Annotated in this window: 123 protein-coding genes (2 of these 123 running past the window's edge); 12 read left to right on the forward strand and 111 right to left on the reverse strand. The window is 31.6% G+C overall.

The annotated features are described in order from the left end of the window. Both BD847_RS18645 and BD847_RS18650 read left to right on the forward strand, forming a co-directional pair. On the forward strand, window positions 1–742 hold the 3' portion of the coding sequence (locus tag BD847_RS18645; protein ID WP_115889777.1) for an aminopeptidase P N-terminal domain-containing protein. It extends 662 nt beyond the left edge of the window; 742 of the gene's 1,404 nt are visible here — the last part of the coding sequence; the start codon falls outside the window, past its left edge; the stop codon is at window positions 740–742. 177 nt (window positions 743–919) lie between these two features. Further along, window positions 920–1,879 (forward strand): quinone oxidoreductase family protein, encoded by a 960-nt coding sequence (locus BD847_RS18650; RefSeq protein ID WP_115889778.1) that lies wholly within the window; start codon window positions 920–922, stop codon window positions 1,877–1,879. A 374-nt stretch (window positions 1,880–2,253) separates the two neighbouring features. On the opposite strand, the gene BD847_RS18655 is transcribed toward BD847_RS18650, so the two are convergent. Further along, complete coding sequence (locus BD847_RS18655; protein WP_115889779.1) at window positions 2,254–3,813, reverse strand: NAD(P)/FAD-dependent oxidoreductase; 1,560 nt, start codon at window positions 3,811–3,813, stop codon at window positions 2,254–2,256. 296 nt (window positions 3,814–4,109) lie between these two features. Here BD847_RS18655 and BD847_RS18660 point away from each other — a divergent pair, with 296 nt between their 5' ends. After that, complete coding sequence (locus BD847_RS18660; RefSeq protein WP_026727780.1) at window positions 4,110–4,352, forward strand: hypothetical protein; 243 nt, start codon at window positions 4,110–4,112, stop codon at window positions 4,350–4,352. An 80-nt stretch (window positions 4,353–4,432) separates the two neighbouring features. Here the strand turns inward: BD847_RS18660 and recQ are convergent, their stop codons facing one another. Then, the gene (gene recQ / locus BD847_RS18665; RefSeq protein WP_115889780.1) at window positions 4,433–6,628 is read right to left on the reverse strand and encodes a DNA helicase RecQ; all 2,196 of its coding nucleotides are present in this window, start codon (window positions 6,626–6,628) and stop codon (window positions 4,433–4,435) included. A gap of 88 nt (window positions 6,629–6,716) precedes the next feature. On the opposite strand from recQ, the gene BD847_RS18670 reads away from it, so the two are divergent. From BD847_RS18670 to lptB, 4 genes are all read left to right on the forward strand, one after another. After that, window positions 6,717–7,682: a KpsF/GutQ family sugar-phosphate isomerase gene (locus BD847_RS18670; protein ID WP_167443890.1), complete on the forward strand. Its 966-nt coding sequence runs from the start codon at window positions 6,717–6,719 to the stop codon at window positions 7,680–7,682. Beyond that, complete coding sequence (tatC, locus tag BD847_RS18675) at window positions 7,682–8,497, forward strand: twin-arginine translocase subunit TatC (protein WP_115889781.1); 816 nt, start codon at window positions 7,682–7,684, stop codon at window positions 8,495–8,497. The genes BD847_RS18670 and tatC overlap by 1 nt, the downstream gene beginning before the upstream one ends. Then, complete coding sequence (locus tag BD847_RS18680; RefSeq protein WP_115889782.1) at window positions 8,490–8,843, forward strand: carboxymuconolactone decarboxylase family protein; 354 nt, start codon at window positions 8,490–8,492, stop codon at window positions 8,841–8,843. The genes tatC and BD847_RS18680 overlap by 8 nt, the downstream gene beginning before the upstream one ends. 86 nt (window positions 8,844–8,929) lie before the next feature. Next, a complete protein-coding gene (gene lptB / locus BD847_RS18685; RefSeq protein WP_012022391.1) occupies window positions 8,930–9,670 on the forward strand; it encodes an LPS export ABC transporter ATP-binding protein in 741 nt (246 codons plus the stop codon). A 71-nt stretch (window positions 9,671–9,741) separates the two neighbouring features. On the opposite strand, the gene BD847_RS18690 is transcribed toward lptB, so the two are convergent. Next, complete coding sequence (locus tag BD847_RS18690; RefSeq protein ID WP_115889783.1) at window positions 9,742–10,596, reverse strand: glycoside hydrolase family 25 protein; 855 nt, start codon at window positions 10,594–10,596, stop codon at window positions 9,742–9,744. A 10-nt stretch (window positions 10,597–10,606) separates the two neighbouring features. Continuing rightward, window positions 10,607–11,323, reverse strand: a complete 717-nt coding sequence (locus BD847_RS18695) for a CDP-alcohol phosphatidyltransferase family protein (protein WP_115889784.1) — start codon at window positions 11,321–11,323, stop codon at window positions 10,607–10,609. Window positions 11,324–11,514: 191 nt separating this feature from the next. Between BD847_RS18695 and BD847_RS18700 the strand changes: the two genes are divergently transcribed. After that, entirely contained in the window at window positions 11,515–12,582 is a 1,068-nt protein-coding gene (locus BD847_RS18700; RefSeq protein ID WP_449404009.1) for a putative type IX sorting system protein PorV2, read from the forward strand. A gap of 39 nt (window positions 12,583–12,621) precedes the next feature. Then, the gene (locus BD847_RS18705; RefSeq protein WP_115889785.1) at window positions 12,622–13,758 is read left to right on the forward strand and encodes a lipoprotein N-acyltransferase Lnb domain-containing protein; all 1,137 of its coding nucleotides are present in this window, start codon (window positions 12,622–12,624) and stop codon (window positions 13,756–13,758) included. 4 nt (window positions 13,759–13,762) lie between these two features. Here the strand turns inward: BD847_RS18705 and BD847_RS18710 are convergent, their stop codons facing one another. From BD847_RS18710 to BD847_RS19055, 70 genes are all read right to left on the reverse strand, one after another. Further along, the gene (locus BD847_RS18710; RefSeq protein ID WP_115889786.1) at window positions 13,763–15,157 is read right to left on the reverse strand and encodes a sugar transferase; all 1,395 of its coding nucleotides are present in this window, start codon (window positions 15,155–15,157) and stop codon (window positions 13,763–13,765) included. A 59-nt stretch (window positions 15,158–15,216) separates the two neighbouring features. Further along, the gene (locus BD847_RS18715; RefSeq protein ID WP_317125314.1) at window positions 15,217–16,587 is read right to left on the reverse strand and encodes an O-antigen ligase family protein; all 1,371 of its coding nucleotides are present in this window, start codon (window positions 16,585–16,587) and stop codon (window positions 15,217–15,219) included. Beyond that, complete coding sequence (locus BD847_RS18720; RefSeq protein WP_244201637.1) at window positions 16,556–17,614, reverse strand: glycosyltransferase; 1,059 nt, start codon at window positions 17,612–17,614, stop codon at window positions 16,556–16,558. The genes BD847_RS18715 and BD847_RS18720 overlap by 32 nt, the downstream gene beginning before the upstream one ends. 23 nt (window positions 17,615–17,637) lie before the next feature. Further along, window positions 17,638–18,756: a glycosyltransferase gene (locus tag BD847_RS18725; protein WP_115889789.1), complete on the reverse strand. Its 1,119-nt coding sequence runs from the start codon at window positions 18,754–18,756 to the stop codon at window positions 17,638–17,640. An 11-nt stretch (window positions 18,757–18,767) separates the two neighbouring features. Next, on the reverse strand, window positions 18,768–19,772 hold the full coding sequence (locus tag BD847_RS18730; RefSeq protein ID WP_115889790.1) for a hypothetical protein: 1,005 nt from the start codon (window positions 19,770–19,772) through the stop codon (window positions 18,768–18,770). Window positions 19,773–19,780: 8 nt separating this feature from the next. Next, the gene (locus BD847_RS18735; protein ID WP_115889791.1) at window positions 19,781–20,869 is read right to left on the reverse strand and encodes a glycosyltransferase family 4 protein; all 1,089 of its coding nucleotides are present in this window, start codon (window positions 20,867–20,869) and stop codon (window positions 19,781–19,783) included. A gap of 34 nt (window positions 20,870–20,903) precedes the next feature. Next, window positions 20,904–21,995 (reverse strand): glycosyltransferase family 4 protein, encoded by a 1,092-nt coding sequence (locus tag BD847_RS18740; protein WP_167443891.1) that lies wholly within the window; start codon window positions 21,993–21,995, stop codon window positions 20,904–20,906. 60 nt (window positions 21,996–22,055) lie between these two features. Continuing rightward, window positions 22,056–23,207, reverse strand: a complete 1,152-nt coding sequence (locus BD847_RS18745) for a glycosyltransferase family 4 protein (protein ID WP_115889793.1) — start codon at window positions 23,205–23,207, stop codon at window positions 22,056–22,058. Continuing rightward, entirely contained in the window at window positions 23,207–24,589 is a 1,383-nt protein-coding gene (locus BD847_RS18750) for a hypothetical protein (RefSeq protein WP_115889794.1), read from the reverse strand. The genes BD847_RS18745 and BD847_RS18750 overlap by 1 nt, the downstream gene beginning before the upstream one ends. Then, entirely contained in the window at window positions 24,589–25,476 is an 888-nt protein-coding gene (locus BD847_RS18755; protein WP_115889795.1) for a hypothetical protein, read from the reverse strand. The genes BD847_RS18750 and BD847_RS18755 overlap by 1 nt, the downstream gene beginning before the upstream one ends. Further along, window positions 25,476–26,909 carry an MBOAT family O-acyltransferase gene (locus tag BD847_RS18760; protein WP_115889796.1) on the reverse strand — a complete coding sequence of 478 codons (1,434 nt, stop codon included), beginning with the start codon at window positions 26,907–26,909 and terminating at the stop codon, window positions 25,476–25,478. The genes BD847_RS18755 and BD847_RS18760 overlap by 1 nt, the downstream gene beginning before the upstream one ends. A gap of 190 nt (window positions 26,910–27,099) precedes the next feature. Next, on the reverse strand, window positions 27,100–28,059 hold the full coding sequence (locus tag BD847_RS18765) for an NAD(P)-dependent oxidoreductase (protein ID WP_115889797.1): 960 nt from the start codon (window positions 28,057–28,059) through the stop codon (window positions 27,100–27,102). Further along, on the reverse strand, window positions 28,025–28,723 hold the full coding sequence (locus tag BD847_RS18770) for an acylneuraminate cytidylyltransferase family protein (protein WP_115889798.1): 699 nt from the start codon (window positions 28,721–28,723) through the stop codon (window positions 28,025–28,027). The genes BD847_RS18765 and BD847_RS18770 overlap by 35 nt, the downstream gene beginning before the upstream one ends. Further along, window positions 28,724–29,881: a UDP-N-acetylglucosamine 2-epimerase gene (neuC, locus tag BD847_RS18775; protein ID WP_115889799.1), complete on the reverse strand. Its 1,158-nt coding sequence runs from the start codon at window positions 29,879–29,881 to the stop codon at window positions 28,724–28,726. It lies immediately after the preceding gene. A gap of 61 nt (window positions 29,882–29,942) precedes the next feature. Further along, window positions 29,943–30,992, reverse strand: coding sequence for an N-acetylneuraminate synthase family protein (locus BD847_RS18780; RefSeq protein WP_115889800.1), 1,050 nt, complete (start codon window positions 30,990–30,992; stop codon window positions 29,943–29,945). A 5-nt stretch (window positions 30,993–30,997) separates the two neighbouring features. Continuing rightward, window positions 30,998–32,092 (reverse strand): acyltransferase family protein, encoded by a 1,095-nt coding sequence (locus BD847_RS18785; protein WP_115889801.1) that lies wholly within the window; start codon window positions 32,090–32,092, stop codon window positions 30,998–31,000. 195 nt (window positions 32,093–32,287) lie between these two features. Then, on the reverse strand, window positions 32,288–33,406 hold the full coding sequence (locus tag BD847_RS18790; protein WP_115889802.1) for a glycosyltransferase family 4 protein: 1,119 nt from the start codon (window positions 33,404–33,406) through the stop codon (window positions 32,288–32,290). A 12-nt stretch (window positions 33,407–33,418) separates the two neighbouring features. Next, window positions 33,419–34,138: an O-methyltransferase gene (locus tag BD847_RS18795; RefSeq protein ID WP_115889803.1), complete on the reverse strand. Its 720-nt coding sequence runs from the start codon at window positions 34,136–34,138 to the stop codon at window positions 33,419–33,421. Between the two features lie 10 nt (window positions 34,139–34,148). Beyond that, window positions 34,149–35,177 carry a glycosyltransferase family 2 protein gene (locus tag BD847_RS18800; RefSeq protein ID WP_147298521.1) on the reverse strand — a complete coding sequence of 343 codons (1,029 nt, stop codon included), beginning with the start codon at window positions 35,175–35,177 and terminating at the stop codon, window positions 34,149–34,151. Between the two features lie 4 nt (window positions 35,178–35,181). Continuing rightward, on the reverse strand, window positions 35,182–36,108 hold the full coding sequence (locus BD847_RS18805; protein WP_115889805.1) for a polysaccharide biosynthesis protein: 927 nt from the start codon (window positions 36,106–36,108) through the stop codon (window positions 35,182–35,184). Window positions 36,109–36,116: 8 nt separating this feature from the next. Continuing rightward, window positions 36,117–36,818, reverse strand: coding sequence for an NAD-dependent epimerase/dehydratase family protein (locus tag BD847_RS18810; RefSeq protein ID WP_115889806.1), 702 nt, complete (start codon window positions 36,816–36,818; stop codon window positions 36,117–36,119). Window positions 36,819–36,961: 143 nt separating this feature from the next. Beyond that, window positions 36,962–37,852 carry a glycosyltransferase family 2 protein gene (locus tag BD847_RS18815; protein WP_115889807.1) on the reverse strand — a complete coding sequence of 297 codons (891 nt, stop codon included), beginning with the start codon at window positions 37,850–37,852 and terminating at the stop codon, window positions 36,962–36,964. Beyond that, window positions 37,849–38,793 carry a glycosyltransferase family 2 protein gene (locus tag BD847_RS18820; protein WP_115889808.1) on the reverse strand — a complete coding sequence of 315 codons (945 nt, stop codon included), beginning with the start codon at window positions 38,791–38,793 and terminating at the stop codon, window positions 37,849–37,851. The genes BD847_RS18815 and BD847_RS18820 overlap by 4 nt, the downstream gene beginning before the upstream one ends. Beyond that, complete coding sequence (locus BD847_RS18825) at window positions 38,794–39,870, reverse strand: glycosyltransferase (RefSeq protein WP_115889809.1); 1,077 nt, start codon at window positions 39,868–39,870, stop codon at window positions 38,794–38,796. Then, window positions 39,867–40,868 carry a glycosyltransferase family 2 protein gene (locus BD847_RS18830; protein WP_115889810.1) on the reverse strand — a complete coding sequence of 334 codons (1,002 nt, stop codon included), beginning with the start codon at window positions 40,866–40,868 and terminating at the stop codon, window positions 39,867–39,869. The genes BD847_RS18825 and BD847_RS18830 overlap by 4 nt, the downstream gene beginning before the upstream one ends. 2 nt (window positions 40,869–40,870) lie before the next feature. Beyond that, complete coding sequence (locus tag BD847_RS18835) at window positions 40,871–41,650, reverse strand: glycosyltransferase (RefSeq protein ID WP_115889811.1); 780 nt, start codon at window positions 41,648–41,650, stop codon at window positions 40,871–40,873. Continuing rightward, window positions 41,651–42,583 carry a glycosyltransferase family 2 protein gene (locus BD847_RS18840; RefSeq protein ID WP_115889812.1) on the reverse strand — a complete coding sequence of 311 codons (933 nt, stop codon included), beginning with the start codon at window positions 42,581–42,583 and terminating at the stop codon, window positions 41,651–41,653. Window positions 42,584–42,684: 101 nt separating this feature from the next. Then, entirely contained in the window at window positions 42,685–43,566 is an 882-nt protein-coding gene (locus tag BD847_RS18845) for a glycosyltransferase family 2 protein (protein WP_115889813.1), read from the reverse strand. An 85-nt stretch (window positions 43,567–43,651) separates the two neighbouring features. Beyond that, entirely contained in the window at window positions 43,652–44,596 is a 945-nt protein-coding gene (locus tag BD847_RS18850; RefSeq protein WP_208641815.1) for a glycosyltransferase family 2 protein, read from the reverse strand. A gap of 7 nt (window positions 44,597–44,603) precedes the next feature. After that, complete coding sequence (locus tag BD847_RS18855; protein WP_115889815.1) at window positions 44,604–45,722, reverse strand: glycosyltransferase; 1,119 nt, start codon at window positions 45,720–45,722, stop codon at window positions 44,604–44,606. Further along, the gene (locus BD847_RS18860) at window positions 45,703–46,410 is read right to left on the reverse strand and encodes a class I SAM-dependent methyltransferase (RefSeq protein WP_244201638.1); all 708 of its coding nucleotides are present in this window, start codon (window positions 46,408–46,410) and stop codon (window positions 45,703–45,705) included. The genes BD847_RS18855 and BD847_RS18860 overlap by 20 nt, the downstream gene beginning before the upstream one ends. Continuing rightward, window positions 46,400–47,308 (reverse strand): class I SAM-dependent methyltransferase, encoded by a 909-nt coding sequence (locus tag BD847_RS18865; RefSeq protein WP_115889817.1) that lies wholly within the window; start codon window positions 47,306–47,308, stop codon window positions 46,400–46,402. Before BD847_RS18865 ends, BD847_RS18860 begins: the two co-directional genes overlap by 11 nt. A 3-nt stretch (window positions 47,309–47,311) precedes the next feature. Further along, a complete protein-coding gene (locus BD847_RS18870; protein ID WP_115889818.1) occupies window positions 47,312–48,580 on the reverse strand; it encodes an ABC transporter ATP-binding protein in 1,269 nt (422 codons plus the stop codon). A 41-nt stretch (window positions 48,581–48,621) separates the two neighbouring features. After that, window positions 48,622–49,488: an ABC transporter permease gene (locus BD847_RS18875; protein ID WP_115889819.1), complete on the reverse strand. Its 867-nt coding sequence runs from the start codon at window positions 49,486–49,488 to the stop codon at window positions 48,622–48,624. Between the two features lie 198 nt (window positions 49,489–49,686). Further along, window positions 49,687–51,654: a polysaccharide biosynthesis protein gene (locus tag BD847_RS18880; RefSeq protein WP_115889820.1), complete on the reverse strand. Its 1,968-nt coding sequence runs from the start codon at window positions 51,652–51,654 to the stop codon at window positions 49,687–49,689. Window positions 51,655–51,736: 82 nt separating this feature from the next. Next, window positions 51,737–52,621, reverse strand: a complete 885-nt coding sequence (rfbA, locus tag BD847_RS18885; protein WP_115889821.1) for a glucose-1-phosphate thymidylyltransferase RfbA — start codon at window positions 52,619–52,621, stop codon at window positions 51,737–51,739. Window positions 52,622–52,685: 64 nt separating this feature from the next. After that, entirely contained in the window at window positions 52,686–53,531 is an 846-nt protein-coding gene (gene rfbD / locus BD847_RS18890; RefSeq protein ID WP_115889822.1) for a dTDP-4-dehydrorhamnose reductase, read from the reverse strand. After that, window positions 53,531–54,079, reverse strand: a complete 549-nt coding sequence (gene rfbC, locus BD847_RS18895) for a dTDP-4-dehydrorhamnose 3,5-epimerase (RefSeq protein ID WP_115889823.1) — start codon at window positions 54,077–54,079, stop codon at window positions 53,531–53,533. The genes rfbD and rfbC overlap by 1 nt, the downstream gene beginning before the upstream one ends. 31 nt (window positions 54,080–54,110) lie before the next feature. Further along, on the reverse strand, window positions 54,111–55,232 hold the full coding sequence (locus BD847_RS18900) for a DegT/DnrJ/EryC1/StrS family aminotransferase (protein WP_115889824.1): 1,122 nt from the start codon (window positions 55,230–55,232) through the stop codon (window positions 54,111–54,113). Beyond that, window positions 55,225–55,650: a cupin domain-containing protein gene (locus tag BD847_RS18905; RefSeq protein WP_115889825.1), complete on the reverse strand. Its 426-nt coding sequence runs from the start codon at window positions 55,648–55,650 to the stop codon at window positions 55,225–55,227. The genes BD847_RS18900 and BD847_RS18905 overlap by 8 nt, the downstream gene beginning before the upstream one ends. After that, a complete protein-coding gene (locus BD847_RS18910; RefSeq protein WP_115889826.1) occupies window positions 55,647–56,612 on the reverse strand; it encodes an MraY family glycosyltransferase in 966 nt (321 codons plus the stop codon). Before BD847_RS18910 ends, BD847_RS18905 begins: the two co-directional genes overlap by 4 nt. Before the next feature lie 100 nt (window positions 56,613–56,712). Continuing rightward, window positions 56,713–57,603, reverse strand: coding sequence for an NAD-dependent epimerase/dehydratase family protein (locus BD847_RS18915; RefSeq protein WP_208641816.1), 891 nt, complete (start codon window positions 57,601–57,603; stop codon window positions 56,713–56,715). A 42-nt stretch (window positions 57,604–57,645) separates the two neighbouring features. After that, window positions 57,646–58,803 (reverse strand): glycosyltransferase, encoded by a 1,158-nt coding sequence (locus tag BD847_RS18920; protein WP_115889828.1) that lies wholly within the window; start codon window positions 58,801–58,803, stop codon window positions 57,646–57,648. Window positions 58,804–58,867: 64 nt separating this feature from the next. Further along, window positions 58,868–59,920, reverse strand: a complete 1,053-nt coding sequence (locus tag BD847_RS18925) for a glycosyltransferase family 4 protein (protein ID WP_115889829.1) — start codon at window positions 59,918–59,920, stop codon at window positions 58,868–58,870. Between the two features lie 52 nt (window positions 59,921–59,972). Next, window positions 59,973–60,818, reverse strand: coding sequence for a glycosyltransferase (locus tag BD847_RS18930; RefSeq protein WP_115889830.1), 846 nt, complete (start codon window positions 60,816–60,818; stop codon window positions 59,973–59,975). 69 nt (window positions 60,819–60,887) lie between these two features. Then, window positions 60,888–61,916: an EpsG family protein gene (locus tag BD847_RS18935; protein WP_115889831.1), complete on the reverse strand. Its 1,029-nt coding sequence runs from the start codon at window positions 61,914–61,916 to the stop codon at window positions 60,888–60,890. Between the two features lie 47 nt (window positions 61,917–61,963). Beyond that, window positions 61,964–62,974, reverse strand: a complete 1,011-nt coding sequence (locus tag BD847_RS18940; protein ID WP_147298522.1) for a glycosyltransferase — start codon at window positions 62,972–62,974, stop codon at window positions 61,964–61,966. Window positions 62,975–63,089: 115 nt separating this feature from the next. Further along, entirely contained in the window at window positions 63,090–64,049 is a 960-nt protein-coding gene (locus tag BD847_RS18945) for a glycosyltransferase family 2 protein (RefSeq protein ID WP_115889833.1), read from the reverse strand. Between the two features lie 75 nt (window positions 64,050–64,124). Further along, entirely contained in the window at window positions 64,125–65,090 is a 966-nt protein-coding gene (locus BD847_RS18950) for a glycosyltransferase family 2 protein (RefSeq protein ID WP_115889834.1), read from the reverse strand. Between the two features lie 77 nt (window positions 65,091–65,167). Further along, on the reverse strand, window positions 65,168–66,610 hold the full coding sequence (locus BD847_RS18955) for a lipopolysaccharide biosynthesis protein (protein WP_244201639.1): 1,443 nt from the start codon (window positions 66,608–66,610) through the stop codon (window positions 65,168–65,170). Window positions 66,611–66,696: 86 nt separating this feature from the next. Next, a complete protein-coding gene (locus BD847_RS18960; RefSeq protein ID WP_115889942.1) occupies window positions 66,697–67,122 on the reverse strand; it encodes an adenylyltransferase/cytidyltransferase family protein in 426 nt (141 codons plus the stop codon). A gap of 26 nt (window positions 67,123–67,148) precedes the next feature. After that, a complete protein-coding gene (gene asnB / locus BD847_RS18965) occupies window positions 67,149–68,963 on the reverse strand; it encodes an asparagine synthase (glutamine-hydrolyzing) (RefSeq protein WP_115889836.1) in 1,815 nt (604 codons plus the stop codon). Window positions 68,964–68,965: 2 nt separating this feature from the next. Further along, on the reverse strand, window positions 68,966–70,267 hold the full coding sequence (locus tag BD847_RS18970) for a CDP-glycerol glycerophosphotransferase family protein (RefSeq protein WP_115889837.1): 1,302 nt from the start codon (window positions 70,265–70,267) through the stop codon (window positions 68,966–68,968). Then, on the reverse strand, window positions 70,264–71,367 hold the full coding sequence (locus tag BD847_RS18975; protein ID WP_115889838.1) for a DegT/DnrJ/EryC1/StrS family aminotransferase: 1,104 nt from the start codon (window positions 71,365–71,367) through the stop codon (window positions 70,264–70,266). Before BD847_RS18975 ends, BD847_RS18970 begins: the two co-directional genes overlap by 4 nt. Before the next feature lie 41 nt (window positions 71,368–71,408). Then, entirely contained in the window at window positions 71,409–71,957 is a 549-nt protein-coding gene (locus tag BD847_RS18980; protein ID WP_115889839.1) for an acyltransferase, read from the reverse strand. Next, window positions 71,938–72,363, reverse strand: a complete 426-nt coding sequence (locus BD847_RS18985; protein ID WP_115889840.1) for a sugar 3,4-ketoisomerase — start codon at window positions 72,361–72,363, stop codon at window positions 71,938–71,940. The genes BD847_RS18980 and BD847_RS18985 overlap by 20 nt, the downstream gene beginning before the upstream one ends. Continuing rightward, complete coding sequence (locus BD847_RS18990) at window positions 72,356–72,754, reverse strand: sugar 3,4-ketoisomerase (RefSeq protein ID WP_115889841.1); 399 nt, start codon at window positions 72,752–72,754, stop codon at window positions 72,356–72,358. The genes BD847_RS18985 and BD847_RS18990 overlap by 8 nt, the downstream gene beginning before the upstream one ends. A gap of 61 nt (window positions 72,755–72,815) precedes the next feature. Continuing rightward, window positions 72,816–73,682, reverse strand: a complete 867-nt coding sequence (locus BD847_RS18995; RefSeq protein ID WP_115889842.1) for a glycerophosphodiester phosphodiesterase — start codon at window positions 73,680–73,682, stop codon at window positions 72,816–72,818. Window positions 73,683–73,719: 37 nt separating this feature from the next. Further along, the gene (locus BD847_RS19000; RefSeq protein WP_115889843.1) at window positions 73,720–74,787 is read right to left on the reverse strand and encodes a GumC domain-containing protein; all 1,068 of its coding nucleotides are present in this window, start codon (window positions 74,785–74,787) and stop codon (window positions 73,720–73,722) included. A 6-nt stretch (window positions 74,788–74,793) separates the two neighbouring features. Further along, the gene (locus BD847_RS19005; RefSeq protein ID WP_115889844.1) at window positions 74,794–77,214 is read right to left on the reverse strand and encodes an SLBB domain-containing protein; all 2,421 of its coding nucleotides are present in this window, start codon (window positions 77,212–77,214) and stop codon (window positions 74,794–74,796) included. 49 nt (window positions 77,215–77,263) lie between these two features. Next, on the reverse strand, window positions 77,264–78,310 hold the full coding sequence (gene rfbB / locus BD847_RS19010) for a dTDP-glucose 4,6-dehydratase (RefSeq protein ID WP_115889845.1): 1,047 nt from the start codon (window positions 78,308–78,310) through the stop codon (window positions 77,264–77,266). A 13-nt stretch (window positions 78,311–78,323) separates the two neighbouring features. Further along, window positions 78,324–79,331, reverse strand: coding sequence for a mannose-1-phosphate guanylyltransferase (locus tag BD847_RS19015; protein WP_115889846.1), 1,008 nt, complete (start codon window positions 79,329–79,331; stop codon window positions 78,324–78,326). A 33-nt stretch (window positions 79,332–79,364) separates the two neighbouring features. Then, on the reverse strand, window positions 79,365–80,648 hold the full coding sequence (locus tag BD847_RS19020) for a nucleotide sugar dehydrogenase (protein WP_167443892.1): 1,284 nt from the start codon (window positions 80,646–80,648) through the stop codon (window positions 79,365–79,367). Between the two features lie 283 nt (window positions 80,649–80,931). Next, complete coding sequence (locus tag BD847_RS19025) at window positions 80,932–81,396, reverse strand: UpxY family transcription antiterminator (RefSeq protein WP_115889847.1); 465 nt, start codon at window positions 81,394–81,396, stop codon at window positions 80,932–80,934. 85 nt (window positions 81,397–81,481) lie between these two features. Further along, entirely contained in the window at window positions 81,482–82,873 is a 1,392-nt protein-coding gene (locus tag BD847_RS19030) for a UDP-glucose 6-dehydrogenase (protein WP_115889848.1), read from the reverse strand. 28 nt (window positions 82,874–82,901) lie between these two features. Continuing rightward, window positions 82,902–83,885, reverse strand: a complete 984-nt coding sequence (locus BD847_RS19035) for an SDR family oxidoreductase (RefSeq protein WP_115889849.1) — start codon at window positions 83,883–83,885, stop codon at window positions 82,902–82,904. 6 nt (window positions 83,886–83,891) lie between these two features. Then, on the reverse strand, window positions 83,892–86,336 hold the full coding sequence (locus BD847_RS19040; protein ID WP_115889850.1) for a polysaccharide biosynthesis tyrosine autokinase: 2,445 nt from the start codon (window positions 86,334–86,336) through the stop codon (window positions 83,892–83,894). 14 nt (window positions 86,337–86,350) lie between these two features. After that, on the reverse strand, window positions 86,351–87,142 hold the full coding sequence (locus BD847_RS19045; protein ID WP_115889851.1) for a polysaccharide biosynthesis/export family protein: 792 nt from the start codon (window positions 87,140–87,142) through the stop codon (window positions 86,351–86,353). Window positions 87,143–87,214: 72 nt separating this feature from the next. Then, on the reverse strand, window positions 87,215–87,835 hold the full coding sequence (recR, locus tag BD847_RS19050; protein WP_115889852.1) for a recombination mediator RecR: 621 nt from the start codon (window positions 87,833–87,835) through the stop codon (window positions 87,215–87,217). A 106-nt stretch (window positions 87,836–87,941) separates the two neighbouring features. After that, entirely contained in the window at window positions 87,942–88,307 is a 366-nt protein-coding gene (locus BD847_RS19055; protein WP_115889853.1) for a CoA-binding protein, read from the reverse strand. 151 nt (window positions 88,308–88,458) lie between these two features. Between BD847_RS19055 and BD847_RS19060 the strand changes: the two genes are divergently transcribed. Continuing rightward, window positions 88,459–89,085: a MarC family NAAT transporter gene (locus tag BD847_RS19060; RefSeq protein WP_115889854.1), complete on the forward strand. Its 627-nt coding sequence runs from the start codon at window positions 88,459–88,461 to the stop codon at window positions 89,083–89,085. 81 nt (window positions 89,086–89,166) lie between these two features. Here the strand turns inward: BD847_RS19060 and ctlX are convergent, their stop codons facing one another. The 37 genes from ctlX to rpsL form a co-directional block, all read right to left on the reverse strand. Beyond that, a complete protein-coding gene (gene ctlX, locus BD847_RS19065) occupies window positions 89,167–90,102 on the reverse strand; it encodes a citrulline utilization hydrolase CtlX (protein ID WP_115889855.1) in 936 nt (311 codons plus the stop codon). 83 nt (window positions 90,103–90,185) lie between these two features. Further along, complete coding sequence (locus tag BD847_RS19070; protein WP_115889856.1) at window positions 90,186–91,100, reverse strand: dimethylarginine dimethylaminohydrolase family protein; 915 nt, start codon at window positions 91,098–91,100, stop codon at window positions 90,186–90,188. Between the two features lie 64 nt (window positions 91,101–91,164). Beyond that, entirely contained in the window at window positions 91,165–92,442 is a 1,278-nt protein-coding gene (locus BD847_RS19075) for a citrate synthase (RefSeq protein ID WP_115889857.1), read from the reverse strand. Between the two features lie 156 nt (window positions 92,443–92,598). Further along, window positions 92,599–93,891 carry a phosphopyruvate hydratase gene (gene eno, locus BD847_RS19080; RefSeq protein ID WP_115889858.1) on the reverse strand — a complete coding sequence of 431 codons (1,293 nt, stop codon included), beginning with the start codon at window positions 93,889–93,891 and terminating at the stop codon, window positions 92,599–92,601. Between the two features lie 101 nt (window positions 93,892–93,992). Further along, a complete protein-coding gene (carA, locus tag BD847_RS19085; protein ID WP_115889859.1) occupies window positions 93,993–95,111 on the reverse strand; it encodes a glutamine-hydrolyzing carbamoyl-phosphate synthase small subunit in 1,119 nt (372 codons plus the stop codon). Between the two features lie 240 nt (window positions 95,112–95,351). Continuing rightward, entirely contained in the window at window positions 95,352–95,840 is a 489-nt protein-coding gene (gene rplQ / locus BD847_RS19090; protein ID WP_115889860.1) for a 50S ribosomal protein L17, read from the reverse strand. A 62-nt stretch (window positions 95,841–95,902) separates the two neighbouring features. Next, on the reverse strand, window positions 95,903–96,895 hold the full coding sequence (locus BD847_RS19095) for a DNA-directed RNA polymerase subunit alpha (RefSeq protein ID WP_026109818.1): 993 nt from the start codon (window positions 96,893–96,895) through the stop codon (window positions 95,903–95,905). 21 nt (window positions 96,896–96,916) lie between these two features. Continuing rightward, entirely contained in the window at window positions 96,917–97,522 is a 606-nt protein-coding gene (gene rpsD / locus BD847_RS19100; RefSeq protein WP_029272055.1) for a 30S ribosomal protein S4, read from the reverse strand. A 92-nt stretch (window positions 97,523–97,614) separates the two neighbouring features. Continuing rightward, complete coding sequence (gene rpsK / locus BD847_RS19105; RefSeq protein WP_012022477.1) at window positions 97,615–97,998, reverse strand: 30S ribosomal protein S11; 384 nt, start codon at window positions 97,996–97,998, stop codon at window positions 97,615–97,617. A gap of 8 nt (window positions 97,999–98,006) precedes the next feature. Further along, window positions 98,007–98,381 carry a 30S ribosomal protein S13 gene (rpsM, locus tag BD847_RS19110; RefSeq protein WP_115889861.1) on the reverse strand — a complete coding sequence of 125 codons (375 nt, stop codon included), beginning with the start codon at window positions 98,379–98,381 and terminating at the stop codon, window positions 98,007–98,009. A 2-nt stretch (window positions 98,382–98,383) separates the two neighbouring features. Further along, window positions 98,384–98,500, reverse strand: a complete 117-nt coding sequence (ykgO, locus tag BD847_RS19115; RefSeq protein WP_002987490.1) for a type B 50S ribosomal protein L36 — start codon at window positions 98,498–98,500, stop codon at window positions 98,384–98,386. A gap of 12 nt (window positions 98,501–98,512) precedes the next feature. Further along, complete coding sequence (gene infA / locus BD847_RS19120; RefSeq protein WP_007136545.1) at window positions 98,513–98,728, reverse strand: translation initiation factor IF-1; 216 nt, start codon at window positions 98,726–98,728, stop codon at window positions 98,513–98,515. 7 nt (window positions 98,729–98,735) lie between these two features. Beyond that, window positions 98,736–100,082, reverse strand: a complete 1,347-nt coding sequence (gene secY / locus BD847_RS19125) for a preprotein translocase subunit SecY (RefSeq protein WP_115889862.1) — start codon at window positions 100,080–100,082, stop codon at window positions 98,736–98,738. Window positions 100,083–100,094: 12 nt separating this feature from the next. Beyond that, window positions 100,095–100,547: a 50S ribosomal protein L15 gene (gene rplO / locus BD847_RS19130; RefSeq protein WP_115889863.1), complete on the reverse strand. Its 453-nt coding sequence runs from the start codon at window positions 100,545–100,547 to the stop codon at window positions 100,095–100,097. Window positions 100,548–100,558: 11 nt separating this feature from the next. Next, complete coding sequence (rpmD, locus tag BD847_RS19135) at window positions 100,559–100,741, reverse strand: 50S ribosomal protein L30 (RefSeq protein WP_017495010.1); 183 nt, start codon at window positions 100,739–100,741, stop codon at window positions 100,559–100,561. Window positions 100,742–100,753: 12 nt separating this feature from the next. After that, window positions 100,754–101,278 (reverse strand): 30S ribosomal protein S5, encoded by a 525-nt coding sequence (gene rpsE / locus BD847_RS19140; RefSeq protein ID WP_085950926.1) that lies wholly within the window; start codon window positions 101,276–101,278, stop codon window positions 100,754–100,756. A gap of 3 nt (window positions 101,279–101,281) precedes the next feature. Next, entirely contained in the window at window positions 101,282–101,632 is a 351-nt protein-coding gene (gene rplR, locus BD847_RS19145; protein ID WP_115889864.1) for a 50S ribosomal protein L18, read from the reverse strand. An 11-nt stretch (window positions 101,633–101,643) separates the two neighbouring features. After that, on the reverse strand, window positions 101,644–102,186 hold the full coding sequence (gene rplF / locus BD847_RS19150) for a 50S ribosomal protein L6 (protein ID WP_115889865.1): 543 nt from the start codon (window positions 102,184–102,186) through the stop codon (window positions 101,644–101,646). An 18-nt stretch (window positions 102,187–102,204) separates the two neighbouring features. Next, window positions 102,205–102,603, reverse strand: a complete 399-nt coding sequence (rpsH, locus tag BD847_RS19155) for a 30S ribosomal protein S8 (protein ID WP_008464306.1) — start codon at window positions 102,601–102,603, stop codon at window positions 102,205–102,207. A 105-nt stretch (window positions 102,604–102,708) separates the two neighbouring features. Then, entirely contained in the window at window positions 102,709–102,978 is a 270-nt protein-coding gene (gene rpsN / locus BD847_RS19160; protein ID WP_031456037.1) for a 30S ribosomal protein S14, read from the reverse strand. A 3-nt stretch (window positions 102,979–102,981) separates the two neighbouring features. Continuing rightward, complete coding sequence (rplE, locus tag BD847_RS19165) at window positions 102,982–103,533, reverse strand: 50S ribosomal protein L5 (protein ID WP_017495015.1); 552 nt, start codon at window positions 103,531–103,533, stop codon at window positions 102,982–102,984. 2 nt (window positions 103,534–103,535) lie between these two features. After that, entirely contained in the window at window positions 103,536–103,850 is a 315-nt protein-coding gene (gene rplX, locus BD847_RS19170) for a 50S ribosomal protein L24 (RefSeq protein WP_007803650.1), read from the reverse strand. An 11-nt stretch (window positions 103,851–103,861) separates the two neighbouring features. Further along, entirely contained in the window at window positions 103,862–104,230 is a 369-nt protein-coding gene (gene rplN, locus BD847_RS19175) for a 50S ribosomal protein L14 (RefSeq protein ID WP_007803649.1), read from the reverse strand. Window positions 104,231–104,232: 2 nt separating this feature from the next. Continuing rightward, window positions 104,233–104,493, reverse strand: coding sequence for a 30S ribosomal protein S17 (rpsQ, locus tag BD847_RS19180; protein WP_012022485.1), 261 nt, complete (start codon window positions 104,491–104,493; stop codon window positions 104,233–104,235). 17 nt (window positions 104,494–104,510) lie between these two features. Next, entirely contained in the window at window positions 104,511–104,702 is a 192-nt protein-coding gene (gene rpmC / locus BD847_RS19185) for a 50S ribosomal protein L29 (protein ID WP_008464297.1), read from the reverse strand. A gap of 12 nt (window positions 104,703–104,714) precedes the next feature. Further along, on the reverse strand, window positions 104,715–105,140 hold the full coding sequence (gene rplP, locus BD847_RS19190) for a 50S ribosomal protein L16 (protein ID WP_017495016.1): 426 nt from the start codon (window positions 105,138–105,140) through the stop codon (window positions 104,715–104,717). Between the two features lie 19 nt (window positions 105,141–105,159). Continuing rightward, entirely contained in the window at window positions 105,160–105,921 is a 762-nt protein-coding gene (rpsC, locus tag BD847_RS19195; RefSeq protein ID WP_007803635.1) for a 30S ribosomal protein S3, read from the reverse strand. Window positions 105,922–105,926: 5 nt separating this feature from the next. Beyond that, the gene (rplV, locus tag BD847_RS19200; RefSeq protein ID WP_007803631.1) at window positions 105,927–106,340 is read right to left on the reverse strand and encodes a 50S ribosomal protein L22; all 414 of its coding nucleotides are present in this window, start codon (window positions 106,338–106,340) and stop codon (window positions 105,927–105,929) included. A 6-nt stretch (window positions 106,341–106,346) separates the two neighbouring features. Then, complete coding sequence (gene rpsS, locus BD847_RS19205; protein WP_115889866.1) at window positions 106,347–106,625, reverse strand: 30S ribosomal protein S19; 279 nt, start codon at window positions 106,623–106,625, stop codon at window positions 106,347–106,349. A 6-nt stretch (window positions 106,626–106,631) separates the two neighbouring features. Continuing rightward, window positions 106,632–107,456: a 50S ribosomal protein L2 gene (gene rplB / locus BD847_RS19210; protein WP_115889867.1), complete on the reverse strand. Its 825-nt coding sequence runs from the start codon at window positions 107,454–107,456 to the stop codon at window positions 106,632–106,634. A 9-nt stretch (window positions 107,457–107,465) separates the two neighbouring features. Next, window positions 107,466–107,756 carry a 50S ribosomal protein L23 gene (gene rplW, locus BD847_RS19215; RefSeq protein WP_012022489.1) on the reverse strand — a complete coding sequence of 97 codons (291 nt, stop codon included), beginning with the start codon at window positions 107,754–107,756 and terminating at the stop codon, window positions 107,466–107,468. Between the two features lie 7 nt (window positions 107,757–107,763). Continuing rightward, window positions 107,764–108,393 (reverse strand): 50S ribosomal protein L4, encoded by a 630-nt coding sequence (rplD, locus tag BD847_RS19220; protein WP_115889868.1) that lies wholly within the window; start codon window positions 108,391–108,393, stop codon window positions 107,764–107,766. Further along, window positions 108,393–109,010, reverse strand: a complete 618-nt coding sequence (gene rplC, locus BD847_RS19225) for a 50S ribosomal protein L3 (protein ID WP_115889869.1) — start codon at window positions 109,008–109,010, stop codon at window positions 108,393–108,395. The genes rplD and rplC overlap by 1 nt, the downstream gene beginning before the upstream one ends. 406 nt (window positions 109,011–109,416) lie before the next feature. Then, complete coding sequence (gene rpsJ / locus BD847_RS19230; protein ID WP_007803605.1) at window positions 109,417–109,722, reverse strand: 30S ribosomal protein S10; 306 nt, start codon at window positions 109,720–109,722, stop codon at window positions 109,417–109,419. A gap of 11 nt (window positions 109,723–109,733) precedes the next feature. Next, window positions 109,734–111,890, reverse strand: a complete 2,157-nt coding sequence (fusA, locus tag BD847_RS19235; RefSeq protein WP_035650464.1) for an elongation factor G — start codon at window positions 111,888–111,890, stop codon at window positions 109,734–109,736. 10 nt (window positions 111,891–111,900) lie between these two features. Further along, window positions 111,901–112,377 carry a 30S ribosomal protein S7 gene (gene rpsG / locus BD847_RS19240; protein ID WP_026727879.1) on the reverse strand — a complete coding sequence of 159 codons (477 nt, stop codon included), beginning with the start codon at window positions 112,375–112,377 and terminating at the stop codon, window positions 111,901–111,903. A 24-nt stretch (window positions 112,378–112,401) separates the two neighbouring features. Next, window positions 112,402–112,785: a 30S ribosomal protein S12 gene (gene rpsL / locus BD847_RS19245; RefSeq protein WP_007136570.1), complete on the reverse strand. Its 384-nt coding sequence runs from the start codon at window positions 112,783–112,785 to the stop codon at window positions 112,402–112,404. A gap of 647 nt (window positions 112,786–113,432) precedes the next feature. Here rpsL and BD847_RS19250 point away from each other — a divergent pair. Together BD847_RS19250 and BD847_RS19255 are read left to right on the forward strand one after the other, a co-directional pair. Next, window positions 113,433–114,671: a BamA/TamA family outer membrane protein gene (locus BD847_RS19250; protein ID WP_244201640.1), complete on the forward strand. Its 1,239-nt coding sequence runs from the start codon at window positions 113,433–113,435 to the stop codon at window positions 114,669–114,671. Window positions 114,672–114,756: 85 nt separating this feature from the next. Next, on the forward strand, window positions 114,757–115,343 hold the 5' portion of the coding sequence (locus BD847_RS19255; RefSeq protein WP_115889871.1) for a SusC/RagA family TonB-linked outer membrane protein. 2,668 nt of this gene lie beyond the right edge of the window; the window shows 587 of its 3,255 coding nt (coding positions 1–587); it begins with the start codon at window positions 114,757–114,759; the stop codon falls past the right edge of the window.

Genomic DNA, 115,343 nt, shown 5'->3' on the forward strand with positions numbered 1-115,343 from the left:
CTGCGTTGCCCACAACGAAGTTATGAAAGCAGTTGGTCCTGATATGAGCGAAAACGAAGCCGACGGAATACACGCTTATGTTCACAGACATTACGGCTCCGAAGGCGAAGGTTATCCGCCAATTGTTGGTGCCGGTGCTAACGGATGTATTTTGCATTATGGAGAAAACAACGCAACAAAAATCGACAACCAATTATTATTAATGGATGTTGGTTCTGAATATCACGGATATTCTGCCGATGTTACAAGAACTATTCCTGCAAACGGAAAATTTACTGAAGAGCAAAAAGCGATTTATCAAATTGTTTATGAAGCTCAGGAAGAAGTTTTTAAAATCTGCAAAGAAGGAACTCCTATTCAGGATTTAAATAAAAAAGCATCAGAAGTAGTGGCTGCGGGACTAATCAAATTGGGAATCATTACAGATCCTAAAGACGCAAGAATTTATTATCCGCATGGTTGCTCACATTTTCTTGGTTTAGATGTTCATGACAAAGGAAACTACATGGGCACTCTAAAAGAAAATATGATCCTTACAGTTGAACCAGGAATCTACATTCCTGCAAACAGTAAATGTGATAAAAAATGGTGGAATATTGGCGTTCGTATCGAAGATGATATCTTAATGCTAAAAGATTCATACGAAAACCTTTCTGCTGAATCTCCAAGAAAATGGCAAGATATTGAAGCTTTGGCGAAACAAAAAAGCACTTTCAATGATATGAAATTCCCAAAAATCTAATTTATTTTTCGCCACAGATTAAAAGGATTTTTCAAGTTGTAAAACTCAAAAAAAAATCTGTGAAAATCTTTTAATCTGTGGCAAGAAAAAAAACAAATCAATAGCCTCATTTATTAATTTAAGTGAGGCTAATTTTTTGAATTTTGGCGTACTTTTGTAGTCCTAAAAACTTAAAAAATGAAAGCACTTACCTTCTCTACCTTTGGAGATTCAAATGTTTTAGAATATATCGAAATACCAAATCCAGAGCTTAAAAGCGATGAGATTTTAGTCGAAATGAAAGCAATCGGATTAAATTTTGCCGATGTTTACCGACGCAAAGGAAATTATCATCTTAAAGGAAATCCTCCTTTTATTGCCGGTTACGAAGGTGCCGGAATTGTGGTTGACGCCAATAATCATCCAGAATATAAAGTGGGCGACCGTGTGGCTTTCGCCGATGTTCCTTTCGCAAATGCCGAACTCGTTGCGGTAAACATCAATCACGTTTTACCTTTGCCGGAAGCGATTTCTTTCGAAACTGCAGCTTCTGTTTTATTACAAGGATTAACTGCACATTATTTAGCAACCGACAGCCATAAAACTCAACAAGGAGAAACGGTATTAATTCATGCTGTTGCCGGCGGAGTTGGTCAGATTCTTACTCAAATAAGCAAACTTTTTGGAGCAAACGTTATCGGATTGACTTCATCTGCCGAGAAAGCAAAAGTAGGTTTTGAACAAGGCGCAGATCATGTTTTTCTTTATAATGACGATTGGAAATCACAAGTTTTTAAAGTTGTCCAAAATGGCGTTGATGTTGTTTATGACAGTATCGGAAGTACTTTAAAAGATAGTTTTGAAGTAACAAAAGAATGCGGACAAGTTGTTTTCTTCGGAATGGCTGGCGGCGATCCTGAATTTGTAGATCCAAGAATGTTAATGGATGGCTCAAAAACTTTAACCGGCGGCGATTTATGGAGTTATCTAAATTCAAAAGAAGAACGAATCAAACGTTCGACTCAATTATTTAACTGGATTACCGAAGGAAAAATTAAGCTTTCAGAACCAACAACTTTCAAATTATCTGAAGGAAAACTGGCGCACGATTACCTTGAAAGCAGAAAAAGCACTGGGAAAATAATTTTGATTCCGTAAATAATAATCTGGGCGTGCCAGCAATAAAGAAAGGGCCAACTATGCAAAACGCTTAGTCGGCCCTTTCTTTATTGCTGTCGGGCTATCCGCGCTACTTCGGTAGCTTGCTCCTATCCCTCACGCAAAAAACACTTTATGTATAATATATAGTCCCTACGGGACATTTTCCCATTTTACATTATATAAGTTCTACCAATATTTAACTCCTAACGGAGTTCATCTAGAAGAACTAATCTTATTTAAAAATATCTTGTAGAAATTTAAAACTAATCTTCTCAACCAAGATATCTCGTAGAGATTTTATATCGGTAGCAAAATTAGAACACAATACACATTTGTCCCGTAGGGACTATATTTAAAACTTGATTAAAATCTTATTTCAAAGCCTCAGCAATCATTAAAGCGCATTTTTCACCATCAATTGCGGCAGAAATAATTCCACCAGCATAGCCCGCACCTTCTCCACAAGGATATAACCCCTTTATTTGCAAATGCTCATAAGAAATTGGATCTCTCGGAATTCTAACCGGAGACGAAGTTCTACTTTCCGGAGCATGCAAAATAGCTTCATTGGTTAAATAACCTCGCATTGATTTTCCAAATTCCTGAAATCCCTGACGCATTATCTGTGTTAAAAATCCCGGAAAAACCTGCCCCATTTCAACCGAAGTTGTTCCCGGAACATAAGATGTTTTTGGAATATCTGCTGAAACTTTGCTTTGAGTAAAATCAATCATTCGCTGCGCAGGCGCTTTTTGAGTTTGTCCTGCTAAATACCATGCTTTTTGCTCAATACTTTTTTGAAATTCCATTCCGGCCAAGGCGCCAAATTTTGCAAAAGGTTTGAAATCTTCCAATTTCAATTCCACTACAATTCCTGAATTTGCCGTTGACTGATCACGTTTAGATGGCGACCAACCATTTGTAACTACTTCTCCCGGACTTGTAGCACAAGGCGCAATTACGCCACCCGGACACATACAAAACGAATACATTCCGCGGCCGTTAACTTGTTTTACAATCGAATAAGGTGCCGGAGGCAAATGTTCTCCACGATAATCACAACTGTACTGAATGCTGTCGATTAATTCTTGGGAATGTTCTGCGCGAACTCCCAAAGCAAAAGGCTTTGCTTCTATAAAAATTTTCTTTTTATCTAATAACTCAAAAATATCACGCGCTGAATGTCCGGTTGCTAAAATCAATTTGTTTGCTAGAATCTTATCACCGTTTTGGGTTACAATTCCTTCAACTTCATTATTCTTTACCAAAATATCGCTAACACGGGTTTCAAATAAAACCTGACCTCCAAATTCGATAATTTTATTTCGGATATCTTCAATAATTTTTGGAAGCTTATTTGTTCCGATATGCGGATGCGCTTCAACTAAAATATCTTCTGATGCTCCAAATGCCACTAAAAGTTCTAAAATTCTAGTTACATCGCCACGTTTTTTAGAACGCGTATATAATTTTCCATCCGAATACGTTCCGGCTCCACCTTCCCCAAAACAATAATTAGAATCTTCGTTTACAATATGTTCACGATTTATTGCTTTCAAATCGCGTCGGCGTCCACGAACGTCTTTTCCACGTTCGAGTACAATTGGCTTTAAGCCCAATTCAATTAATTGCAAAGCAGCAAAAAGTCCGGCCGGACCAGCCCCAACAACAATTACTTCTTGTGCTTTTGAAACATCTTTATATATAGGAAGTTCAATTTTAGTTTCCTGAAACGCTTCTCCTTTTAAATATATGATAACTTTCAAATTAATTTTAATCGCTTTCTGGCGCGCATCAATCGAACGTTTTAAAATTGTAATATGCTGAATTTCGTTTGGAGAAACTTTAATTTGTTTAGACAAATAATCTTTAAGCAACACTTCGTTTGCAGCAGTTTCTGGAGTTACCTGAAGTAAAAGTTCTCTTGGCATTGTATCTTATTTATTAGCTTTTCTTTCTATGAAAAGAAGTTGCAAAAATAACATTTTAAAATGAGATTTTATATTTACCGCAAAATATGCAAGCAGATTGACACAGATATAAGCAGATTTTCACCACAAAATTTGTAGAGACGCACTGCAGTGCATCTAACATACTGAGGATATACTTTGCGTAGACGCACTGCCTTGCGTCTCTACAGAAAAAAAACTCAGAAACTTAGAACCTTAGAACCTTTAAAAAAGACTTTGTACCTTTGCAACTCTGAACCTTTGCACCTTTAAAAAAAATGTCTAGAAAAATAAAATTGATTTGGGATTTCCGAGGACCAGCTTCTGCAAAAACGGCCGAACATCACGAAATTCATTTAAAAGAATATATCGCTATTGAAAAACTACCTTTGAATATTACAGGATTTAAAATCATCGATGATATGTATGCCATAGCTTTTATGGTAGTAACCGATGAAAACATGATTCAGGTAAGAGATGCTTTAAAACCGCATCGAGGGGAAGTGTATAGTGATCAGTAAAAGTCGCAGTCTCAGTTTTCAGTCTCAGTAAAAAACTGCAAACTGTAAACTGAGACTGAAAACTGTGACCGAATACTTTTTTAATTAGCTACTTCACTAATAAATTTAATACGCATTAAACGCAATTCATCAATATCGTAATCGCCATCGAATTCTTTAAGAGCGTCTTCGATTTTATCCGATTCTGATTCCATGAAGTAATCGTGAATTTCTTCTTGTTGATCATCGTCAAGCATATCATCAACCCAATATTTAATATTCAGCTTTGTTCCAGAATAAACAATTTGTTCCATTTCTTTGATCAAAGCATCCATCGAAAGTCCTTTTGCAGAAGCAATATCACTTAAAGGAAGCTTTCTATCAATATTTTGAATGATGTATAATTTGTTTGCCGAGTTAACTCCAGTAGATTTTACAACCAAATCATCTGGTCGAATAATATCGTTATCCTCTACATATCGACTGATTAATGTTACGAATTCTCCACCATATTTTTTAGCTTTTCCTTCTCCCACTCCATGAATATTATACAATTCAGTTAATGAAATTGGGTATTTTAATGCCATATCTTCAAGTGAAGGATCTTGGAAAACGACAAACGGAGGAACTCCTAATTTTTTGGCAACTTTTTTACGCAGTTCACGCAACATTCCCATCAAAACTTCATCGGCAGTTCCTGATGATTTTCCTGCGCTTACAATTGCTTCATCATCGGCTTCACTGTATTCGTGATCTTCAGACATCATAAACGAAACCGGTTTTTTGATAAAGTCCAGACCTGCTTTTGTAATTTTTATAACGCCATAAGTTTCAATATCTTTTGATAAATATCCTGAAACTAAAACTTGTCTCAACAATGCCATCCAATATTTTTCATCATGATCTGAACCCGATCCAAAAAAGGATTGTGTATCTGTTTTATGCGCTTTAATTACGGCATTTATACGCCCAATTAAAGTAAACACAATTTCTTTTGACTTATATATATGTTTGGTATCTCGAACAATTTCAAGCAATTTAACCACTTGATCTTTCGCTTCGACTTTATGTTTAGGATTACGAACGTTATCGTCCATATCGGCACCTTCGCCAGTTTCGCTATCAAATTCTTCTCCGAAATAATGAAGAAGAAACTTTCTGCGTGACATTGAGGTTTCGGCGTAAGCCACGACTTCCTGCAATAAAGCAAAACCAATTTCCTGTTCTGCAACTGGTTTCCCAGACATAAATTTCTCTAGCTTTTCTACATCTTTATAAGAATAATAAGCAAGACAATGTCCTTCGCCTCCATCACGACCGGCGCGACCCGTTTCCTGATAATAACTCTCAAGAGATTTTGGAATATCATGATGAATTACAAATCGAACGTCCGGCTTGTCAATTCCCATTCCAAAAGCGATTGTTGCCACAACGACATCAACATCTTCCATCAAAAACATATCCTGATGTTTGGCTCTGGTTTTTGCATCTAAACCTGCGTGATAAGGAACGGCACTGATTCCGTTAACTTGTAAAACTTCGGCAATCGATTCTACTTTTTTACGGCTTAAACAGTAAATAATTCCTGATTTACCTTTATGTTGTTTGATAAATCGAATAATATCCGATTCAATGTTTTTCGTTTTTGTGCGAACTTCGTAGTACAAGTTCGGTCTGTTGAATGATGCTTTAAAAGTATTAGCATCAGACATATCAAGGTTTTTTAGGATATCTTCCTGAACTTTTGGGGTTGCAGTAGCGGTAAGACCAATAATTGGCACTTTACCCAATTGTTTAATTATATTTCTAAGATTCCTGTACTCCGGCCTAAAATCATGCCCCCATTCTGAAATACAGTGCGCTTCATCAATTGCAACAAAAGAAATTGGCACACTTTGTAAAAATGCAACATATTCTTCTTTAGTTAACGATTCAGGAGCAACATATAAAAGCTTGGTCAAACCAGAGCTGATATCTTTTTTAACCTGGGCAATTTCTGTTTTTGTAAGAGAAGAATTGAGCACATGCGCAATTCCGTTTTCTGAAGAAAGACTTCGAATCGCATCAACCTGATTTTTCATCAAAGCAATTAAGGGTGAAACAACAATTGCTGTTCCGTCCTGAATTAAAGCGGGTAATTGATAACAAAGAGACTTTCCACCGCCCGTAGGCATAATTACAAAAGTATTCTTCTTATCTAAAATACTCGTAATGACTTGCTCCTGCAAGCCCTTAAATTGGCTAAAGCCGAAATACTTCTTTAATTCCTTGTGTATTTCAATTTCGTTTGAATTCATTCTTTATTTAAATGGATATTTTTGTATAAATTTGCAACACATAAAGATACAACTTTCTTTTATACATACAAATTTTAAATATTCTGTTTTGATCTCAAAAGAAAATATATTGGCGATTGCCAAAAAAACAATACTATCTGAAAGTGAGGCAATTACAAAATTAATTGATTTTCTTGACGAAAATTTCTACGAAGCCGTTCAGCGAATTTACGAAACTAAAGGCCGTTTGATCGTTACAGGAATAGGAAAAAGTGCCATCATCGCTCAAAAAATGGTCGCTACTTTTAACTCAACTGGTACTCCGTCTATGTTTTTGCATGCTTCAGAAGCCATTCATGGCGACTTGGGAATGATTCAAAATGAAGACATCATTATCTGCATCTCAAAAAGCGGAAACAGTCCGGAAATTAAAGTGTTAGTTCCCTTATTAAAACGCTTCGGAAATACTTTAATCGCAATGACTGGCAACATAACTTCCTTTTTAGCAAAAGGCTCTGATTATGTTTTAAATACAACGGTCGAAATCGAAGCTTGCCCAATAAATCTTGCGCCAACAAACAGTACAACAGCACAACTTGTTATGGGCGATGCATTGGCCGTGTGTTTAATGGAAATGCGTGACTTTAAACCAGAAGATTTTGCAATTTATCACCCAGGCGGCGCTTTAGGAAAGAAACTGCTTCTTAAAGTTAAAGATATGATTGAACATTCTTTAAAACCGATGGTTACTCCGGAAACATCAATCAAAAAAGCTATTTTTGAAATCTCTGAAAAAAGATTAGGTGTAACTGCCGTTATTGAAGACAATAAAATTATCGGAATTATTACGGATGGAGACATCCGAAGAATGCTAAATGACGTAGATACTATTGCAGATTTGACTGCGAGAGATATTATGTCAAAAAATCCAAAATTAGTTTCTTCTGAAACAATGGCAGTTGATGCCTTGAATATTTTAGAAGATTTTTCGATTACACAGTTAATCGTTGCCGATAATGGCGAATATAAAGGAGTATTACATTTACATGACATTTTAAAAGAAGGAATCGTATAATGGCAAAGAAAAACCTTGGCGAGATGTCATTTTTAGACCATCTTGAAGAACTTAGATGGTTATTGGTTAGAAGTACAACTGCAATATGTATTATGGCATTTGTTACTTATTTTATTAGTGATTATTTATTTGATCAAATTATTTTAGGCCCAACAAGACCTAGTTTTTTTACTTACGTTTGGTTTTGTGATTTATCACATCAATTGGGTTTTGCAGATAGTATTTGCATTACTAAACTGAATTTTATTATTCAAAATACCGAAATGGAAGGCCAGGTAAATATATTTGTCTGGATGTGTCTTTTAGCCGGATTTATTTTAAGTTTCCCTTATATTTTATGGGAACTTTGGAAATTCATCAGCCCAGCTCTTTATGAGAAAGAAAGAAAACATGCTAAGATTTTCATCTTCACCTCTTCTCTTCTTTTCTTTTTGGGAGTAATATTTGGTTACTATGTAGTAATTCCGATGTCTGTGAATTTCGTTGCAACTTTCTCTATAAGTGAAATGGTTATCAATCAGTTCACTTTAGATTCGTATATGGGAATGGTAAAAACAAGTATCCTTGCCAGCGGATTGTTTTTTGAGCTTCCTATTATCATTTATTTCTTAACCAAATTAGGATTAGTAACACCTGATTTTTTAAGAAAATATTGGAAATATGCCGTTGTAATTATTTTAATTATCGCAGCAATTGTAACTCCTCCAGATGTAGTAAGCCAGACAATTGTAGCTATACCAATGCTGTTGATCTACGAAGTGAGTATCCTGATTTCAAGGATTGTTTATCGAAATAAATTGAAAGAAAATGTCTGAATTAATACAAGAATTTAACGACTATCGTTCTAAAATGAACGAAAAATTATTAGCTGACAATAATAAAATTGTAAAGCGAATTTTTAACCTAGATACTAACGCATACGCTCCTGGAGCTCTTGATGTAAAAACAAAAGAACTTTTAGGATTAGTTGCATCAGCTGTTTTGCGTTGCGACGATTGTGTAAAATACCATTTGGAAACAAGTTATAAAGAAGGCGTTTCTAAAGAAGAAATGATGGAAGCAATGGGAATTGCAACTCTTGTTGGAGGAACAATTGTAATTCCGCATTTAAGAAGAGCTTACGAATTCTGGGAAGCACTTGAAGAACAAGGAAATAAATAATTGTTAATACGTTTAACTGTTGAATCGTTTATTCGTTAATTTGCAACGACTAAACGATTTATCGATTAAACGATTAAACTAATAAAATGAAATTAAGAGCCGATAATTTAATCAAAACATACAAAGGCCGAAGTGTTGTAAAAGGAATTTCTGTTGAAGTAAATCAAGGGGAAATCGTGGGACTTTTAGGTCCGAATGGAGCTGGAAAAACTACTTCTTTTTATATGATTGTAGGATTGGTAAAACCAAATCAAGGGAATATTTATCTTGACGATTTGAATATTACCGATTATCCGATGTACAAACGTGCTCAACAAGGAATTGGTTATTTGGCACAAGAAGCTTCCGTTTTTAGAAAATTAAGCATTGAAGATAATATCTTGAGTGTTTTGCAATTAACTAAACTTTCTAAAGAAGCTCAAATTGCAAAAATGGAAAGTTTGATTGAAGAATTCAGTTTAGAGCATATTCGCACCAACCGAGGAGATTTACTTTCGGGAGGTGAGCGTCGTCGTACTGAAATTGCGCGTGCATTGGCTACTGATCCAAAATTCATTTTATTGGATGAACCTTTCGCCGGAGTTGACCCGGTTGCAGTTGAAGATATTCAGCGAATTGTTGCGCAATTAAAAAACAAAAATATCGGAATTCTAATTACCGATCACAACGTTCAGGAAACGCTAGCTATTACAGATAAAACATATTTGATGTTTGAAGGAGGAATCCTTAAAGCAGGAGTTCCGGAAGAATTGGTTGAAGATGAAATGGTTCGCCGCGTTTATCTTGGACAAAACTTTGAACTTCGTAAGAAGAAACTTGAATTTTAAGAAAAAGTATTCAGTCGCAGTCTCAGTTTACAGTCTCAACAGAAACTGAAAACTGAGACTGAGACTGCAAACTATTCCACGGTAATAAACTGCAATTGCTCTAAATCACCGTTGTAAATATTAACATCAACACGATGTTTGATTCCGGGCAGAGAGGCTTTTTCTGTAAACTGCCAAAATAACCAGTCGTCTTCAATTTTTTCTCGATAGAAATTGTAATTGGCAATCCAGAATAAATATTCGCTAAATTCTTCTTTTAAGAAATCAGAATAATATCTTTCACCCGAATAAATTATCGGACGAACTTGATAATGTTTTTCAACTTTCGTTAACCAACGTTTCAATCCTTTTTTCAAACTGTCTAAAGGCTGGTTTTTTGGCAATTTTTCGATATCTAAAACTGGAGGTAAATCACCTTTTTGCAATTTTACCGTTTTTATAAAAAGATTCGCCTGCTCTATAGAATTTTCGTTGGGGCGATAATAATGGTACGCTCCACGCATAATTTTATTTTCTTTTGCACCTTCCCAATTTCTTTTAAATTGTCTGTCAACGTAATCATTTCCGGCTGTTGCTCTTATAAAGACAAATTGAACTGGATATTTCTCATCTAAAATTTCAACCTCATCCCAAGCAACTTTTCCCTGAAATTCTGACACATCAAATCCTACCACTTTTCCTTTGTGGTTTTCGAGAACCCTAATATTTCGTACATCCGAAAGATGTTTGTCTACCTCATCTTCTTCTAAAACTTTATCCGATTTAAATCCGAGATAATAGGCCAATCCAGCGCGATAATGATATATTGTTCCAACAAAAATTACTGCCAAAAAAGTAAATACGACAAACCGGATTACCTTGCTGAAAAAAGATCTTCCAGCCGGTTTTCTTGCATATGTTTTACGATAAGTTGTTTTTCTTGCCATTAGAATACAACTACTTTTTCAGAAACATATTATTTATGACTGACAACAATACATAAAAAACTATGATAACAGGAATAGCACCAAATTGAAGTAACAGAAGCAAAACAAGAGATATTAGCAAAAACACAATTTGCAGTACATTATCCTTGAAAGTAAATTTTTTAATTTTTAGCGCAAAAAGCGGAATTTCAGCATTTAGGATATAAGCACTACATAAAGTAATCACTAATAAAACCCATTGGTTAGTCAAAATTTCAAGTAGTAAAAGTGACGAATCAGCATAAATATCCAAGACCACTTTCAAGCTAATAATAAAAAGTGCATTTGCAGGCGTTGGCAATCCAATAAATGAATCCGTCTGACGTGTGTCAATATTAAAATTAGCCAAACGATAACAAGAACCTAGAGTTACAATAAATCCTAAAAAGGGAATAAAAGCACTTGTACCTAATTGATGCCCACTATTAGCAAACATTGTGTACATTACATAACCAGGAGCAACTCCACTTGTTACCATATCGGCCAATGAATCCAGCTGCAAACCAAGCGGACTTGAAACTTTAAATAATCTGGCGAAAAAACCATCGAAAAAATCAAAAAAGATTCCTAAACAAACCATATAAAAAGCCATTTCATAATTGGCTTGAGATATAAAAACGACGGCTACACAGCCACAGAAAAGATTTATTAAGGTAATTAAATTAGGAATGTGTTTTTTAATATTCATCTTTTTAAAATTTGATAATGCTAAGGGGCAAATTTAGCATAATAACTGCATGTAAAATAGGTTTTCACAAGAGATTTTTAGACGAATCCTTCTGTTCTGCATTATTTAGCAAAAGGAACAAATTAGATGACTAAAAAATTATATTTTTGATAAAAATTAAAAACAGGCCTCAGTCTGCAAATAAACATCAGTTGAAAAAACTTTTTGCGCTTTTATTATTTTGGAGTTTTACTACACAGTATGCACAAACCGTTCGGAAATATTCGAATGAGTTTATGAATATTGGCGTTGATGCAGCAGCATTAGGAATGTCTAGTGCAGTTGTTGCTTCTACAAACGATGTTAATTCAGTTTACTGGAATCCGGCAGGCCTTACTCATCTTGAAGACCATCAAATTTCACTAATGCACGCAAATTATTTTGCCAATATCGCGCAATACGATTACATAGGATATGCAAGTCCGATTGATGATCGAAGCGCATGGGGAATCTCAATGATTCGTTTTGGTGTCGATGATATTATGGATACTACTCAGTTAATAGACAATCAGGGAAATATCGACTATAACCGAATCAGCTTGTTCTCGACTGCTGATTATGGATTCACATTTTCATATGCCCGAAAATTGCCTGTTGAAGGTTTTCAATACGGAGTAAATGCCAAAATAATTAGGCGAATTATCGGAAAATTTGCTAATTCTTGGGGTTTTGGTTTTGATGCTGGTTTACAGTTTGAACGTAATGACTGGAAATTTGGGTTGATGCTTCGTGATATTACCACGACGTATAATGTCTGGAATATTGACGAGGAAGAATACGCAAAAATTGCGAATGCTATTCCGGGAGAAAACAACGAACTGCCTGAAAGTACTGAGATTACTTTACCAAAAGCACAATTAGGAGTTTCAAAAAAGTTTGATTTTCACAACGATTATAGTCTTTTAGTTGCAACAAATTTAAATATGCGATTTGAACAGACAAACGATATTATTTCTTCAAAAGTTGTAAGTATCGATCCTGCTGTTGGTTTTGAATTTGGTTACACCGATCTTGTTTTTTTAAGAGCCGGTGCTGGAAATTTTCAAAACGTAACACAATTAGATAATACAGAAAAGGTCAATTTTCAACCCAATATCGGACTTGGATTTAAATATAAAGGCATTCAGGTAGATTACGCCTTAACTGACTTAGGAAACCAAAGCACAGCCTTATATTCTAATATTTTTTCTTTAAAAGTAGATTTAGGTATCTTTAGATAATATTTACAAAACCATTAAACTTCTTAAAAATTTGAAATTATGAAAAATGTCATTTTCAAAAAAACACTTTTCCCTTTACTATTATTATTAAGTTTTATTGGTTTCAGCCAAAATTTACCTTTATCAAAAGACGCCAAAATTAGTGTTATCACTTGTGGTTTAGGCAATGAAACCTATTCTTATTTTGGTCATACTGCCATTCGTGTTGCTGATCCTGCAAACAATATTGATCTGGTCTACAACTATGGAGCTTTTGATTTTAGAACGCCAAACTTTGTGGCCAAATTTGCGAAAGGAGACTTGCAATATTTTGTGGTGGTCCATCCATTTGTAGATTTCATGAATGAATACAATTATGAACAAAGAAGTGTTTTTGAACAGGAATTGATTATTCCACAAGATTTAAAACAGAAGCTTTTTGATAATTTGAATACTACTTTATTGTCTGAAGATCGTTTCTATACTTATAAATTTATAGATAAAAACTGTACCTCGATGGTTGTGGATATTATTAACAAAACCCTAAATGGAAAAATAATTACTAAAAAAGGTAATACTGACATTACCTATCGTTCTATTTTATTCCCTTACTTTGACGGACATTTTTATGACAAACTAGGTACCAGCATTATTTTTGGAACTAAAGTAGATCAATTAGGAACAAAAATATTTTTGCCTTTTGAATTGAAAAACAGTTTGGACAAAACTATTTTTCAGGGCCATCCTTTAGCAACAAAAAGTGAGACTCTTTTGAGTTTTGAGAAAGAAACACCAACATCATGGTGGAATAATGTTTACACTTATCTTTTTATACTTGGCTTTGTAGTTTTGGCACAAAATAAAATAGTCGACAAAATCTATCTTTTTATTTTGTCTTTAATGGGGTTCTTCTTTGTAGTAGTTGGATTCTATTCTTTTCATCACGAATTAGCGATGAATTATAATGTCCTTTTGTTTAGTCCGCTTTTACTGATTTTGATTGTTTTTTCGATTACGAAAAACAAAAGATGGACATATCGATTTGCAGTTTTACACCTTCTTTTTCTAGTTGTTTACACTTTATTTCTATTAAACAAAGCCCACTTATTTATTGTTTTGCCAATGATTATTACAAGCGGATTTGTTTTAGTAAGAGTCGCTCTCAGAAACAAAAAACGCATTCCGATAATTATCTAAATTATTACTGCCCGCGATAAAACAAAACGGTTGTAAAGGTTTTAAAAGTAATGCTTAAATCAAGAAAAACGCTTCGGTGTTTGATATAATATAAATCATATTGAAGTTTAATCAAACTTTCTTCAATAGATTCACCATAAGAATAATTAACCTGAGCCCAACCAGTCAATCCAGGTTTTATTACGTGTCGGGTTTCATAAAAAGGCATAATTTCGGCAATTTCTTTAACGAAAAAAGGTCGTTCCGGTCGAGGACCAATTATAGCCATGTCTCCTTTCAGAATATTGATAAACTGAGGCAATTCATCAAGACGCGATTTGCGCATAAATCTACCAAAAGGCGTTATTCTTTTATCATTTGAAGTTGCAAAAGCAACTCCATTTGCTTCAGAATTACTGATCATTGTTCTGAACTTATATATCTCAAAAACTTCTCCGTGTTTACCTACACGCTCTTGTGTATAAAACAAACTTCCTTTATTACCTATAAGATTTCCTATAAAAATAAAAGGAATAAACAGCCCACAAAAAACGAGTCCAATAATCGACATAACGAATTCAAAAAAACGTATTACAAACAAATACAGTTTATTATTATTACTGCGGCTAAATGGAAAAAAGCGGTAAAAATCACGTGTTATATAATGCACTGGAATTCGATATGTTTTGCTTTCGTATACCTGTGTATACTCTCTAATGATATTTCCGGATTCCAATAAATGGAGCAACTGTTGATACAATTCCGCAGTTATTCCGTCCGTTTTTTGAGATGCAATCACTATTTCCGAAACATAGTTTTTGCTTACAAACGATTCTAAATCTTCTTTTTTAATCTCTTTTACATAATGAAATTTTGAATCCGCTTCTGAAACAGAATCCGAATTTACAAAACCAATTATCTTATAGTGCGGATCTACATTTTCAAGTCCCAGTACCAATTCCTCTACCTGATCCTGATCACAAATTAAAATTACACTTTGTGAAAAACGATGAGAAGCCAGAAAAACTGCATAACAAACACGCCACAGCAATAATGAACCAAGAATAGTAAAATAAAAAATCAGAATTACAATACGTTGCTTTGGAAGCTCAGGAGAAAAAATCGGTGTAAACAAATAAACCAAAACTGAAGTTGTCACAGTCAGAATAACACTTCTAAGAATTTGAAATTGGTTACTAGAAACCTGGAGATTGTACATCTCGAAAATTGCTCCGAAAATAAGTACATAGACAACCAACAAAAGTGGTCTCAAGAAATGAGACAGATCTAACACAAAATATTGATAGTCAAATAACAAACTCAACAAATACAAACCTGACAATAAAAAAAAGGCATCACAGATACGCAGTAGTATTTTTCTTTCTGAAATTTCGAAATGCATTTTCTTATTGGCAACCATGTATTCAGTTTTTTTTAAACGCTATGATTTGGAGCAAATGTATCATAAAAAAATTGATATTAATCGATAGATTTTTCATCATTTTCGGGAATTTTAACCTGTATAGAAAGAAGAGACAATGCATAAATGAAAGCCGGTGCAGCAATTCGCATAGCAGCATGATTGATGGTTAGAAACCAAAAAACGAAAAAGGATAAAAAATACAAATGTTGTTTATTATTAAAATAAAGAACAAAGGGAGTTAATAGAAGTATAAATAATCCAAAAACCCCGGACAAACCATGCTCACTAAGCATTCTTGAAATCTCATTATGGGCAGCAGAAGCATGACCTGTTGATTCTTCTCGTAGTTGCTTTCCCATTCCTGCACCAATTCCTGTTATAGGATTTTCAAAAAATAATTTTAAATCTGTATCTATAATTGCCTCGCGCCCTCCAAGTCTATCTTTTTTTACTCGCCCTTTAGCGTCCTGGTTAGCATATCGTTTTTCTATAAGACCTCTTGTCTGCATAGAACTATATCCCCAAATCCCAACAGCCATTAAAGCAGTGAGAGCAAAAACGAGAACAAATGCACCTTTACCTTTACTGTTTGAAAAATAATATAGTAAAAACAGCAAAGCCAGTATCATAACCGCTCCTGTAATGATACCCCCTCTTGAAAAAGTAACAATACCTCGATAAGTAATAAAAATGAATAATACTCCGTTTAAAAGTATTGTTAATTTTGATTTTGAAAATAAAATCAGCTGTGTAAAAAAAACAAACATTCCTAAACCTAAAATAGTCGATACCTGATTGGGGCCAAAACCTCCAGAAGTTTCAAAATTAGACGCAGTTCCTCTTACTACATCTTTTACACTTGGATTGTACAAAAATAAATACGCAACAGTCGAAACAATTGGCAATCCAATTGCTATCAGAAGATTTTGTAACTGCGAAAAAAGCAATCTTTTTTTAAAAGTATAAATAGAAGCAATTGCTAAACAGAATGGTCCTGATAAATTAAAAACTAAAGCTTTTTTAATATCTAAATCAAGATTTTCGACGGCAGTTGTAACCAAGATTCCAGGTATCAATAAAAGTAAAAGAATAATATATACAAACGAACTAATTGAAAAATTACTAAAAAACATTCCGAGTAACATAAAAAACATCACTAGAAATTTTACGTATTCATTATTAAAATTACCTCCCGTCATCCTTAAAAAAACCTCAACACCAACAAGATAGGCTGCAACAAACAATACCTCATTATTCTTATTTTGATTTCGAACAACAATTAAAAACCCGAAAATAGGTATTAACAATGCATAAATCTTAGACAAAAATGGCACAACAAAAATTATCAAAGCAATGATTATATGAATCAGAATGAGAGAACTGTATGACAATGATTTACTTTTCATTCTTGCAATTTCTATATTCAATCATTAATTGTTTGATCACGGTTTCCTTTGAATACTTCTTAATCACGGTTTCTTTAAAATTACTTGATAACGTATCTCTTAGCAATTGATCATTAACAATTCTAGTTAATTTCCTTTTAAGTTCCGATTCATCTGATGGATCAAATAATAGTCCATTAACTTCTTCTTCAATAATTTCCGAGCAATAACCTACATTTGTGGAAACAACAGCTAAATTTGCCAAAGCATACTCTAATAAAGTCACAGGAAATCCCTCAGCTGTTGAAGCCAAAACTCCGATCGAACACTGAAATAAGATATATTCTATATCATTTCTATTTCCGCACAAATGTATATGATTTTCTAATGAATTAGATTCTATAAAATCTTTTAAACATTGAGAATAATTATCATTATAATCTTTACCAATCAAATGGAGCGACCAACCTAAATCTTTTAATTTTAAATCGTAAAAAGCTTTAAGAATTATAATATGATTTTTAGGTTTTTTTAGATTAGCCAGAAAAACTATACGCTTTCCTTTCTCTCCCTTTAAAATTGTAATTTTCTGAGGTGAGCCGTTTTGCAAGGTAAAATTAGGAACAAAAATTACTTTTTTACAAAATAAATTCTTTTCACTCCATTTTTGCAATTGTAAATTGACAGTAAAAATGGAAGTAAAAAATAGCGAACAAAAATTTAATATCTTATTCTGGCTTCTTGACTGATTTGAACGCAATCCGTAATGATCGTGCCATATAACCTTAATTTTCGGTAAGGTCAATTTTACCAAAATCGCAGTAAAAAAAGAAGAACCATGAGCATGTATGATGGCAACCTTATTTTCTTTTAAATACCTCCTTAGTCTATAAATAGCTGTAAAGTCAATTGCTCTTTTTTTATTTAAAAATAAATAAAAAACGTTCTCATTCACCTGATCAATCAATTGACCTTCTTTTCTAGTTGCTACTAAACCTGAGAATTCTATTTTCTCAACTAAAGCATTTGCATAACTGATTGCCATTCTTTCAGCACCACCCGCTTCCAAAGAATCTATTAACTGAAGAATTCTCATTTTAGCAGCAATTTTTCAATTTCAATTTCAAATTCATCAATGGTATAATTTTGTGACCAGACGGACGCTAATTTGCTCATTTCTTCAAACTTATTCTGATCTAAAATAATCTCTTTTACTTGAGCTAAATCTTTTTTCACATTCATCTCCAATAAAATTCCTCTTTTTCCATAATCAATCATAAAAGGTACACAAGAAACATTTGTTGCCAATGGAACACAACGCCAAAACATTCCTTCGGCAATTGCTTTTGGCCAGCCTTCACTTTTAGAAGGTAAAATAACAAAATGGCTTTTTTTATAAAATTGTTTTAATGTTTCTTTACTTTGATTTCCGTGCAAAAAAACAAAATTCTCCAGTTGATTACTTTTTATATAATTTTCTAAATTCACACGCTCAATACCTTCTCCAAAAATATTAAGAAGCACTTTTTTGTTATTCTTAACCAACTGCTCAACTAGTTTTACAGCGTAGATTGGATTTTTCCCAGACACGAGGCTTCCGACAAAAATAAAAACGCTATCTGATTCTATATTATTTTTAATTACAATTTCTTTTTCGGAATCAGAATAAGTAGCTGTAAAAAAAGATTTAATATTTTTCGACTGATTTTCCCATTCACCATACACTAAAACTTGCATGTTTCTGGTAAGGAAAGTATTACTTAAAATCCATTTTTGCAAACAGTATGTTGCAGGTTGTTTGCTTTTCTGATCCCAATTTCCCGCATACTTCGCTGTTTTTTTCTTTGAAGGAAAAAATATTTGTGCAATACATCCAAGCAAACCCATATTTCCAGGACATCTCAGATGAATATGATCTGCTTTTTTCATCGCCCAAAAGATGTTCCAAAAAATTTTAGGGAGTTTAAGAACTGATCTAAAACTATTTTCTACATTTACAAAATCAAAATCCTGTACTTTATAAAAATCGATTTTATCATTTTTATACGGTATATCGATTTCTGTGGGATTTCCTTGCATTAAAGGAGCTACAACTATCACTTTATCAACATCTTTTAGCCAGATATTCATTTCACGAATATAAGGTGCATAACCATAATATTGATTATTACTTTTGATGTGACAAACATGCGTGATAATGGCAAACTTCATTGGATTTAAAACTAAATTATATTTTCGGTGATCGATAATATTCTATTGATGTAATTTTTGGGATGCAAATTTAGGCCGCTCCATATAAAATTATTCTGCCCCATTTCAAGGTATTTTTTTCCCGTAAGCAGACTTTCAATTTTTTCCGGCAATTCATTAAATGAGTTACGTGTACTTACTTTTTCGTAATTGATGTGTTCTTTAAAATCCTCAATTACAACATTTACGGGAGTCGTAATTACTGCTTTTCCAAACAATAAATATTCTCCGATTTTCCATCCGGGAGTGTTTTTCAATCCATCATCAGCTATACCGATATCGGCATTTAGCAATGATTTAAAATAATCTTTTTTTGCTGTTTGTTTTAAATCTAATAGAAGATCGGGAGCTATAATTTTTGATAGAGAATCAGGAAATATCCCTACGGAAGAATTTTTAAAATTCTTTTTTATAATTCGACATGCCTCTATCCGAAATTCATTCTGAATCATCCTTCTTTGTTTTTCTTCGTCATCAGGATGATTCTTTGGGTCCCATAATCGGGTATGAAAAATTATTTTTCCATTATTATCACTTACCTTTTTAGGAAAACACCTCACATCCATTGCCTGATGCGATAAATTAGTTCCTAAATTAAAGTAATCTGATGCGCGCACCACTTCTGTTCTATTTCTACTATCTATAAGATTTCTGAAATCAAATTTTAATAAAAGTTTTAATGCTTTATACGAAAGATTTACCTGGAAATTGAGCGGATGGACATTTTTACTATAATCCTTAAGCAACAAGGATCGTTTTAAATAAAAATCATACTTTTCCGGATCACTAATAAAAAGATTATTGTCTGAATAATCAAAAAAAATTACTTTACCATCTGCATAAAGAATTGCTCCACCAGCAACTATTTTATTATTAAAAACAATTTTGAAATCGAGATCATTCTCTTCACAATAAAATAGTACCGAATAAATCAGCATATTATGATGAGAAGTCCAATTTGGCAATTCAAGTTTCATTCAAATAGTTATTTACGTAATACCTCTAAAAATAAATCATTCCACTGATTCATCACTCTATTCTTCGAAAAAGTATCCAGTTTAATTTTCTGATTTTCAATAAAACTCTCTCTAATTACTTCATCATTGATAAGCAAATCTAACTTTTCTGCAAAAGCCATCTTATCATTCAGAGGCACAATAAAACCATCTATATCATGAGAAATAATATTTTTTGGCCCATGAGGTGAGTCATAAGAAACAATAGGAAGTTGAGCTTGTATAGCCTCTAATAAAACCATAGGAAATGCCTCATACTGAGAGACCAAAACAAAAATTTTAGCTTCTTGCATTTTATTCTTTATCTCTTTTGTCGCAGGATAAAGTCTAACATTTTGCTCTAATTTTTCCTTTCGGATTTTTTCCTGCAATAATTTAACATCTCCACCTCCATATATATGTAATTCCCAATTTAAGTTTTTAGCAGCTATTATGGCCCAAATATCTATTAATTGATCAAATTGTTTTATAGGTGCAATTCTTCCCGCAGTTATTACAATATTTTTTTTTGCATTTACGTGAGTATTTTCATTTAAGTCATATATAAAATTTGGAATAACAACTACATTTTTTAAACCAAAATATGCTATTTCATCAAGACTCAGTAATACAATCTTATTGTATTGCCTTATTATATATTTCTTATAAAACCATGTTTTCATATTATAAGAAGCTCCGGAACTATGAATCTCTAATATTTTAGGAATTTTAAACTTTACAAAAGGTACGATTAAGGAATCAAAACCTATTACCGTTGTCAACAAAATATCAATTGATTCTGTTTCTATTATTTTTTTTAAACCTGTGTAAAACTTAAACCCTTTTCGACTATTTCTTATATATGAAATTACACCTCCATATAATTTTGACTTTACATCCAAATTATAGAATTTACATTTTTCATGAAGCTTGTAAAAAACAGAAGCATTTCCTTGGTTTTTAGTAATAAGTATTACTTCATATCCATAATCCTCGATCCAACCATTAATTTTTTCAGTGGTGATTCTTTGGATTCCACCAATACCTGACATTCCGTTAACTAGAATTCCTATTTTCATTCTGAGATTATTTCAAATTAGTTCTTTAATGTCATTACTTTTTATTCAAAACTTCCAAAACTAAATCGTTCCACTGATTCATAACTCTTTTTTTGGAGAAAGCATCCAGTTTAATTTCCTGGTTTTCAATAAAATTCTCTCTAAGTGACACATCATTAATAAGCAATTCTAATTTTTCAGCAAAAGCTGTTTGATTATTCAATGGCACTATAAAACCATCTTTTCCATCAGTAACGATACTTTTAGGCCCGTTTGGCGAGTCATAAGAAACAATAGGCAACTTCGCATTCATAGCTTCCAACAAAACCATCGGAAAAGCTTCAGTCGCAGAAACCAAGACAAAGATACTTGCCTTTTGCATCTTATTTTTTATTTCTGTTGTCGAGGGGAATATTTTGAAACTTTTCTGTATACCTAGTTCATCAATCTTGTTCTTAAAAACATCTATTGGTCCATCTCCATAAAGATGAACTTCCCATTGATCATATTTTGAAGCTATTAAAGACCAAATATCTATCAAATGATCAAATTGTTTTTCTCTTGAAATTCTACCAGCAGAAATTATAACATTTTTTTTATCATGTTTGGAAAAATTATAATCAGAATTATCAATAAAATTTGGAATTACTGCAATATTATCTAACGGATAATAATCAACTTCACATTTATTGAGTACAACAAGTTTTTTGTATCTGTTAATAATTAGGCTTTTCCAAAACCAAGCTTTTTCATTATGAGCAAAACCAGATCCGTGAATCTCAGAAATTTTAGGGACTCTTACCTTAGCAAAAGGAACAACTAAAGAATCAATTCCTCTCATTGTTGTAAATAGAATGTCGATCTTTTCAGATTTCATTACATTTTTTAGCCCAAGAAAAAGCTTAAATGCCTGAGGAATGTTTTTTATATAATCTTTTATACCACTTCTTAATTTAGCATGAATATTAAGATTATAGCGTTTACATTTTTTATTTACCTCATAAAAAAAAGGAGCCTCCTTTTCATTTTTGGTTATTAAAACTACATCATAACCAAATATCTCTATCCATGCATTTATTTTCTCAGCTGTTATTCTCTCAACTCCTCCTACACCCGACATCTTATAAACTAATATTCCAATTTTCATCTTAAGATTATTTCTATTTAGCATCAATTTATTCTTCCCAAAAAAAATTAATACTTATAATTATGTGACCACTATATTTTTGTAGACATTAATATTTTGAAGGACAATGTTGTCAAGTCCGTATTTTTCGCATGCAAAATCAAGAGCATTGTCAGCCATCATTTTTGCTTTTACCGGATCAGATAATACCCAAATAATTTTTTCTGCTATATCTTTTGGATTATGAGGGTCACATAAAAGTCCGGTAATAAAATCTTCAATAGCTTCCGGTCCAGGACCGTATTTAGTAAAAACTACCGTTTTCTGCATCGCCATCGCTTCTGGAGCTACCAGACCTTGGGTTTCCATGTGAGAAGGAAAAACACAAACTGAAGCATCAGCATATATCTGCGGAATATCATTATAAGAAACTAATCCATTAAAGTGAACATCTTTTGCAAATTCTCCTAATTGCGGTATTTCATTCTCTTTCAACATTTTAATATAAGAACTTCCGTCTGGAAAGAACCAGTCTCTTCCATAAATTTCAAGAGTCGCATCTGGAAATTCTTTTTTTACAAATGGAAAAGATTGTATTAACTGACGTACACCTTTTTTTTCGCAAACTGTGCCGGCAAATACAATTCTGTTTTTATATTCTGATTTATTCTCTCTTGGCTTAAAAAAAAGTGTATCGACTGGATTGCTTATATAAGCAACTGGTTTACTATTATAACTTAAATACTTCTCTGTATGATTTTTCACATAGTACGAAATGGCAATAAAAGCATCACTCTTTTTAAAAGATCTTTTTTCCTGAAATCCTTTCCATCTATTAATTTTTCTTTTTTCGCTTTCAGCAAAAAAATGATGTCCACCATGAAGCCTTATAATATATTTAATCTCTTTTATTTTGGACAGAAAAGCCAAACCAAGTTCAGAAGATTCAATAATCTGAATTGGATTTTGTTGATGAATTTCTTTAATTTTTGAATTGATTGCTCTGGAATTAAAAAACCATGATAATCCCTTTAACTTACTTCTCTTTAATCGGTAAACGTTTATTCCTTCAATATTTTGAGTTTCGTTTTCTGGTGTATAATTAATTCCAACGACCGAAACTCTAACTCCATTTTTTACCAATGTCACAGCCAGTGTCTTAACAAAACTGCCAATTCCACCGTGTGGAAATCCTTTTTTAGGAAACTCATTGGTTACGAAACAAATGTGCATTATAAATTGATTTTGATTGCATTATTTATTTTGCCAGAAGAGTTTTTATAATTTTCCAACACAACCTCTTTCCATTTAATCATTTCGGCACTACAACTTTTCTCAGAAGTAATTTTATCAACTATCTCTTCTTTGCTATTCAACCAAATGACTGCATTTGAATCTGACATACTTTTAAAATGCTGATAATTGTAAATCGTTTTCACAGACCAATTATTAACTGTTTTCTGTTTCTGATCATAATTAATAAAAACACAAGGTTTATTAAACATAGCAAAATCAAAAGCCATTGTAGAACCAACATTTATTACGATCTCAGAATAAAAAGCTGTACTCACCAATAACTTAACATCATCAAGAGTGGGATAAACAGAATTCCATTCTTTAGATTTACTAAAATACCATAAAGGCGGCGCTTCTTTTATTAAATCTTTATACTGACTTACAACTTCATCAAACCTTCCTGAAAAATCAATCGGGCATCGTCTGAGCAATATCTGATACTCATCATGTAAATTTGCTTTTATGATTTCTTCTGCAATGTCTCTCAGATATTTTGGATCATCTGGAGAGGTTTTAGTATCATCGCCAGAATAACAGATAATTTTTTTATTTGGATCTAAATTATAAGTCTGATAAAAAATTTCTTTATTAATTATCTTTTTAGAATCTTCATAAAATTCAAACTGAGGAGTTCCCGTGACATTAATCTGACTTGAATCAATTTCAGGATAATAGAGATTTAGCTCTTGCTGCATATAATCAGACCAAACCAAATAATTGTCAGCTTTTAATGCCATACGGGCTTTGGGTAAATTATCCCAGGAATAAATGACAGTTGTTGTTCTGATACCTAAATCTTTAGCTGCCGCAAATATTGGAGCCGCTTTTAATGCTCTTTGATGCGAGCAGAAAACAACAGTGGGCTTCACTTGCTTTAGAATATCTTTAATCTCTTTACAAAAAGAATTTTTACGAAGAGCTTTCTGATATCTTTTTTCCAGATTTAAAATACTCTTATAATGTTTAAAAAAAGGAGCCAAAAACTCAATTGTTTTATAAAATATTTTTTTAGAAAATGTTTTCTGATTCCAGTTCCAATTCTTCAACAAAGTTGGATTATGTACTTTTGAATTATTGTAATGTAATCTTGAGAGACAAATTAATTCTCTTAAAAATTTTTCTTTTACTGACTCCCGATAATCAGGAATCGTCAATTCTTCATGAATATCAGTATTTTGCTGTATTGCCTTTATCGTCTCCGTATCAAAATTATGAAACAGAATTAAATCTTCTTCTAGATGATTAAATACACTAGAGTAAAGATAATTTCGAATTCCAACACCATCAGGGAATAATAACAAGATTTTACTTTTCTCCATTATTTGTTTATATCAAAAAAATCTTTTAAAATTCGAGAAGTAAACATACGCGCACCTTCATCATTCATATGTCCGCATGACGAAAAATATTTATCTTCAATAACTACATTTTCGTAATTATGTATTTCCGGATAAGCGTTTTTTACTTTATCAAAGTAATTCATTCCCTTGACGTTTTCGCACATAGGTGTCATTACTACAATCAAATTAATATGGTTTGTACGACAAATATTTTTAATTTCCTCGTAATATTTATTATGTGGTAACGGATTTAAATTGACAATGTTATTTTTCATATTTCCGCTTTTATGCTTAACCAACGGATAATATCCTAAATTATCTAATGGATTTGTTTTCTCACCTTCTAAAACATGAAAAACCTCTCTGAAACCAATTTTTCCATCATATTTTATAAATCTGTAAAATGGAAGATAATAAAGTTCCTTAAAATCTTTTTGAGAAGCAAAATGTTGTTTTATTACAGTTGAATTATGAATATAAGGTAGAAATTTTGCTGATACTCCTTCCGATTCCTGATCATTTGAAAGATTCAAATCAGCTTCCAAAATGACATTTTTTATTTCATATTTTCTTTCGATCATTAATTTCAACATTAATGAAGCTTCAAACAGATGTCCCCCACTCATTCCGTAATTAAATGTCTTCAGTCCTTTGTCCTCAAACATTTGTGCTACGAAATGGTTGTTTGCTCTCGATGAGCCTAAAATAATAACATCATATTTTTCTTCTTTAGAATTAAAAACCTTTTCTATTTTTCCTCTGTTTTTAGAATGCAAAAAAACATAAGTATAAAAACCATCCAATGCAATTACAATCAGGATTACTACAACCAGAATTTTGGCTATAAAAATTAAAAACTTCTTCATTAAAACTGAAAATATATAAATTCTTTATAGTCGGAATAAGTTCCAAAAGCAATTATCGTTAAAATTGCCAAAGCAACTCTTATGCTACTCATTTTGCCGGAAAGCGGTTCTATTTTGTTACGGTTATTCCATTCAACCAAAACAAATAGGCCTATCATGACTAACAATTCATAACTATAGCGTTCATTATCTAAATATTGGAAACCAAAATCTCTATTAGTAACTATTCGTTTTAAATATGAAACTGCATCCGTAATTGTTTTTGCTCTAAAGAAAACCCAGGCAACACAAGTAATCGAAAAAGTAAAAATTATACTCCATAGCACTTTCACAGAATCGAGATTAAACTTTAGCTGAATTGCATCCATATTATTTCGGTTGCTATTGGATAAAAGTAATGGAAGAAAATAAATCGCATTCAAAAATCCCCAAGCGAGATAAGTCCAATTGGCTCCATGCCAAAATCCGCTGACTACGAAAATTATAAATGTATTTCTGATTTTCATCCAAAGTCCACCTTTGCTTCCACCTAACGGAATATACAAATAATCCCGAAACCAGGAAGAAAGTGAAATGTGCCAACGACGCCAGAATTCAGCTATGTCTCTTGAAAAATAAGGGTAATTGAAATTTCGTAATAACTCCAAACCAAACAATTTTGAAACTCCTAAAGCAATATCTGAGTATCCCGAAAAATCGCCATAAATTTGAAACGCAAAATAAATAGCTCCCAGAATTAATGAGAAAGAGTTCATTGTCTCATAATGATCGAAAATAGCATTGGCATAAGTTGCACAGGTGTCTGCAATTACTACTTTCTTCACCAATCCCCAAATTATTTGATAAACACCTTCTTTTGCTGTTTGAAAATCAAATTCTCTTTTAACCTTTAATTCTGGCAATAAATGTGTTGCTCTTTCTATTGGTCCGGCAACCAAAAGGGGAAAATAACTCACGAAAAGTGAATAATCTATAAAGTTATATTCAGCTTTTATTCTCTTAAAATAAATATCAATTACGTAGGATAATCCGTGAAAAGTATAGAATGAAATTCCGACCGGCAGAATTACATTTAATAAAATCGGACTAGCATTGATTCCGACTGAATTTAGTAATTCTGCAAAAGAAGCAGCAAAGAAATTATAGTATTTGAATACTCCTAAAAAACCTAAATTGACGGTAATACTAAGCCAAAACCAAAATTTTCTACTTTTTTCAGATTTCCCTTTTTCAATTTGAATTCCGGTATAATAATCTAAGAAGGTAGAGAAAACGAGCAAGAATAAAAACCTCCAGTCCCAACAAGAATAGAAATAATAACTGGCAACAATTAGTAGTGCATTTTGTGCGCTTTTAGTTTTATTAAAAACAAACCAATACAGAAAAAAGACTATCGGTAAAAAAATAGCAAAAGCTATAGAGTTAAAAAACATATGGTATTTTAATGGTTTGCATTTTATTATGAAGGCACAAAGAAAAGAATATTTTTTTTTAGAAATGAAAACTTAAATTCTTTTCTAAAATTATTTATAATGACTCATTTCAGAAACCATTGTAGTTTAAAAATCTTCTACTAAATAGCTATTATCTACTTTCAAATTATTTGGAAAAATTCATAAATCATCATAAAACTATCCATTTCTGTAAAAATTTTTCAACAATAAATTCTTCGGTCATTTCCATGGACTCTTTTGTTGCACCGGCAATATGAGGTGTAATAATTATATTAAAGTTTTGTTTTGACAATTCAACTAATGGATTTGATAAAATACTTTCGGCATAAAGCTCGTTCTCTAAAACATCTGTTGCAACACCTTTAATTTGCCCACATTTAATCAATCTTGCGACCTCATCTTCATCCCAGATCCCTCCTCGTGATGTATTAATTAATACTGCTTCTTTATTGATATAGGACAATAAATTTTTATTGACAATTTTTTTATTTTCTAATGAAAATGGAATATGCAAACTGATTATATCTGCCCAGTCGAACATTTCTTCTGGAGCATAGAATTTAACAAATTGAGAATCAATATCTTTCACATCAAAAAAGCCAACTTCCATATCAAAGGCTTTAGCAAAATTAGCGACTTGAGTTCCCACGCGACCAAATCCTAGAATCCCTATTTTTTTTCCTTTTAAATTTGTATTAATGTATAAATTTCTATCCCATCCTCCATTTTTAACATGATCGTAGGCACTTGGAATTCTCTTTAGCAAAGCAATTAATAATCCCCATGTATGCTCTGCGGTAGATGGTATACTTTTTAAAAAACCAACTTCCCCTTTAAGAGATATAACCTCTCCTCCAACACTTTCAAAATAATTTGTATCAATATGATCCAGACCAGTTGTAGCCGTTAGTATGAACTTTAAATTTGTTGCTTTACTAATAATTTCTTTATCAATTACAAATCCCAGCCTTACAAAAATTATATCAGCATCAGCAATTTCTAGTTTTAGCTCTTCCCGATTTTCAATTCTTCCTATTTTTACCTGAAAGAATTCATTCAAAATAGTTAATGCCTTAACACTAAAATTATCTGATTCAGTAATTAGTAGTTTCTTTTTTCCAATCGTCATATAAAAGTGTTGCTAATTTAAAATCTCTAAAAGTATCAATATTGACTAACCAATCAGGATTCATTATATAAGCCATTTTTTTTTGAACCATAAATGTTTTTTGGTCTAAAAATGCATTAACTCGAACCGCATAAAAACAGCCATTTCTATAATACACCGGCTCAATATCCTGTCTTCTCAAAGCTTCCCCTGTTTGAAATAATGGGATTAATTCAACATCATTAATCAACTTATACATTCTTGCCGGATGAATATCATTCATTGGCACGACACTTATAACACCATCTTTATCATTTTTATCAGCTAATAATTTGATAATGTTATCAAGGTCTTTATAAGTACGCAGTGGAGAAGTTGGTTGAAGAAGTACTATAACATCAAAATTTTCAGTACTTTCCTTTATTATATGCAAAACCGTGTCTACAACATTACTTTTATCATCAGCTAAATGAGCAGGTCTTTTTAAAACTTCAACATTGTGTCCAATTGCAACGTTTGCAATATTGCTATCATCAGTAGACACAACAGTTTTAGTTACAAGCGCAGATTGCAAAGCACACTCAATTGCATGCACCAGTAAAGGTTTACCTCCCAAATCCTTGATATTCTTTCCTGGTACACCTTTAGAACCACCACGAGCTGGAATTATAGCCAATACTTTCATCTAATAATTTATTGTTTTATGAAATTGTAAAGGCACTTCTGCTAATAATTTAGCTATTTTTACACCTGCTTTTCCATCTCCATATATAGGAGATGAAATACTTTGCCCTTTTTGGATCATTGTTTTAATTGCGTTTCCAATTTCTTTTTCAGAATAATCCACGTCTACACTATTTCCTCCACGTTCTCTTCTATTTTGACGCGAACCAATATTAACAACCGGAACACCAAGAAAAGCACATTCTCGTATTCCAACACTTGAATTTCCGATTAGGCAATCACTATGTTTCAATAATTGTAAAAAATCCTTCCCTTCCATATTTTTAAAAAAATGGACATTCGGTAATTGATGTTGTTCTCTAAAAGCACGAATTCCCGTAGAAGTTCCATCTGCTCCAGCATCGACATTTGGCCAAAACCAAAGTGTAGGCTTATTTAATTTATAAATCGCTTCAAGCGTAACTTCTATATGTTTTCTTGAATCCTTATATTCAGTAGTAACCGGATGTTGCATAACAACCACATAGCCATTATTTAAATCGGGTTTTGCTCCTACACCACCATATTTTTCATAGGGATCAAAAGAAAGCGTTTTGTTATTAATTATTTCTGAGGCTAAATCAATTGACGGACATCCGGTATTAAAAACCATTTTAGATTCTTCGCCCAACTTTATAACTCTCTCTTTGGCACTTTCAGAAGCTACGAAATGGTAATCTGCTAATTTCGTAATTGCATGACGTACTTTCTCATCAATATTACCAGTCACCTCACCTCCTTGAATATGAGCCAAAGGTATGTTCATATAAGAAGCAGCAATTGCAGTAGCCATTGTTTCGAATCGATCTGCCACGGTTACAACAATGTCTGGTTTTAAATTATCAAAAACGGTAGACAATTCCAAAATACCAATTCCGGTAGTTTTTGCTGCTGCAGTTAGATTTTCACCTTCCAGTACATTAAATACTTTTGCGGCAATAGCAAAACCATCTTTTTCGATGTAATTTACAGCAGAACCGTATCGATCTAATAGTGCTGAAGCAGCAATAATTAACTGCAATTCCAGATTTGGATGTTTCTGAATTGCTGTTAGTACTGTTTTTACACGACTATAAGAAGGACGCGCTGTAATGACTACAGCTATTTTTCGTTTTTGCATTTTAATTATGTAATACTTGGGCTAAATGTAGATAAAAAGAGAACAATAAAACAACCTAATTTTATAACAAATCGGTTTCATTTAAAAAATCCCATTTCTTTACGTCCTTATTTAAAGTTTTTCCAATTATATTCTGAAACTGAGAAGCATCTATTCCAAAGCCTTTTGGCTTTTTAGATTCTAAATCATCAAAAGTCAGAACGTGATTTTTGGCTAAATCCTTATTTACAGCAAGTGACTTTTCGAAAATTTGCTTTAATTCAGAAAAGGCCGTATTTTCATTTTTATTTATTGGATTTATTAAAGCTTGATTTATATTTCTAACAGCTGTTACTAAATCCTTTGTTTCTGCTATAGTCAAAGAAGATTTTGAATCAGGCCCAAAAATCTGCCTATCAAAAACAACATGAAATTCTAAAATAGAAGCTCCTAAAGCTGTTGCTGCAATACAGGTTTCTGTTTTCGCCGAATGGTCTGAGAAACCAATTGGGACATTGTAACGATTCTTCAATTCCTGAATTATGTTCAGACCGTATTGATTCGGCTGAGTTGGATATGCAGTTGTACATTGTAAAATAGAAAAATCAACATTTCTTTCCTTTAAAAATAAAACCGTTTTTTCCAATTCTTTATAAGAACTCATCCCTGAAGACAAAATTACAGGTTTACCTGTCCGCGCTATTTTCTCTAAAATTAAAAAATTGTTCACTTCACCAGAACCTATTTTATATGAATTTACACCAATTTCCTCCAGCCAATCAACAGCTAAATTGCTAAAAGGTGAACACATAAATTCTAATCCTAAATTATCGCAATGCAGTTTAATGTCTTTCCATTGTTCCAAGGAAAATCCCATTCGTTTCCAGTAATCAAACCTTAATTTATCTTCTAATGAAAATTTCACTCTAAAAGGCTCATGTTCACTACTTTCAGCTTCAGCAATATGCATTTGAAATTTTACTGCATCAACTCCTGTTTGTGCAATAGCATCTATATATGAATGTAAAATCCCCAGACTGCCTTCATGCGCCTGACCAATCTCCGCGATAACAAAGGGTGGAAAACCTTGTCCGATTTTGTGTCCAGCAATTTCTATATAAGGATATTTCATTTATATTAAAATTTATACTTTTCTTTTTTTAATAAGAAAGGTTTTTCAAAAAATTTATATGATAAATGGGAGACCAAAACTGTTCCCAGAAATGTAAAGATATAGAGAAGAGAATTCGAGAAGAAATTCCATTTTATAAAACAGTTTATAAAAAAAACAATAACTATTTGATGGTACATATACAATCCATATGAAATCTCACCCATTTTAAAAAAGAATTTATGTTCTAAAAGTCTTGCAATATTTTTATTATGAACCAAGTTCAATATAATTAATATAAAAAAGACAGCATTTATAGAACTTCTAAAATAGACTATATAAGAACTAAAAATTTGACTAATGATCAAAAGAAATATACTCAAATAAAATGTGGAGTTATTTATTACAAAATCTACTAATTTATTTTTAGTAAATAAAAGATAAGCCCCTAATGCCCCAAAAGTTAAAGAATCTAATTGAACTTTTGCAATGTATCCCCTGATCAATTTAATATACAAAATATCGTCAAAAAATGCATTATGCATAACTAGTAATATTATATTATAACTTAAAATTATCCCCAAAAAATATTGCATTAATTGCTCCTTTTTATTAATCAGTAAGGGCCAAATAAGGTAAAATTGCTCTTCGGTACCTATTGACCATGTTTGTGTCGCAAAAGGAATACGCTTTATTATAATTAGTATATTTGGCATAAAAAACACCAGTAAAACAAGAACTCTCACAAATTGCGCGTTACTTGTATATTCAAGTTTTGAGTTTGGGATATTAAACATTTCAAAATGCGGCAAGACAAACAAAGAAACTACTACAATCAAGAAATAAAGTGGCCAAATTCTTAAAATTCTACGAAAATAAAAGAATTTGAAATTAATTTTTTCGCGATCTTTTTTTTCCTGCAATAATAAAAAAGTAATTAAAAATCCACTTAAAACAAAAAACAACGATACACCTTGTTCCCCTAACCGTTTTATTGTTTGAAAACTATTGCTATAATCAAAGAAAGATTTATTTAATTCAATATGACTAATTATTACCATCAAAGCGGCAATAAACCTTACTCCATTAAGATTTGGAAAATACCCCTTATCTTTTTCCATTCATCTTAATTATATATAAATTCTGCATAATCTAGGTCTTCAAGAGTAACTGTGTCTATTTTGTGCAAAAATATGATTTACTTCAAATAAATATCCTTTTTCTGAAATAATAACATCTTTCATTAAAGAAACTTTTGAAAAATAGTGCAACCTATTTACTCATGCAGGTTTTGCAAAAAATTATGCCTTAAAATTTTATTCATTCTTTGCAATAACTCTATGCTTCCATTTCTGAAAAACTTCCGAAAACCCTGAACACCAATCCTCTATATTTAAAATTTGATCTTCTGAATTCTGTACATTATACCCATTCTCTAATTTTAAAAATGATTCTTCAAAACTTCCAACCCACTCTTTAACAACATTAGGTTTATCCAAAAGAATCCCATTTGACGAATTATAGAACTCTGAAACTCCACCATTGTTCGCCGCTATAGTAAAGCAATTACAACAAATAGCTTGTGCCAGACTTAACCCAAATCCTTCTTTACACAAGGTAGAAAAAATATAAACATGAGCCAATTGATAAAATTTTATGGTTTGATCTGCGTCAACCTGTCCAAAGAAAACAACTCCTGGTATTTTCTCTTCTCTTTTTGCTCCCACAACAAGTAAAACAACCTTATCAAGAGATTTATTCCAGTCTTTCCAAGCATTTAAAATTAAATCTAGACCCTTTTTATCTCTATCATAAGATAACCATAAGTACACCATTTTTCCAGACAATTCGAATTCTTTTAAGAGATGTTCTTTTTCTAGTTTTTCTAAGGGATAAAACTTATTTTTATCTATTGGGTTATTTAAAACCGTAACTTCCGGAATAAATTCTAAATATTTATTTTTGTTAAACAGATAAGCACTTTCTGTTAAAAAAATCATCTCATCGCATTTTTGCAAAAAAACACTATTCTCTTGATTATTAAAAAAATAAGAATAACCACAATTGTAAAAAATAATCGTAGTCTTTTCGTGTAAATTCAGTTTTTTTAAAAAATAAGTTAGCGCATTTTTTAATTTTACATTATCTACTATACAGATGATCAAATGATCATTCACATTTAATAATTTTCTTAAGGCTTTAAAATAATAATAAAATCTATAATGCTTAAATAACTTTAAAAACACCTTGTTTCTTATTTGTCTTACTCTTAGAAATTCGGTTTTGGCTTCAATTTGCAGATCCGTCTTTTCACAAATAAAAAAATCAATACAATTTTTTTCACTTGTTAAAAAGTATTCTATTCTTTGCGTCCAGGATCCTTTCTTTCCAGAGGGAATAGGGTGTCCAGATACTATAACGTTAGCTATTTTCATTTACTACCTTTTTTAATGACTCAACGGATTAGATGAAAACGCGTCTTCAGAAGTCAGTATTCCATAAACTCTACTTTTTAAAGAAATCATTTTAACTTTAAAGTTGGCGTTTTTCAAGCTATTGTACCATTCCTCTAAAATTTGACTCTCATCAGGTCTCCTTACATCATCTAAAAAAATACTAAAATTAGAATCTATATGATTGATAATTGCATTGAGCGCAGGTTTTCTTGCAAATTTTCCCAAACCTCCACTTGGTCCATCTACTATAACTAAATCAAATTTTTTATCCTTTATAATTTCAGAAACTTTATCATCATTATACCACAATGTAGTATAGTTAGAATTTGATTTTAAAGGAGCGTAGCATAAATCTACAACATGTCTGCAATTATACATTTCTAATTGCTTATCAATAAAACCTAACCAAGATTCATTACTTTCAATAGAACTAATTCTAATTGATAAATTATTTTCAGAAATATAACGAGCTAAAATGATTGTAGAAATTCCAGATCCAAACTCAATAATAGATTTTCTACTATTAATTTGAATTTCATTTATAATGTGCAATATCGTTCCGGGATTTAATGAAAATGTTGTAAAAGGTAAAATTGTTTCATGAGGAAACAATCGATGCAAAATTACATTTGCATTTACATCGTATACATTTCTCGCTACTTTATCAAAGTAGTGATTAAGACTGAATAGTTTTACAAGTTTTGAAATCATCTAAGTACTTTTAAAAATCATCTGATTCTAATCCTAATAGGTTTAAAACCTTCAACTTTATTTTAAAATTTTTCGAAATTATTTTTTGAATACAATAACCTAATATTCTTCCGGTTCGGGAAATCGGTACACCCTTAAAATCTAAAGAATTATGACTAGTTTTTTTATTCTCTTTCTTTAGGTTTGAAAATTCCTCAAACATCCAATCTTCAATACTGTTCCCAAGATGATAGGCATAATTTTCTGGCGTCGATATTCTAAGATAACCTAGTTGTTCGTTTGGAATATCAATAAATTTATTTTCGACACCACCAACAATTTTAATAAATGCTGGCTCATTAGAGCCTTTATCAAATACTTCTCTTCTTAAAGTTGCCACAAAATGGCCAGCTCCCATAACTGCCCGTGCATTTCTTTTTTTATTATATAAGACAAGATATTTCTCCAGATGAATTTGCTTAAGCAGTGATTTTTTATTTCCCAGACTTTCGTCAAACTTTATCATAGCCCCCGGATCAGAAACTTTTTCAAATTTCAATTTTCCGTTAAAAAGCCCATAATACCAATTATTTTTAACATAATTACTTACTGCTTTACTATTAGGTACCGGACAAATCATTCCTGCAGCTGGGAAATCAATCATCATTTTTTCAACTGCATCTTGCCAATTTTCTTTAAAAAAAACATCGGCATCAGTAATTGTTATTAACGGTTCTAAGTTTCCTTTTGTAGAAGCTAAAATTGCATTTATCTTTCCTAAATTTTGTTTAGAATGAAAAACCTGATCTATAAAATTTGACTCCTTATATTTTAAGTCTATATAATCTGCAACATCCGGGTGGCAAGCGTTATTATAAATTGTAATTCTGGTTTTGTCATGAATTGTTAGAAGTAAAGAATCTATACAAAGTTTAAATATTTCAAAAGTTTGTTCAAAATAACCTTCAAAATGTGGTATATAAACAGGTATAATTATTCTATGATAATTCTCTACAACAATTTCTTTATCTTCTTTAACCGGGTTAAAGCCTATTCTCATAAAATTAATCTCTAAAAAAATTCTTTTCTTGTAACTTCTGATATAATTTTTCTTTCGAAAATACGACATTTGCACTCGAGAATTCTTCGAAATTCACATTTGAATCATTGTAAATTGTATGATAATGCATTAGATATAAATTTGTTTTTTTATCTAAATAAGTACGAGGAACTTCTTCTTTTGCAATCATAATTTCATGAATCTTCTCTGAGATTCTTGGCTGACCAAGAGAATATTTTAATCCAAATTCTTCTTTATAGATTTCAAATAAATCTTTGATCTTAAAACTAGGTATATTCGGTATTACATTAAATCCGGTTAGATCAAACGAATTTTCAATTACATTAACTGCTTCTTCGACATCAATCATAAATCTAGTCATTTCAGGAGAATAAAGTTGTAACTCATATTTATTCTTAATTGAATCCAAAATCAAAGGCAATATACTGCCCGTAGAATTTAATACATTTCCATAAACTGCAGTGGTAAGGTTAACATTAGAATCCTCAGCGTTTACAATAAATGCCTCGCCCCCGATAAATTTCATAGAACCATATAATGTTGTAGCTGCCCTGCTTTTATCTGAAGAAATAAAACATGCAGACTTAAAATTATTGTTTTCAGCAACGCGACGTGAATTAATTGCTCCCCCAACAATTGTTCTTAATGCAACTTCTACATTTTGATCTACAGCTTCAATTTGTTTTAAAGAAGCTGCAAAAATACCATGATCATGGTCTTTGGCTGAACGATTCATCAAATCATAATCAGCAACATCACCAATTATGCATTTAATTTTCGGAAATTGTTTTTTAAGATAATAATGTTTTGCCTCGTCTCTACTATAAATAGTAAGCTCTGCATTATTATAGAATCTTTTTACAATTTCACGACCTAAATACCCTGCACCTCCGGTTATAAATAATTTCATTCTAGTGTTTAAATTTTATAATTTTTGTAACTCAAAAAAGTCTGGTATAAATCAAATTCAAGCTTATTTTTGCAATTTGGAAAAATAGCATCTCTTAACCAATCATTATATTTTAATAGTAACAAATATATTTCTTCGACAGTAATTGTTACAGCATTAATTTCTTGTTCTTCAAATTTGCATATAATCTCAACAACATCGTTAACAAAAGCTAATTTTACAAGATTACTATTATATTCAATTGGAAAATTATTAAATAAATTATAGGAAAACGTTGCTATAAATGAAGTTCTATTAGGTTTTGCATATTGACCAAAAATATTTGGGAGTCTGTAAGATATAAAAGTAGTATTTCTTTCCAGACAAAAGTTTTTAAATTGATTCTTTGCTTCTCGTTTTGATTCACCATAAAAAGTATTTGTTTCTTCTTGAATGGAAGATAAAAGGGCTATGTTACAATTTATATTATTCTTTTTTAAACAATCAATTGTTTTGTGGGTAATTTCATTATTGAGTCTCAAAACCATTTCCGGATCCTCATGTCTATGAACACAAGCTCCGTGAATAAGCCATTGAATATTATCAACAGTAGATAATCCCCCTGTAAAATCTCTCCCTAATTCTATTACTTCATACTTCAATATATGTCGCAAATAATTTGTCAGATGAATTCCTAAAAAACCTTTTTCTCCTGTAATCGCAATTCTCATTTATATTTTATTGATTCTAAAAAGATTAAATATTCATTAGTTTTGGTAAAAGCTCTTCATTAATAGTTCAAACTCATTGCAATTATAATAACAGTATGTCAATCGCAAATTTTCACATCTAGCCTTATTTCTTTGCCGTAAAACTATCTTTTAATTATGACAAAAAGCAATAACTTCATGTTTCTTCCTCTTAAAAACCAAAAAATATCTAATTTAAAAAGGTTAATTACTGATCTGTAAGTATAGTTTTTAATCTTTTTAATCTGCATTCTGCAAAGATTTTGGATTAGAATTTTATATTTTTTTTGATCTATAACATGTTTTAATTTTAATTCTCTTAAAACATTTTTTAAGTACAAAGATAAATTCTTATATTTTTTTTTCTCTCCGGAAATATTATGATTATGAACTCTATATCTAACCAGAGATTCGTCAGCATAATAAAATTTGGTAAAGAATGAACACCTAGTCCAATACTCCGTATCTTCACCTGCCGGTGGCATTTCTTCATTAAATAATCCAACCATTTCTATAACATCTTTGCTTAGAAGAACCGAAGAGGTCATTAATGTCCAATTTCCGATCATTCTCAGAGCAACATTTCCATGTTTTACATGAGAATTACCAGGTCTTCCAATAATTTTATTCTTTAAATTACCATTTTCATCTATGGTTTCGCAACAACAATGAACCAATCCAAATTCAGGATTATTAACTAAAATTTCAACTTGTTTTTCTAATTTATGAGGCATCCATAAATCATCGTCATCAACAAAAGCAATGTATTTTCCATTAGCTCCTTTAATTCCAACATTTCTGGGTTTTGCAGGCCCACCAGAATTTTCAATTTTTATATAGCGTAATTTTTCATACTGTTTACATAAAAGAAAATTGTCATTATTGGGTGTACCATCATCTACAACAATTATCTCAAAATCTTGAAAAGTCTGCTGTATAATGCTGTCTAAAGTAAGTTTTAAATAAAAAGCTCTGTTATAAGTTGGTATAATGATTGAAACTAGCGGAAAGTTCATTGCTTTTTTATTTTAATGACGCAATTAAAAATTTTATAAAAACTAAACTTAGTCAACGTGTAAAAATAAATTATTTTTAGATTTTTCTCTTTTTGTATTGTTTTAATACTTGAAATGTTTAAAAAGTCTTTTTTATTATTCCAAATGTAGTGTTGAATGTAATGATCTATAAATTCTTTATACATATGTGTTTTACCAAAATAGTTCAAAAATTTTGCTTTTTCATAATAAATCATCTCTAAGTTATTTTTATGCAAAATCGAAGTTGTTGATCCTTGATGTCTTCTAAAAAAATTCAAATTTTTGTTTAAGTACGCGAAAGATTTATTTTGAATTAAATAGCTCCAAAGAAAAATATCTGATGATTGTTTATGAGTGAATATTTGGTTAGGAATTTCAGAATTGGGTTTTCTAAATAAAACAGAACTTCCATTTGTTATATACGGATTAAAAGGCATTTGATTTAAAAAGACTGCACTATCAATTATTTTTGTTTTTGTTTTCTCGACCTCTAAATCTTTTGTTCTATTAGTCGAATCATATATAATTTCTTCATTTTCAACATAATTACTTCCGCAAAATGCTAAGGAGATATTTTCGTCTTGCTCTAGAATATTTACTAATTCTTCTAAAAAAGTTGGCTCAGAATAATCATCTGTTTCAGCAATCCAGATATATTTGGTTTGTGCTAATTTAATGCCTTTTTGCCACGAAATATAACCGCTTCCTGAATTTTCCGGATTAACGATAAACTGACTTACCTTAAAATCTGAATTATTTTTTAAAAATTCCTTAATAATCGATACACTATCATCAGTAGAATTATCATCGATTATAACGGCTTCCCAATCTATAAAAGTTTGCTTTGCAATTGAATTTAGCCGCTCTTTCAGAAAGCCTGAATGATTGTAACTTGGTATAATTATAGAAACTGTTGCCACTTAATTAATTATTGAATTCCAAGAATCTAAAATAGTTTTTACTTCCATTTCCATACTATATTCAGAAAGTATAAATTCTGATGCTTTTTTACCTTTCTCTACAAAAGACTGATTATCTTCTTCATATTCAAGTGCTAAGTTCTCTATTGTTTTTGCAAAAGCAATAATATCACGATCTTCAATTGTGTAACAAAAATCATTTTTAAAGAATTCTTTTCCACCTTTTCCTGTATATCCAACTACAATACATCCGCACGCCATTGCTTCAGCCGGTGGCATTCCAAAACCTTCTTTATGATTAAGGCTCAAAAAAAAGGCCGATTCTTTCAAAGCATCTGAAACTTGACTTTCATCCATTTTATCAATTACTTTATATGTCCATCCTTTTAATTTATTTCTAAAATTCAGGAGATTTATAATCTGCACAATATCTTCATTTAGCTTTCTAGGCATGAATGCAATTTGTTTTTTCTTATTTTCAGAATAGGAGAAAACTTTTTCATTTATACCATATTTTACTCTATAAAGTGGCACATTTGGAAAACCAAAACTCATATAATTTATCGCATCTTCAGATGCAACAATAATTGCTTTGATATCATTATTTAAATACGGATTACTTTGGTTAGAAAACTCATACCCCCAAAAAGTATAATAACAGTTTTGATTGTAAACAACTTTTTTGTTCTCCAAAAAGAATTTGCCAATTGCCTTGCCATATACTTCAGGAAAAACGATTATATCTTCCTTATCAAAAACTACTTCTTCGTATTTTTCTTTAATTAAATCCTTTACATTAAAACAATTACGAATAGCTTTTTTCAAGTTGGAAAGTCTTTTACTAATACTGTTTTTTTTATCCTCTTTTTTTAAAAACTTTTCTATTTTATCAAGTGAATTATGATGGTATAAAACTTTAGTATTATTATCAAACCAAGTACATCTAAAACCATTTTTTTTATGCAAAATAAAAGCCTCATATCCGTTATCGTTTAAAACATCTACTTGACGATATAATTGTTTAATACCACCTGTAGGAGAGTTTATATCTGGTGTAATAAAAAAAACTCTACTCATAACAACTCTTTGATTTTTTTTTTGATTTTTTTTATTGGGCTTATTATTTCAAACATTTCGTAAATTGAAATTATTTTCAAAAGTTTAAAAATAGATTGCACTAATTTATGTTCTGATTTAAAAAGAAAATTTCTCAAATAGAATTTTCTTTTATTTTTTATATAAATTTCAAATAATTCAGAATTAAAAATTTGTAGTTCATAATTTGAAATTAATAATTGCTCAAATATTTTTAAAGTTGTTTTAAGATCGATAAAAGAAATATCGGAAGAAAAATTTAATACTTTTTTTATTTCGACACGAGTAAAAAAAGTACTAATATTCAGTTTATCCAACATTATCATTTGACAATCAAAAATACCTCTCTCCTGTTCTTCTCTTCTTACGCTTGATGTTTGACAGTCATGAATTCTGTAATGAACCAAAACTTCATCTAAATTTGCTAATTCGCCAATAGTCACTATACGTGTCCATAGTTCATAATCTTCAGCAGGTTCACAATCTTTATTATAATTATTCTCAACAAGAACCTGACGTCTTGCCATTATTGTAGGATGATAGAATGATGCGTTAAAACACAATTGTATTTTTATCATATCATGATTAGATGGATATTTTGAAATATAATTTTTTCCAATTATTTCAACCGCACTACCACATAAAATTATTTTGGGATTACTTTCTAAAAAAGATACTTGTTTTTGAAATCGTTCTGGCAAACTTATATCATCTCCATCCATTCTTGCAATATATTCTCCTTTGGCTATTAAAACCCCATGAATTAGGCTATTCGTAAGACCTGTATTTTGCTCTTTTTCTATTAATTTAATTCTTGAATCTTTATATGATTTGATGATTTTTATGGTTGAATCAGTCGAACGGTCATCGATTATAATTAATTCAAAATCTGGAAAAGTTTGGTTTAAAATACTTTCAACCGCATCTTTTACATAAAGTTCACAATTATAAACCGGCATTAAAACTGAAATCTTTGGCACTGTTATTTTTTAGATAATGATTGCTTAAAGGAAGAAGCTATTTTTCTTATGTATTTGTAATTAACTTTTCTAGAGAATAAGTTGTTAATGATAATTTTTATCGCCTTAAAATATTCTCTGTTTCTTATAAAATTGAATTCATTGTGTACAATCCATGAACCGGCCCACAAATGAATGGTATAACTATCCCGTTTGATATATTTTTCATAATTAAGAACATCATCACTATTAAATGGCAACGGATAAAAGAAGTTTGGTGGATAGATAGTTATATCATTATATTTTTTAATGTCAATTGATTGCTTAAAATCAAATTTAAGTTTGAATGCCTTAGTAACGATTTTTGTAACTATAATTTCTTTCCAATCAATTTTCATTGTTGTATCAAACATTTTGTATTCTGCTAGTAAGTCTTTAATAAATTGATTTTCTTTATTTGTGCCTATAATTCCACAACTTATTATCTCAGTTTCTTCGGCACCAAAAAAACAATCATCATTAAGAAATTCCTGAAGAGGTTTTAAAACTAACATATCTGTATCTAAGTAAATCCCACCGTGATCAGACAATGCTTTAAACCGGACATAATCAGCTACAAAGGCCCATTTTTTATCCTTATATGCTTTTTGAAGAAATGGTAAACTTAAATCTGTGTTTTTTTCATTCCATTCTATTATTTTAAAATCCGGACAATGAATTTTCCAAGACTTAATACAATCATTAATAAGTTTTGACTTTCTTTTTTTTCCAAACCAACAATAATGGATAGTTTTTGGTATCATTTATTTTTTAATTTTTTTGAGAAACTTTCTGAATAAGAAAGAAAAAAAACGTCTATAAAAAACAATTTTAAAAGAATAAGGTAAATCAACATTATGGTGTTCCGCACTAAGATATTTACCTTTATAATTAAAAATTGATAACCAAAAATCTATTATCCATTTATATTTTTCACTATAAACCAACCTGATATTCAGCAGTTTACTCAAGTCATTTATAACTCTAATATCTTCTTCTAATTTGTTGATATTTATCGCCTTCTTATTTTGAGTAACTGAGAGATTATGAACCCGAATTATATTAAGAGGTTTTGCTACGAATGCTACTTTTCCACTCATAAAAATATTCCCCCAAAACCACCAGTCGCCACTATATCTATAACTTAGTGGATAAAATTCATCTTTTAGAATATCTTTTCTAATTAAAGCTGAACTAACATTTATTACAGGACATTTGAATCTTCCGTATTCTTTTAAAAGATTTACTCCCTCTTCAATATAGTTTGAATTCCATCTGTCACTCTCAAAAGAATTCCACCAATTATTCGGTTTTAATTCTCCGTGATTAAAAAACAGACTATTAGAATGCGCCATTACTGCGTTACTATTTTCTAAAACTGGAACTAATTCAGACAGAAAATTGTTTTCAGACCAATCATCACTTTCGGCTATCCAAATGTATTTTCCTTGTGCTTTTTCTATCGCATAATTCCACAAACCAAATGGCGTTCCCGAATTTGAATCATTAAAATAAATGTGGGCTATTTTTTCATGTTCTTGATATTTATTGATTACATCCTTACTGGAGTCTGTTGAACAATCATCAATTATTATTATTTCAAAATCTTGAAAACTTTGATTAAGAACACTTTCAACTCTTTTTTCAAGATAAAGTGCATGGTTATAATTTGGAATAATTACCGAAACAATTTTCATTTTAATTTTTGAAATCTAATTTCATATTATTTTCAATTTTTTTTTTGCCCTACTTTCAAGAAACAGGCTTCTATGCAAAAATTATCACTTTATTTTTAAAGTTAAAATCTTTTAAATAGATTTCTCATTTTCTTTTCAATACGGTATCCAATACTATTATTTGAACTAATTAACCTCTCTCTTAATCTTTCTATTTTTGATCTTAAATTTTCAGAATCTGACATCCTTCTTCTAATGTTATATAACAAATAAGATTTATAATCTTTTTCTGAAATTACACTTTCTAAATAGACTAGTGCTTTTATCGTATTATCAATCATATGCTCAAAATCTTTTGTCATACTTTTATCATGAAGACGATAATAAACCAATATCTCATCAACAAAAACTGGAGAAATATCTTTCTGAAAAAATGTCAACCACATAATCCAGTCTTCTTTGGCCTTTAAAATTTCTGGGAAACGAAAATTTTGAAATAATGAAGCACTAAAAAGGCCGCAATGAATTGGAATATTAAACTTAAAATCCCATCCATATAATATCTCATTATAAGATAAATTCTTTTGACTTAATTCACAATAAGAGCTAAGCTCATCATGTGTATTCTCTTTGAACATTTTAAAGTCTGTTATTATAATATTATGAATCAATTGATCTTTTATTTCCAAAAAAGATTTTCTTAATTTTTCCGGATTCAAACAATCATCTGCATCCAAAAACTGAATATAATTTCCTGTAGAATTGTTAATTCCAACATTTCTTGCATTACTTAAACCTCTATTAGCTTGAGAAATATATTTAAATCTTACGTCTTTTTCCAACCATTCCTTAGCAATTTCTTCTGTATCATCTGAACTGCCATCATTAATAATTATACATTCCCAATGCTTGAAGGATTGATTCAAGACAGATTCTAAGGCCCGCGAAAGATATTGGCCTTGATTATAACAGGGAACAATTATGGAGACAACAAATTTCTTCATAAACAATCTGACATTTAATCTATTTTATAATAAATAGGTATGTAAAAAAGCTAATTACCAAAGCTTGGCTACTGTACAAATGAGGCTATAATTCCACAAGCCTTTCTATTTTTTTAGTGCTATTTTTTAAACATCTACTAAAAATCAAAACTAAATAATATTGAGTAATAATTTTAACGTATACAGAGAAGGAAATAACATTATTTTCACGAAAAACTTTTAACACAGATAAATTATTTTTATGAGAATTATACGAATGAAAATTTAATAAATAGTTACTTAAATATTTTCTTAAATATCTTGATTCGTTCTTTAATCCATTTTCATTCAATTTTTTTATAATATCAGGAATAAACAGATCTAAAGAAGTAGCGTATTTTTTTGCAAGTATATTTTTATCAGCATTTGTATCGATCATATAAATACTATCTGGAACCATATTGCTTAAAACCAAAAAATTATCTTTCGATTCAATCATTGCTCTAATATGCACTTCTGGGTCATTTAATCTCGGATATAACTCATTAAAACCATTTATTTTTTTAATAAAATTAATATCCCAAATTGTGCACATAGTTTGCCAAAGAATTCTACATGACAAAAATTCAATAAGATAATTATCAATTATTGGTATTTCAACAGCAACTTTATTATCATTCCTATTCTTGACAAACATAGGAAAAACCCAAAAATCATTGCCTTGATTTTCTTGAATTTTAAAAATTCTATTTTCTAAACAAGTGTTAAGCAAAACATCATCTGAGTCTAAAAAAATAACATATCTTCCTTTAGCTTCATACAATCCATGATTTCGACATGCACTCGCTCCTTTAGGCCTACTATTTGGTCTGTTTAAATAACTAAACCTTGAGTCCTCTTTTTTATAGGTTTCAAGTATACAAGCTGTATTATCAGTTGAGCCATCATCAACAACAATACATTCCCAATTTTGATAATTTTGAGCATATACTGAATCTAAAGTTCTTTGAATAATACCTGATCTATTATAAGTTGGTATTATTATTGACACAAGTGGTTTACACATCTTTAATGCTACATTGAATTATTTCATCTAATTTTTGAAGATGCCTATCCATTGAGAATTGCGACTGAATTCTTTGCTTTCCGCTTCTTCCCAATTCTTCTGCAAAGTCTTTGTTTTTTAAAAGTAATATCATTTTTTCAGCCATAGCATCAACATCATGTTCCTCTACTAATAATCCCGTTTTACCATTAATAATAACATCTGGGATACCTGCATGAAAAGTTGCAATAACTGGTAAACCACTTCCACTAGCCTCAAGAACAGCAACAGGAGTACCTTCTTGATCACCATTAATAGCGGTTATAGAATGCTGTACAAAAGCTAGCGAATTTTCTAAATAATTTGAAAATTCTTCTTTTGATAATACTCCTGGAAGCAATACATTGTTTTCAATTTTTAGATACTTCACTAAATTTTGACAAACTTCATATAAATTACCATTTCCGCCAATAATTAATTTCGAATTGGGATATTTCTCTAAAACTTTACTAAAAGCTAAGATTGTATAATAAGGAGCCTTCTTTTCGACAAAACGTCCAAGACCAATAAACGTATCTTCGCTAAATTTAGGACTTAAAGTACTGAAAAAATTATCAGGACCACATGGATTATATATTAACTTATCTTTTGGACATCCCAATTCAATTAAACGCTTTTTCATAGAATGAGATACCGCTATGATAAATTTACTGTAATCAAATAACTCTTTATAATTATTACAATCTTCTACAATTGAAAAAACAGAAGCATCATACCCGTGAAAATGACTAATTAATGGTATATTTAAATATTTACAAATCTTCACTAATCGATACGCTACTGGACCATATTGCGCAAAAACTAATTGTATCTTATTTTGTTTTAGTGAAGCTATGAAAGCCAATTCGGCCGTGTTAAAAGATGTAAATTTTAATTTACGTTCTAATTTATAAAGCAAAAATTTCTTAATATTGAGTAATTCTCCGTAATATTCTAAATGTGTAGGTAAATTTCCACCGTAATAATAAAAAACTTCTGATGCTATTCCATTCTTTTGTGCTTGAATAAAAGTTTCTGAATATACATTTAATGATGGTGATACCATCGCAATTCTATTTTTTTGCAGTTCCATATAATCCTGTTATCATTTGGCCTTCAATAAAAGAAACTTTTGATTTTTTATCTATATTTATTAAAAAATGAATAATTGGTTTTAAAAAAAATGAAAGAAAAATCCTTTTCCTAGCACCCATTTGACTTCTTCTTACCCATAGTCCCAACATTTGTGCCATAGCTGCATGCCATCCTCCTGTAGCATTAATCTCTATTTCATTAAATCCAGCTGCCTCTAAATGTCTACGTAATGAAAACGGTGTATATCTGTATTCATCATGAGGAACTTCATGTAAATTCCATAAAAAAGGAACTGTAAAGAAAAAAAAACCATCATGCCTTAAAACACGGTAAACTTCTTTTAAAACTATTTCTGGATCAGGGCAATGTTCTAACACTTCAGTTCCAAATGCACTCTGAAAACTATTATTTTCAAATGGCATGGTTTTACCATCCCAAATAAAATCAGGCTTCACATTTGAATCATAAGCTAATGCTCCTTCAATGTCTAAACCAATATAGCTTGTTACACTACTATTTTCAAGAATATAATCTTTGTAAGGCATTTTACCGCAACCTATATCTAAAAGACTATCTTTTAAGTTTGGAAGTGAGTTTTTTAGCGCTTCAAATATCGAGGATCTGATATAATATTTATCTAGATTTTGAATTTCGAATGAAATATTAATAAAATCTTTACTCATCATCTAATTTGTTAAAAATAGCGAGCACGTTTCTTCCGTTAAAAAATTTACACAAGATTTTTTTTAAAATTATTGGAAAAAATTTATTTAAAAAAAATAAACCCTTCCTGATCACAAAACTAGGATTACTCTTAATCTGAAACCCAATAAAATAATCATACGAATTCTCAAGAGGTTCAAATATTAAACTTTCAAGATTAATATTAAAAATTGACTCTAACGACTTTAGTGATTTTCTATTCCACAAACCTGCATGATGAGGAGGCAAATTGAGTGTATGATATCTATCATTTACAAATAAATATGGATTATTATTTGGAACTCCAATTATTAATTTACCATTCTTTCTAAGTACATCAAGTGATGCTTTAATAAAATCATTTACATTTACTACGTGTTCTAATACTTGAAATGAACAGACCACATCATATAGATTCCCATTTAAATTTGCTTCATTTTCGATTAAAACTTGTTCCACATCCAAGCCCTCTTCCTTGCATTTTATAACAGCATGGGAATTAAGTTCTAATCCCTTTATATTACTTACGTTATTTTTTTTAAGTAAATTTAAATATGTTCCAAATCCAGAACCAATTTCGAGCAGTTTATCTTCTTTATTTATAAACCTTAAAGATTCTTTATGTTCCCATCTATTCGAATAATAGTTTTTTCTATTTAATGAAAGGTCTTTATAAAAATCTCCATCTCCTATCGATGAAAATGGATAATAAAATTTGTAACCTGAATCCAAGCATTCATATAAAGAGATTATGGATGTCTTTTCGAAAAAACGTTTAACATCAATATTAATATCTCTTTTGTATTTCATAACAATAACATTAGAATCTATTTCTAATATTTTCTTTATATTATTTCTTCTTGTTAAAGGACTGATAATCATAAATTAAATCTTCTTTACTGTCCAAGCTGTCTCTTTTTCTTTATAAACTGCCGAATTCTTTTGATAATAATACTCTCTTTTTTCGCTCAATAAAACCTCAAAACTACAAGCTTCCAAAGCATTATCAAATCTCTTTTTTAGAAAATTGTCCGCGAAAAAAATATTTAACTTATAAACGCCTGGATAAAGACTTAACTTTTTAATTTGTGAAGTCAATTCGTAGCTTCCTATTTCATTACAAAATGGAATTTCTTTAAATAAATTTAGTTCATGAACTACAGGAATACCTTCAGAAGAAACAATTTGATAAGAAACTGCAGGATCAACTAAGTTAAATGGGGTGAATAACTTAATTTTAATTTTAAGATCCTTATTAAAATCATGAAAAAAACTTCCCGAATTAGTAATTACCTCAACTCTTTGTATATATGGCTGTTTTGGTTCTAAATATGACTCATATATATTGGTTTTATTAAATTCTGTGTTTAAATAATGTTCTATTGATGAATCAATATCTCCTTCAAAAACAACTTTTCCATGCTCCAAAACTACTCCCCGAGTACACAAGCTTTTAACAGCTGCCATATTATGACTCACAAATAAAACTGTCCTCCCGTCACCTCTTGAAATATCCTGCATTTTACCAATTGCCTTTTTTTGAAATTCAGCATCTCCAACAGCCAAAACTTCATCTATAATCAATATTTCAGGTTCTAAAAAAGCTGCTACAGCAAAAGCCAAACGAACAGTCATACCGCTGCTGTATCGTTTTACAGGAGTATCAATGTAGCGCTCACAACCTGAAAACTCTATAATTTCATCTAGTTTAGAAGCAATCTCTTTTTTAGTCATCCCTAAGATAGCACCATTTAAAAATATGTTTTCACGTCCTGTCATTTCACCATGAAAACCAGTTCCTACTTCAAGAAGCGAAGCAATACGTCCTCGTGACTTAATGCTTCCGGTAGTTGGGGCAGTGACTTTAGAAAGAATTTTTAATAGGGTCGATTTTCCTGCGCCATTTTTACCAATTATACCCAAAACTTCTCCACGTTCTACTTCAAAATTAATATCCTGTAAAGCCCACACATAATCTGAAGTTCCTTTTGTCGAACGATCGTTGGTATCCCCAATTTTTAAATATGGATTTTCTTTTCCTCTGATCTCATGCCACCACCTGTTTAAATCATGGCTGAGGGTACCTGTACCTACTTGTCCTAAACGGTATTGTTTAGAAATATTTTCTGCTTTTAAAATAATATCTTTTTTCAATTTTGAATTGTTGGTCTAATTATGTAAAATAAATTGAGGTTCTAGACAGTATCAATAAAGCTTTTTTCAGTTTTATTAAAAACCAAAAGGCCAACAAAAAAAACAGTTATCGTAACAGCCAGCGTATAAGTTAATCCTAGAAGTGAAATCTGGCCCACATTCAAGAGCATGTATCTTGCACTTTCAATAATGTAAGCCAATGGGTTATATTCAACAAGCCAGCCATAACCTGGCAATTTAGTTTTAATTAATTCCATCGGATACATGACTGCAGAAAGGTACATTAATAATTGTACTCCGAATCCAACCAAATAACTAAAATCACGATATTTAGTTACCATAGATGAAATAAGCATTCCTAATCCCAAACCTAGAATCCCCATCATAATTATTAGTAAGGGAAACAATAAAACCCAACTATTTAAACCTAAGTCTGCTCCCTGAAAATTATAATAAAGATAAAAGGCTACAAAAATTAAAAATTGAATTCCGAATTTTATCAAATTTGAAATTACAACTGAAAGTGGTGTAATAATTCTAGGAAAATAAACTTTCCCAAAAATACCTGCATTACTTGCAAATGTATTAGATGTTCCATTTAAGCAAGACGTAAAATAATTCCATACCGTTATACCCGCCATGTTAAATAAAAACGGAGGAACAGGTCCTGTACTAATTCCTGCAACATTATTAAATATTATTGTAAATGTAATAGCAGTAAATAATGGCTGGATCAAATACCAAAGTGGTCCTAAAACTGTTTGTTTGTATACGGTTATAACGTCCCTTTTAACGAAAAGAAATAATAAGTCTCTATATTGCCAAACCTCTTTAAGGTTAAGCGTGAAAAATTTGTTTTTTGGTGTTATCTCAAACAACCAATCATTTGTATTATTACTAGTATTCATTATCTAATTTAAATTGCAATAAAAAATCCTTTTTAAGTAAAACTTTTCTACAAATTCTGAAATTCATAAGCTTCATAAAAAACACTCTGATTTAACAGGATTTTTACTCTTTTAAAAAATATCTAAAACGCAAAAAGGTGTTTTTATCAAAAAAACACCTTTTTACCAATATCGTGAGAATATAACTATATATTTCAATTATTTATCTAAAACTTCGAATGTAGAATTCATACTTTTAAATTCAGGAACGATTTTTTTCATTTTTGCAACGATATCATCATTGTCATAGAAATCAGCTATTCCGATTAATTCGTCAATTTCAGCATGCAGATTTTCATATTCATCCTGAATTTCCTGCGCAATCATAATTTTGTTATGATAAGTTGGCAACGTTTTAGAAGTATCATTTAATAATTCTTCATATAGTTTTTCGCCCGGCCGTAAACCTACAATTTTTATTTTAATTTCCTTATCTGGAATAAAGCCAGCAAGTTTTATCATTTTCTTTGCCAAATCTATTATTCGAACAGGTTTTCCCATATCGAAAATATAAATTTCTCCACCATTCCCCATTGCTCCTGCTTCCAATACCAATTGACATGCCTCGGGAATTGTCATAAAATATCTGATAATATCCTGATGTGTAATAGTTACGGGACCTCCCTCTGCAATTTGTTTAGTAAATAAAGGAACAACTGATCCGTTTGAGCCTAAAACATTTCCAAAACGGGTTGTAATAAACTTTGTGATTCCCGCAACGTTCTCATTTTGATTCTTCAAATACAAAGACTGAACATATTTCTCCGCTATACGCTTACTAGCTCCCATAACATTGCTAGGATTAACAGCTTTGTCTGTAGATACCATAACAAATTTTCGCACACCATATTTACATGATAAGTCAGCTAAATTTTTAGTCCCTTTAATATTAGTTAAAATAGCCTGCGAAGGATTATCTTCCATCAAAGGTACATGTTTGTAAGCAGCTGCATGAAAAACAACATGAGGATTATAATTTTTAAAAACTTTTTCTAAGGCTTTTTTACTCTTCACATCTGCAATTACGGCCACGATTTTTGTTTCGGAATTCATTGCTAATGTTTCCAAGCATAAATTATGCAATGGTGTTTCAGCATGATCTAAAATAATTACCATTCGAGGATCAAATCCGAGAACCTGTCTTACAATTTCACTTCCGATAGAACCAGCTGCTCCTGTAATTAAAATAGTTTTATCTTTTAATTGTTTAGAAATTGATTTACTGTCTAAAACTATAGGTTTTCTTTCTAATAAATCTTCAATCTGAATATTCTTTACTTTTTGAGAAATTTCTTTTTGATTTTCCCAATCCGAAATTAGAGGAACAGTATATACTCTGTAATTAAACTCCAAACATTGGTCAACGATAATCAATTGCTCTTCTTTAGTCAAACTTTTGTCAGCAATGATTACACCTTCAGCTGCAACAGAGCGCATTAAAGCAGGGATTTTTTTTCGAAGAATCAAAATTGGTAAATCAAGCATACGCTTAGATGCGTTTTGATTGTTTTTGTCAACAAAACCGACAATTTTAAAACGAGAAGGAGTTTCAAATTTCAATGCATTGGCAACTGATATTGCATTGGCATCTGTACCGTAAATGACCGTTCTTATTAGTTTTGTATTAGCTTTTTCAGAAAAATACAACTCAAAAGTTTGCTTCACAACCACACGATACAAAAACAAACCACAAAATGAAAGAACCAAATTGATAAAAAGAGCAGTATTTAAAAAAGCTTTGTGTCCCGTATATAATTCAAAAATTAAATTGAAAAACAAAAAGAACACCAAGACCGACATTTGAGAAAACAACAGCTTTATAGCATCTATATAAGAGGAATGCCTAATAATCCCAGAATATGTTCTAAATAACCAAAAGAAAAATACATTTACAATGATTAAACTTGAAACAATATAAAAATCATGGGTAGTAACTATGTAACCTAATGCCGTTCCCTCAAATAACATATAGGTAAAAGTAAATGAAAAAATCAGCACCATTACATCTATAGCAATAATAATCCACCTAGGCAAATAGCTAAGGTTATTAATATTAGCCCTTAGATTTCTTGGGGAAAAAGAATTATGCAACAAATCGGCTATTTTGGTTTGTTTGTCTGTATTCAATTGTGCTAATTTAGATTCTCATTTCTGTATGTCTTACAAAAATACAAATTAAAGGTTTTAAATAGTGATTTCTTTTAGTAAATTAAATTTTAACACCTTTTCTCTTCTGTTTTAAAAATTCGATCAAGTAAGAACCATAACCAGATTTCACTAATGGCAACGCTAATTTTTCCAACTGAGTATCATCTATAAAACCTTGTCTCCAAGCTATCTCTTCTATACAACCAACTTTCAATCCTTGTCTTTCTTCCAAAACCTGAACAAACTGTCCGGCCTGCATTAAACTATTAAATGTTCCTGTATCCAACCATGCGGTACCTCTGCTTAATATTCCAACTTTCAGTTGTCCTTTTTCAAGATAAACTTTATTAACATCTGTAATTTCATATTCACCTCGTGCGCTTGGTTTTATATTTTTTGCAATTTCTACAACAGAATTATCATAAAAATATAGTCCAGGAACAGCATAATTAGATTTTGGCTCTAAAGGCTTTTCTTCGATCGAAATTGCGTTTTTGTTTTTATCAAATTCAACAACTCCATATCTTTCTGGATCTGCAACGTGATATGCAAAAACAATACCTCCTTCTGGATTCGCATTATCTTTTAAAAGTTGTTGCATATTTGTACCAAAAAAGATATTGTCTCCTAAGACTAGTGCTACTTTATCATTACCTATAAATTTCTCACCAATAACAAAAGCTTGAGCCAAACCATTTGGATCCGGTTGCTCTGCATAACTAAATTTGCAGCCAATTGCACTTCCATCTCCTAAAAGTTTCTTGAAATGTGGAAGATCATGTGGGGTTGAAATGATTAAAATTTCATTAATCCCTGCCATCATCAAAGTTGATAGCGGGTAGTATATCATAGGCTTATCATATACTGGCATTAATTGTTTACTCACTGCTAATGTTAACGGATGTAGCCTTGTTCCTGAACCTCCAGCTAATATAATACCTTTCATAGATTTTAATTTTTAGTTTTTAAAACTCGGAGTCTAAACAAAAATGCAAAACTCAATGTTTATCTTATATAAATATTTTCTTTAAACTTTCTTTATAATTTGGAATCCCAAGATTATAGATTGATTTTATTTTATTTTTATCTAGTAAGGAATAATTTGGCCTTTTTGCTGGAGTTGGATACGATGATGATGGAATACCATTTACCCTACAATTATAATTACCTAACTCTTTAATGTTTAGTGCAAATTCATACCAGCTAATTTCTCCTTCATTGGAATAATTATATATTCCTGGAGCCCAATTAGGCGCATTAATAATGTCAATCATTGCTTGCGCAAGATCAGCAGCATAAGTTGGAGAACCTATTTGATCATTCACAACACTTATCTCTTTCCTCTCTTTCATTAATCGCTGCATAGTCTTGACAAAGTTATTTCCAAATTTACTATATACCCAAGATGTTCTAATAATAATTGAATCTGGATTCTGCTTCAAGCATTCAATCTCTCCTGCCAATTTACTCTCTCCATATACATTTATAGGATTTGTTAATGTTCTCTCATCTAAAGCAGTAGAAGATGTACCATCAAAAACATAATCGGTCGAAACATGAATTAACTTTGCGCTATTTTCTAAAGCATATTTTGCAATTATTTCTACTGCCGAAGAATTAACTATAAAAGCTAAATCTTTTTCGGTTTCAGCTTTATCTACAGCAGTATATGCTCCACAATTTAAAATAATATCAGCTTTAAATTCATTTAATTGAGTAGGCAAAATATCTAGCTTATCTAAACTAATTTTTGTCCTATCAGCAAAGGTCCATTCATATTGCGAATATTTTGATGATAGAACTTGAAGTTCAGATCCTAATTGACCATTTGCTCCTGTTACAAGAATTCTTTTCATTAGAATAAACTATTACAATTTTCTATAAAAGGAAGAATTTGATCTTTTTCAGAAACAATAGCATCATTCAAATTCATTCCCCAATCAATATTTAAGGAAGGATCATCATATTTAACACCACCTTCTGAAGCTTTATTGTAAAATTGGTCACATTTATACATTACTGAAGCCGTTTCGCTTATTACCGAAAATCCATGCGCAAATCCATGAGGAACTAATAGTTGTTTTTTATTTTCTCCTGAAAGCAAAATACTAAATGCTTTTCCATAGGTAGGAGAATCTTTTCTTAAATCTACTGCTACATCGATAATTTCACCTTCTAAAACGCGTACCAATTTAGTTTGAGCAAAAGGAGGATTCTGATAATGCAATCCTCGTAAGCTTCCATACTTGGAGAATGATTGATTGTCCTGAACAAAATCAATATTAATTCCTAACTCCTCAAATTTAGCTTTGCTATAAGATTCAAAAAAATAACCTCTTTCATCTCCAAAGATAGTTGGTTCTACTATTACTAAATCTTTTATAAATGTTTCTTCAATTTTCATTTTTACAAAATAAATCTTATTCTTTCTATTTTTAATTAAAAAAAGTTCTTACTACGTTTACAATTCTTATTTTATCAGCTTCAGTAAGATTTGACCCTGAAGGTAAGCAAAGTCCATTTTCAAATATTTTTTCAGCCACTTTATCACCATAATAAGGATATCTTTCAAAAATGGGCTGCATATGCATTGGTTTCCAAATTGGACGTGTTTCAATGTTTTCTCTTTCAAAAGCTTGTAGTAAATCATTTTTAGCTTTACTTGATTTTAACAAAATCGTATTCAACCAATAATTTGAAAAATAATCTTCATTTTTTGTTTCAAAAAGTTCTGCCTCTTCAACAGTAGAAAAAAGTTCTCGATAAAACAAATGATTGTTTCTTCTAGATTCTATTTTTTCTTTAAGAATTTTTATTTGCCCCAATCCAATGCCGGCACAAATATTACTCATTCTATAATTATAACCAATTTTGCTATGCTGATAATGAATTGCATCATCTTTTGACTGAGTTGCATAGAAGATTGCTTTTTGTTTTAGAGCTTTTGAATTAGATACCAAAACTCCACCACTAGATGTTGTGATTATTTTATTCCCGTTAAATGATAAGACCCCAAACTCCCCAAAAGCACCACATTTCTTTCCTTTATAAGAACTCCCTAATGCTTCGGCACTATCTTCAATAATTGGAATTTCATAGCGGTCAGCAATAGCATGAATCTTATCTACGTTATATGGCATCCCATACAAGTGAACTGCTATTATTGCCTTTGGCTTTTTACCTTTTTTAATCCTATCTATTATCGCTATTTCAAGATTATTAGGACATATATTCCATGTTTCAGATTCACTATCAATAAAAACAGGAGTAGCGCCTTCATATAATATCGGATTTGCAGATGCTGAAAATGTTAAACTCTGACAAATAATCTCATCACCTTGTTGAACTCCTAATAAAATTAACGACAAATGAATAGCAGATGTCCCTGAATTTAATGCTGTTACAAAGGAATATTCACCTAAATAACTCTCAAGTTCTAACTCAAAATCATCTACATTTGGTCCTCCCGACGTAATCCAATTAGACTGTAATGCTTTTTCGACAAATTCAATTTCGAAACCACTTTGTTGCGATAAGGATAAATAAATTCTATTCATTTAATTCCCAATAATCAACAGGATATCTAGTATCATCTTCTTTTACATTTGACAATGGTAAAGTAGAAAATGATATTAACTTCGAGTTTTTTTCTAATGATTCAACTGCATTTGCATATCCTGCAGGAATATAAACAATCTTGCTATCAAATTCAGATACTTCTACAGTTTCAATAGTTAAATCTTTGGAAGGATTTTCCCAACTATCAATTTTCACAAAATGGATTTTAAAAGATCCACTTACACAATAAAAATTCTTTGAATCTAATTTATGCCCTTGCCAAGCCCGGATAGGGTTTTCATCTGAATTAGTTATAATATAAAATCTTTCAATATTATTAAAACTAAAATCATTAACATATGAAATAGTCCCCCGTTGATCTGAAAAATTTCCTCCCTGAATTACTTCTGGACTCATACTTGTAATTTTAAGTTTCTTTTATTTATTAAATAAAATTTTAATGAATACACTAAAAGCAATGGGATAATTACAATTATGAATAGTATATATTCACTTACTTTTTGATAAAGCGAGATTACTAAAATAGAAACTCCAATTTGTGCCAGTGCATAATATAATGAAACTAATCTATGCTGTATTTTGTATTCATTACTAAGAATTTGATATAAATGTAAGCGGTGCGCTTCAAATATATTTTGCTTTAAATAAAGTCTATGTAAAATGGTGCAAACTGCATCAATACCATAAACAGCTAAAAACAGAAACCAAATAATCGAGTTTGTGCTTAAAACTAATTTTAAAAGCAAATAAATAATCCAAAATGCAATAGCAATACTTCCAACATCTCCTGCAAAGCATTTAGCCTTTTTTCTATAATTAAAAAAAAGAAAAACTAGACTTGCAATCATTCCATATTTTATGAAGTTACTATCAATAAACAATTGAATTTTTGTATTAACATATAATAATGAACCAAGAACAACTAAAGTATAAAGACCTGTGATACCGTTAATCCCATCCATGAAATTATAAGCATTAATTAATCCAATGGCAAGTACGTAAGAGATTACAACTCCCCAAATAGGCATAAGCGTAAACAAGTTGAGATCTAAGAAAATTAATGTAATTGCTAAAAAATGGATAGAAATTCTAATTTTATTAGAAAGACTTTGAATATCATCCCAAAAGCTTACTAAACTTACCAATGTAATTCCTGCAAAGAAAAAATAATTGTTTTCAATATGCTGAAAAAAATAAAGAAGAGCCGAAAACCAAAAAATCACACCTCCTCCTCGAAGTGTTATTTCTGTGTGAGAACTTCTTTGGTTTGGTTTATCGATAATATTAAAACGATCAGCAACCTTAAAATAAAGGAGCATTAATATCATTAAAATTAATACCAGTATTGTATATTGCATTTTTAGTAATTTATTTTAAATAATACTCTTCTCAATATCAACATTATTTTGGCAAGCATTATTCTTATTATAGCTATTTTAAAAGTTAATGTAAATATATTTATATAAAAGATTTGATTGTTTTATTTAATCCCTCCTTTGATGAAACTGGAAAATCTTTTTTTAGAGCCTTTTTAATTTTCAAATTACTTACCTCATAATTTTCAGTCAATTTATTCAGTCTTTCTGAATTTAATGGCAATGATAAATAATCTCCAAGCTTTGCAACCGCTTTTATCACCCAAGGCGACACTTCCAAAATAGTACTTTTTTTCCCAAGATTCATTCCAATTATCTGAATCAATTCATTTGTTGACAATACCTTATCATCTGAAATATGGTAAATTCCAGTTGGAATTTCCTCATTTTCTAACAATTCGTTTATCGCAAAACAAAGGTTTTCTACACTTAAAAAAGAACGTCGATTATTAAAAGCACCTAATGGCCAAGGTCTATTTTTCAAAACAAAATTGTATAACAAATTTAAGTTTCCTTTATTTCCTGGTCCATGAATCATACACGGTCTAAGAATATACAATCTCTTATTGGAAGGTAGTTGTTTACTTAAAAGATATTCTTCAGCTTTTCTTTTTGAAATTCCATAATGCGTTCTTGGCGTTGCCACGGTATCTTCCGTAAGGATATCATTAACTTGATCTGCCACAGCTTTAACTGAACTCAAAAAAACAAAAACAGTTGCTTTTGACTTTAAAAAAGAATCAAAAACTTGTTTTGTTAGTTCAAAATTAGCTTCATAATAATCTGTTGGTCTCGACACGTTTTTAAGATCATGAGCTTTTCCTGCTAAATGAATTATCGCATCTACATTTAAATCCATTTTTTGATTAACCGAATATCGAATACTTAGATTCTTTACTAAATGATTTTTCTTTAAATATTCGAAAAGATTGATTCCTACAAAACCTGTGCCTCCCGTGATAATTATTTCCATTATTTAGTATCTAAGGTTACTTTTTCAAGATTTTTTTTGCAATTATTCATTACTTTTAAAGTCATTAAATAGTTTTATTTGTTCGCTAATAAAAAAATCTCGCGAATACAGACTTCGGTTTTTCAAAGAATTCTCTGAAAACAATTTGCTTACATCTGAATTTTGACTTAAGTATTTTATCCTTTCCACAATTTTTACAATATCTTCCGACTTTGACATAGATTTAACTAAATATCCATTAAAATCATTTTTTACAACATCTGAATTTCCTCTTTCATCCAAAGTGATCACTGGCAATCCCATTGCTAATGCTTCCACAATACAAACTGGAAGTCCTTCTTTTTTACTAGGAAACAAAAATACATCAGAGATAGCGAGATACTTTTCTACCTGAGAGGTATATCCAACTTGAACTATATTTTCATTTTCTGAAAGATTAAGTTCTTCTTGTTCTGTAAGTCCTGTGATATGAATAGGATCTTTGCCTCCAATTAATAATAAAATATATTTATTTGGAAATTCATTAGTTAATTTCATGAAACTCTTATATACTAAATCGAATCCTTTGAACTCAACAAATCTCCCTGTATACGTAATTACAAATCTATCATCTATTTTCAATTCTTCTTTAACAACTTTTTTTTCTAATTCTCTAAATTTGCTCGAATCAAATTTATCAATATCACATCCCACTCCACAAGAAGTATATTTTGTAGCTTTCTGCTTAAAAATAGATTTAACTAAAGAAAAATCTTTATTATTTATTGTAAATATCTTATCTAATCTCCAAAAGCAAAACAATTCAACTATTGAAAACATAATTTTTCTAACTCCACTGCTAGCATTCATTCCTAAACCATGAAATGCTCCCCAATAAACAATGTCATTTTTTTTAAAAAAAACTGTTGGAAAAATCCCCGTGGTAAAATGAGCGTAAACTAAATTAGGTTTTATACTTTTAATCATCTGATTAATTTTAGAAGCACTCTTTATTAATTTAATTATAGATGTTGATCTAGGAATATCGATTTTGTGAAAAGTCAAATTATACTTTGCATAATCAAATTTATCGACAATGTTGATAATATTTGATTCAGAACAAATAACATGAACTTGATTTTCATGACTTAAATTTACCGCTAACTCAGCTAAAAAGTTATTAAAACTGCCATAATCGGTAATTACTAAAAGAATTTTCATTTAATATGATTCTATTTTCTGCATTTGTACAATTTAAAGTATTATCACTCCTTTGCAGAATTTTTTATTTTTTATTTTTTTGTTCAAGAAAATCAGAATAACGATCTCCCCAAACTTGGTATGAGTATTTATTTTCAATTTTTTGTCTACCTGATTTTCCGAATTGCTCTCTCAAAGAGACATTTAATATTAATTTTTCAAAAGCATCATACCAATCATCTTGATTATTTATTATAAATCCATTTATACCTTCATCAATTATTTCTTTATTCGCTGGTGCCGCAGAAGCGATAACCGGTAGGCCACAAGCCATATACTGAACTAATTTAAAACCACATTTTCCATTTTCCCACATAGTATCCTCTAATGGCATAATTCCAATATCAGAAGAAAGCAGTTCTTCGACCTCAGTTGCTTCTTTCCAATTAACCAACTCTACATCAATTCCTTCGATCGCAATATCTACACCAATAACTTTCAATTTTATAGGGTACTTCTGAGATAATTTTTGCAATGTTGGAGCAACAATTTGAAGATATTTACCTGTTGAAAGCGATCCAATCCAGACTATTGTAATTATATCGGTTTTATATTCTAGCTTCTTTTTTGGATACTTTTCTAGATTAATAACTGTTGGTAAATATACAAGATTATCACTTTTAATCTCACTAAAGTACCAGTGATTTCCAACGGTAACAAACTTAGCACCATTCGCTAGTTTATCAATCTTATTTCTAAAAAAAAAACGTTTAACAGGATTTAACTTATAGCCAGTAGCAATATAATCATCAAAATCTAAAGCATATGATTTACCTCTTAACAAGAATTTTTCAACAATAAAAGGCACATTGGGAAATAGTTCTTTTTCTATTACTATTAGATCACATTTAGAATATTGAAACATTAAAAAATAAAATCTCTTTAAAACTGAAAGAAATCTTTGAACAATAACCGATTTTTTATTATTGCTATATAAATTAAGGACGTACTTATCGTCAAGTAATGGTTTGAAATTGTATTCAATATGATTTTTATCAAAATAAGGCTTGTAATTATAAAATCTATATCGTGATGAAGCGCCATCTCGATTGTACTTAGACAAAAATAAAACTTTCATTTATAAATATTAAAAATTTAAAATAAGCATTACGCAAAAAAATAGTTTTTGATTAATTAGAAAGCTTACCATATTTTTTGCTTCGGAAATCAACATAACCTTTAAAAATACTTTTAATTTTTAAAAATTTATTTGATTCAAAAAAGAGAATTTTCATTAATTCATTCACAAAAACTTTCATTTCTGAGTTAAAAAATATCTTTGATTTTTTTCTATATCTACTCATCACATAAAATCGATTACGCGTAATGTAATACCTTCTAACATGAGAGTGATTTGTTATAAGTGCTTTTTTATTAAAAAAATTAATATAGCGTGAATTTCCTAACTCATGCTGCAATTTAAAATTTGATAAGTGGAAAATCTTAAAACCAGATGTTTTTAATTTTAAACAATAATCAGTATCCACATAATCAATAAATAATTTTTCATCAAAACCATTTACTAAAGTATAAATGTTCAAGTCAATTATATTACCAGAGGTCATCACAACAATTGGTTCATTGTCTTCAACTAAAAATTTATCGTACTCGGTTTCACCTATTAAATAAGTTGGATAGTATAATGCTATTTTAGAATTTTCATTTGCCTCGATAAATGATATTACATCTTTCTTATTAAAATGTAAAAAATTGCTGTCTTGGTCCATCGTTAAAACCCATCTAAAACCATCATTTAATGCCATTTCACAACCAATATTTAACGCTTTGGCAATACCTAAATTATCGCCATTTGCTAAGTACCTAAATTTTGACTTATTTAATTCTTTAGCTAAATTTTGATTAACATCAACAGAATTATCTATCAAATATACCATATCGACATTTTCAATATAACTACCGACAATTTCACTGATACTATTAATTGGATTATAAAGTATTACAACTGCTGCAAGCATATGATTTTTTTGAAGAATTTTAAATTTAGAAGAATATTTTATTTATTATTTCACAACCTTGATTTTGACTTAAAAAGCAATTAATTTATTATAAAACAATACAATAAAAAAGAAGCATAGTCCTATAAATTCAATGATAAATTTAGAAAAAATTCGCGGAGTAAATCCGTAAAACAATAATGGTATTAAAATAATTTCGGTCACACTGAATAATTCATTAATTCTAAATGCTACAACGGGCATCGTAGAAAAAATTAAAAAAACGACCAATCCTAAACAATAAATTTTAATTAGTAACGTAAAATACTTGTTATTTGAAGCAATAAGATCGTACTTCCACAATAGAAAATAGAAGATTACAATCCTTGCTAGAAAAAGCAAATTAAAAACATTTATTGCTGTTGCTTTTTCGTCGCCCAATTCTTGGAGCTGCTTGTACATTTCCAATTTTTCTTGAACTCCTGGTATAGGTATTACACCTACTAAATTTATTCCTGAAAAATAAACTAAATATCCCAAAGGAATAGAGAGTAACAACCATTGCTTACGAGGTTTACTTCCCAAAAACCATAGAGGTAAAATAACTAATGCCGAATAATGGAAAAAAACTGCAATACTTACAAATAACAGAAATTTTTTCCAATCGCGATCATGTATAGGTTTTAGACATAACATAAGAAAACCAGAAGCAACACCAGCTCTTATTGTTGTTAGCTCTTGTATAATATAAAAATTGGACAAATAAATTAGTAAGGATAGAAACCATAATTTTGTCAACTGTTTAATTGCCAATAATTTTGTCAGAACGCCAAAAAAAGCATAAAGAAAAAACAAATAAGTAATATTAGAATCCAAATGCGCTTGAATAAATTCTGACAGCAATTGAAAAGAAGGTTCAACCATAGAGGTATCGTAATTGAAAAACATTTCTTCATACAATACAGAATCTCTATCAACTCCTATCTCACGTAAAGCGGCTGTAAATATTAGTAGTACCCCAAACCCAAAAAAAATAATATTTTTTTGATAAATATCTTTAGGAGGAATAAAAGCAATTAAAGAAAATATTATAAAAAATATAATCAAAAAATAAATCATATTTTGTCCTTTATAGAATTTCTAAATACTTAAGTATTTTAAAGATATCAATCAAATTTATTTTCGTTTAAAATAGCTTTCCAGCTATATGAATCTTTAATGTTTTTTACAGATTCTTTCATTATTAGTATTTCCGAAGTATTTAAGTTTTTTATTGTTGTACTCCAATTGGTAAACGAAACAAAAAGCAAGGCCTTTTTATCTTTAAAAACCTGCTGTAATTCTTTTAAAGGAGTTGTTAAAATTGGGAGTCCGGCGGTTAAATAAAAAGACACTTTGGTTGGAAAACACAAATTATAATAAAAACGTTCTTCATTATAAGGAATAATTCCCACATCGCATTTCGACACCAAATAATGAGCTTCTCTCTCTTCAAAATTACCTAAGTAGATAATATTTGCAGGAAGATCTAATGTTTTCAACCATTCCCCATTATTCCCTAAAATGATTAGTAAATTATTTTTATTCTCTCTAAAAATAGTTAAAAGATCTTCAATCTGTCTTCCTTTATTTAAACTTCCAGCATAAACAAACTTAATATCAGTACTTGTTATCCATTTTTCATCGTTAAAAATAGCAGGGCAATCAAATAGTTCTGGCGCGCCATTAATAATAACCTTAAAATATTTATCTTGAATTGAATATTTTAAAGCTGCATAGGATGCCATTTCATTTGAAGCAAAAATATAGTAACATCCTTTTATAGTATAAAGTCTATCTTGAAGTAATTTGTAAATATCGTCAATATGTAATTCAAGATCGATTGATTGCTCATAAGGTAAATCGTTTACCTCTAGCATGAACTTGTTTCTTCTAGCAAGACGATTCAATAAATAAAATATCCATTTTTTGAAAAAAGAAATTCTCATAAGAAAAACAGGAAACAACACAAATAAACTACCTTGATGGATAAAAATATTTTTGTTTTTAAGAAAAATCAACACCCAAAGTGCCTTTATAGACATCCATAAACGCTTAATAATACTCTTACTATATACATTTAACGAAACTGCATTTAAATCCAAAAACCTTTGATAAAATGCATTATTTCTCGCCATTCCTCCTTCATGAACCGAATTGGTTAAATGATAAATATAATATGTTCTCTGAAGTTGTGACATAAGAAAATGGATATTGTTGCTCCCTTAATTTTTTTAGATAATAGTTTGATCTCTATAAGTTAACTGACATTTGTAGTTTTTTCCTTATTTTGAAAATATAAAACTGTATAAATCCAGGCATTTTTAATATAGAGTATTTTAAAACCGTAGCTTTTTTTTGTCCAATCATTGATAAATCAATGAGATTAAAATCAATTTCAAGATACTCCTTCAAGGTCATTTTTGCATCTTTCACAGCTAAATATTTAAAATCATAAGATTTACATACAAGAAAGCAAACAACAGAATTTAGATTATAATACTTGTTCTTTTTTATATCTTCTTGAATGATTCTAAAACTAATAAAGATGTTATCAACATTACGTTTTGTAAAATTTGTATTCAAACTTCCTGATCGAACAAAATAAATATAAGTTGGCTCTTTAATAATAATCATGGAACTAGTTGCCATTGCAACTTGATAACTCCACAAAAAATCTTCATGTATCAACTTAGGCTTAAAAAACAATTGATTATTTATTAAAAAATCTTTTTTTACAAGTTTGTTACAAGCCATATCATAAATGTCTCCATTAAAATATGCATCAAATACTTCATTTCCTTTATAACCTCCTATATTTTGATTTTCCCAATAAAGTGTTTTATCATCTTTCAGGACAGAAGCAATTATTACTTCTTCGCCGTTACTATTGTTTACCAGAGTCTGGATACAATCCAAGGTAATAGCATCATCGCTATCTAAGAAATAAATGTATTCTCCTTGCGCATTAATAATACCAGTATTTCTAGCATCAGACAGTCCTTTATTCTCATCATGATTAATAACCTTTACCCTTGTTTCAATTGGGTTTTCTTTTAAAATACGCTCAACTATTTCCATAGAACTATCTGGCGAACAGTCATTAACTAATATAATTTCAATTTCCTTATATGTCTGATTGAAAACAGAAAACAAACATCTTTCAATATATTTTTCGACATTATATATTGGAATTATTATTGAAATCAGCATTCTTTATTTTTTATATTTTAAATTTAATATTCTAGAAAAAATAGTTTTTATTAATGTAGTGCTATAAATTAATATTTAAGCACATTTTATATATTTCAAATATTTAGAAAACAGTAAAATTGCCGGTGAAAAGCATATCCATTTAAACATTAAATCTTTAACAGAGTTAACTGGGAGTTTGTTAGCATAAAATCTAGCCTCTTTAAAGTGTTTACGAACTGTCCCCCGTAGAACCAAAGTCTTATAAAGTTTTCTATCTAAATAGTTATCATCAATACCCTTAAGAGGATATTTTGATATATAATGTTTTCGTATTAAATTACAATTTAACTCAAATTCTTCTATCTTTCCGAATTGATTATTATTACTTAATGATCCGTCACCTATTGAATATGTTGAAGTTGATACTGGTAGATATTTAAACTTAGTCTGTTTAGATAATTCTAACCACATAGGATAATCCTCCATTATAAAACCTAAAGATTTAAATTCAAGTAAATCTATATTTTCTAAAAAAAGTTGCTTTTTAAAAAGTGCCGTGCATGCTGAAATTTTGTTTTCGAACAAAAGTTCTTTATAAATTTCTCCACTTGGCATATCTTTTTGGTTTGAGCTATTAAAATCTTCTAAAAGTTCTCCTGTATCAACATTTATAACTGACAAATCTGTATAAATCACTCCATAATTATCGTTATTTTCTAAAAAACTAACTTGTAATTCTAGTTTATCCGGATTACTCCACCAATCGTCTCCAGCGCAAGTAGCTATATATTTCCCATTACTTTTTGCAATACAATCTGAATAATTTTGTAAAAGCCCTTTGTTAGGATGTTCTGGCATTAAATAGATTAAATCAGGATACTTTTTAGCATACTGTTCACATACAGCACGAGTATTATCTCCTGGCGAAGCATCTTCTCCAATAATTATTTCATAAGAATAATTTGTTTTTTGATTTAGAATACTGTCCAATGTTCTACCAATTGTATTTTCTTGATTATAACATAAAACAATAACTGAAATTAACGGTTTCTTTTCCATTAAATTTATTTTCAATATTTAATAGTCTATTAAACTTACTAGTGAAGTTTTTTGTTAAAAAAAGATTTTTTCCAGAATTACTTCTTTAACAATCCTAAACATATTTTTTTTACTTCTAAAAGCTCTTCCAATTTTAATAACCAACAAAAAAATAAATAGCTTAATATAGCTAAAATACTACCTATAATTAATTGTAAAATTAAACTATCCAGAAAAAGGGTTAGAAAAAAAACTATCAGGGACATTCCAGCTGTAGCTACTAAAACAGGAAACATATCTTTTAATTGACTTAATGCTCCATAGCCATAAAATTTTCCAGGAAGATAAGCATTTAAAAAAAAAGATACTCCTGAAGTTACTACCTGTCCTATTACCATGGCAGTTACTCCTAATGGAATTGTTATAATCATGGCAATAACAGTTATAGGCAATTTAGATAAATCCATTTTCAAAAATAAATCTGAACGTCCTATTGCATTTAGTAAATTCATGTTAATGGCACTCATTGGGAAAAAAATCCTTGCAAATACCATCCATTGCAAAAGTGGAATCACGAATATCCATTTTTCTGTCAGCAACAAAATCACAATTGGTTTTGCCAATAGAGCTATTAATGTCATAACAGGAATAATACAAAATGAAGACATACGGATCATTCTACTATATACAGAAACTAATTTTTCTTTATCACTCTGTACAGATGTTAGAATTGGGAAAGTTGCTTGTTGCAAGATACTTGTAATGGTCCCTGCCGAAATATCCGCAAAGCCTTTCGCTCTTGTATAATATCCTAAAGAAGATATTGAAAAATATTTTCCAATAAAAATATTATATACATTATTCATTAATTGGGCATAGAGTCCCGAAAGCAATAACTTTGACCCAAAACCAAACAAATTTTTAAATGAAGTCCTTGAAAAGGCAACAGAAGGCTTCCAATGACTGAAAAACCATAATGATAAAGTAGAAGCAAAAGAGCCCAATAAAGTTTGTATAACTAGAGACCATACACCAAAACCATTCATTGCTGCAGTAACTCCAGCTATCCCACCTAATATTACTGCAATTACATTGGTTTTTGCAATTGCCTTAAAATCTATGGCAATTGTCAACTTTGTTCGTTGAACTATCGCAAGAGAATTTATAAAGAGATTAAGCCCCAATACGCGCGTTAAGTCGATAAGCAGAGGCTGATTAAAATACGAAGCTATTAAAGGAGCTGAAAAAAATAATAGCAGATAAAATAAACTACTAACTGCAAGATTAAAAACAAAAACAGTCGAAAAATCTATATCTGTTCGATTCTGCCGCTGTATCAACCCTAACCCCATTCCACTTTCAATAAATGTTTGAGAAAGAGCAATAAAAATGGACAACATTCCTAAAAGGCCAAAGTCTTCGGGCATTAAAATTCGTGCGAGAACTATGCTAACGGTAAATTGACCGAGCTGGACTGCAAATTTATCAATCGCAGACCAAATTATCCCTTTGGCTGCAGTTGATCTAAGTGAATTTGACAAAATTATATAAATTAAAAATAAAATAAATCAAACCTTTTTTGTTTTATAATAAATCCTAAAAAGTTTTTTTTATTTTAAGGATGACATTATTTAGATCTAATGAAATTTAAAGTTTCATTAATTTTAGTTGAAGAAATACCTTTTGTATAAGGAAAATAAACAATTTTAACACCTACAGACTCAAATTTATCTTCTAATTCTTTCCATTTTGGCGTTTCAAACCAATCGTCTCCAACAAACATAACATCAAATTTTAAACGTTCCCACATTTTAAATTTATCCATATCTTCTTGAGGAACTACTACATCAACAAATTTAATTGACCTAACAATTTCCATTCTTTCCAAATGAGGGATTACAGCTTCTTTATTCTTGTAACTTACAAGCTCATCTGTTGATACACCAACTATAAGCTTATCACATAACCCTTTAGCATTCTTTAACAAATTTAAATGTCCTATATGAAACAAATCATAAACACCTGAAGTGTATCCTATTATTTTTTTTTTCATTATATATTTTTCATTATTATTCATTCTTAATATCTCCACTCTTTTCTAAAATAAATTTTTCTAAAAAGCTCGATATTTATAAACATCCATAAAATTTGACCTGCTCTTACTTCAACCTTACTTTGTGCTAATAATTCCTCTAGAATACCTTTTTTTAGCCATTCTGCTTCCGGAAGTACTTCTCTGGCTAGCATTTCTAAATTTTCAAACCACGAAGAAAGTGGCACAGGAAATCCAACCTTTTTTCTATCAACAATCTCCCTAGGTAAGTACTTGTAAGACAATTTTCTTAAAAGATACTTTGGAACATCAAGTTTTTCACTATAATCTTTAGACTTTAAGTTAGTTGCTTTACTTTTTTCTTCTTCACCTTTCCATCTTAATTTTAATTCATATGGAACATGATTATATACAAACTCAATTAAATTATGATCTAAAAAAGGCACCCTAGCTTCGACAGCTGCTTGCATAGATGCGGTATCAACCCTTTGCAAAAGTCCTTTTACATGATACTTATGAAAAAATTTAAATACATTCTCCTCATTTGATCTCCCTTCAAATTCTGATTGAATTTTAGCATCAAATTCGTTACGATAATTTTTTGGTGTAGATATAAAATTATCTCTCATTTCTCTACTAACATATTCATATTCTGAAATAAAATAGTCATAAAAACTCGAGTTTAGATTTAAATTTGAATAATCAAAAGGAGATCTAAATATCATGCCATACCCCCCCATTAATTCATCTGCTCCTTCTCCAGATAATACAACCGTAATCTTCTCTTTAAGTTTAGTAGACATTAAAGCCAATGGAATTTCGTTTGGAACACCTAATGGAGAATCCTTCATTTTTATTAATTCCTCCCAATTATTAATGTAATCTTCTTTTTTTAAGAGAATTTCGTGATGGTCTAAGTTATATTTTTTAACTATTTTATCTGCATATTCAAATTCATTAAAATCCGAAAAACCGATTGTATACGTATTTACTTTCTCGCTTTTTAGATTTGATGTAATAGCAGTTATTAAACTAGAGTCAACTCCTCCACTTAAATAAGTTCCTAACGGAACATCAGCTATCAATCTATAATTAATAGCTTTAATTAACTGTTTTTCAAATAAATTTAATATTTCATCTTCATTATATGTCGAAGACACATTAAATTTATTTGGTAAATCCCAATATCTAACAATATCGAAATGTAGATCACTATCGAACTTCAAATATGTACCAGCTTCTAATTGAAAAATGCTGTTAAAAAAAGTGTAAGGAGCTCTAACATACCTATTGGCTAAATACTCATCTACTGCTAATTCATTAAATTCTGCTTTAACCAAACCGCTTTCTAAAATAGCTTTAATTTCAGAAGCAAAAACTACATGTTTGTTATCATAATAGTAGTATAATGGCTTAATTCCAAGTCTATCCCTGATAATAAAAAGTTCTTCTTTAATACTATCATATAATGCAATTGCAAACATACCATTTGCTTCATTTATGAACCAATCTACTCCTTTTTCCTCCACAGCAGCAACAATGACTTCAGTATCCGAACTAGTTACAAATGAATAATTTAATTTTTCTTTTATTTCTTTAAAATTATAAATTTCTCCATTAAAAACAATATGCCATCTTTTAGAATTTGAATGCATAGGTTGATTTGCCCCAGTACTCGTATCTATTATTGATAGTCTTCTATGTCCTAGGGCAATTTTATTATCAATAAAACAATTACCTGCATCTGGCCCCCTGTGTTCAATAGAGTTATTCATTCTATTAATCCTTTCTTCTAGATTATCAATTAATACACTAGAAAATATTCCTGCTATTCCACACATTTTTATTTATTTACAATTTCCTTATTTATATAATCTAAAATATTTTGAGAAGCAGTTTTATTATTAGGTGGAAGACAGTTTTGATTTACAAACTCTTCTCTTTCACTTTTCATAAAATCTTTTTCTCCTATAACTACATTATCAATGAATTTTTTTATTTCAATATCATTAAAACCTAAATAATGCATTTTTAAACATTCCTTACCAAAATCATTAAAATTGCAAAGAACATCAATACTCTTAACCGTAAACATTACTGGTTTATTTAACAATAGATATTCCGCAGTAAAAGAACCACTATCATGAATTAGCGCATCCGAATATTGGAACAGTTCCGAATATCCTGAATCCACTATAAAAGTATTTTGCAATGTTCCCCAGACTTTAAAATAATCATCCGTTTTAGATTTACCCCAACTTTCATTTTTATAGAGCTTAGATTTTAAAATAGGGTGGGGTTTAAATGCTATTTGGATCTTGTCGCTATAAGTTTTAGCAATATTAATCATAATAGATGCTAACTCAAAAAAAGATGAATAACCTAAGCCGGAATCATCTCCCGGAATGGTGTGATGAGGAGCCCAAATAATTTTTTTCAATTTCTTATCTCCAGAACTTGGCCATGGGCTAGCTTTAATTGCATTTTCTAAATAACTGTCTATTCCTGGATACCCCGTTACAACAATATTTGCTCCTTTAATAAATGAATACTTTTTTCCAATTTGTTTATGCTTTTCTGTTTCATAAAATTGTTTCCAAATTTTTGAATGAAACGGCTGATCAAATTGATCTTTATACAAATTCGAAACTTGAAACGAATATGGGACATAACATGTCAAAGTATCTAAAAAATTATCAATATAATATATCTCCTTAGTAAGTTTATGTGGATTTGTAAAAAAAACGAGATCAGGTTTTATTTCATTCTTAACATCCATCCATTCTCCAGTTTTTTCATCAAAAGATTTAATAACTACATATCCTTTCTCTTTAAAATTTTCGAAATTCTTATTCATTTCAAAAATCATATTTTTATCTCCATAAATCATATATGGGCATACAACCACAAGAGGATCATAACGATTATCATTTAGCATTAAATTATATAAATAATCATATTTCCATACAGAGTCGTGAATCAAAAAGAAAACCACTTTTAATTTGTCCTTTCTGCGAACAATTTCAAGGGCCTTTCGATGCTTTCTAGGGGCATCTTTGATCAGATACAATTCACGCAACCTTATTAGCCCATTCAATATTTTAGGTGGAATATTTTTTTTAATGAATGATTTTAATGCACTCATATTCTATTTAACAACTGAACAATTGTGTTTATATCTTGTTTTGTCATACCTGGCCATAATGGTAAACTAAGACAAGTCTCGGCCATATTTTCGGTAATTGGAAAATCTCCAACCCTATAGACTAGTGAAGAATAGGCCTCTTGCAAATGTGGAGGTATTGGATAATGAATTAAAGACTGTACTCTATTATCTGATAAATAAGATTGAACGTTGGCCCGATCTTGTACACTAATAACAAAAAGATGCCAAACATGTTCTTCATTTTGACCAAATTGAGGTAAAACTATTTTATCATTTTTAATGTTGGCTAAATAATAGTTGGCTATTTCTTGACGACGATGATTTTCTTCATCAATATATTTTAGTTTTACACTTAAAAAAGCAGCCTGAATCTCATCCATACGACTATTAAGTCCCTGGTATTGATTAACATATTTTTGTGCAGATCCATAATTAGCCAATGCTCGTATAATTTTGGCTAGATTTTCATCTTTTGTTGTTATAGCACCTGAATCACCAAGAGCTCCTAAATTTTTCCCTGGATAAAAACTGAATCCCGCCGCATCGCCAAGATTACCAGATCGAATTCCGTTCCATCTTGCACCAATGGCTTGCGCATTATCTTCGATAATCTTCAAATTATGTTTTTCAGCTAATCGCTTCAAATCATCGCTCCAGCATACTTTCCCGTATAAATGCACGACCATTATAGCTTTTGTTTTTGAAGTAATTCTACTTTCTATACGGCTAATATCTAAATTATATGTTTCTGGATCAGGCTCAACTAAAACTGGTTTTAACCTATTGTCTGTTATTGCTAAAAGTGAAGCAATATAAGTATTAGCAGGAACAATAATTTCGTCACCTTCCTTCATGTAGCCCAACTCAATGTAACCTTTCAAAATTAGTCGTAATGCGTCTAAACCATTCGCAACTGCAATAGCAAAACCGCCTTCCTGATAAGCAACTAAATCTTTTTCAAAATCATTAACTCTGTCCCCAAGTAGGTACCAACCACTATCTATAACTTCTGAAGCAACTTGTTTCAACTCAGCTTCATACTTATTGTTTATTTTTTGTAAATCAAGAAATTTAATCATGTTTTCTAATTTATTTTCTACTTTATTTGAATATTAAAAGATTACACTTTCACTAAGTGACCTTCAACTTCTATCCAACTTTCTCCAAAATTATCTAAATAATAATCTTCGGATTTGCTCATTTTCGTACCATCTTCATTTACCCATCCAACAATTTTTCCTGGCGAACCAGTTACTAAAGCTCTAGCTGGAACATTTTTAGTAATTAATGTGCCTGCCCCAATTAAAGCATATTTACCTATTTCAATCCCACATAAAATTGTTGCTCCTGCGCCTATTGAAGCACCGTTTTTAACGGTGGTATATTCCATTTTATAATTTTGATTTTTAGATCTTGGCAATTTATCATTTGTAAAAGTAACATTTGGGCCAATCATTACGTCATTCTCAATCGTGATACCATCCCAAACATATACTCCCGGTTTGATTGTTACGTTATTACCAATTATAACATTGTTTTCAATAAAGACATGACAATTTATGTTACAACCGCTTCCTATTTTAGCATTTTTCAAGATGATACTAAATTGCCAAACATATGTGTTTTCTCCAATATCGGCAGTTTGCACATCAGAAAGTGGATGTATCATCTTTTCTATAATTTAAAAATTCGTTATAATCTCTCAAATAATCTTCTTCGGAATACATTGCCGAAGCCAAAACCAAACAAATACTTCCGCTTGAAAAATTTTTAATTTCCCTCCAAATACCAGGCCGTATATGCAATGCCTTTGATGGATCGTTTAAAAAAACTTCTTTTTTACAAATTCCATCATCCAATACAAAAGTAAATGAACCGCTCAGCGCTACAATATATTGCTGTAATTCATAATGTCCATGTCCTCCTCTTTCTGATCCCATTGGAACATCATACAAATAATATACTCTCTTAACATCAAATGGTATTGTAATATTATTTTCAATGACAGTAATGTTACCTGCATTATTATGAATTTTAGGTAAGCTTACTATTTCACAATCATCTACCTTATACATTTTTAAGCTTTTTAAATTCTTCGAAGTCTCTCAAATAATCACTTTCATCATAGCCTTTATTCGAGATAATCAACGCAAGTGAATTTGTTGAAAAATTTTCAAGCCTCCTCCAATACATTTTTGGTATATATAAACCATAGTAAGACCTATTTAGAGAAAACTTTGTTTCCTTTTCTCCATCATGAAGTATAACATCAAAACTACCAGATATTGCTATAACAATTTCTTGTTGTTCTTTAAAAGCATGACTTCCTCTTATTTCGCCTCCCGGAACATCGTAAATCCAATAAGTTCTTGCAATTTCAAATGGCAATTGATTAGGGAATTCGAAAAAAGATAGATTTCCCCTTGGGTCATGAATTTTTGGAAACTCAATTATTCTACAAGTCATTAAAATTATTATTTTATAATTGAAAAAAATCTTAAATGAGAAGGTTATTTCAAATAAATATTTATTTTTTTAACTCATTTAAAGAACGCCATATAATATCAGGTTTATTGGTATAAATTCCGTTCACTTTATATTTTTTACATACATCTAACGCCAAATTTCCATCATCAATCGTCCACCCAAAAAGAAACACGTTATTTACTTTTAAGCTTTCAGAAAGATCTGAACTAATCAAATTAGACATTACACTACATCCCTGTATATTATATTTGGGCAATACTAAACTAACCTTTTTTAATAAATCTTTGTCATAAGTGGTTAAAAAACATTTGATATTTGGCTTCTTCATTTTAATTCTTATCAAATAATCAAAATCTAAACATACGATAACACAATCCTCCGCTCTGCCACTTTTTTCAATTTGTCCAATAAGTTTATTAAGCAAGTTTGCGTTTCTCCTTGATGAAGGCTCTTCCCACCATTTTATTTCTAAATAAATTTTTTTTCCTTTTGGCAGAACCTCAAAAACTTCAGTCAAAAAAGGCATTTTCTCTCCGTTTCCTATATCCAATCTTCTAAGAGCATTAGCACTTGTTTGAACTACATTATAATCGGCTCCTGTATATCTTTTAGTGTTTAAATCATGAAACACCATAATTGAGTCATCTTTTGAGTTCATTAAATCAAGCTCAATAGCATCAGCATGTAGCTCAAAAGCTTTTTTAAAAGCCCTAAGAGAATTAAATGGCTCATACGCAGAAGCACCTCCATGTGCAATAATCTTGATAGAATCTTTGCCCTTTTCATACCACTTATTAGATATCGTTTCAGGCAATGATTCTGGCAAAGGCGGTTCTTGATCGGAATTTTCCGATGCTTCACAAGAGGTGAATAAAATTATAAAAAAGAAAAAGTAAAAATACTTCATAAACTAAATCATGTTAAAGTTATAATTATACAAATTATTATAAATCCATTTCTTTAAAAACCTTCCTTACCACTAGTCCAAGCACAGTTAAAAACCCAAATAAAAACCCTCCAATAATAATACCTTTTGCTTTTCCAAAACGTTCTTTCGTGAGTGGTAAAATAGGTCTATCAATTATTTGTATCAAAGGAGTTTCTCTTCTTAAAGTTACTTTCGCTAATTCTGTCTGTTTAACAAGTTCTGTCAAAATTGCTGTATTTGCTTGTACATCTACTTGTCTTCGCGATGATGGCGCCCTTCTTATATTTAAAGCAGGGTTCAAATTAAATGTATTATCATTTGCAAGAGCAACACCTGTTATGGCTCCATTAAGTTCGCTTCTTATTGAATCGACTTGATGTTCTAATATATTCATATTAATTCTGGCTTTTTTACTCTTCGTGTCAATATAAAATTTACCAACTTCTTTTGCCAATGCCTCACAAAAATATTTTGCAAAAAGTTCATTTGTTGAAGTGACTTCCATAGTAACAATGGAAATTTTTTTATCTCTCTGTCCAACTTTCAGTCCATCCTTGGATAATTTACCATAAATTGAACCTAAAATACTATCATGTACTCTTGTAAATCCTTTTCGGTTCTCATCTGGCAGAAACTGAATATTTTTTAACTCCGGTTTTTTACTCCAATTTTCTCTCCATTCGTTATTTTGAATATACATTTCAGCAAGAGAGATTTTTTTTCCATCAAGTAAAACTGGGGCTAAAAGCGTTTTTTCTACCATAGATCTAGATTTAAAAAGCTCCGTCAAGTTTGCTCCAGCAAACATTCCTCCACTGCTTCCTCCTAAATCAAGCCCTAATGTACTTGCGAGTCCCAATGCTCCTCCAACACCTCCACCTTTTTCGTCTTCTAAGGCGAAAGAAAGGTAAGCTTTATAAACAGGCTTTTTAATTATTGAATATCCGATTCCTAAAAAAGCACCAATTAATCCCCCAATACAAATAATTTTCCACTGAGAGAGTAGATAAGCCAACCATTTTTTAGCTTGTGAAATTATCTCTTTAAAAGAAATCTCTTCATTCTTTACAGTTTTATCACTCATTAAAATCTATTTAAAAGCTGTTACAATTAATAGTGCCAAACTAGTGAGTACACTACCAATACTGACCCATTCCCCAGTAGTCATATTCTTCGTTTCAGGCTTTTCAGGAACAACTATCTGTGAATCAGGAACTACATTTGGATATGATCTAAAAAACAAAAAAGATTTAGTTACATCTGCTTTACCATTAGGATAAATAATATATGCTTTTTTCTTCCAACCTTTACTATCAACGCCGCCAACAGCATTGATATAATATTTAAAACCTTTACCTCTTCTATAAGGTATTTCAGAAGTAAGTAAAACATTTCCAGTTACTTTAACTCCTTCATTATAAACAGCAACTTCAATTTCGTCACCTGGAAACAAAGTCACATTAGAGTAATGATTTTTATCTTTTACAATTTTCTCCCAATTAATAGGTATTGTTGAAAATTTTAAATCTTCTTCCAATTTTTTAGCTAGTTTTTCATTTAATGTGTCAGTTTTTGACAAATTTAAATCTACACTTTTAATTTTATCTATCTGATCCTGTTTAATAGGTCTTTTAATCTTCATACCTTCCAAATTAGCAACAGAAGTTAGTCCGCCTGCGCGCATTACGACATTGTATACATTTTCTTTTTTATTTTCCAACACATATTTGCCAGGATAGGCTACTGCCCCTTTGATTATAACCATTTGTGGTTTTTCATAAACTGCGATTCTACGGATATTAACGACATCAAAGGGCTTCAGAAGAAAATTTTTTGCTTGTTCATTATTATCTGAAGTTATTTCAAATTGTACTAATTCGATACGCTTTGGGTTAGAATCATCAATTACATCAGACTTTACCATTCTGGCAATTTCCACACGTTTTGATGCCGAACCAGTAAGACCTCCAACCTGGACAATCAAATCATTTAATGTTAGATTTTCAAAATAGTCATAGACTCCTGGATTTTTTACCTCTCCATCTATTGTAACTTTATATTCTTCTCTAAAATCTAAAATTGAATAAACTGTAACGATATCTTCTCGTTTTAATTCAACATCAGCATTCAAGTCTCCCGTTAATGCTGCATTTAAGTCAACGTTTACAATTTCTGTAGTCAAATCTGTTTTTAATCGAATAATTCTTGCTCTTTTACTATAAGCATCTTCTTTCAAGCCTTCTGCTCTTGTTATAAGATCTGAAACACGCATTCCTTCTTGATATGAATAGTAATCAGGTCTGAAAACTGCTCCTTCAATTTTAATACGATTTTCGAATCGATTTAAAATTCTAGTAATTCTAAAAACATCTCCAGATTGAGGCTGATAAGAATTGTATTCACTTTCATTTATGTCATGAACCTTAAATTCTTTTCCAGTTTTTTGTATAACATTTACTGAAGCAGTATATGCAAATTCATTAAAACCCGATGCAAAATTAAGAAGATCAGAAAAATTCTCTCCTTTCTTCATTTCAAAAATCCCTGGACGTTTTACCTGTCCTTCAACTACTACCCTTTGATTATAAGCTGGAATTCGTATAACATCATTTTCCCTTAAACCAACATTATCAGATTGATCTCCCTTTACTAGAAATCTATAAATATCAATATTTTTAAAAACTTTATTATTTCTAATCAATTCAATATTTCTGTAACTACCATTTTTTCCAGGACCACCGGCTAAATGCAATGCATTAAAAACAGTTGCTAGAGAAGAGATCGAATAGTTACCTGGTTGTTTCCCCCCGATCACCGTTATTTTAATAGTCCTAATTTTACTCAAACTAATACTAACTTGAGACTGACCAGAACTTACTGTACTATAAACTCTTGCAATCGCCGCTTTAATTTTTTGTGTAGCTGCTTCTATAGTCATTCCAGATACAGAAATTTGCCCTACATACTGGATAGAAATTTTCCCCTCAACACTAACAGGTATGCTCGCATTAAATTCCTGCACACCATACACGCTAACTTGTAATTCATCTCCAGGTCCTAACAAATAATTAACAGGAGTAGCAATTTTTAAATCTGGTTCAAAATTTAAAGTTGGATTATCAAAAAGTTCGGAACCAAAAATAATTGCATTCGCAGTGTCTTTAACCTTGTCATTGGTAATTTGATTTTGTTTTCTTCCGTCTGTCTGACTTTCTATTATTTTAGGTTTATCGTTTCCTGTCGCATTTTTTACTGCGTATTCGTTAAGCCTAACTTTTAATTTATTATATTCGGTTTGGCTCATTCCTTTTGAAAGTGCCATTGGCTCAACCTGCTCAATTGTTGTATTATTACTTTTAAGCTGTGAGCTAATTTTGGCTAAATCGTCCTCAGATAGATAATCGACCTTTACCGTACTTAAATCCTTAGATTTTAGTATATCTTGTGCTTTTATAGAGTAAGAAAACAAAAATGTAAAAAACAGAACAAGAACGTATGTTATTTTTTTCATGACGATTTAATTTGATCTAAAAAAAAATGCTTTTTTAAAATTATTGTTTTTATGAATATTGTTTTTTATAATAATCCTTATATGAGCCTGATGTCACATTTTGCAACCATTCTTCATTTTCAAGATACCAATTTATTGTTTTTTCCAAACCTTCTTCGAAAGTTACTGACGGCTTCCAACCAAGTTCCTTGTTTATTTTTGATGCGTCAATTGCATAGCGCAAGTCATGACCAGGTCTGTCTTTTACATAAGTAATCAAATCTTGAGAAGTTCCTTCAGATCTACCAAGCTTTTGATCCATAATTTTACATAATAGCTTTACTAAATCAATATTCTTCCATTCATTAAAACCTCCAATATTATAAGTTTCATGATTTTTCCCTTCATGAAAAACCAAATCTATGGCTATTGCATGATCTTCAACAAAAAGCCAGTCGCGAGTATAATTACCATCTCCATAAACAGGCAGTGATTTATTATTGATAATATTATTAATAAATAAAGGGATTAATTTCTCTGGAAAGTGATATGATCCATAATTGTTTGAACAGTTAGTTAAGACATATGGCAAACCGTAAGTTTCTCCATAAGCTCTCACAAAATGATCTGAACTTGCTTTTGAGGCCGAATAAGGTGAATTTGGATCGTATGCAGTACTTTCAGTAAAAAGACCTTCAGCGCCTAATGAGCCATAAACTTCGTCCGTACTTATATGATAAAATCTTTTTCCTTCAAAATTCCCCTTCCATAGATTTTTCGCAGCATTCAATAAATTCATTGTTCCAATAACATTTGTTTTTACAAATGCTAATGGATCTTCAATAGATCGATCAACATGTGACTCTGCAGCTAAATGTAAAACTCCATCGAAATTATATTCTGAGAAAAGTTGATTTATAAATTGTTCATCTACAATATCTCCTTTTACAAATTTATAATTGGGTTTATCTTGTATATCTTTTATATTTTCAAGATTTCCAGCATAAGTCAGAGCATCTAAATTAAAAATTTGATACTCTGGATACTTGTTAACAAAACGTCTTACTACATGAGAACCAATAAAACCAGCTCCGCCAGTTATAAGAATTTTTTTCATTTTTTTACTTCTGTTAATTTAATAAAGATGAATTTTGTTTTTCTAATTCATTATAGATGTCTTTTACATCCTGCGAATTTTCTTTTTGCAATATTAAATTTGCTGAATCAGTATGTACAAATATTGTATTTTTTAATCCTAAAAATCTCGTAGGACTTTCACACCCTATAACCATATTCCCATTCGAATCAATTGGATGCCCTTTCGTAACTAAATAATCATATACGGATTCAAAAGAACCTAAATCAGACCAAGAAAATGAAGCTGGGACGACTTTAATTTTTTTACTTCGTTCCATTACTGCATAGTCAATACTTATTGACGGGATTTCTAATGATGTATCTAAATCTAAGAAACCTTCTTTATTTGCTTCCCAAACTGCTTTTGATTTTTCGTAAACGTCTGGTTGAAACTGTTTCAATTCATCCAAAAGAACCCCTGCTTTGAAACAAAACATACCACTGTTCCACAAAAAATTTCCTCTTGAAATAAACTCTTTTGCAGTAGTTTCATTTGGTTTTTCACGAAATGAAATTACTTTATCGCCTTTGGATTCAATATATCCATATCCTGTCTCTGGTTTAGTAGGTATGATTCCGAATGTTACAATAAAACCTTCTTTGGCTTTTGAAATGGCTTCTTGAATAGCAATATTATAATCCTCCATCTTATCAATAATGTGATCAGAAGGTGTAACAATTAAGACATCATTGGGGTCACTTGCAAAAGCTGCAAATGCAATAGCGGCCGCAGTATTTCTAGGAGTTGCCTCAACAATATTTGTATATAAAGTATCTGTTTTGCTCATCACCTTGCCACTTAAATGATGATTATCTACATTACCCACTACCATTACCTTATCTGCTAAATGACTATTACGCTCAACGGTCATTTCAAACAATGATTTATTTTCAAAAATTTCTAAATATTGTTTCGGTTGACTTTTTCGAGAAAGAGGCCACAACCTGCTGCCTACACCACCAGTTAAAATTACATGTATAATTGAATTATTATTTTCCATTTTCTTTAAATTAAAGTAAGAAGTTTAAAAACATTAAAGCCTGTTATCTGCTTTTGTGCCTAAAACTCCTTTTACATCATATAACAAACTATTGTCTTTTTGCAATTCAGAAAAATCCAATTCTAAAAACTCAGCATGTGCCACTCCCAAAACAATAGCATCAAACTTTTCTGTAGGCAAAGAATCTATAGTTTCTAATTTATATTCTTTTTCGACCTCTGGACTATTAGCCAATGGATCAAATATTGTAACTACTATTCCGTATTCCGTTAACGATTTTACAACGTCAACTATTTTAGTATTTCTAACATCCGGGCAATTTTCCTTAAAAGTAATACCTAGCATAAGAAGACTTGCACCATTAACAGAGATTCCCTTTTTGATCATCAACTTCACAATTTGCGAAGCAACATATTCTCCCATACTATCATTTAAACGTCTACCTGCTAATATTATTTCAGGATGATATCCAAATTCTTGTGCTCTTTGGGCCAAATAGTAAGGATCAACACCGATGCAATGTCCACCGACTAAACCAGGTTTAAATGGTAAAAAATTCCATTTTGTAGCAGCGGCTGCAAGTACTTCCTGTGTATCGATATTCATTAAGTTAAATATCTTTGCCAGTTCATTTACAAAAGCAATATTTATATCTCTTTGGGAATTTTCAATAACTTTAGCAGCTTCAGCGACTTTTATAGTTGGGGCCAAATAGGTTCCCGCAGTTATAACAGATTTGTATAAAGCATCAACTTTTAAACCGATCTCTGGAGTTGAACCCGAAGTCACCTTAAGGATTTTCTCAACGGTATGCTCTTTATCTCCCGGATTTATTCTTTCAGGTGAATATCCCGCAAAAAAATCAACATTAAATTTTAATCCTGAATTCTTTTCTAAAACTGGAACACATTGTTCTTCTGTTACGCCTGGATATACAGTAGATTCATAAATAACAATATCTCCTTTTTTCAATACTTTCGCAACCGATTCGCTTGATTTATATAAAGGTGTTAAATCTGGTCTATTATTTTTGTCGACTGGCGTTGGTACAGTAATGATATAATAATTGCAATTTTCAATATCACTTAATGATGTCGTACAATATAAGCCTTTGTCGTTATTAGTTGATTGTATTAAAACCTTTCCCAGTTCATTATCTTCAACTTCTAAAGTTGTGTCAGTTCCGGATTTTAAAGAATTAACTCTTGATTCGTTTATATCAAAACCAACAACTAAGTATTTTGTAGCAAATAATCGAGCCAAAGGTAATCCTACATACCCCAATCCAATAACTGCAATTTTCACATTGTTTTCCAACTTTACATTTTTTTTAATTTACACCAATCACTTAAATTCATGGCTTCGCCGTTCTCAGTCACACTTTTCTGACTGAGATACCTAAATTAATCAATTTCGGCAAATATAGCACAATAAGTCTAGTTATTCAATACGGTTTCCCGTATTACATTCAAAACTAATTATTACAAAAAAACAATATCTGCAACGACCTACTAATCAATATGTAATAAATTACCTTATAAAAAAAACAGAAGAAAAAAACTGCATTTTTTCTTCTGCTGATGATTTTTTCACAACAAAATCACTTATATTTTATCTTCAATATACATCCTAAAGACTCAAGCACTAAGATATAATGCGTTTTTGAGACTTCCTGAACAATCGCATTTTGATTACTAAATACACCAGAGTCTAATTTGATTCGATCTCCAACCTGAATAGAAGTTACTGCAATTTCGCTAATATTAGTTGCTTTAAGACTCGCTTGTATTGCATTAATTTCCTCAGTCCGAACAATGGCCGGCTTTCCTAGCCAAAATAGATAACGAATTACTCCTGGGATTTTAAATACCGTATTTCTATCTTTTTCATCAATCTTAATAAATACATACGAATTAAAAAGCGGCACTTCGACTTTTTTTTTACGATCTGACCATTGTTTAATTTGAGTTATTAAGGGGCAATAACATTCAAACCCAGCCTGATTTAATTTTTCTGCTACTTTTTTCTCCCACTTAGGTTTTGTATATAGTACGTACCAATTCATATCATCTTTCTACACTGAGTCAAAACATTCAAATCAGTAATTATATTGTATCACAACCTTTTAATTTATTAAAAAAATTCTCTACCTAAGAACCTATTCCTTTATATATAAACCCTATTGATTCTAATTCTTTAGCATTCAAAATATTTCTACCATCGAAAAGGAATGCTGGCTTATGCATCGAATCATAAATTTTTTTCCAGTCGTAAGTTGTAAACTCATCCCATTCGGTTAGAATTGCAATTGCATGTGCATCTTTGCAAGCTTCGTAAGCATCATCAAATATTGCCAATGCACTACTATTTTCTTCGACTGATCTTGTTTGCAAATAATCAAGATCATTCAACATCTTGTTTCTGGAAACTTTTGGATCATAAACTGATATTTTAGCCTGCTCATTAATTAAATCATCAGCCACATAAATAGCAGCAGATTCCCGCGTATCATTTGTATCTTTTTTGAAAGCCCAGCCTAAGAATGTAATTTTTTTATCTGCAACGGTATTATATAATGTCTGAACAATTTTATTAGAAAACCTTCTTTTTTGATGATCGTTCATTATGATAACCTGCTCCCAATAATCGGCTACTTCATTCAAACCATACGATTTAGCAATATAAACAAGATTTAAAATATCTTTTTGGAAACAAGATCCTCCAAAACCAACCGAAGCTTTTAAAAATTTTGAGCCAATTCTAGTATCCATACCGATTGCCCTTGCAACTTCATTAACATCAGCCCCTGTCTTCTCACATAATTCCGACATGGCATTTATTGAAGAAATTCGCTGTGCCAGAAATGCGTTTGCCGTCAATTTCGACAATTCTGATGACCAGACATTAGTCGTTAAAATTTTAGTTTTATCAACCCAATTGGCATATACATCAACCAAAGCTTCTATAGCAACTTGTCCCTCTGGCGTAGTGTCTCCACCAATTAAAATTCGATCCGGATTTAACAAATCTGTCACCGCAGTACCTTCAGCTAAAAATTCTGGATTTGACAAAATCTGAAACTGAACTCCATTACCCGTATTATCCAAAATGCTTTTTATTGCTTCAGCAGTACGAACTGGCAAAGTCGATTTTTCAACAACAATTTTATTTTGCTTCGCTACTTTTGCAATTTGTCTGGCGCATAATTCAATATATTTTAAATCAGCTGCCATACCTTTTCCCTTACCGTAAGTTTTCGTAGGAGTATTAACAGATATAAAAATAACCTGTGCTTCATCAATAGCCTTTTCGACTTCTGTCGAAAAGAATAAATTACGACCTCTGGCTTCAGCAACTATTTCTGATAATCCAGGCTCATAAATTGGAATATTTTCTGTATTTGGATCATTCCAGTCTTTAATTCTTTGTTCATTCAAATCGACAACTGTGACCTGAATATGCGGACATTTTTGAGCAATTACTGCCATAGTTGGACCTCCAACATAACCTGCACCAATGCAACAAATCTTCGTAATTTCCATTTACTTTTTTATTTTCTTACTCTTTTACTTACTTCAAATTATTCCAATACCAATTTACAGCTTCTTTTAATCCTTTCTGCAAGGAATATTTCGGAGCGTAACCAAGTATCTTTTGAGCTTTCTCAATACTTGCTAAGGAATGAGGAATGTCTCCCGCTCTGTTTTCACCATGAACAATTTCTACATCTGCAATTTTCGGATCATATTCAGACAAGTATTCTTTTAAATACTTAACCAAATCATTCAATGTATTTCGATCACCAAATGCCGTATTATAAACTGTATTTACAGCTTCTGCATTTTGACATTTCATTGCCAGTTCATTCATTTGAATCACATTATCAATATAGGTAAAGTCCCGAGAGTAATTTCCGTCACCATTAATAACAGGACTCTCATACTTCATTAATTGCATAACGAATTTTGGAATGACAGCAGCATAAGCCCCATTAGGATCTTGTTTTCTTCCAAATACATTGAAGTAACGCAATCCGATGGTTTCTAATCCGTATGTTCTACTGAAAATTTCAGCATATAGCTCATTTACATATTTTGTTATAGCATAAGGCGATAATGGTTTCCCAATTACATCTTCAACTTTTGGCAATCCTTCAGAATCTCCATATGTTGAAGAACTTGCTGCATAAATAAAACGCTTCACTTTTGCATCTCGCGCTGCTACAAGCATATTTAAAAACCCCGAAACATTTACATCGTTTGTCGTTATTGGATCGTTAATCGATCTGGGTACTGATCCCAAAGCTGCCTGATGTAAAACGTAATCAACTCCTTCAACGGCTAATTTACAATCGGCTATATTTCTAATATCTCCTTCTATTAACCTAAAATCCGGATTTTTCAAAGACTCTTTCAGATTGTTTCGATGCCCTGTTGAGAAATTATCCAAACAAATAATTTTATGACCTAAACTTAAAAAATACTCACATAAATTCGAACCAATAAATCCAGCACCTCCGGTAATCAAAATCGTATTTTGTGTCGATGTTTCCATTTTAGTTTATTTTTTATTGAGTCTTTTAGAAATAGTTTTAAAAAAACCTGTTTTTTCATACTGCTCATGATATCCATTAGAATAATCTCCATATCCGTATCCATAACCATACGCAGATCCATACTTCGCTTTATTCTCAAAACCATTCAAAACAATACTCGCATTATTTAATTCTCCTCTTTTGATTCTGGTATTCAATAACGTTATCATATCTTTTTTCGTATAGTTTTGTCTAACTATATACAAAGTAACATCAGCAAATTGTGCCAACTCTAAAGCATCAGCAACTAAACCTACCGGAGGTGTATCTAGTATGATATAATCATAATTTTTCTTCAACTCATCGATCAATTCCTTCATTGTATCACTCAAAATCAACTCTGAAGGATTTGGCGGAATTGGACCTGAAAGAATCACATCCAAATTTGGAACTTGCGTTTTATTTACAATTTCTGACAAACTATTCTGTCTTATCAAATAATTGACAACACCTAACTGATTAGTTAAATTAAACTCATCAGCCAATCTCGGTTTTCTTAAATCCAGACCAACAATTACCGTTTTCTTTTCGCTTAGCGCAAAAACTGTTGCAATATTAATCGAACAAAATGTTTTTCCTTCTCCACTTATAGAAGAAGTTATCATTAAAGTTTTTGTTCCACTAACCTGCTGTTTTTTATACAAAAATTGCAAAGATGAACGAATTCCTCTAAAAGCTTCTGATAAGGCAGATTTCGGTTTGTCAAAAACTGCTAAATTCTTCCCGTCTTTATTTACACCTATAACTCCAATTAATGGTATCTGACTTACTTTACTAATATCATCAGCATTTTGAACAGAATCATTAATGAAGAAAATTGCAAAAACAAACAGTAAAGGAATTAACAATCCGAGAAACAAAGCTAAGATGTAATTTACTGAGGTTTTTGGCCCAATTAGACCTCCACCAATATCTTTTGCAGGATCAATAAAATGGATATCAGATAAATTAGAAGCTTTTACTATTTCTGCTTCATTACGCTTTTGTAGAAATTCGGTATAAATATTATCATTTAAATCGTATTTCCTTTTAATTTTTAATAGTTCTTGTTGCTCTTCCGGAAGCCTCTTCACTGTACTCTCCGCTTCACCTATCTTTGCATTAACCAAAGACAAATCATATAATAAAGATGATTTTGCAGAAGCAATATTCTCAAGAAGAACACTTTTTAAGGCTTGCATCTGACTATCAAAATCTTTGAAAATTTTCTCACTCTTAACCGCATATGCCATCTCAGATCTTTGAGTAGAGAGCGCAATAAGCTTAGAAACACCACTAACGATATTTGGATCTTCAATACCAGCTACAGACGGCGCCGGCAGTCTTGAATAATCGACGCTATTATTTAAGTATGCTTTTAATGAATTGTAATACGTAATTTTTCTGGTAACATTATCCTTTTCAACATCAAAAGCCATTATTTTGTCCGAAACCTTATTTCCGCCTTCAATTTCCAAAATATTCTTGTCTTTTCTGAAGGATTTTAATTCATTTCCAGTTTGCTTTAACTGCGCTTCCATCGCAACTAATGTACTATCTATAAAACTTATAGTATTGTTCGCAAATTGATTTTTTCCGTCAAGCTGAATTTTGATTAGTGTTTTTACTGTTGCATTCAAATACTCCACTAATCTCGCCTTGTTGGTCCCTTGCATTCCCAAAGTCAATATAGAACCACCCTTATCATCAGAATCTACATTAATTGATTTATAACGAGATACTGTTCCGTCAAAATCATTAAAACGAACAAAATATTCATTTCCGGTATACAATCCAGGATTGTCATTAATTTCTAATTTCCAATTCAGAAAAGGCAACGAAACCTGTTGTCCAACTTTAAATCTTTTTACATATTCTGAAGCTTGAACTGCAGTATTGGAATAGGTATTATCAGCATACGTAATTAATGAAGCTGAATTGGTTTCAAATGGAATACGGATTTCATATTCATTTGCATTTATAAATTTAATTTTAATTAAACTATTTGCAAGCTGTCCTTTCGATTTATCTATATCGACATAGAACGGAACGGATCCATAAGAATCAATCAAATTATATTCGCCTTGAGTAAGATAATCGATATAATATTGCAATTTAGACACAACCTGTTCGTTATGAGATCTTGACTGCAATATGGTTGAAATTCCTGTAACCTGATCCGAAATTCCGCCCCAATTAAAAACCAAACTTGTATTAGAAGTAAAAAAGGGATTACTTTCCTCTTTAATAGAAATGACGTTTTGCATTCCGTAAATTTTCTCTTTACGAATGTTTACCTGATAGGCGATTGTAAATGCAATGATTAAACTAACTAAAAACCATTTCCAATAACTGGCAATTTTCAGCAAAAAACCTTTAAAATCAAAATTGGAATGATTTTCAAAAATGGAAAAATCTTTAATATCTAACATCTTTCTAGTTTAGGTTAATTTTTGATAATTAGATACACTGTTGTTGCCAAAGACAATAAAGTTATAATTGTTCCAATCGATTGAATTCCGGTTTGTCCGGTTCCCCATGTTTTTTGCCTTAATGGCTTAACATAAATGTAATCGTTTGGTTGCAAATAGTAGTAAGGTGACTTCATCACATTTACATCAGTAAGATCGAGGTCGTTCATTTGTACTCCAGTGGGAGATTGACGAATTACAGTAACCGCTTTTCTATTTCCGACTGTCGTAATATCTCCCGCATTTGCAATTGCCTCCATAATATTTACGTGTTCCTGATACAAGGTTTTTGTCCCTGTACTTCCTACCTCACCATTAATGGTATATTTAAATCCGGCCAGTTTTACTGTAACAAAAATATTTGCCTCCGATTTAAAGTATTCTTCAAGTAATTTTTTTTCTATTGTAGTTCGAATTTCCTCTAGTGTATAACCAATAACGTTTAATTCCCCTAAAATTGGCATTCTAATATTTCCATGATCATCTACTGTAAATCCGTCAAAATATAGACCTGTTTCTGATTTTGCCGTAGAAGAAACACCTTCAGTTTTATTAAATATTGAAACTAATTTAGGGTCAATTGCTTTTATATTAACACTTAAAACATCATTAACCTGAACTCTGTAAGGCTTCGATTCAACTGCTGCTACGGTACTTTGCTCTCCCGAAGGACTCTTATCTTGCAAGTACACCAGATCTTTAATTGGAATACAAGACACAAAAAGCGAGCTAACTAATAGTAAAATATAAAAACTCTTTCTCGTCATTATTTAAATTTTATCAGCAAATATAACTTTTAGTTTCACGTTTAGAAAATCTTTGCTTTATTTGGTTTTTGGTTAATTATTTTTGAATGTTTTTTCAAATGGAACCCTATGAAGGATACTTCTTCCTAGTGTAATTTCATCTGCATATTCTAATTCATCTCCCACTGATATACCGCGTGCGATTGTAGAAATTACAATTTCAGTTTCCGCAATTTGTTTATAAATATAGAAATTTGTTGTATCACCTTCCATAGTAGAGCTAAGAGCAAAAATAATCTCTGTGACTTTGCCTGATTTTACCTTTTCAACCAAAGTAGAAATATTTAATTGACTTGGCCCAACACCTTCAATAGGAGAAATTTTTCCTCCGAGAACATGATAAATTCCCTTATATTGACCGGTATTTTCAATCGCCATAACATCCCTAATATCTTCAACTACACAAATTACCTCATGATTTCGTCCATAATTTGCACATATTTCGCAGACTTTAGTATCTGAAATGTTATGACAGTTTTCACAAAATTTAATATCCTCACGCATATTCAATAATGCCTGAGACAAAAAAGCAGTTTGTTCTTTTGGCTGTTTTAGCAAATGAAGAACCAATCTCAAAGCTGTTCGCTTACCAATTCCTGGCAACTGCGACATTTCATTGACTGCTTTTTCTATTAATTTTGATGAAAATTCCATGACGACAAAAGTAACATTTTTAATGGTTTAGTAACCCTCAGAATGACTAAAATCAGTATTTATTCAAAAGAAGTTTCGATATTAAAAACTCACTATACTTAAATTCTTAATATTGATTTGTTGCCAATAAAACTAATGTACAAGCAACTTCAACCTTAATATCATTCAATTCTAACAACTGATACAATTCCGGATTTTCTGTTCCTGGATTAAAAATTACCCTTTTAGGTTGGGCTTCAATAATATAATTATAATAATCTCTCTGACGTGAAGGATTAAGATACAGTGTTACTGTATCAATATTTTTAACCGGAATAGCTTTGGTATGAATTTTAACTCCTGCAACTTCTCCTGCATTTTGACCAATTGCTAAAACGGTATGACCTTTTTGAGTCAACATATTTATAGCTCTAAATGCATAACGGTCTGGTTTTGTAGTTGCACCCAGTAACAAAGTTTTTTTGTTTTTCATCATCTTAAAATATTGCACAAAAGTAATCAAAAAGGATGATGTACGTTTATCTTATTAACTCAGATGTTGACTTAAAAAAAACAACATCATTGTATTAATTTGCTCACAGATATTAAATTTTGACTATTTTTACTTTACTAACCACTATTACATGGATTTATTTATTTATCTATTTGCAGCACTTTTTTCAGTATTAAACCCAATTGGAACCGTTCCTATTTTTGTCGGATTAACACAACACGATTCTCAAAAAGAACGTTCCCGAATTTCACTCTGGACCGCAATTAATGTTTTTATTATCCTAATTGTTTCCTTTTTTATCGGTCAATATGTTTTAACCTTTTTTGGAATCAGTATCGACGCACTGAGAATTGCTGGTGGAATTGTAATTGTAAATTCAGGATTTTCATTGCTATCAGGAAAAATCAACAAAAAAAGAGGAATCAATAAAAAAGTAGAAACTGACGCACAGCAAAGAAATGACATCGCATTAACCCCACTAGCAATCCCAATGTTGGCGGGACCAGGTTCCATTTCATTATTAATAGCGTTTTATCAGGAACATAATGGAATACAAGAAATAATAATTTCATGTCTAGCAATTTTAGCCATTGGAGTTGCTATTTACGCTATACTAAAAAGCGCGCATTATCTTGCCCGAATACTAGGCGCCTCCGGAATTGTTGCTATTTCGCGAATTGTTGGCTTTATAGTAATCTCCATCGGAATTCAATATATTGTAAGCTCTATTATTAATATCATTAAAGGAAATTTTTAATGTAGTTTAAATTTTCCAAAATAAAAATGGGATAAAACTTAATGCTTTATCCCATTTTTTTATTTTCTAATGATTGATTTTTTAATTTCTAGGCAAAAACACTTCCGCCATCATGCATCTTGCACTTCCACCGCCACACGCTTCAATAGTATCTAAACTTGAACTTAAAATTTCACCATGCTTTTCTAATTGTTCGATTTGTTTAGGAGTCAGACTCTGGTATGCTGAGGCACTCATTACAATATATCTTTTGTCATTTGCTCCTCTAACTTCCAACATATTTCCAGCAAAATTATTTACCTGCGCCTCCGTGATTAAGATCACTTCTTTTTTGTCAGCTTTCAGATTTTCAAGAACCATCTTACGTTCTTTTTTATCATCAATACAATCAGCACAAATTACTGCAAAAGTTTCACCTAAACACATCATAACATTCGTATGATAAATTAGTTTACGTTCCCCATCTACTGTTTGAAAAGCTTCAAAAATTACGGGAGCAAAATCAAAATCTTCGCAAAACTCAATAAAAAGTTCCTCATCAGCACGTGGAGACAAAGCACAATATGCTTTTCCGTTTGCACGATCCAAAAGTAAGCTTCCTGTACCTTCTAAGAAATACCCATCTTCTTCAGCCGAAGTATAATCTACTATATTAGCAATATCGAAACCTTTTTCTTCCAGAGTATCCAAAATATCTTCACGACGTTCCTGACGACGGTTTTCAGCAAACATAGGATAAAGAGCCACATCTCCATTTTCATGAAACGAAATCCAATTATTCGGAAATATACTATCTGGCGTATCCGTATCTAAATTATCATCAATTACCGTTACATCTACTCCAACCGCTCTTAGTTTTTCAACAAAATCATCAAATTCCTGCTGTGCTTTAGCATTTACGGTACTTGGCAATAATCCGTCCAATACTTTTTGATAATAATTATTTACAGCTGTCTGCTCATTCATCCTAAAAGCGACTGGCCGAATCATTACGATTGCATCTGTTGTTTGTTTCATTTTTTATATTTTTTTTGTTTCAGGCTTCAGGTTTTAAGTCTTCACAAAACGTGAAACTTGAAATTAAACTTGAAAACAATTATTTAGTCTCTAATTAAAGGCAATGTTGAACATCTAAGCAATCCTTCCTGCTTTGCGATTTCAGCATAAGGAATCTCTTCTACTGTAAAACCATTTGCACGAAGCCAATTGTTTAGACGGGTAAAATTTTTCTCAGAAACAACTACATTCTCATCAATTGAAAACACGTTTGAGAACATGTTGTACATTTCGTTTCTTTCTATGTGAAATAAATTTTCTTTTCCGAAAAGCTTCACTAAATATCTATAATCAGCTTCTTCACGGAAACCTCTTTTATAAATTATCCCTTTATCTTTTCCAACAGGCTGAAAACAACAATCCAAATGAAGTGCATTATCACGAGCTTCCAATTTGGATTTTACCAAATCAAATTCTTTAACAGTTTTATTTGGAAACAACTCTTTTATGTAGTTCACACCTTCCATATTGGTTCGTGCTGTGATGTAATCTTTATAATCACTTCCTTTATAAGTTCCTATAAAAATATGATCATTCCAAAGCATTACATCGCCACCTTCAATATGAACTTCCTCAGGTGGTCGCACTACTTTTAAAGGATCTATCTGATCAATTACATATTGAATCGCATCAAGCTCACGTTCGCGATCGGGCAATATATTTGACTTTACAAATGTATCATCAATTACAAAACCAATATCTCTTGCAAAAATCTGATTGTAGTTTTCGATCATCTCCGGGCGATAAACTTTAACATCATATTTTTGAAAAACAGCATTAAAAGCTTCCATTTCAGCAACCATATCTTTCTCTATCGGATATGTACCTGCTTTTATATGTTCCAGTGATTTTGGATCGTAAGCCTCCTCTAAAGTAGGAGTTGGCCCATTATGAACCGCAGAACCCAAAACTACTGCACGCAGCCTTGATGTTTCGTTCTTTATATTTAATTGCAACATAACTCTCTTATATTTTGAGCAAAGATAAAAAAAGCTTCACAGTTAAGTGAAGCCTTTATTTTTTTTATTTATTAGACTTAAAGTCTCTTAATGGATGCCCAGTATAAATTTGCCTTGGTCTTCCGATTGGCTCTTTATTTTCACGCATTTCTTTCCATTGTGCAATCCAACCTGGTAATCTTCCGATAGCAAACATTACAGTAAACATATCAGTAGGAATTCCTAGTGCTCTGTAGATAATTCCAGAATAGAAATCAACGTTTGGATACAAGTTTCTTGATTTGAAGTACTCGTCTTCAAGAGCAGCAGTTTCAAGTTTTCTTGCGATATCTAAAATTGGATCTTCGACACCTAGAGTTTCAAGAACTTCTTTTGCCGCTTTTTTAATGATTTTTGCTCTTGGATCAAAGTTTTTATATACTCTGTGACCAAATCCCATTAAACGGAAAGGATCATTTTTATCTTTTGCTTTCGCCAAAAATTTATCAGTATCTCCTCCATCATTGTTTATTTCTTCCAACATTTCAAGCACTGCCTGATTGGCACCACCATGAAGAGGTCCCCAAAGAGCAGAAACTCCTGCAGAAACTGAAGCAAACAAACCTGCATGAGATGAACCTACCATTCTCACTGTAGAAGTAGAACAGTTTTGCTCGTGATCTGCATGAAGAATAAATAATTTATCTAAAGCATTAACAATAACTGGATTTGCAGAATATGGACCAGTAGGCAATTTAAACATCAATTGCATAAAGCTTTCTACATAACCTTTTGTATTATCGTAATAATTCAACGGGTAACCCATAGATTTTCTGTAAGTCCATGTAGCAATTACAAGAAACTTAGCCATCGTTTTACAAATAGCCTCATACATTTCTTTTTCATTATCTACGTTAACAGCTTTAGGATTAAATGCTGTTAAAGCACTTGTTAAAGCAGATAACACACCCATTGGATGAGCTGTTTTTGGGAAACCATCAATGATATTTTTCATTTCTTCGTTTACCAAAGAATGTTTTTTAATACCGTTTTCAAATTGCTCTAATTCTGCAGCTGTAGGCAATTCTCCGAAGATCAAAAGATATGAAACTTCTAAGAAACTTGCTTTTTCAGCCAAATCCTCGATTGAGTATCCTCTGTAACGTAAAATTCCAAGTTCTCCATCAAGGAAAGTGATTTCACTTGTACAAGATCCAGAATTTTTATATCCAGGGTCAATTGTTATAAAGCCAGTTAAATCACGTAATTTGTTAATATCGATAGCAGATTCATTTTCGCTTCCTGTGATAACCGGAAGTTCAATCTTCTTACCATCTACTTCTAATGTAGCTATTTTTGACATAATATAATCGGAAATAATTCTATAAAATAATAATTTATCAAATCTAAGGAATTTAAGACTAACTAAAAAAAGAATCCTGCTATGAATTTGTTAAAACTCCAAAAAAAAACCATTCGTAAAAACGAATGGTTTCTTTTCAATATATAACTCTTACAATTATTTAATCTTAAAAGCATTTAAGCCTGGGAAATAAGCAGTACTACCTAATTCCTCTTCGATTCTCAACAATTGGTTGTATTTTGCCATACGATCTGAACGAGAAGCCGAACCAGTTTTGATTTGACCACAGTTTAATGCTACAGCTAAATCAGCAATAGTATTATCTTCTGTTTCTCCAGAACGGTGAGACATTACAGATGTATAACCAGCGTTTTTCGCCATATTTACAGCAGCAATAGTTTCAGTTAAAGTTCCAATCTGGTTTACTTTTACTAAAATTGAATTAGCAATACCTTTTTCGATACCAGTTGACAAACGCTCAACATTAGTAACAAACAAATCATCACCTACTAATTGTACTTTATTTCCAATTTTTTCAGTTAAGTATTTCCATCCATTCCAGTCATCTTCGTACATACCGTCTTCGATAGAAATAATTGGATATTTAGAAGCAAGTTCAGCTAAATAATCTGCTTGCTCTTCAGAAGTTCTGATTTTTCCAGTTTCACCTTCAAATTTAGTATAATCGTATTTACCGTTTACATAAAATTCTGAAGCTGCACAGTCAAGAGCGATCATAATTTCGTCACCGAAAGTATATCCTGCTTTTTCAACCGCTAATTTGATAGTATCTAAAGCGTCTTCAGTACCACCAGCTAAGTTTGGAGCAAAACCTCCTTCGTCACCAACAGCAGTACTTAGACCTCTGTCATGTAATACTTTTTTCAAACTGTGGAAAATTTCAGTTCCCATTTGCATAGCATGTGTAAAAGAAGTTGCTTTTACAGGGAAAATCATAAACTCTTGAAATGCAATAGGCGCATCTGAGTGAGAACCACCATTGATGATGTTCATCATTGGAACAGGTAATGTATTAGCAGAAACACCTCCAACATATCTGTATAATGGCAATCCTAATTCATTAGCAGCAGCTTTTGCAGCAGCCAAAGAAACACCTAAAATTGCATTAGCTCCTAATTTTGATTTATTTGGAGTTCCATCTAAATCAATCATTAATTGGTCAATTGTGTTTTGTTCGAAAACAGAAGTTCCAACTAACTCTTCAGCAATAACGGTATTTACATTATTCACCGCATTCAAAACACCTTTACCTAGATAAGCTTTACCTCCATCACGTAATTCAACAGCTTCGTGCTCTCCAGTTGATGCTCCAGATGGAACAGCAGCTCTACCTAAAACCCCATTTTCAGTTACTACATCAACTTCAATAGTTGGGTTTCCTCTAGAATCAAGAATTTGTCTTGCGTGAACTTTAATTATAATACTCATTATTTTTGTTTTTTATTAATAAATTATATTTTTTTTTCGAAATTATAAAAATATTTAATAGTAAAAAGGTATTTTAATCATTCTACACCTTTATTTATTAACTACATCGTTTTAGCGGTAGCCAATTTTATATTCTCAACAAACTGATCAAATAAATATGATGAATCATGAGGTCCCGGACTAGCTTCAGGATGATATTGTACTGAAAAACAATTCTTATTTTTCATTCTCATACCAGCCACAGTTTCATCATTTAAATGCAAATGTGTAATTTCTAAATCAGGATGATTATCTAACTGCTCTTTGTTTACGGCAAAACCGTGATTCTGAGAAGTAATTTCTCCTTTACCAGTAATCAAATTCTTTACCGGATGGTTGATACCGCGATGTCCATTAAACATTTTATAAGTCTGAACTCCATTTGCCAAAGCAATTACTTGATGCCCTAGACAGATTCCGAACAAAGGCTTATCCTCAGCAAGAATTTTCTTTGCCACTTCGATTGCTCCAAATAAAGGATCTGGATCTCCAGGCCCATTTGACAAGAAGAATCCATCTGGAGTAAACGAATTTAAATCCTCATAAGTTGAATTGTATGGAAAAACTTTAATGTAGCAATCTCTTTTAGCCAGATTTCTTAAAATATTCTTTTTAATTCCAAGGTCAAGTGCAGAAATTTTATAAGTCGCATTTTCGTCTCCAACGAAATACGGCTCCGTTGTAGATACTTTAGAGGCAAGCTCTAAACCTTCCATATTTGGAACATTTGCTAATTCTTTTTTCAAATCCTCAATTGAAGTACCATCTGTACAAATAACAGCATTCATTGCTCCATTGTCACGAATGTAACTTACAAGAGCTCTTGTATCAACATCAGAAATACAAATTAAATTTTGCTTAGCAAAATAATCTTCTAAACTTCCAGAAGCACCTTCTCTTGAATAATTAAAGCTAAAGTTTTTACAAACCAAACCTGCAATTTTAATGCTATCTGATTCAACTTCTAAATCATTAACACCGTAATTACCAATATGCGGATTAGTCGCAACCATAATTTGTCCAAAATAAGAAGGGTCTGTAAAAATCTCCTGATATCCGGTCATTCCTGTATTAAAACAAACCTCACCAAAAGTTTTACCGCTGATACCGATAGATTTACCATGAAAAATAGTTCCATCACTTAGTAATAAAATGGCGCTTTGTCGTGTTGTGTATTTCATTGTTTAATTTGTATTGTTATAATCGTATACTGAATTTTGAAACGCTCAGTTGTAATTAGATATTTTGCAAATTTACTTCTTTAAAAGAGTGCTGACAAGATTTTTTAAAAAATTCATTCATAAAAATAAAACCAGGCCTTTTAAAAAAGTTAAATTTTGCTGTTTTAAAAAAAATCAAAAAAAAAGGATAAACTAAAAATTAGCTTATCCTTGATTTCTATAGAATCATTACTTTCATAATTATTCAGAAGCTTCAGTAGTCGTTTCTGATTCAGCAGCAGGAGCTTCAGGAGTACCTTCAGCTTTTTTAGCTTTACCACCACGACGGCTTTTTGCTTTTTTAACTTCTTTTTTACCTCCATTGTAAAGTTCATTGAAATCTACAAGTTCGATCATCGCCATATCAGCGTTATCTCCCAAACGATTTCCAACTTTAATGATACGAGTGTATCCACCTGGACGGTCACCAACTTTAGCAGCTACATCTCTGAACAAGTCAGTTACAGCATATTTGCTACGTAAGTAAGCAAAAACAATACGACGGTTGTGAGTCGTATCTTCTTTTGATTTTGTGATTAAAGGCTCAACAAATTGTTTAAGCGCTTTAGCCTTAGCAACAGTAGTGTTAATACGTTTGTGCTCAATAAGAGAACAAGCCAAATTAGCCAACATAGCTTTTCTATGTCCAGTCTGTCTGCTTAAGTGGTTGAATTTTTTTCCGTGTCTCATGACGTGTTTTTTTTATCTTCATCTTGCTACAATCCACTATGGAGAGCAAAATATGAAGTAAATTATTCTTTATCTAATTTGTATTTAGCTAAATCCATTCCGAAAGTTAAATTCTTCACTGCAACAAGTTCGTCAAGTTCAGTTAAAGATTTTTTACCAAAATTACGGAATTTCATTAGGTCATTTTTATTGAACGATACTAAATCACCAAGTGTATCAACTTCAGCCGCTTTCAAGCAATTTAATGCTCTCACAGATAAATCCATATCAACAAGCTTAGTTTTAAGCAATTGTCTCATATGCAATGACTCTTCATCATACGATTCTGTTTGTGCAATTTCGTCAGCCTCAAGTGTAATTCTTTCGTCAGAAAACAACATGAAATGGTGAATTAAAACTTTAGCAGCTTCAGTAAGAGCATCTTTTGGATTAATAGATCCATCAGTTTTGATTTCAAAAACTAATTTTTCGTAATCTGTTTTTTGCTCTACACGGAAGTTTTCGATTGCATATTTTACATTTTTTACCGGAGTAAAAATAGAATCTGTAAAAATCGTTCCAATTGCAGCATTCTGTTTTTTGTTCTCTTCAGCAGGCACGTATCCTCTACCTTTTTCGATTGTTAAATCGAAGTTCAATTTGATTTTTGAATCTAAATTACAGATTACAAGGTCTGGATTCAGAACTTGGAAACCTGAAATAAATTTTTGAAAATCACCTGCTGTTAATTGATCTTTACCAGAAACAGAAATTGTAACTGCTTCATTATCGATATCTTCTATTTGACGTTTGAAACGTACTTGTTTCAGATTAAGGATAATTTCGGTAACATCTTCAACAACACCTGAAATAGTAGAAAACTCATGATCTACACCTTCGATACGAACAGATGTAATTGCATAACCTTCTAATGCTGAAAGCAAAACTCTTCTAAGTGCATTACCAACTGTCAATCCATAACCAGGTTCTAAAGGTCTAAATTCAAATTTACCTTCAAAATCGGTTGAATCGATCATGATAACTTTATCGGGCTTTTGAAAATTAAATATTGCCATAAATTTCGACTAAGTCAATTATTATTTGTTGTACAACTCTACGATTAATTGTTCTTTAATGTTTTCAGGAATTTGAAGTCTCGCAGGTACAGAAACGAAAGTTCCTTCTTTAAGATCATTATTCCAAGTAATCCATTCATAAACATGACTTGAATTTGATAAAGAACGTTCGATAGCTTCTAAAGATTTAGATTTTTCACGAACTGCAACTTTATCACCAGGCTTAAGGTGGTAAGAAGGAATATTTACAACCTCTCCATTAACAGTAATGTGTCTGTGAGAAACGATTTGACGCGCACCTCTTCTAGATGGAGCAATTCCCATTCTAAAAACAACATTATCTAATCTTGCTTCGCATAATTGTAATAAAACTTCACCAGTAACTCCTTTAGTAGCTGATGCTTTTTCGAATAAATTTCTGAATTGTTTTTCTAAAATTCCGTAAGAATATTTAGCTTTTTGCTTTTCCATTAACTGAACAGCGTACTCAGATTTTTTCCCTCTTTTTTTAGCCATCCCGTGTTGTCCAGGTGGGTAATTTCTTTTTTCGAAAGACTTATCATCTCCGAAGATTGCTTCGCCGAATTTACGAGCGATTCTTGTGCTAGGACCAGTATATCTTGCCATTTTAAATTGTTTAAGATAGAGATTATGAATTCAGGTCTTATCCTTCGATAATCTATATTCTATCTAGGTTATACTATAATAAATTTTGAGTATTAAACTCTACGTCTTTTTGGAGGACGACATCCGTTGTGTGGCATTGGAGTAACATCGATAATCTCAGTAACTTCAATTCCACCGTTATGAATAGAACGGATAGCAGACTCACGTCCGTTACCTGGTCCTTTTACATAAACTTTTACTTTTTTAAGTCCTGCCTCAAGAGCTACTTTGCTGCAATCCTCTGCTGCCATCTGAGCTGCATACGGAGTGTTCTTTTTAGAACCTCTGAAACCCATTTTACCAGCTGAAGACCAAGCAATAACTTCACCTTTCTTATTTGTCAAAGAAATGATAATATTGTTGAAAGTCGAAGAAATATGAGCTTCACCCGTTGATTCAACGATAACTTTACGTTTTTTTGCAGTTGCTTTAGCCATATTACCTATTATTTAGTTGCTTTTTTCTTGTTAGCAACAGTTTTTCTTTTACCTTTTCTTGTTCTAGAGTTGTTTTTAGTTCTTTGTCCTCTTAAAGGAAGACCAGATCTATGACGGATACCTCTGTAACAACCAATATCCATTAAACGTTTGATGTTCAAAGAAATTTCTGAACGTAATTCCCCTTCAATTTTGTAAAATGAAACTGCATCACGAATTGCTCCGATCTCGTCATCATTCCAATCTTGAACTTTTTTATCTTGGCTAACTTGAGCTTTATCTAAAATCTCAATAGCTCTACTTCTTCCTAATCCGAAGATATAGGTAAGTGCGATAACACCTCTTTTGTTTTTTGGGATATCTACCCCTGCTATTCTTGCCATAATTATCCTTGTCTTTGTTTAAATCTAGGATTCTTTTTGTTTATTACGTACAGTCTCCCTTTTCTACGCACGATAATGCACTCGGCACTTCTCTTTTTTACTGATGCTCTAACTTTCATAGTAATTATCCTTTAATATCGATAAGTAATTCTTGCTTTTGACAAATCATAAGGACTCATTTCTAGTTTCACTTTATCACCAGGTAATAATTTGATGTAATGCATACGCATTTTTCCAGAAATATGAGCAATTACAATATGTCCATTTTCTAACTCTACACGGAACATCGCATTTGACAATGCTTCAATGATTGATCCGTCTTGTTCTATTGCTGATTGTTTTGCCATAAATATATTAAGCTACTGCTTTTCTATTTTTACCAGTCTTCATCAAACCATCATAATGTTTGTTTAACAAGTATGAATTGATTTGTTGAATAGTGTCTATTGCAACTCCCACCATAATAATTAATGAGGTACCTCCAAAAAACATCGCCCAAGATTGTTGTACATCCATAATACTTACAACAATGGCTGGGAACACAGCAATCAAAGCAAGGAATAAAGATCCTGGGAAAGTTATTAAAGACATCACTTTATCAAGAAATTCAGAAGTTTCAGCTCCAGGACGAACTCCCGGAATAAAACCACCACTTCTTTTTAAATCATCAGCCATTTTGTTTGTAGGTACAGTAATTGCAGTATAGAAAAATGTAAATACAATAATTAATGTTGCAAATACAAAATTATACCAAAAACCGAACATATCACTAAATGCTCCAACAATAGATTGTGATGTATCTGATTTAGACAATCCAGCTACAGCAGCAGGTATAAACATAATTGCCTGTGCAAAAATGATTGGCATAACTCCAGAAGCATTAAGCTTAAGAGGAATCCATTGTCTATTACCACCTGTCAAATCTTGCTCGTAATCTCCAGTTGTTGTACGACGAGCGTATTGAACTGGGATTCTGCGAACCGCCATTGTAAGTAAAACACAAGAAATAATCACTAACAACCACACGATAATTTCGATAGCCATTAACATTAAACCTCCAGTGTTATTGGTAACTACAGACTTAAATTCCTGCATAAAAGCTTGCGGTAAACGAGCTAATATACCAACCATAATCAATAATGAAATTCCATTTCCAATACCTTTATCCGTAATCTTTTCTCCTAGCCACATTGCAAAAATTGTGCCTGTAACCAAAATAATAACAGACGAAAATAAAAACTCAGGAGAGTTAAAACCTAGTAAAAAAGCATTTCCAGGCAACGTTCTGTATAAATTATAGATATAAGTTGGACCTTGAACCAATGTAATAGCAATAGTTAACCAACGTGTAATTTGATTAATCTTTTTTCTACCACTTTCTCCATCATTTTGAAGTTTTTGTAAATAAGGAATAGCAATTCCCATTAACTGAACAACAATAGAAGCAGAAATATAAGGCATAATACCTAAAGCAAAAACTGAAGCTTTAGAGAATGCACCTCCGGTGAACATGTCTAAGATAGATCCCAGACCATTTTTTGTTTGTCCTGCTAACCCCATCAATTGAGTTGCGTCAATTCCAGGAAGCGTTACGTGTGCTCCAAAACGATATACCAATAAGAAACCTAAAGTAATTAGGATTCTGTTTTTTAGTTCTTCGATTTTCCAAACATTGCTTATTGATTCAATAAATTTCTTCATACAATAGAAAAATTATATTGTTACAGCCTCTCCACCAGCAGCTTCAATAGCAGCTTTTGCAGTAGCAGTAAATTTGTGAGCAGTTACTTTTAATTTTGCTTTCAACTCTCCTCTACCTAAAATCTTAACGATTTCATTTTTGGTAGCTAGACGATTTGCTACGAAATCTGTCATAGAAACAGAATCAGTAATCAAACCATTGTCTACTAATAATTGAAGCGTATCTAAATTAACACCTTCGTATTCTTTACGGTTGATGTTTGTGAAACCAAACTTAGGTACACGTCTTTGAAGTGGCATTTGTCCACCTTCAAAACCAATCTTTTTAGAATAACCAGAACGAGATTTTGCTCCTTTGTGACCTCTTGCAGCAGTGCCACCTTTACCAGAACCTTCTCCTCTACCTAATCTTTTATTTTGATTGTGCGTTGATCCTTCAGCAGGTTGTAAGTTACTTAAATTCATAACAGTATTTGTTATTTAGCTTCTTCAACAGAAACTAAGTGTTTAACTTTGTTTATCATCCCAAGGATAGCAGGATTTGAATCATGCTCTACAACTTGTCCCATTTTACGTAGACCCAAAGCTTCCAAACCTCTCTTTTGAGAAAGAGGGCAGTTGATTTTGCTTCTTACTTGTTTTACTAATAATTTAGCCATAATTTCCTTGAATTAACCTTTAAAAACTTTTTCTAAAGAAACACCTCTCTGTTTTGCAACAGTATGAGCGCTTCTCATTTGTAATAAAGCATCAAAAGTTGCTTTCACTACGTTATGAGGATTTGATGATCCTTGAGATTTTGATAATACATCGTGAATACCTACTGATTCAAGAACTGAACGAACAGCTCCACCAGCAATAACTCCTGTACCATGAGAAGCAGGAATTAAGAATACACGTGCACCACCAAATTTACCTTTTTGTTCGTGAGGAACAGATTGTCCATTCAAAGGAATTTTTACTAAATTTTTCTTAGCATCTTCTACTGCTTTCGCAATTGCTTCAGAAACGTCTTTAGATTTTCCTAATCCGTGACCAACTACTCCATTTTCATCACCTACAACCACAATAGCAGAAAAACCGAAAGCTCTACCACCTTTTGTAACTTTAGTAACACGATTAACACTTACCAGACGATCTTTAAGTTCAAGACCACTAGGTTTTACCAATTCTACATTTTTGTATTTAGACATAATATATTAGAATTTAAGTCCAGCGGCTCTTGCGCCTTCTGCTAATGATTTAATACGACCGTGATATAAATATCCACCTCTATCAAAAGTGATAGTATCTATCCCAGCTTTTAACGCTTTCTCTGCAACTAATTTTCCAACAGCAGCAGCGATTTCAACGTTAGTACCTTTTCCTATTTCTTTTTCTCTTGAAGATGCAGCTAATAAAGTAACTCCATTCACGTCATCAATAAGTTGAGCGTAAATTTCTTTATTACTTCTAAACACAGATAATCTAGGGTTAGTAGCAGAACCACTAACTGATTTTCTAATTCTGAATCTAATTCTCTGTCTTCTATCAGATTTTGTTAATGACATAATCTTATTTTTTAAGCTGATTTACCTGCTTTTCTTCTTAATACTTCACCCACAAATTTAACACCTTTTCCTTTATATGGTTCTGGCTTACGGAAACCTCTGATTTTCGCTGCTACCTGACCTAAAAGTTGTTTATCAAAAGATGATAATTTTACGATAGGGTTCTTACCTTTTTCAGATATTGTTTCTAAACTTACTTCTGGAGCAATTTCTAAAACAATATTGTGAGAATATCCAAGAGCTAAATCTAATTTTTGACCTTGGTTTGAAGCTCTATAACCAACTCCAACTAATTCTAGTTCCTTAGTAAAACCTTCAGACACACCAACAATCATGTTATTAACTAATGATCTGTATAATCCGTGTTTTGCTCTATGGTCTTTATGATCAGATGATCTTTCTACTGAAACTTGATCACCTTCAACTGTTACAGTTACGTCCGAAAACTCCTGAACTAGTTGACCTTTTTTTCCTTTTACTGTAATAATACCGTCCTTAACTTCAACAGTTACACCAGCAGGGATTACAATTGGGCTTTTACCTATTCTTGACATCTTATCTAGTGTTTAAAATTAGTATACGTAACAAATTACTTCACCACCTACATTTAATTGCTTAGCTTGTTTTCCAGTCATCAAACCTTTTGATGTAGAAACAATAGCAATTCCTAATCCATTAAGGATTCTAGGTAATTTGGCAGCACCTGCGTACTTACGTAAACCAGGTTTACTAATTCTTTGGATATCTTTGATTACAGGCTCTTTAGTATCTTTATCATACTTCAAAGCAATTTTGATAGAACCTTGTACAGTGTTCTGCTCAAATTTGTAACTTAAGATATAACCTTGATCAAATAAGATCTTAGTTATTTCTTTTTTAAGATTAGAAGCTGGAATTTCAACAACTTTGTGGTTTGCAGCCACAGCGTTACGAACTCTAGTCAAATAATCTGCAATAGGATCTGTATACATATGTATTTGATTGCGATTATGGTTTTCGGGAAACACTCGTTTCCCGAACCTTTAATCAATTAAAAATTATTTTTTGGTTTGCAAAAGTAATAACTTATTGCGAGATTACCAAGATGCTTTTTTAACACCTGGAATTAATCCATTATTAGCCATTTCACGGAAAGTTACACGTGAAATACCAAATTGACGAATATAACCTCTAGGTCTACCTGTTAATTTACAACGATTGTGTAAACGAACTGGTGAAGCATTTTTAGGTAATTTTTGTAAGCCTTCATAATCTCCAGCTTCTAACAAAGCTTTTCTTTTTTCAGCGTACTTAGCTACCGTTTTCTCTCTTTTCACCTCACGGGCTTTCATTGATTCTTTAGCCATGTCTTAATTCTTTTTAAAAGGTAATCCTAATTCAGCCAATAATGACTTTGCTTCCTTGTCTGTTTTTGCAGTAGTAACAAATGTAATATCCATTCCTGAGATTTTGTTTACTTTATCAATATCAATTTCCGGGAAAATGATTTGCTCCAAAACTCCAAGATTGTAGTTACCTCTTCCGTCGAAACCTGTAGCTTTGATACCACTAAAATCTCTAACGCGTGGTAAAGCAGAAGTAATAAGTCTATCTAAAAACTCATACATTCTTTCACCACGTAAAGTTACTTTTGCTCCAATAGGCATCCCTTTTCTCAATTTGAATGACGCAACGTCTTTCTTTGAAATTGTAGATACTGCTTTTTGTCCAGTGATCTTTGTTAACTCATCAACTGCATAGTCAATAAGTTTTTTATCAGATACAGCTGCACCAACTCCACGGCTCAAAACGATTTTTTCAAGTTTTGGAACTTGCATAACGTTTGTATATCCGAACTCTTCTTTAAGAGCAGAGATTACTCTACTCTTATATTCTTCTTTTAGTCTAGGTGTATATGCCATTACTATAGTACTTGATTAGATTTTTTTGAAAATCTTACTTTCTTATCTCCTTCTACTCTAATACCTACTCTAGTTGTTTCCTTAGTTTTAGGATCAATTAGAGAAATGTTAGAAATTTGAATAGAAGCTTCTTTCTTAACGATACCACCTTGAGGGTTTTTAGCACTTGGTTTTGTATGTTTCGAAACCATGTTTACACCTTCAACTATCGCTTTATTTTTCTCACGGTAAACACGTAGAACTTTACCTTCAGCACCTTTATGGTCTCCAGCAATAACTCTTACGATATCTCCTGATTTTATTTTTAGCTTTATCATCTTAAAACGAATTAAAGCACTTCTGGTGCTAATGATACAATTTTCATGAATTGTTTTTCACGAAGTTCTCTTGCTACCGGACCAAAAACACGAGTCCCTCTCATTTCACCTGCAGCGTTCAAAAGAACACATGCATTATCATCGAAACGGATATAAGAACCATCGGCTCTTCTCACTTCTTTTTTGGTACGCACAACAACTGCAGTTGAAACAGCTCCTTTTTTCACGTTACCGTTTGGAGTTGCATCTTTAATAGATACTACAATCTTGTCACCAACAGAGGCATACCTTCTTTTGGTACCTCCTAAAACACGGATAGTTAAAACTTCTTTTGCTCCCGTGTTATCTGCTACTTTTAGTCTTGATTCCTGTTGTACCATAATTATTTAGCTCTTTCTAAGATTTCAACTAATCTCCAACATTTTGTTTTACTTAAAGGACGCGTTTCGCTAATTCTTACAGTATCTCCAATGTTACAGTCGTTTGTTTCGTCGTGTGCAACATATTTCTTAGTTTTCAACACGAACTTACCGTATAACGGGTGTTTTACTTTTCTTACTTCAGAAATAACGATAGATTTATCCATCTTATTTGAAGTAACAACACCTATTCTTTCTTTTCTTAAATTTCTTTTTTCTTCCATCTTTCAGCAGAATACAATTATTGTAACTCTCTTTTAGTTAACTCTGTAGCCAATCTTGCAACTGTTCTTCTAACGCTTCTAATTTGAAGTGGGTTAGCAATTGGAGAAATAGCATGAGCCATTTTTAGGTCAGCATATACTTTCTTAGTTTGACTAAGCTTTTCTTGCAACTCCGCTGCAGAAAGATCTTTTATTTCTGATTGTTTCATAATAAATATAAATTATGCTTCGAAATCTCTAGCAACGACGAATTTAGTTTTTACTGGAAGTTTCTGAGCTGCAAGACGTAACGCCTCTTTTGCAACTGACAATGGAACTCCTCCAACTTCAAACATAATTCTTCCTGGTTTAACAACAGCAGCCCAATACTCAACTGCTCCTTTACCTTTACCCATACGTACTTCAAGAGGTTTCTTAGTGATAGGTTTGTCTGGAAATATTTTAATCCATAATTGTCCCTCTCTCTTCATGTAACGAGTTGCAGCGATACGTGCAGCTTCGATTTGACGAGAAGTTAAGAACATTCCATCTTCATGTACAGATTTAATACCAAACATTCCATTAGAAAGTTCATGCCCTCTTTGAGAGTTACCTTTCATCTTACCTTTTTGTACCTTACGGTATTTTGTTCTTTTAGGCTGTAACATTTTTCTTTAGTTTAAAAATTTACTTTCTTTTACGAGCGTCTGGTTTACCACCTTTGTTAAAAGGTTTTCTATCTCCTCTTGGAGAATCTCCACCTTTACCACCACCAGTTCCAGATTGTTTTTTATCCATTCCTGCAAGTGGAGAAAGATCTCTTTTTCCGTAAACCTCACCTTTCATGATCCATACTTTGATACCCATTCTACCATAAGTAGTGTGAGCTTCAGCCAAAGCATAGTCAATATCAGCTCTGAAAGTTGATAGAGGAATCCTACCTTCTTTGAAACCTTCTGAACGCGCCATCTCAGCACCATTCAAACGACCAGAAATCAAAACTTTGATACCTTCAGCGTTCATACGCATAGAAGCAGCAATAGCCATTTTGATTGCACGTCTGTAAGAAATACGGCTTTCGATTTGACGAGCGATGCTTGTCGCCACAAGATAAGCATCTAACTCAGGTCTTTTAATTTCAAAGATGTTGATTTGAACCTCTTTGTCAGTAACTTTCTTAAGTTCTTCTTTTAACTTGTCTACCTCTTGTCCACCTTTTCCGATAATGATACCAGGTCTAGCAGTAGTGATAGTAACGGTTACAAGTTTCAAAGTTCTCTCGATGATTACTTTTGATACACTAGCTTTTGATAAACGAGCATGGATATACTTTCTGATTTTGTGATCTTCAGCTAATTTATCGCCGTAATCATTTCCACCATACCAGTTTGAGTCCCATCCTCTGATGATACCAAGTCTATTTCCAATTGGATTTGTCTTTTGTCCCATGCTGCTTAAGAATTGCTTTGTGTGTTATTGATAGCTCCAAGCACGATTGTTACGTGATTAGAACGTTTTCTGATTCTGTGTGCACGACCTTGTGGAGCTGGACGAAGTCTTTTCAACATCATTCCACCATCTACTCTGATCTCTTTAACAAATAAACCAGCTTCTTCTAAATTACCTTCACTATTTTTTTGCTCCCAGTTGTTGATTGCAGATAATAATAGTTTTTCTAATTTTCTTGAAGCTTCTTTAGAACTGAATCTTAAAATGTTAAGTGCTCTTTCTACCTTCTGACCTCTTACCAAGTCCGCTACTAAGCGCATTTTTCTAGGTGAAGTAGGGCAGTTATTCAATTTTGCGAAAGCAATAGACTTATTAGCCTCTTTTCTCGCATCTGCTGTTTCTCTTTTACGAACTCCCATTGCTTCTTATTTTTTACCTTTATTTTTTGCTCCAGCATGACCTCTAAAAGATCTAGTTGGTGAAAACTCTCCTAATTTGTGACCTACCATGTTTTCTGTTACGTAAACTGGTACAAATTGACGACCGTTATGAACTGCGATAGTTTGTCCAACGAAATCCGGAGTAATCATAGAAGCTCTAGACCAAGTCTTTACTACTCCATTTTTACCACTTTCTACGTTTTCTTGAACTTTCTTGTCTAATTTATAATGAACGAAAGGTCCTTTTTTTAATGAACGTGCCATATCTTATTATTTCTTTCTACGTTCTACGATATACTTGTTACTCGGGTTTTTCTTAGAACGAGTTCTGTAACCTTTAGCTGGCAATCCGTTTCTTGAACGTGGGTGCCCTCCAGAAGAACGTCCTTCACCACCTCCCATAGGGTGATCAACAGGGTTCATCGCTACTGGTCTAGTTCTAGGTCTTCTTCCTAACCATCTTGTTCTACCTGCTTTTCCAGATACAACTAATTGGTGGTCAGAGTTAGAAACAGCTCCAATTGTAGCCGAACAAGTTAACAAGATTAATCTTGTTTCACCAGATGGCATTTTAATTGTTGCATATTTCCCGTCTCTTGCCATTAACTGAGCAAAAGTTCCAGCTGAACGAGCAATAACTGCTCCTTGCCCTGGACGTAACTCAATACAAGATATAACAGTTCCAAGAGGAATTCTGCTTAAAGGCAATGTATTACCAATTTCAGGTTGAGATTCTGGACCAGAAACTAATTTCTGACCAACTTTCAATCCGTTTTGAGCAATTACATAAGTTTTCTCTCCATCAGCGTAAGCTAATAAAGCGATAAATGCAGTACGATTTGGATCGTATTCGATTGATTTCACTGTAGCCGGAATTCCGTCTTTAGTTCTTTTGAAATCAACAATACGATATCTCTGCTTGTGACCACCACCCGTATAACGCATGGTCATCTTTCCTTGACTATTTCTACCTCCAGAGTTTTTTATCGGCGCTATCAAAGAGCGTTCCGGCTTATCAGTTGTAATGGCGTCATAACCATTCACAACTCTAAATCGCTGACCTGGGGTAATAGGTTTTAATTTTCTTACTGACATTTTTCTATCTTAGATATTGTTGTAAAAATCAATTGTTTCTCCTTCTTGTACTTGAACAATCGCTTTTTTAATTGCATTTGTCTTTCCACTGATTAAACCACTTTTAGTGTATTTAGTAGATCTGTCTGGTCTCACATTCATAGTGTTAACAGAAACGATAGTTACTCCATAAGCAGCTTCAACAGCTTTCTTAATCTGAACTTTGTTCGCTTTTTTGTCAACAACGAATCCAAAACGGTTTAGAACTTCACTTTCTTTGGTTACTTTTTCCGTTACTATAGGTCTGATAATGATGCTCATATTCCTATTATTTACTTAAATTTTCTTCAATTAACTCTAAAGAACCTTCCAAAAGCACTAAATTATTAGCGTTTAATATTGCGTAAGTGCTTAATTCTGAGCTAGTTACGACGTTTGAAGCCTTTAAATTACGTGACGACAAATATACGTTTTTATTTGACTCACCCAATACAAATAGAGATTTTTTATTTTCTAACCCTAAAGCTTTCAAAACGTTAATGAAATTTTTAGTGTTTGGCGCTTCAAAATTAAAGTCTTCAAGAACAACAATATTTGCTTCTTTTGCTTTGATTGAGAAAGCTGATTTTCTAGCCAATCTTTTTAAGCTTTTATTCAATTTAAATGAATAACTTCTTGGTCTTGGCCCGAAAACTGTTCCACCACCTTTAAACAAAGGATTCTTAACACTTCCTGCACGTGCAGTACCAGTTCCTTTTTGTTTTTTAATCTTACGCGTACTTCCAGTTACTTCAGCTCTTTCTTTAGCTTTGTGAGTACCTTGTCTTTGATTAGCAAGATATTGCTTAACATCAAGATATACTGCGTGATTGTTTGGTTCAATTGCGAATACTGAATCAGAAAGTTGAACTTTTCTACCAGTATCTTTTCCGTTGAAATCTAATACTTTTACTTCCATTACTTCTGAATGATTACGTAAGAGTTTTTGTGCCCAGGAATACACCCTTTAACAACAAGTAGGTTCTTATCAGCAACTACTTTTAAAACTCTAAGGTTTTGAACTTTTACATTTTCTCCTCCCATTCTTCCAGCCATACGCATTCCTTTGAATACTCTAGATGGATAAGAAGAAGCTCCTACAGAACCTGGCGCTCTTAAACGGTTGTGCTGACCATGAGTAGCTTGTCCAACACCACCAAAACCGTGACGTTTAACAACACCTTGGAAACCTTTACCTTTAGACACACCTTGTACATCTACAAATTCTCCTTCTTCAAAAATAGAAACATCAATAAGATCTCCTAATTTTTGTTCAGTTGCAAAATCTTGGAATTCAACGACTTTTTTCTTAGCAACAGTTCCAGCTTTTTTAAAGTGACCTAAAGCCGCTTTAGTAGAATGTTTCTCGTTTTTGTCATCGAAACCAAGTTGCAACGCTTCGTACCCGTCAACACCTTTGGTTCTGACTTGGGTAACAACGCATGGACCAGCTTCGATTACTGTACAAGGAATGTTTTTCCCGTTTTCATCGAAAATACTTGTCATGCCGATTTTCTTACCAATTAACCCAGACATAAATATTAATTATTAATTACTAAAATTCCCTTCAATTTGAAAATAACAGAAATTTCCAAACAGGGAGTGCAAAAGTAGACATTAAAATTGAATATACCAAACGGTTATAAAAATTAAATCGCTCATAATCAAAATCCAAGCTCCAAAATGAAACCAAAAACAACTTTGCATATCTCAAAATTTGAAACTTTTTTTTTAATCTTTAGACAATTCAGACTTAACAATTACTTAATAAAATTGAAATAAAAAACTTTCGCACCTCCTTAAAACAAAGGACTTTATACAAATTCAAAAGACCACAAAAATCGCGAAACACTTAAAAAATCAGCGAATCAAAACCTTCTTTCAAAAACAAAAAAAGCGAGACATTTCTGTCTCGCTTTTTATATAAAAAAAATATAAAAAATTATACTTTTATCTCTACTTCTACTCCACTTGGCAATTCAAGTTTCATTAAAGCATCAATAGTTTTAGATGAAGATGAATAAATATCAATCAATCTCTTGTATGACATTACTTCAAATTGCTCTCTCGCTTTTTTGTTAACGTGCGGAGAACGTAATACAGTGAAAAGTTTTTTGTGAGTTGGCAACGGAATTGGACCTGTTACAACTGCTCCAGTAGTTTTTACTGTTTTTACGATCTTTTCAGCAGATTTATCTACCAACATGTGATCGTAAGATTTTAGTTTTATTCTGATTTTTTGACTCATTTTCTTAAGAATTAAGCGTTACCTTTTGCTTTTTTAATTACCGCTTCTGAAATATTAGAAGGCGTTTCTGCATAGTGAGAAAACTCCATTGTTGAAGTTGCTCTACCAGAAGACAATGTTCTTAATGTTGTTACATAACCAAACATTTCTGATAAAGGCACATCAGCTTTGATAGTTTTAGCTCCATTTCTGTCACCCATATCATTAACCTGACCTCTACGACGGTTCAAGTCACCTACGATATCACCCATGTTTTCTTCTGGAGTGATAACTTCGATTTTCATGATTGGCTCAAGAATAACAGCTCCAGCAGCACGTCCAGATTCTTTATAACCCATTCTTGCAGCTAACTCAAAAGATAATGCATCAGAATCCACAGGATGGAAAGACCCATCAGTTAAAGTTACTTTCAAACTATCCACAGCATATCCTGCCAATGGACCAGTTTTCATAGCTTCTCTAAATCCTTTTTCAACAGCAGGGATATATTCTTTAGGAACGTTACCACCTTTTACAGCATTGATAAATTGTAATCCAACTGGAACTTTACCATCAACTTCATCAGCAGGCTCAATTGTAAATACGATATCACCGAATTTACCACGACCTCCAGATTGTTTCTTGTAAGTCTCTCTATGTGTTGCAGATCTTGTAAACGCTTCTTTATACTCAACTTGAGGCTCACCTTGGTTCACTTCAACTTTAAATTCACGTTTCATACGATCTACTAAGATATCTAAGTGAAGCTCACCCATACCTGAAATAATAGTTTGACCAGAAGCCTCATCAGTTCTAACTGTAAATGTTGGATCCTCCTCAGCTAATTTAGCTAAAGCCATACCCATTTTATCAACGTCAGCTTTTGTTTTTGGCTCAATAGCAATACCAATTACAGGATCTGGGAATTTCATAGATTCCAAGATAATTGGATTCTTTTCATCACAAAGCGTATCTCCTGTTTTAATATCTTTAAATCCAACAGCAGCACCAATATCTCCAGCCTCAATAAATTCGATTGGATTTTGTTTATTAGCATGCATTTGGTAAATACGAGAAATTCTTTCTTTGTTACCAGAACGAGTATTTAAAACATAAGAACCAGCATCTAAACGTCCAGAGTAAGCACGGAAGAAAGCTAAACGACCTACGAATGGGTCAGTAGCAATTTTAAATGCTAAAGCAGCGAATGGCTCTTTAACATCTGGCTTACGCAAGATTTTAGTTTGATCTTCTTCTAATAAATCAGCATCATCAGGGTGAATTCCTTCAATACCTTCTTTATCTAATGGAGATGGTAAATATTTACAAACTGCATCCAACATAAATTGAACACCTTTGTTTTTGAAAGACGAACCAGCAAGCATTGGGATAATTGCCATATCAATAGTAGCAGCTCTTAATGCATTGTTGATTTCTTCCTCTGTAATAGAGTTTTCATCTTCCATGTATTTATCTAAAAGATTCTCGTCGTAAGTAGCAATCTCTTCGATAAGGATAGAACGATATTGTCTAACTTCGTCTACCATATCAGCAGGAATATCAACAATATCAAAAGTAGCCCCTTGAGTCTCATCATGCCATACAATAGCTTGATTTTTAACTAAGTCAACAATACCTTTAAAATCTGCTTCATCACCAATAGGCAAAGTAATTGCAACCGCATTCGATTTCAACATATCTTTAACCTGTCCGCATACTCCTAAAAAGTTAGCACCTTGACGGTCCATTTTGTTTACGAATCCCATACGAGGAACTCTATATTGATCAGCAAGTCTCCAGTTAGTTTCTGATTGAGGCTCAACACCATCAACAGCACTAAACAAGAAAACCAAACCATCAAGTACACGTAAAGAACGGTTTACCTCTACAGTAAAGTCAACGTGTCCAGGAGTATCAATAATATTAAAGTGATAAGGCAATGATTCCGGAAGAGTCTTACCTTGCTCAGTTGGAAAGTTCCAAGTACAAGTTGTAGCAGCAGAAGTAATTGTAATACCTCTTTCTTGCTCTTGTGCCATCCAGTCCATTGTTGCAGCACCATCGTGCACCTCACCAATTTTATGTGACTTTCCAGTGTAAAAAAGAATACGCTCAGTTGTTGTTGTTTTACCAGCATCAATGTGAGCAGCAATCCCGATATTTCTTGTATATTTTAAATCTCTAGCCATTTCTTACGAATTAAAATCTAAAGTGAGAGAATGCTTTGTTAGCTTCTGCCATTTTGTGAGTATCCATTCTTTTCTTAACCGCAGCACCCTCTTCTTTAGCCGCAGCTAAACATTCTGAAGCTAAACGCTGTGCCATAGATTTTTCATTTCTTCTTCTTGAATAAAGTATTAACCACTTCATTGCCATAGAAATTTTTCTGTCTGGACGAATCTGCATTGGAATTTGGAATGTAGCTCCACCAACTCTACGGCTACGTACTTCTACGTGAGGCATAACGTTTGTTAAAGCATCTTTCCAGATCTCTAATGAAGTCTTCTCATCATTTTGCTTTTTAGTTTCGATGATATCAATTGCATCATAAAATACTTTAAAAGCTGTAGATTTCTTACCATCCCACATTAAGTTGTTCACAAAACGCGTTACTAATTGGTCATTAAACCTTGGATCCGGTAAAAGTGGTCTTTTCTTTGCCGCTCTTTTTCTCATGTCTTTTTCTTAAAAGTTTTTAAATTACTTTTTTGCTTCTTTTGGGCGTTTAGCACCGTACTTAGATCTTCTTTGCGTTCTTCCTGCAACACCTGACGTGTCAAGCGCTCCACGAACGATATGATATCTAACACCTGGTAAATCTTTTACCCTTCCACCTCGCACTAATACTATCGAGTGCTCTTGTAGATTATGTCCTTCTCCAGGGATGTAAGCATTCACCTCATTACCATTTGTCAAACGTACACGCGCAACTTTACGCATTGCAGAGTTTGGTTTTTTTGGTGTAGTAGTGTAAACACGCGTACAAACCCCTCTTCTTTGAGGACAAGAATCTAAAGCAACCGATTTACTCTTCTTAGTGATCTGAGTTCTTCCTGTTCTTACTAATTGTTGAATTGTTGGCATAATTAATACTAAAAATTATTATGTTTATTAAATTCCCGCTTTTTACGGGGTTGCAAATGTATAAAATATTTTTCACTATACAAACGTTAATTCATTAATTTTCAAGAACATTATTTAGACTTATGATTTTACAAACAAACAATAGATATTTGCAATACTTTTAATAAATGAAACAGCTGCTTTTGAAACACTTATTCCGAATACTCTTTTTTTACCTACTGAGCATCTCTGCTCATGGTCAAAATTTTCATTTAACAATTAAAGGAATTAATGAAAGTGAAAGCAAAATTATTGACTCATTAAACTACAACACCAAACACACCAATCTAAAATCGTTATTTGAAGAAACAAAAAAAACTTCACAAATACTATCAAAAAAAGGATACACCGATAACAAAATACTAGAAGTCAACAAAATAAACGACAGCTCTTACTTCTCTCTTTTTACTTTAAAACAGAGGGTAAAACGTATACATATATATATAGGTATAAAAAATTCGTTTTTTAAAACAAATGAAACAAAAAACGACACTATAATCATCCCATATTCTGAGCTCGAAAATTATTTAAATCAAAAAATACTGGAAGCAGAAAAAGCGGGTTTTGCCCTAAGCAAGCTTCAACTGGAAAACATCCAAAGAAAGAATATGATAATTTACGCAGATCTAAATTTTAAATCCGAAAAAAAACGTACCGTAAATTCAATAATATTAAATTATACAAATCGCAGCAAAAGCAACTTTTTCCCAAAAGGCCATTTAAAACAACTCAATAAAAAATATCTCAACAGAACATTTAACCAGGAAACCGTAAAAGAACTTTATCAAGACCTCAATAGTTTTGATTTTATAACACAAACTAAATATCCAGAAATACTATTTACAACAGATTCCACAAAAATTTACACCTACATTGAGCAAAAAAAAGCAAATACTTTTGATGGCTATATTGGATTCTCAAATGAAGAAAACAAAAAAGTCAACATAAACGGTTACCTGGATCTTTCGCTAACAAATACGCTACATGCGGGCGAAAAATTTTCTTTGTATTGGAAAAGCGATGGAAACGAGCAAAAAACTTTCAATACTAAACTGGAAATACCATACATCTTTCAATCACCTATAGGAATAAAAGCCCAATTAAACATATTTAAACAGGACAGCACTTTTCAAAACACAAGAACAGAAATAGACCTAGGCTATTACATCAATTATAATTCAAAAATTTATTTAGGATACCAAACCACAGAGTCCAGCGATATACAAAATACAAATAACACCACAATCAGTGACTTCAAAAACTCGTATCTTATCACGAATTACGAATTCAATAAATCAGATGCACTAAATAATCTAATGCCAAAAAAGGCGAATTTAAACTTTCTCTTTGGATATGGAAACAGAACAACTAATACTGATCCGAATACCAACCCAGCCAGCAAACAATTTTACATTAACCTGAACGCATCGTACAATTTTGAACTAAACGAAAAAAACTTTATTAACATAAATTCACAAAATTTTTATTTTAACAGTAAAAATTACATTTCAAACGAATTATTTCGATTTGGAGGAATGAACTCTATAAGAGGTTTTTTAGACAATAGTCTTCAATCAAACTTTAATTCCTTAATTCTTACAGAGTATCGCTATCAGTTTTCCACAAAAATTTATATCAATACAATTGCAGATTACGGTGTATATCAAGACCTAACAGCACAATCTGAGCCAACCAAAATAAAAAAATTAATAGGATTAGGAATTGGCTCAGTCATCGAAACACCTAATGGTTTATTCAGAATAAATCTGACAAATGGCGGGCAAAACACTAAGGAAATGCAATTATATAACACTATCATAAACATATGTTATAATGTTAAATTTTAGTGGTAACCGAAAAAAGTTTAAATTAATATTAGGATAGTTAACAAATTATTAAGAGTTTTGCGATACTAATTCAAAATATTTAAAAATGAAACTAAAGTTCAATGGATTCTTAGTGCTTTTATTAGTACTAGTAGCGCAATTAACTTTTGCGCAAGAAAGAGCTGTTTCAGGAATTGTTTCCGATAATGCAGGTATGCCTTTGCCAGGTGTAAGTGTATTAGTTAAAGGAACTAAATCTGGAACGCAAACCGATTTTGATGGTAAATTCTCTATCAAAGCCTCATCAAGCCAAGTTTTGGTATTTAGCTACATTGGGATGAAAACCCAAGAAATAGCTGCAAGTTCATCTGTAATTAATGTAAAATTAGCTGGAGATGCACAAGAACTTGAAGGTGTTGTTGTAACAACAGCTTTAGGTGTTAAAAGAGAGAAAAAATCTCTTGGTTACGCGACTCAGGAAGTAAAAGGAGGAGACTTAAGATCAGGTACTGCATCTGGTAACTTCTTAAATGAACTTTCTGGAAAAGTTGCCGGTGTTAACGTTAGAAGAAACACAAACTTTGGTGGTTCTACGAGTGCAATCTCTCGTGGTGTTAAAGCGATAAACCAAAGTAATGAGATGCTTATTGTAATTGACGGTATGCCAATTAACAACGCAAACAATACTAATGA

Source organism: Flavobacterium cutihirudinis (assembly GCF_003385895.1).
GTDB classification, from domain to species: domain Bacteria; phylum Bacteroidota; class Bacteroidia; order Flavobacteriales; family Flavobacteriaceae; genus Flavobacterium; species Flavobacterium cutihirudinis.

Coding starts and splice junctions, on each gene's coding strand:
- BD847_RS18650 (WP_115889778.1), top strand. CDS start 920: ATGAAAGCACTTACCTTCTCTACCTTTGGAGATTCAAATGTTTTAGAA.
- BD847_RS18655 (WP_115889779.1), bottom strand. CDS start 3,813: ATGCCAAGAGAACTTTTACTTCAGGTAACTCCAGAAACTGCTGCAAAC.
- BD847_RS18660 (WP_026727780.1), top strand. CDS start 4,110: ATGTCTAGAAAAATAAAATTGATTTGGGATTTCCGAGGACCAGCTTCT.
- recQ (WP_115889780.1), bottom strand. CDS start 6,628: ATGAATTCAAACGAAATTGAAATACACAAGGAATTAAAGAAGTATTTC.
- tatC (WP_115889781.1), top strand. CDS start 7,682: ATGGCAAAGAAAAACCTTGGCGAGATGTCATTTTTAGACCATCTTGAA.
- BD847_RS18680 (WP_115889782.1), top strand. CDS start 8,490: ATGTCTGAATTAATACAAGAATTTAACGACTATCGTTCTAAAATGAAC.
- lptB (WP_012022391.1), top strand. CDS start 8,930: ATGAAATTAAGAGCCGATAATTTAATCAAAACATACAAAGGCCGAAGT.
- BD847_RS18690 (WP_115889783.1), bottom strand. CDS start 10,596: ATGGCAAGAAAAACAACTTATCGTAAAACATATGCAAGAAAACCGGCT.
- BD847_RS18695 (WP_115889784.1), bottom strand. CDS start 11,323: ATGAATATTAAAAAACACATTCCTAATTTAATTACCTTAATAAATCTT.
- BD847_RS18705 (WP_115889785.1), top strand. CDS start 12,622: ATGAAAAATGTCATTTTCAAAAAAACACTTTTCCCTTTACTATTATTA.
- BD847_RS18710 (WP_115889786.1), bottom strand. CDS start 15,157: ATGGTTGCCAATAAGAAAATGCATTTCGAAATTTCAGAAAGAAAAATA.
- BD847_RS18725 (WP_115889789.1), bottom strand. CDS start 18,756: ATGAAGTTTGCCATTATCACGCATGTTTGTCACATCAAAAGTAATAAT.
- BD847_RS18730 (WP_115889790.1), bottom strand. CDS start 19,772: ATGAAACTTGAATTGCCAAATTGGACTTCTCATCATAATATGCTGATT.
- BD847_RS18735 (WP_115889791.1), bottom strand. CDS start 20,869: ATGAAAATAGGAATTCTAGTTAACGGAATGTCAGGTATTGGTGGAATC.
- BD847_RS18740 (WP_167443891.1), bottom strand. CDS start 21,995: ATGAAAATTGGAATATTAGTTTATAAGATGTCGGGTGTAGGAGGAGTT.
- BD847_RS18745 (WP_115889793.1), bottom strand. CDS start 23,207: ATGCACATTTGTTTCGTAACCAATGAGTTTCCTAAAAAAGGATTTCCA.
- BD847_RS18750 (WP_115889794.1), bottom strand. CDS start 24,589: ATGGAGAAAAGTAAAATCTTGTTATTATTCCCTGATGGTGTTGGAATT.
- BD847_RS18755 (WP_115889795.1), bottom strand. CDS start 25,476: ATGAAGAAGTTTTTAATTTTTATAGCCAAAATTCTGGTTGTAGTAATC.
- BD847_RS18760 (WP_115889796.1), bottom strand. CDS start 26,909: ATGTTTTTTAACTCTATAGCTTTTGCTATTTTTTTACCGATAGTCTTT.
- BD847_RS18765 (WP_115889797.1), bottom strand. CDS start 28,059: ATGACGATTGGAAAAAAGAAACTACTAATTACTGAATCAGATAATTTT.
- BD847_RS18770 (WP_115889798.1), bottom strand. CDS start 28,723: ATGAAAGTATTGGCTATAATTCCAGCTCGTGGTGGTTCTAAAGGTGTA.
- neuC (WP_115889799.1), bottom strand. CDS start 29,881: ATGCAAAAACGAAAAATAGCTGTAGTCATTACAGCGCGTCCTTCTTAT.
- BD847_RS18780 (WP_115889800.1), bottom strand. CDS start 30,992: ATGAAATATCCTTATATAGAAATTGCTGGACACAAAATCGGACAAGGT.
- BD847_RS18785 (WP_115889801.1), bottom strand. CDS start 32,092: ATGGAAAAAGATAAGGGGTATTTTCCAAATCTTAATGGAGTAAGGTTT.
- BD847_RS18790 (WP_115889802.1), bottom strand. CDS start 33,406: ATGAAAATAGCTAACGTTATAGTATCTGGACACCCTATTCCCTCTGGA.
- BD847_RS18795 (WP_115889803.1), bottom strand. CDS start 34,138: ATGATTTCAAAACTTGTAAAACTATTCAGTCTTAATCACTACTTTGAT.
- BD847_RS18800 (WP_147298521.1), bottom strand. CDS start 35,177: ATGAGAATAGGCTTTAACCCGGTTAAAGAAGATAAAGAAATTGTTGTA.
- BD847_RS18805 (WP_115889805.1), bottom strand. CDS start 36,108: ATGAAATTATTTATAACCGGAGGTGCAGGGTATTTAGGTCGTGAAATT.
- BD847_RS18810 (WP_115889806.1), bottom strand. CDS start 36,818: ATGAGAATTGCGATTACAGGAGAAAAAGGTTTTTTAGGAATTCATCTG.
- BD847_RS18815 (WP_115889807.1), bottom strand. CDS start 37,852: ATGAACTTTCCGCTAGTTTCAATCATTATACCAACTTATAACAGAGCT.
- BD847_RS18825 (WP_115889809.1), bottom strand. CDS start 39,870: ATGAGTAGAGTTTTTTTTATTACACCAGATATAAACTCTCCTACAGGT.
- BD847_RS18835 (WP_115889811.1), bottom strand. CDS start 41,650: ATGATACCAAAAACTATCCATTATTGTTGGTTTGGAAAAAAAAGAAAG.
- BD847_RS18840 (WP_115889812.1), bottom strand. CDS start 42,583: ATGAAAATTGTTTCGGTAATTATTCCAAATTATAACCATGCACTTTAT.
- BD847_RS18845 (WP_115889813.1), bottom strand. CDS start 43,566: ATGAAGAAATTTGTTGTCTCCATAATTGTTCCCTGTTATAATCAAGGC.
- BD847_RS18855 (WP_115889815.1), bottom strand. CDS start 45,722: ATGGAACTGCAAAAAAATAGAATTGCGATGGTATCACCATCATTAAAT.
- BD847_RS18860 (WP_244201638.1), bottom strand. CDS start 46,410: ATGATGAGTAAAGATTTTATTAATATTTCATTCGAAATTCAAAATCTA.
- BD847_RS18865 (WP_115889817.1), bottom strand. CDS start 47,308: ATGATTATCAGTCCTTTAACAAGAAGAAATAATATAAAGAAAATATTA.
- BD847_RS18875 (WP_115889819.1), bottom strand. CDS start 49,488: ATGAATACTAGTAATAATACAAATGATTGGTTGTTTGAGATAACACCA.
- rfbA (WP_115889821.1), bottom strand. CDS start 52,621: ATGAAAGGTATTATATTAGCTGGAGGTTCAGGAACAAGGCTACATCCG.
- rfbD (WP_115889822.1), bottom strand. CDS start 53,531: ATGAAAAGAATTCTTGTAACAGGAGCAAATGGTCAATTAGGATCTGAA.
- rfbC (WP_115889823.1), bottom strand. CDS start 54,079: ATGAAAATTGAAGAAACATTTATAAAAGATTTAGTAATAGTAGAACCA.
- BD847_RS18900 (WP_115889824.1), bottom strand. CDS start 55,232: ATGAATAGAATTTATTTATCCTTATCGCAACAAAGTGGTTTCGAAATT.
- BD847_RS18905 (WP_115889825.1), bottom strand. CDS start 55,650: ATGAGTCCAGAAGTAATTCAGGGAGGAAATTTTTCAGATCAACGGGGG.
- BD847_RS18910 (WP_115889826.1), bottom strand. CDS start 56,612: ATGCAATATACAATACTGGTATTAATTTTAATGATATTAATGCTCCTT.
- BD847_RS18915 (WP_208641816.1), bottom strand. CDS start 57,603: ATGGAAATAATTATCACGGGAGGCACAGGTTTTGTAGGAATCAATCTT.
- BD847_RS18920 (WP_115889828.1), bottom strand. CDS start 58,803: ATGAAAATTCTTTTAGTAATTACCGATTATGGCAGTTTTAATAACTTT.
- BD847_RS18925 (WP_115889829.1), bottom strand. CDS start 59,920: ATGAAAGTTTTATTTTTGTCTAAGTACAATCGAGATGGCGCTTCATCA.
- BD847_RS18930 (WP_115889830.1), bottom strand. CDS start 60,818: ATGCTTGCAGCAGTTGTAATACTTTATAATCCAATTAATAGTATCAGT.
- BD847_RS18935 (WP_115889831.1), bottom strand. CDS start 61,916: ATGATTTATTTTTTGATTATATTTTTTATAATATTTTCTTTAATTGCT.
- BD847_RS18940 (WP_147298522.1), bottom strand. CDS start 62,974: ATGGCGAGAAATAATGCATTTTATCAAAGGTTTTTGGATTTAAATGCA.
- BD847_RS18945 (WP_115889833.1), bottom strand. CDS start 64,049: ATGCTGATTTCAATAATAATTCCAATATATAATGTCGAAAAATATATT.
- BD847_RS18950 (WP_115889834.1), bottom strand. CDS start 65,090: ATGGAAAAGAAACCGTTAATTTCAGTTATTGTTTTATGTTATAATCAA.
- BD847_RS18960 (WP_115889942.1), bottom strand. CDS start 67,122: ATGAAAAAAAAAATAATAGGATACACTTCAGGTGTTTATGATTTGTTT.
- asnB (WP_115889836.1), bottom strand. CDS start 68,963: ATGTGTGGAATAGCAGGAATATTTTCTAGTGTATTAATTGATAATCTA.
- BD847_RS18970 (WP_115889837.1), bottom strand. CDS start 70,267: ATGAGTGCATTAAAATCATTCATTAAAAAAAATATTCCACCTAAAATA.
- BD847_RS18975 (WP_115889838.1), bottom strand. CDS start 71,367: ATGATTAAATTTCTTGATTTACAAAAAATAAACAATAAGTATGAAGCT.
- BD847_RS18980 (WP_115889839.1), bottom strand. CDS start 71,957: ATGATACATCCACTTTCTGATGTGCAAACTGCCGATATTGGAGAAAAC.
- BD847_RS18985 (WP_115889840.1), bottom strand. CDS start 72,363: ATGTATAAGGTAGATGATTGTGAAATAGTAAGCTTACCTAAAATTCAT.
- BD847_RS18990 (WP_115889841.1), bottom strand. CDS start 72,754: ATGACTTGTAGAATAATTGAGTTTCCAAAAATTCATGACCCAAGGGGA.
- BD847_RS18995 (WP_115889842.1), bottom strand. CDS start 73,682: ATGAAGTATTTTTACTTTTTCTTTTTTATAATTTTATTCACCTCTTGT.
- BD847_RS19000 (WP_115889843.1), bottom strand. CDS start 74,787: ATGAGTGATAAAACTGTAAAGAATGAAGAGATTTCTTTTAAAGAGATA.
- BD847_RS19005 (WP_115889844.1), bottom strand. CDS start 77,214: ATGAAAAAAATAACATACGTTCTTGTTCTGTTTTTTACATTTTTGTTT.
- rfbB (WP_115889845.1), bottom strand. CDS start 78,310: ATGAAAAAAATTCTTATAACTGGCGGAGCTGGTTTTATTGGTTCTCAT.
- BD847_RS19015 (WP_115889846.1), bottom strand. CDS start 79,331: ATGGAAAATAATAATTCAATTATACATGTAATTTTAACTGGTGGTGTA.
- BD847_RS19025 (WP_115889847.1), bottom strand. CDS start 81,396: ATGAATTGGTACGTACTATATACAAAACCTAAGTGGGAGAAAAAAGTA.
- BD847_RS19030 (WP_115889848.1), bottom strand. CDS start 82,873: ATGGAAATTACGAAGATTTGTTGCATTGGTGCAGGTTATGTTGGAGGT.
- BD847_RS19035 (WP_115889849.1), bottom strand. CDS start 83,885: ATGGAAACATCGACACAAAATACGATTTTGATTACCGGAGGTGCTGGA.
- BD847_RS19040 (WP_115889850.1), bottom strand. CDS start 86,336: ATGTTAGATATTAAAGATTTTTCCATTTTTGAAAATCATTCCAATTTT.
- BD847_RS19045 (WP_115889851.1), bottom strand. CDS start 87,142: ATGACGAGAAAGAGTTTTTATATTTTACTATTAGTTAGCTCGCTTTTT.
- recR (WP_115889852.1), bottom strand. CDS start 87,835: ATGGAATTTTCATCAAAATTAATAGAAAAAGCAGTCAATGAAATGTCG.
- BD847_RS19055 (WP_115889853.1), bottom strand. CDS start 88,307: ATGAAAAACAAAAAAACTTTGTTACTGGGTGCAACTACAAAACCAGAC.
- BD847_RS19060 (WP_115889854.1), top strand. CDS start 88,459: ATGGATTTATTTATTTATCTATTTGCAGCACTTTTTTCAGTATTAAAC.
- ctlX (WP_115889855.1), bottom strand. CDS start 90,102: ATGAAACAAACAACAGATGCAATCGTAATGATTCGGCCAGTCGCTTTT.
- BD847_RS19070 (WP_115889856.1), bottom strand. CDS start 91,100: ATGTTGCAATTAAATATAAAGAACGAAACATCAAGGCTGCGTGCAGTA.
- BD847_RS19075 (WP_115889857.1), bottom strand. CDS start 92,442: ATGTCAAAAATAGCTACATTAGAAGTAGATGGTAAGAAGATTGAACTT.
- eno (WP_115889858.1), bottom strand. CDS start 93,891: ATGAGTATTATAATTAAAGTTCACGCAAGACAAATTCTTGATTCTAGA.
- carA (WP_115889859.1), bottom strand. CDS start 95,111: ATGAAATACACAACACGACAAAGCGCCATTTTATTACTAAGTGATGGA.
- rplQ (WP_115889860.1), bottom strand. CDS start 95,840: ATGAGACACGGAAAAAAATTCAACCACTTAAGCAGACAGACTGGACAT.
- BD847_RS19095 (WP_026109818.1), bottom strand. CDS start 96,895: ATGGCAATATTTAATTTTCAAAAGCCCGATAAAGTTATCATGATCGAT.
- rpsD (WP_029272055.1), bottom strand. CDS start 97,522: ATGGCAAGATATACTGGTCCTAGCACAAGAATCGCTCGTAAATTCGGC.
- rpsK (WP_012022477.1), bottom strand. CDS start 97,998: ATGGCTAAAGCAACTGCAAAAAAACGTAAAGTTATCGTTGAATCAACG.
- rpsM (WP_115889861.1), bottom strand. CDS start 98,381: ATGGCAAGAATAGCAGGGGTAGATATCCCAAAAAACAAAAGAGGTGTT.
- ykgO (WP_002987490.1), bottom strand. CDS start 98,500: ATGAAAGTTAGAGCATCAGTAAAAAAGAGAAGTGCCGAGTGCATTATC.
- infA (WP_007136545.1), bottom strand. CDS start 98,728: ATGGCAAAACAATCAGCAATAGAACAAGACGGATCAATCATTGAAGCA.
- secY (WP_115889862.1), bottom strand. CDS start 100,082: ATGAAGAAATTTATTGAATCAATAAGCAATGTTTGGAAAATCGAAGAA.
- rplO (WP_115889863.1), bottom strand. CDS start 100,547: ATGAATTTAAGTAACTTACAACCTGCTGAAGGATCAACGCACAATCAA.
- rpmD (WP_017495010.1), bottom strand. CDS start 100,741: ATGGCTAAATTATTAGTAAAACAAGTAAGAAGCAAAATCAACTGCCCT.
- rplR (WP_115889864.1), bottom strand. CDS start 101,632: ATGTCATTAACAAAATCTGATAGAAGACAGAGAATTAGATTCAGAATT.
- rplF (WP_115889865.1), bottom strand. CDS start 102,186: ATGTCAAGAATAGGTAAAAGCCCAATTGTAATCCCTGCTGGTGTAACT.
- rpsH (WP_008464306.1), bottom strand. CDS start 102,603: ATGTATACAGATCCTATTGCAGATTATTTGACTAGAGTTCGTAACGCT.
- rpsN (WP_031456037.1), bottom strand. CDS start 102,978: ATGGCTAAAGAATCAATGAAAGCCCGTGAGGTGAAAAGAGAGAAAACG.
- rplE (WP_017495015.1), bottom strand. CDS start 103,533: ATGGCATATACACCTAGACTAAAAGAAGAATATAAGAGTAGAGTAATC.
- rplX (WP_007803650.1), bottom strand. CDS start 103,850: ATGATAAAGCTAAAAATAAAATCAGGAGATATCGTAAGAGTTATTGCT.
- rplN (WP_007803649.1), bottom strand. CDS start 104,230: ATGGTACAACAGGAATCAAGACTAAAAGTAGCAGATAACACGGGAGCA.
- rpsQ (WP_012022485.1), bottom strand. CDS start 104,493: ATGGAAGAAAAAAGAAATTTAAGAAAAGAAAGAATAGGTGTTGTTACT.
- rpmC (WP_008464297.1), bottom strand. CDS start 104,702: ATGAAACAATCAGAAATAAAAGATCTTTCTGCAGCGGAGTTGCAAGAA.
- rplP (WP_017495016.1), bottom strand. CDS start 105,140: ATGTTACAGCCTAAAAGAACAAAATACCGTAAGGTACAAAAAGGTAAG.
- rpsC (WP_007803635.1), bottom strand. CDS start 105,921: ATGGGACAAAAGACAAATCCAATTGGAAATAGACTTGGTATCATCAGA.
- rplV (WP_007803631.1), bottom strand. CDS start 106,340: ATGGGAGTTCGTAAAAGAGAAACAGCAGATGCGAGAAAAGAGGCTAAT.
- rpsS (WP_115889866.1), bottom strand. CDS start 106,625: ATGGCACGTTCATTAAAAAAAGGACCTTTCGTTCATTATAAATTAGAC.
- rplB (WP_115889867.1), bottom strand. CDS start 107,456: ATGTCAGTAAGAAAATTAAAACCTATTACCCCAGGTCAGCGATTTAGA.
- rplW (WP_012022489.1), bottom strand. CDS start 107,756: ATGAGCATCATTATCAGACCTATAGTAACGGAAAAAGTAACCAAAGAA.
- rplD (WP_115889868.1), bottom strand. CDS start 108,393: ATGGAAGTAAAAGTATTAGATTTCAACGGAAAAGATACTGGTAGAAAA.
- rplC (WP_115889869.1), bottom strand. CDS start 109,010: ATGTCTGGGTTAATTGGTAAGAAAATCGGCATGACAAGTATTTTCGAT.
- rpsJ (WP_007803605.1), bottom strand. CDS start 109,722: ATGAGTCAAAAAATCAGAATAAAACTAAAATCTTACGATCACATGTTG.
- fusA (WP_035650464.1), bottom strand. CDS start 111,890: ATGGCTAGAGATTTAAAATATACAAGAAATATCGGGATTGCTGCTCAC.
- rpsG (WP_026727879.1), bottom strand. CDS start 112,377: ATGAGAAAAAGAGCGGCAAAGAAAAGACCACTTTTACCGGATCCAAGG.
- rpsL (WP_007136570.1), bottom strand. CDS start 112,785: ATGCCAACAATTCAACAATTAGTAAGAACAGGAAGAACTCAGATCACT.
- BD847_RS19250 (WP_244201640.1), top strand. CDS start 113,433: ATGATAATTTACGCAGATCTAAATTTTAAATCCGAAAAAAAACGTACC.